Here is a 113,474-nt window from a genome sequence, read left to right as displayed (position 1 = left end):
TTGCCGGCCCACCGCGCCATCGAGTCGATCACGCTGGACCGGGGTGCCGCGCACCTGAAGGACCAACTCATGCCGCAATACGCGGAGCTGATCTACAACGGCTTCTGGTTCAGCCCGGAGCGCGAGATGCTACAGGCCCTGATCGACAAGAGCCAGGAGATGGTCACCGGTGAAGTCCGTCTGAAACTCTACAAGGGCGGCGTCCACGTGATCGGACGCACCAGCCCGAACTCGCTCTACGACCAGGACCTCGTCACGTTCGAGGAGGGCGCCGTCGCCTACGACCATCGCGATGCGGCGGGCTTCATCAAGCTTAACGCCCTGCGCCTGCGTACATTGGCCCAGCGGAAGAAGAAGCTCGGGGGCTGAACGGAACCGGACCGGCCGGGGCCTCCCTGCTGAGAGACTCCGGCCCGAGGGTACTCGGCTACTCGGCCCGGCTCACCGAGAAGCCCTGCAGAATTCGCGGGACTTCTCCTGAGATCTCCCGGGCCAGGAAGCCCATCGGCCCAACCGATTTTGCAAGCCAAGCACCCGCCTCACCGTGGAGGTAGACCCCCCACAGAGCCGCCGTGACGGGATCGGCGCCCCGCGCCAGGATGCCGGCGATGATCCCCGCCAGAACGTCACCGGACCCGGAGGTCGCGAGGCCGACGCCGCCGCCACTGTAGTGCCAGTGCGCTGCGTCAGGGGCGACGATCCAGCTCTCGGCGCCCTTCATGATCACCACGGCCCGCAGCATCTCCGCCGCCTGCCGTGCCGCCTTCAGGGGCTCGGCCTCCACCGCTTCGCGCTCCCAATCGAGGAGTTGCGCCATTTCGCCGGCATGGGGCGTGAGGACCGGCGGGCACGTCAGGCTTCGCACGGTCTCCGCGTGGGCGCCGAGGCCGCAGATCGCGCCGGCGTCGAGAACGTAGGTGGTTGCGTTCTGCTCCGCCAGGAGGGTGCGGACCAGCATCGTGGTGAGGTCGCAGGTGTTCATGCCAGGGCCGAGCAGCACCGCGTCGCAGCGTTTGGCCGCCTTGTCGATGCGGGGTGCCGCCGCTTCGGCTTCGATCTCGCCGTCCTCCGTCTCGGGGAGGCCGATCACCATGGCCTCGGGGACGGCCAAAGCCATCGCAACGGCGACGCTCCGTACCGACGCGATCTTCAGCTTGCCGGCTCCGGCGCGCAGGGCCGCCACGCCGGCCAGGAAGACCGCGCCCGGCACCTCGGCGCAGCCGCCGAGGACGAGGACACTGCCGCGATCGTCCTTGCTTCCCGCCTCAGGGGTCGGCAGCGGGCGCTGGCGCAGGCACGCGTCGTCGAGTTCGATCCCGGTCATCGCACGTCCTCCATCGGCGAGGGTTCGGCGGTGACGGGAGCGCCGGCCCGCTGCACCGGGGCAACGAAGTTGTAGCGCTGGAGGTGCATCCGCCCCGTCGAGCCCGGCTCGGCCTGGAAGGCATATTCGGTGACGGAGCAGTTCCGGACGTCAGCCTCCGCGTCGATACCCAGGATCTCCGCTTCGCTGAGATTCTCGATGAGGTAGCGCAGGCAGAGCACCACGACCTGATGGGCGACGATGAGGACACGCTTCTCGCCATGATGCAACGAAACTGTATCCATTGCGCCGCGCAGGCGCAGGATGACATCGCACCAACTCTCGCCGCAGGTCGGACGATAGTAGAACTTGCCGAGGCGGGCGCGGAGTTCGGCCTGCTCCGGGTGAAGATTCTCGATCCCGGTTCGAGTCAGGCGATCGAGTAAGCCCAGCTCCTTTTCACGAAGCCGCTCGTCGACGTAGTCCTCGGGAGCGTCCGATGCGATGCCGCCAGCCTGGCGAATCCCCGCAACGGTCTGCTGGGCGCGACGATAGGGTGACGTCAAAACGACATTCGGACGCTGGGAATCGGGCATCTCGGCGAACCAGCGCCCGAGGGCTTCGGCCTGGCGGTGACCGCGCTCACTCAACGCAACGTCGACATCGCGTTCCGCAATGTCGATCCGAGCCAGGCCTGCCTCGGCCGCCGCATCGCGCGCGACGTTGCCGGCACTCTCGCCATGTCGAACGATCCAGATCCGGCTCGGCCAGCGTTGCAGCATCCGTCACCTTCCTCGGCTTGGTTCACCTCGGCAACGTTCCTGTGCCCGACCCGTTCGCCCCTGCGTCGTTCCCGACCCTCACGCCGGCTGCCAGCCCGCGTCGCTCCGGACGAAGTCGCCCGGCCCAAGGTCGGCGTAGCGCAGGAAGATCTGGAGCACCGGCTGCATTTCGCGGTGCTCGGCGGGTAGCGCGGTGCCTGGGCCATACGGAGCGTTGGTGTCGACCGCCGGCACGTCGCGAGCGGTATCCCAGCGAATCGCGAGGGCATGGACCCGGGCCACCTGTTCGGCGGTCACGTCGAAGGTGACATGCTCGGGCGTCTCGCCGGTGGCCGCGTCCCGAAATACGTCGCCGACATCGTCTGACGCCAGCTTGGCCAGCGTGTTGTGATAGGCGTAGCGCCCCGGCTTCAGGATCGCGTTGGCGGTGAACACCGCAAGCGCCTCGCCCAAGGCCCGATGCTCCTCGTCGGCCCCATCGTCATCGCCGGTCACGTTGAAGATGTCCTCGTCCCGGTCGGTGCTCCCGTAGGGCGCATCGGGATGGACGATCGGCGCGCCGACACCCTCGGAATTCCACGCGATCACCATCCGACGAATCAGCGCGATGCGCTCCAGGGTCAGTTCGAGCATCGGCTGGGTCATTGTCGATCTTTCGCGCGTGGGGCCGCGAGGGCGCCCGTCATGGCCGTCGACCCAACGGGAGTGTCGCGGGCCGCGGGCGAGGAATGGCCGGCAGGTACCTGATCCCATCGCCGCGGGCTACCGCTTCAGGCATCCCATCAACCCCGAGACGCCATTCATGCGAGCTTGGATGCGGGCCGCCTGGGCCCGCACGCCGCGTGATGGCATCGCCGGATTGCGCAGGATGGGATTGGGCAGCACCGCGGCCAGCAGCGCCGCCTCACCACGCGTGAGAGCGCGGGCGGACTTACCGAACCAGCGCTGTGCCGCCGCTTCCGCTCCGAACACCCCCTCCCCCCACTCGGCGATGTTGAGGTAGATCTCCATCGTACGGCGCTTGCCCCACAGCGTGTCGGCCAGGAGGGCCAGGGGAATTTCCAGCGCTTTGCGAACGACCGACCGGCCCGGCCACAGAAAAACATTCTTCACCGTCTGCATCGGGATCGTCGAGGCTCCGCGACTCGGGCCCTCCTCGTCATCGACGACATCCCGCAGGGCGCCCCAGTCCACGCCATCGTGCAGGCAGTAGCGCTGATCCTCGGAGGCGATGACGGCCTGGACGAGGTGGGGCGAAATGGCATCGAGGGCAATCGCCTGCCGGTCGACGGGGCGCAGCGTCAACCATCGGCCAAGCATCAGGGTTGAGGGCGGGGTCAGCGCACTATAGACGAGCGCAAGCGACACCAAGAGGGCCAGAGCGATGACGGGGAGGAGCAATAGGCGGTTGACGATCCGCCGTGCCGCGCCGCTCCGTTTCATACCGGATGCAGCGCGCACCGGTAGCGCACGCGCCGAAATCTGCCGAAGCGGCCGCTCCGGGCTCTCATTCTCGTCCTGAATTCGAACCTCCTGCCCACGACACGACCCTGTCTGACCGAAGGCCCGACCGAACATGACCTCAACGCAAGGATCCCACGCTTCGGTCAAGGCGGATGCCCCGGTCGAGGCCTTTTCCCACAGGCTTGCGGCAGCCGCCGACACGGTGGAGTCGTTCCTGGCCGAGCGCCTGACGCCGGAGACTCAGGCTGGCGAGATCGCCCGGCCGGTGCGCCTGATGGAGGCGATGCGCCACGCGGTGCTCGGCGGCGGCAAGCGCCTGCGCCCATTCCTCGCCATCGAGACGGCGCGGATGCTGGGCGGCTCGGATGCCGGCGCCCTCGCGGCCGGGTCGGGCATCGAACTGGTCCACTGCTACTCGCTGGTTCACGACGACATGCCGGCCATGGACGACGACGACATGCGCCGCGGCAAGCCCACGGTGCACAAAGCCTATGACGAAGCCACCGCCATCCTGGTGGGCGATGCGCTCCAGACCCTGGCCTTCGAGATCCTGGCCGATGCCACTTGGCAGCCCGATCCGACCGTGCGCGCCGACTTGGTGCTCGGCCTCGCCAAAGCCTCGGGCCTTGGCGGAATGGTCGGCGGCCAGCTGCTTGACCTCGGCGCCGAGGGACGTTTCGGTCCTGTCTCCCTGGGGGTCGATGACACGCTGCAGCTCCAGGCGATGAAGACCGGGGCCATCCTGGCCTTCTCGGTGGAGGCTGGCGCCATCGTCGGCGGTGCGACCCTGGACCAGCGCACGGCGCTGCTGCGCTACGGCCACGCCCTTGGTCAGGCTTTCCAGATCGCCGACGACATCCTCGACCGTGAGGCTTCGGCCGAGGCCATGGGCAAGGCCACAGGCAAGGACAAGGACGCCGGTAAGGCGACCCTGGTCGACCGCCTCGGCGTTGAAGGCGCACGCGCCGAGTGCGACCGCCTCGTCGGGGTCTGCGACGCAGCCGTGGCCGCCTGGGGCGACAAGGCGGAGACCCTGCGCCAAGCGGCGCGCTTCACGGTGGCGCGCAAGGTCTGACGCCGGACATCTCCGGGCCTTGCTCGGCGTCACGCACTTTATGCCGCGATCGCGTCCTCCCGGAGGTGGACACGAATTCTTCGACCAACGACTGCGAGTTGATCCATGACCGCCTACAAGCTCCTCCTCCTCCCCGGCGACGGCATCGGCCCCGAGGTGATGGCTGAAGTCGAGAAGGTGATCGGTGCCCTCGGCGAGCTTGACCTTGCCACGTTCGAGATCGAGCGCGACCTTGTCGGTGGCGCTGCCATCGATGCGCACGGAGTTCCCCTTACGGATGACGCGCTGGGCCGGGCAGATTCCGCCGACGCCATCCTGCTGGGCGCGGTCGGCGGCCCGAAATGGGCGGACGTGCGCTACGAGATTCGCCCGGAAGCCGGCCTGCTGCGATTGCGCAAGGATCTCGGCCTCTTCGCGAACCTGCGGCCGGCGATCTGCTACCCGGCCCTGGCCGACGCCTCCGCCCTCAAGCGCGAGCTGGTCGAGGGCCTCGACATGATGATCGTGCGCGAGCTCACAGGTGGCGTCTATTTCGGCGAGCCGAAGGAGATCACGGTGCTGCCCGATGGCTCGAAGCGCGCCGTCGACACGCAGGTCTACACCACGGCCGAGATCGAGCGGATCGCCCACGTGGCGTTCGACCTCGCCCGCAAGCGCTCCGGACGGGTCGCTTCGGCCGAGAAGCACAACGTGATGAAGTCCGGTGTCCTGTGGAAAGAGGTCGTGACCCGGGTTCACGCCGAGTATAGCGACGTCAGTCTCGAGCACGTGCTCGCCGACAATTGCGCGATGCAGCTGGTGCGCCGACCCAAGCAGTACGACGTCCTCGTCACCGACAACCTGTTCGGTGATGTGCTCTCGGACGTCGCCGCGATGCTCACCGGCTCCCTCGGCATGTTGCCCTCCGCCTCACTGGGCGCCGTCGACGCCAAGGGCAGCCGCAAGGCGCTGTACGAGCCGGTGCACGGCTCGGCCCCCGACATCGCCGGCAAGGGCTACGCGAACCCCATCGCGATGATCGGCTCGCTCGCGATGTGCCTGCGCTACTCCTTCGGTCTTGGCGAAGCCGCCGACCTGCTCGAAGCAGCCATCACTCGAACCCTGGCTTCGGGCGCGCGCACCCGAGACATCGCCGCAGAGGGCGCGACGCCGATCAGCACCACCGAGATGGGTGACGCGATTCTCCGCGAGCTCAGGCACGCCGTCGCATGAGGGCCGTCGTCTGAGGCAACGGTCGCCGCGCCCTAGCAGGTCGGCACTGGCGCATCAGGAGAGCCTGCGCCGACAAACGAAAACGGGCCCCGGAAGGGGCCCGTCGGATATTCAGCAGTGAGTTTGGGCTTAGTAGGGGTTGCCGAAACGCGACACGTAGGAGGTCGGATCGATCGCATCGACAGCCGAAAAATCGACGTTGCGGATCGCGCTGGAGCGGGCGCCGACGAACGGGCCATTGGTGATCGGGTCGGGCAGAATGCCGCCGCCGAAGCGATCGTTGCGGCCGTAGGGCGGAGAATTGAGGTAGCTGGCGGTGATGAACTGGGGGTTCGTCGCCGGGTTGCTGACCGAGCCGTTATTGGCCTCGACCACGTTGCCGGCGTCGAGCCAGCTGCGCGGGCGGATGCGGATTGGAAGCGGCTGGCTCACGCGGTAGCCGGCCGGCGCGTAGCGGCCCTGGGCCTCGGCGGCGGTGTTCGCGCCGACGGCTGCGAGAGTGAGGGCGCCCATCAGGGCAATCGAGACAGAGCGCATGACGCACCTTCGTTGAAGCTGTGAGACTTGTAAGCCGCGCTTTCTTAAGAAACACGGCTCTCTGTATGCGGGGAAGACGTGCCAACGCGGCCGAGGTTCCCACCTTATGGCCGCGCTTCTCAAGATTGCCGCAGTTTGGCCTTATTTTTTCGTGTCGGACGCTTTTCGCGGCCGACGGGCGGGGATCGATCCGGTTTCGCCGCCGACATCCCGATCGGCATTCTTCATTGCGACGACGCGCGGGCCACAACCGGGATCGCGCCGCGCCTCGGTGGTCGCAAAGGTGCTTTCAAGAGCGGATGAAGGCTGGCCATTGAGGCTGATCCGATCGAGAGCGCAGGCGACGGCACGGGGCTCGGGAACCTGACCCAGCGGGGCGCAGAGCCAGCCGTCGAGACGGAGTGCACCGGGCTCGAGGGTTGCGAAGCCGGTGCAGTTGCGCCTGCCCTCGCCGCCGAGGGTCAGGTCGAGGGTCTCGACGAGGCCGAACTTGGTGGCGATCGTCCCATGCTCACCGGTTCGAATCACGGCGAGCCCCTGCCCGTCCGCAGCGCGACGCGCCAACGTTACGAACAGACGCGGACCTGTCTCCGGCTCCGGCGTTTCCGTGAGGGTGAGGCGGAGGTAGGGTGCCTCGATGATATCGAACCCGCCCTGGACGAGCACGTCCTCGCGCCGCCCGGTCGCAGGGTTGAGCCGTGCCGTCTCGGCGCGCGGCGCCTCCAGCGCATCGGGATCATCCAGGCGAAAACGAGGTTCGGAGAGCGCGACTGGGATCGCCGGCCTAGCAGCCTGTGCCACCGTCGGCACGAAAGGCGATCCGATCTGCGACTCGATTGAGGGATCGACCGGACCCGGCCGGCCCTCACGCGCGAGGACGCTGAGTGCCGCAATGGTTATGATCGCCGCTGAAAGCTGTCCTGCGCGCTTCAGCAGCGTGACCGGACTCTGGCTCAATCGACCCGCACCGACTGACGTCAGAGGATCGTGGCGGCCTCTTGTCTGACCCACGTCACGTGTTCGCTCGGAGTCGGGCTCGGTTCGCATCGATATCCGGGGTTCTCTGGCGGCGGGATTCTCTGGCGGCGGGGGTTCTCTGGCAGAAAGCCCGCCCTCCGAGAGCGATGGTGAAGCCGGACCGACCAAGGTCGGGTTTCCGGATCGCTCCGGCCCTCGGGATTTCCGCCGCTAAGGTGAATCGCCGGTATCGACCCGGATGCTGACCCATGCCGACAGCACATGCCGGCCCCGGCTTGCGCCGGTGCGGGACCGTCGCGATCTGACAGCAAGGGGCACCGCCGCGATGAGTCAGAAGGAATACATGATCCCCCTCTCCGTTCTCGACCTTGCCCTCGTGCCCGACGGCGCAACGCCGGCCGATGCCCTGCGCAACAGTGTGGCACTGGCTCGTCACGTCGAAGGGCTCGGCTATCGGCGCTTCTGGCTCGCCGAACACCACAACATGGTGGGTGTCGCCAGCGCGGCGACGGCGGTGGTCATTGGCCATGTGGCGGCCGGCACGTCGACGATTCGGGTCGGGGCCGGTGGCATCATGCTGCCGAACCATGCTCCGTTGGTGATTGCCGAACAGTTCGGCACCCTCGAAACGCTGTTTCCCGGCCGTATCGACCTCGGCCTCGGCCGCGCGCCCGGCACCGATCCGCGTACCACGCGGGCCCTGCGGCGCTCGGGCGAAGCGGCCGATACCTTTCCGCAGGACGTGCTCGAAGTGCAGGCTCTGTTCGGCGAGTTGAAGCCCGGCCAAGCTGTGCAGGCCGTGCCGGGCACGGGGCTCCGGGTGCCACTGTGGATCCTCGGCTCGAGCCTCTACGGCGCGCAGCTCGCCGCGATGCTCGGGCTTCCCTATGCCTTCGCCTCGCATTTCGCGCCTGACCAGCTCCTGCCGGCCCTCGCCACCTACCGGGACCGCTTCCAGCCGTCCGAACAGGCGAGCCGGCCGCATGCCATGATCGGCCTCAACGTCGTTGCGGCGGATACCGACGACGAAGCGCGCCGGCTGTTCACCTCGGCGCAGCAGCAATTCACCAATCTGGTCCGCGGGACGCGCGGGCTGCTGCGTCCACCCATCGCCGATATCGAGGCGTATTGGGCGCCACACGAAAAGGCCCAGGCCTCGCGGATGCTGGTACGCTCCCTCGTCGGGTCGCCGGAAACGATCCGTCGGGGCCTCGCCGATCTCGTGGCGGAGACCGGTGCCGACGAGATCATGGTCGCCTCGGCGATCCACGATCCGGCGGCGCGGCAACGATCCTATACGATCCTGGCCGAAGCGCGGGACGCGCTGGCGCAACGCCCGGCCAGCCTCGTGGCGTGAAGGCCTCGGCCTACCCTTGACAGCAGCGGGGACGAGGCGTCTTGCTCCCGCGCTTGGCGAATCATGCTGCGATGCGGCGTGTGCCACATCAGCGGGTCGATTCGGGCTCGCGCACCTCCGAGGCCGGCAGGCCGCCGGCCATCGGCGATGGTCCGGTGCGCGGCAGGGAGGCTGAACATCGGTGCCGAACCCGGCCGCGGCGGCTCGCCAGAGGGGTGAGCGGCGCCTCGGTCCTCGGTGCACGCAAGAGCGGAGTGTTTGAGCAATGGGTTACAAGGTCGCCGTCGTGGGTGCCACGGGCAATGTGGGCCGCGAGATGCTGGACATCCTGTCCGAGCGCGCCTTTCCGGCGGACGAGGTGGTGGCGATCGCGTCGCGCCGCTCGGCCGGCCAGGAGGTGTCCTTCGGCGACAAGATTCTGAAGGTGAAGGCTCTCGATACCTACGATTTCTCCGATACCGATATCTGCCTGATGTCGGCCGGCGGCGAGACCTCCAAGGAGTGGTCGCCGCGCATCGGCCAGACCGGCTGCGTGGTCATCGATAACTCGTCGGCCTTCCGCTACCATCAGGACGTGCCGCTGATCGTGCCCGAGGTGAACCCGGACGCCATCAACGGCTTCTCCAAGCTCAACATCATCGCCAATCCGAACTGCTCCACGGCGCAGCTCGTGGTCGCCCTCAAGCCTTTGCATGACGCGGCGACGATCAAGCGGGTGGTGGTGGCGACCTACCAGTCGGTCTCCGGCGCCGGCAAGGACGCCATGGACGAGCTCTTCCAGCAGACCCGCTCGGTCTTCACCGCCGGCGAGATCAAGGCGGAGAAGTTCCCCAAGCGCATCGCCTTCAACGTCATCCCGCACATCGATGTGTTCATGGAGGACGGCTACACGAAGGAAGAGTGGAAGATGGTCGCCGAGACCAAGAAGATGCTCGATCCCAAGATCAAGCTGACCGCCACCGCCGTGCGGGTGCCGGTGTTCATCGGCCATGCCGAGGCAGTGAACGTCGAGTTCGAGCGCCCGATCACGGCCGAGCAGGCCACCGCGATCCTGCGCTCGGCTCCGGGCATCATGGTGGTCGATAAGCGCGAGCCCGGCGGCTACATGACCCCGCACGAGGCCGCCGGCGAGGATGCCACCTACGTCTCCCGCATCCGCGAGGACGCCACGGTGGAGAACGGGCTCGCCTTCTGGTGCGTCTCCGACAATCTGCGCAAGGGCGCGGCGCTCAACACCGTGCAGATCGCCGAGATGCTGGTGAACCGGAAGCTGTTGAAGCGGGCGCAAGCGGCTGCCTGACCCGGACGGCCCCTGAAATCAGCTCGATCGGCTATCTCTGCGATCCGAACACGCCGTCCCCCGGGGGCGGCGTTTTTCGTTAGCCAACGCAGGGATTTGATTTCCAAAGATTCACAGAATACGTTTTGGGAATGTATTCTGGCAGCCAAAATGCTTCAACGTGCAGGAAGCGAGGACCTTAAATTCGAATAAAATTCCGAATTCCAAGCTGGGATTTGTACCGTCATTTGGAGGTGATCTGGAATTCAGGCGCTGGCTTCCAACGCTGCCACATCCCCACCGCTGATGGCCGGCAAGCACCGCGTGATCCGTGCTGCATCCCAATCCCACCACGCCAGAACTTGCAGACGTTCAGCGACCTCTGGAGGCACACGCATCCGCACGAGGGTGGCCGGATTGCCAGCGACAATGGCATAAGGTGGCACATCGCGGGTGACGACGGATTTTGCCGCTACGACAGCACCGTTCCCGATGGTGACGCCCGGCAAGAGGGTGCAATCGTAGCCGAGCCAAACGTCATGGCCGACCACTGTATCTCCACGACTTGGAAAGGTGGCCTCTTCCTGGAAGCGGCCGGCCCATGTCCCCCCGAAGATCAGAAAGGGATAGGTCGAGGGTGCCGCGAGGCGGTGATTTCCGCCATTCATGAGGAAGTGGGTACCTGCCGCGATGGCGCAGAACCGTCCGATGCTCAGCCGATCGCCCAGGAAGGCGAAATGATAGAGGATGTTGTCGAGAAAGGCCTGTGGGCCTTCAGGGTCGTCGTAATAGGTGTAGGCGCCGACTTCGATATTGGGCGGCAGGTCTAGGTTGCGGATGAAGGTGATCCGTGGGTGTCCAGGCACGGGGTGAAGCACGTTTGGGTCGGGTCCGAAGCGTGGATCGTGGGGCATCGAGTGATTCCTGCGCTGCGGCTTTCACCCAGTCCGCCGCAGGATACCGGAGCGGCAAACTGCCGAAACCCCTTGATCGAAATCGCTTGAAAAATGCGGTAAACCAGCCTACTTTGACATCATCAGTTCTGGTTGCAGTTGTGAGACTGCGGTTCGGGAGTGGGCCCCACCGGGTCCGCTCTTTTTTATTGCCGCAACGTCGCCCGCGCCGGAACGCCTCGGACAAGGCCGGACTTCAAGCGCAGCATGGCGGACAACTTCAATAGCGACCTCACCGAAAAACGCCTCATCATCGAGACGGGCGTGGCCGCGCGGGTGGTGCAGGTCATCGAGGCCTCGATCCAGGGTCTGGGCTACCGGGTTGTCCGGGTGAAGGTTTCGAGCGCCAATGGCTGCACGGTGCAGATCATGGCAGAGCGGCCGGATGGCACCATGACGGTGGACGATTGCGAGGCGGTGAGCCGAGCGATCTCGCCGCTCCTCGACCTCGACGACCCTGTGGGCAAGGCCTATTACCTGGAGGTCTCCTCGCCGGGGATCGACCGGCCCCTGGTGCGGGCCGTCGATTTCGCCCGATGGGCCGGCTACGAAGCCAAGATCGAACTCGCCGTGCCGATGGACGGTCGCAAGCGCTTCCGGGGCATCATCGGTGCACCGAACCCCGACGGGGTCACCGTGCCGATCGATCTGCCCGACGTGAAAGAGGGCCTTCCCAGCCGCATCGACCTGCCGCTGCGCGACCTCGGCGACGCCTACCTGGTGCTCACCGACGAGCTTGTCCGCGAATCCCTTCGACGGGGCGGCCCGCCGATCCTTGAGGACGAGGATGACGATGCTGACGCGGACGAAGCTGCTTTCGAAGCCGAGGCCGAACCGGCTCCCGCCCCGCCGAAGAAGAAAGTTTCCCGTCCCCTGAAGCCCAAGGCGTCGCAGAGGCCGAAGCCCGTGAAAGTCGAGACCGAGGAAAGTCTCGCCATCAAGGCCCGGAACAAGGCGAAGCCCGTCCGCACCAAGGCGGTGCGGGTGAAGGACGACGGCAAGCTGCACTAGTTTTGTCATCCGTCCCCGCGCAGCCGCAAGCCGGCCCGGGGCCGCGGACGTGAACGACATCCGACGAAGAGAAGGACGAAAACCGATGGCCGTCGTCAGCGCCAACAGGCTCGAACTCCTGCAGATCGCCGAAGCGGTTGCCCGCGAGAAAGTGATCGACCGTTCCATCGTCATCGATGCGATGGAGGAAGCCATCGCGAAGGCGGCCCGCTCCCGCTATGGCGCCGAAACGGACGTGCATGCCGAGATCGACCCCAAGACCGGCGCTCTGCGCTTGTCGCGCCACCTCGTGGTGGTGGACCAGGTCGAAAACGACGCCCGTGAGGTCACCCTGGACCAGGCCCGCCGCTACAACCCCGGCGCCCTCGTCGGCGACGTCATCTCCGACACGCTGCCGCCATTCGACTTCGGCCGGGTCGCCGCCCAGTCGGCCAAGCAGGTCATCGTCCAGAAAGTGCGCGACGCCGAGCGCGACCGGCAGTTCGATGAGTACAAGGACCGGATCGGCGAGGTCGTGAACGGGCTCGTGAAGCGGGTCGAGTACGGCAACGTCATCGTCGATCTCGGCCGCGGCGAGGGTATCGTCCGGCGCGACGAGATGATTCCGCGCGAGACCTTCCGCCCCGGCGACCGCATCCGCTCCTACCTGTTCGACGTCCGCCGCGAAGTGCGCGGGCCCCAGATCTTCCTGTCGCGCTCGCACCCGCAGTTCATGGCCAAGCTGTTCGGCCAAGAAGTGCCGGAAATCTACGACGGTATCGTCGAGGTGAAGGCAGTCGCCCGCGATCCGGGCTCGCGCGCCAAGATCGCAGTGATCTCGCGCGACGGGTCGATCGATCCGGTCGGCGCCTGTGTCGGTATGCGCGGCTCCCGCGTCCAGGCGGTGGTCGGCGAGCTTCAGGGCGAGAAGATCGACATCATCCCGTGGTCCGAGGATCAGGCGACCTTCATCGTTAACGCCTTGCAGCCGGCGGAAGTCGTGAAGGTCGTGCTCGACGAGGAGGCCGACCGAATCGAGGTGGTGGTACCGGACGACCAGCTCTCGCTGGCCATCGGTCGTCGCGGCCAGAACGTGCGCCTCGCCTCGCAGCTCACCGGCTGGGACATCGACATCCTGACCGAGGCTGAAGAATCCGAGCGCAGGCAGAAGGAATTCGCCGAGCGCACTGCCGTGTTCATGGAAGCTCTCGATGTCGACGAGACCGTGGGCCAGCTCCTGGCTGCGGAGGGATTCCGCAACGTGGAGGAAATCGCCTACGTCGAGCCGGGCGAACTCGCCAACATCCAGGGCCTCGATGAGGAGAGTGGCACCGAGATCCAGGCCCGCGCCCAGGATCATCTCGCCCGGGTCGAATCAGAGTTCGATGCCAAGCGCCAGGAACTCGGAGTCCAGGACGAACTGCGCGAGATTGACGGCATCACCACCCCGATGCTGGTGGCCCTCGGCGAGAACGACGTGAAGACGATCGAGGATCTGGCGGGATGCGCCACCGACGATCTCGTCGGCTACACCGAAGGGCGCGGCCCCGAGGCCAAGCGGCATGCGGGCTACCTCGACGGCTTCGAGGTTTCGCGAGCCGAAGCTGAGGCGATGGTGATGGCCGCGCGTGTCCGTGTGGGCTGGATCGAAGCTCCCACCGAGTCGGACGGTGAGGCACCCGAGACGGATCAAGAGGAGCAGGCATCGGCCTGACCCTTCGGATTTGGTCATCCCCGCGATCGACGGTCGCGGGGATGTGTTGTGACGATGGGGAGACGTGCGCATCGCATGATGGGTCAACACGCAGATGGAGATGACATCGAAACCGAGGCCGATTCGAGCGCGCTGCTCGATGCGGGCGTCGGGCGTGGTCGGGCCAATGCTCTGCGGACATGCCTCGTCACGCGTGTTGCGCAGGCGCCGAGCAGTCTGATCCGCTTTGTCCTTGGGCCGGACGGGAGCGTCGTGCCGGATCTGCGAGCGCGCCTGCCGGGGCGCGGCGCGTGGCTGACACCCACCCGGTCTGTCGTGAATGAGGCCGTGAAGCGCCGCGCCTTCCAACGGGCCTTCAAGACCAAGGATGCCGCAGCGGCGCCAGATCTGGCAGATCGAGTCGCAGAAGCGCTGCGAGCGGATCTGCGCCAATCGCTGTCGTTGGCGAATAAGGCGGGATGCGTGGTCGCAGGCTTTGCCAAGGTCGAATCGGCCATCGGCGACAAGGCCGGGGTTTCAGCGGTGATCCAGGCCTCCGACGGGAGCGCCGATGGTCGTCGGAAGATCGTCGCGGCATTGCACAGGCGGCATGGCAGTGCCATATCGGGCATTCCCGTCATTGATGACCTGTCCAACGAAGAATTGGACATGGCCTTGGGTCGGGATCATGTGATACACGCGGCTCTCGTCGCAGGAGTCGGAGGTTCCGGCTGCCTTGCGCGTTGGCGTCGGCTCCGCTCTTTCGAGGGTTTGGCGACGACGGCCGAGGAGGCTGGTCCCGCCCGCGATGGGCAGACCGTTTCCGATCTGCACGACGATTGAGATCACGGATTTACCCGGCGCACATCAGTTTGCCGGTTCACGGGACGATGGAAACCCTCAGGGTTTGGACTGAATGAGCGATACGAACAATCCGGGCGACAAGACGCAGGCGAGACCCCCTTCGAAGCCGCTGTCCTTGAAGCGCCCGATCGAGCAGGGAACGGTGCGTCAGAGCTTCTCCCATGGCCGCACCAAGCAGGTCGTGGTTGAGACGGTGAAGCGCCGTGTCATCGGCGCGGCGCCGGCTGCACCGGCACGCGAGACGACGCCGGTGGCACCGGCAACGCGCGTGGCACCGCCTCCGCCGCCCGCCGCTCCCCGTCAGGCGCAACGCTCTGCGAACGGCGTCGTGCTGCGGACCTTGAGCGAGCAGGAGAGCAACGCACGTGCCGCTGCCCTTGCTGACGCCAAGCGTCGGGAGGCCGAGGCCCAGAAGCGTGCTGAGGCCGAAGCTGCGGCGCAGCGCGAACGCGAAGCTGCCGAGCAGCGGGAGCGTGAGGCAGCCGAGGCTCGCAAGCGCGAAGATGAGGCTCGCCGCCGCAAGGAAGACGAGGAGCGCCAGGCTGCGGCCGAGGAAGCGCGCCGCGCCGCCGAGGCTGCTGCTCAGGAGGCTGCCAAGGCCCAGAGCACGCCTGCCGCTGCTCCCACCGTTTCCAAGACGGCGCCGATGCCGGCGGCCCCGACGATCGTTCGTTCGGCGCCTCCTGTGGCGGCGGCTGCACCCGAGCAAGCCGCTCCTGCTGCGGCACCTGCCCGTCCGGCAGCACCCACGCCTGCGGCAGCCCGTCCGGCAGCGCGCCCGCCGCTGACGGCGCGCCCCGCCACGTCTGAGCCGCGCAAGACCATCACGGCCGACGTGCGCAAGCCGCGCGATTTGAACTTCATGGCTCGCCCTGCTCCGGCACCGGAGCCCGAGCCGACTACTCCGACGACGGCGACTGCGGCACGTCCCGCTGGGGGCGCAACGCCGGCCCGTACGGCTGGGCGGCCGCAGGCCGCTGAGGAGGAGAGCGAGCAGAAGCGCGTGATCCGGCGCCCCGGCATGCCGCTCAAGATTATCACGCCGCCCAAGACCCCGAAGCAGCCGGGCGGCGACCGGAATCGTGGCCGCCTCACGATCGCCACCGCCACGTCGGGTGAGGACGAGCGCACGCGTTCGGTCGCCTCGTTCCGCCGCCGCCAGCAGCGCATGAGCGGCAACCGGCATGTGGAGCAGAAAGAGAAGCTCTCCCGCGAGGTGACGATCCCGGAGACGATCACGATCCAGGAGCTCGCCAACCGCATGTCGGAGCGGGCTGTGGACGTTATTCGCCTTCTGATGAAGCAGGGTGAAATCCACAAGATCACCGATGTGATCGACTCGGATTCGGCCCAGCTGATTGCGGAAGAGCTCGGGCACACCGTGCGCCGCGTGGCGGAGTCGGACGTCGAGGAAGGCTTGTTCAGCGATGAGCCCGAGCTGGAGGAGGATCTAGATCCGCGTCCCCCGGTCGTGACCATCATGGGCCACGTCGACCACGGCAAGACCTCGCTGCTCGACGCGATCCGCAAGACCACCGTGGTTTCCGGTGAAGCGGGCGGCATCACGCAGCATATCGGCGCCTATCAGGTCGCAGCCCCCAGCGGCGACATGGTGACCTTCATCGACACGCCCGGCCACGCGGCCTTCACCTCCATGCGCGCCCGTGGCGCCAAGGTGACGGACATCGTCGTGCTCGTGGTGGCGGCCGATGATGGCGTCATGCCGCAGACCGTGGAGGCGATCTCTCACGCCAAGGCGGCCGGTGTTCCGCTGATCGTGGCGATCAACAAGATCGACAAGCCCGAGGCGAACCCGCAGCGGGTCCGGACCGAGCTGCTCCAGCACGACATCCAGGTCGAGTCGATGGGCGGCGAGACCCTTGAATTCGAGGTGTCTGCCAAGACCGGCGACGGTCTGCCGGAGCTTCTCGAGGGCCTGCAACTCCAGGCCGAGATCATGAACCTGCGCGCCAACGAGACGCGCGACGGTGAGGGTACGGTCATCGAGGCCAAGCTCGATCGCGGTCGTGGCCCGGTGGCGACGGTCCTGGTCCAGCGCGGCACCCTGTTCACCGGCGACATCGTGGTCGCTGGCGCGGAGTGGGGCCGCGTGCGTGCCCTGATCGACGACAAGGGCGAGAACGTCCCCTACGCCGGTCCCTCGGTTCCGGTGGAAGTGCTCGGCTTCAACGGCACCCCCGATGCGGGTGACCGCGTCGTGGTCGTACCGAACGAGGCCCGTGCCCGTGAGGTCACCGAGTACCGCGCCCGTCAGAAGCGTGAGCGGATCGCTGCCCGTACCGGCGGTGCAAACCGTTCGCTGGTCGACATGATGCGCGACCTGAAGGAAGGCGCCGGCCGCAAGGAACTGGCGCTGGTCGTCAAGGGCGACGTGCAGGGCTCGGTCGAGGCCATCAACGGCGCCCTGGAAAAGCTCGGCAACGACGAGGTGTCGGCGCGGATCCTGCTCGCTGGCGTCGGTGGAATCACCGAGTCGGACATCACCCTGGCGGAAGCCTCGAAGGCCGTCGTCATCGGTTTCAACGTGCGGGCCCACAAGGAAGCGCGCGAGTCGGCCGAAAACAAGGGCGTCGAGATCCGTTACTACAACATCATCTACGACCTCGTGGATGACATCAAAGCGACCCTGTCGGGTATGCTGCCGCCGACGCTCCGCGAGGAGCGTCTCGGCGAGGCTCAGATCCTGCAGATCTTCGACGTGTCGAAGGTCGGCAAGATCGCCGGTTGCCGCATTCTCGACGGCGTGGTTCAGCGCGGTGCGCATGTCCGCCTGATCCGCGACAGCGTGGTGATCCACGAGGGCAAGCTGGCCCAATTGAAGCGCCTGAAGGACGACGCGAAGGAAGTCACCGCCGGTTACGAGTGCGGTATGTCCTTCGAGAACTTCCAGGATATGCGCGCCGGCGACACCATCGAGTGCTACCGGGTGGAGGAGATCCGGCGCACGCTCTGAGCGGCGATGCCGCTTCGGTATACCAGCGGGGTCGCGACGAGGTCGCGGCCCCGTTTCGCGTTTCGGCCTCCGAAAAGCAGGCCCCGTCGACGACCTATCGGCCGCGACGGGGAAACCTGCATGACAGGCCTATCTCCCGGGCGCCGATTTGCGTTAAGAGGTGCGCCTTCGGCGTCCGCTTCGTTTCGACCCGCTCAGGCCCTGGCCGCGCGGCGGCGCATCGACGTTCCGTTTCAGCAACGCTCGGATGAGCGTGACCGCGCCGGCCGGTGTCGAACCGCTTCGACGACAAGACGATCAGAATTCTTCATGGCCCAGAAACAGACCCCCACCGGACCCTCGCAGCGCCAGCAGCGCGTCGCCGAGCTGATCCGCCACGCGATCGCCGAGGTGCTCCAGCGCGGAGACATCCAGGACGCGGTGCTGAGCGCGCATGTCATCACGGTGCCGGAGGTACGGATGTCGCCGGACCTCAAGCTCGCCACCGCGTACATCATGCCGCTGGGCGGCCTCGACGAAGCCCCGGTGCTGGCCGCCCTGGACCGCAACAAGAAGGCGCTGCGCCAGGAGGTCGCCCGCCGGGTGAACCTGAAATATGCGCCCGACCTGCGCTTCCTCCGCGACGAGACCTTCGACGAAGCGGACCGGATCGACGCCCTGCTGCGGACTGATAAGGTACGGCGCGATCTCGAATCGCAGGCGTCGGGCGAAGAGGCCGATCCGTCGGACCCCAAAGCGGACTGAGGCGGTTTCGGCCCGCGAGAGCGCCGCCGGCACGAACCCGACCCGCACCCTGCAGGTTCTCCGGCCCAAGGCGGCGGAAGACCCCGACTCAAGACTTGAACGGGACGGATGACGGCGCAGCGCGTGCCGCCCGGCCCCTGTGATCAGTGACCGAGGATTTCATGATCAACGAACCGACCATCGAGCGACCCGAGGGCTCTCCCCCGCCAAATCCGGCGGACCGACCCGTGGCCGCCGAGGGCCGTCGCCCGCCGCGTGGTGCGCCGCGCCCGGATCGGCCGAAGCGCCGGGACGTCAATGGCTGGGTCATCCTCGACAAGGGCGTGGGCATGACCTCGACCCATGCCGTCGCGGTGGTGAAGCGCGCCTTCAACGCCAAGAAGGCGGGACATGCCGGCACCCTCGATCCCCTGGCCTCCGGCATCCTGCCGATCGCCCTCGGCGAGGCGACCAAGACGGTGCCGTTCGTGATGGACGGGCGCAAGGCCTACGTCTTCACCGTGACCTGGGGCATCGAGACCGACACTGACGACGCCGAGGGTCGTCCGGTCGCCACCAGCGAGGCGCGGCCGACCCGGGAGGCCGTCGAGGCCGCTCTGCCGACCTTCGTCGGCGCCATCGAGCAGGTGCCGCCGCGCTACTCGGCGATCAAGATCGCGGGCGAGCGCGCCTACGACCTCGCCCGCGACGGCGAGGAGGTGGTGCTGGTGGCGCGCCCGGTCCAGATCGACCATCTCGCGGTGGTCGAGCACAGCCCCGAGCGGACGGTGATCGAGGCCGCCTGCGGCAAGGGCACCTATGTGCGGGCACTCGCCCGCGACCTCGGGCGTCTGCTCGGCTGCTACGGCCATGTCTCGGCCCTGCGCCGTACCCGCGTCGGTCCCTTCACGGAGGCCGATGCCTGCCAGGTGGCGGCCTTGGAAGAAGCGGGACCGGACGGCAATGCCGGCTCGCTCCACCCGGTCGAAACCGCCCTGGACGCGGTGCCCTCGGTGCCGGTCTCCCGCGACATGGCTTTGCGCCTGATGCGAGGCCAGCCGGTGATCCTGCGCGGGCGCGACGCCCCGGTCGAGGGGAAGGCCTTCGCCACCTGCGGCGGCATCCTTGTGGCGGTCGGCGATGTCGAGCGCGGCGAGTTGGTCCCGCACCGGGTGTTCCATCTCGGCGGCACGGCCAACCGCTCGGCCTGAGAGATCGGAGGAGGAAGGTGCGTTCTCGAACGCCCTTCTTCGGCTTCGGGACAAACCTCCGCCATCGCTCTCAAACAATCGATGAAAAAGACGTGATCACGACTTCGGTTGTTCGAGCGCGTCGACACGACCAAACCTCGGCGTCTGCCTTAAGTGAATCGTAAATCTTCGTTGGCATTCGTCAGCTCAAGCTTCAGCTCGGGCGACGAATGCGCTGCGATATCTTTCGACGGTTCCGCAATGACGGACAGGGCGTCGTTGCGCTGATCTTCGCCCTGGGGGCGATCCCCCTGCTTCTGTTCGCCGGCACGGTCATCGATTACGGCGTCAAGTCGATGGCGCGGCAATCGGCACAGGGGGTGACCGACGCCACCGTGCTGTCCCTGGCCAAGCTGCCGATCACCACCACCGATGGCGATCTGTCGAGCAAGGCCGACGCGCAGGTGCGCGCCGCCCTGCGGAAGACGCCGATCGACGGTCTGCTGGTTCGGACCACCCGCAACGGCGACGACATCACCGTGACGGCGAGCGGCAGCACCCCGACCAGCCTGACGCGTCTCGTCGGCCTCACCGGCATGCCGATCTCGGTCTCGAGCACGGGCCGCCGGGCCTCGGACAACCTCGAGATCGCCCTCGTGCTGGACAATACCGGTTCGATGGAGGGCACCAAGCTCACCAACCTGAAGTTGGCCGCCAAGGATCTCGTTTCGACGCTGTTCAAGGCCGTAGACCCCTCGAAGCCGAATGCCCTGCGGATCGGGATCGTCCCCTTCTCGATGACGGTCAATGTCGGCCCGTCGAACACTACCGCCTCATGGATCGACACCGACGCCCGGTCCTCGGTCCACGGACAGATCTTCAATTCCGCCGCCAACCGCCTGACCCTGTTCCGGCAGATGGGCGTCACCTGGGGCGGCTGCGTCGAGGGTCGGCCGATGCCCTACGACGTGCAGGAAACGCCCCCGAGCGCGGGCACGCCGGACACGCTGTTCGTGCCCTACTTCGCCCCGGACGAGGCGGATACGGAAATTTCTGAAAACCAAATGCTGAACAATTACCTGTCGGACGGCGTCTTCTGGGGCAGCGCACGCACCCGCCAGGGCCAGGTAAACAAGTACAGGTCCAGCCCGCAGCGAACCGGCCGCATCGACAGCGTCGCCGCGAATTATCTCTACGGTCCGAATTCCGGTTGCGAGTTGCAGCCCATCACCCACCTGACGACTTCGCAACCGACTCTCAACAACGCCATCGACGCATTGACCGTCCGGGGCGACACCAACATCCCGATCGGTCTGATCTGGGGCTGGCACGTGCTGTCGCCGCTCGGTCCTTTCGCCGAGGGGGCGGCCTATACCGACAGGACCACGCGCAAGTTCGTGGTGCTGATGACGGACGGGCAGAACCAATCTCAGATCCGCCCCAGCAACTCGAACAACTCGTTTTATTCGGGCATCGGCTACATCTGGCAGAACCGCATCGGCACGACCTCGGACGATCTGAACACCCGGCGCGTCGCCATCGACAATCGGCTGTCGACGCTGTGCGGCAATATGAAAAGCGCCGGGATCGCGCTCTTCACGGTGCGGGTCGAGGTCTCGGAAGGCACCAGCGACATCCTGAAGAACTGCGCCTCGGGCAGCGACAAGTTCTACGACGTCCAGAACGCCTCCGACCTCAGCGCCGCCTTCAAGGCCATCTCGGCTCAGATCAGCGAATTGCGGATCTCCCGATGATGGGGCGCCTCATTCTCGCAGGCGTCAGGCCGGCGATGCCGCCCGTGGCCCCGGCCCTGCGCCGACTGGCCCGCGACACGCGCGGCGGGGCCGCCATCGAGTTCGGAATGGTGGCGGTGCCGTTCCTGCTTCTGCTCGGCGCGATCATCGAGGCCGCCATGCTGATCCTGGCCCAGCAGCTCCTCGACGACGCCCTCGATCGGGGCGGCCGCGCGGTCTTCACCGGCGTGTACCAGGACGCGGCCGGCACCAAGCCTCCGGTCGACCGCCTCGTGGCGGAGATGTGCCGGGGCCCGGTGCTGTTCGACTGCACCAAGCTGAAGGTCGAGATGACGACCGCGTCGACCTTCAGCGCCAATGCGGCTGCCTCGCCCTACGATTCCACGACCGGGACCGCGTCGTCGACCTTCGGCACGCGCTTCACCTGTCCGCAGGGCAGCGACATCGTGACGATCCGTGCGGCCGTGGTGATCCCGCGCTTCTTCGGCTTCACGGGAATCGTGGCGCTGCCGGTCTCGGCCACCGCCCAGATGATCACCGCGACCACGGTCTTCCGCGCCGAGCCCTATCCGGTGGGAACGTGTTGAGGCTGTGCCGGCGGGGTGGCCGGCGAATTCGCCGGCAGATTCGCCGGCTCGCGGGCGACCGGGCCGGGGTGAGCGCGGTGGAATTCGCCCTGGTCGCCCCCGTGATGATCGTGATCTTCATCGGAACGATCGAGCTGCCGCGGGCCTACGCCACCAAGCAGCGCCTGGTGCGCGCCACCCGCTCGATGGCCGACCTGATCTCGCGGGGCAGCCTGACCAGCGTCACCGACATTTACGCGGCGGGCCGCGCGGTCATGTATCCCTCGGACGCCAGCGGGTCCGGCATCATCCTGACGGCGGCGGGCGTCTACCAGCTCGCCAACAAGTCCTACGAGGCAAGGGTGTGCTCCAGCGCCGCCGACAAGACGACCAAGCGGGTCGCCAATGCCATCCTGGGCGAACCGCCGCCCTCCGAGGCGCGTGTCAACGCGCGCTACATGATGGCGGAGATGACCTACCGCTACGTGCCGATCTTCAACCTGTTCCCGGCCCTGAACGACCTGACCTTCTCACAGGTGACCACCTGGCCGGTCCGCTCGGTGACGGGCGCCCCGGTCGTGCTGCCGGGCGGGGCGGCTTGCCCGTAAGACACGAGGCCCCCGACAGCGTGCTGGCCTCAAGGCGTGCTGTGGCGGCAGGGTGACGGTGTTTCGCAATAGGGACTCCGCCTAACCCAGGATGGTGGCGGAGCACGAAGAACCGACCAGTTTCATCCCGGCGGGCCGTCGTTTCAGTGCGGCCCGGGAGCAGAGCCATGACGTCATCTCGGACGACCGGATCGCCATCGATCCGGGACGGCTCAACCTTGGGCCTCCGCTTGGTGCCGGCGGGTCTCGCCGCTGTGAGTCTCGCACTTCTGGGTCTCGCGCTGGATTCGTCCAACCGTCAGGCGCGGGCCGCGTCGGCGGCCGAGCCGGGCCAGACCGTCGGGCAGGCCCCCGGCGCGCCACTGCCGGTCGGCCTCTACTTCATCGACACGTCGAGCTTCGGCGTACGCGACATCGCGCCCCGATCGACCGATTCAAACATCAACCTGCCATCCTTCGTCTGGGCGACGCCGGCCGACGTGGCGGGCGGACGGCTGCAGTTGATCGTCCTCCAGCCGATCGCCGTCTCGAGCACCGGTGGCGCACCCTACCAGAGCGGCTTCGGCCAGACCCTCCTGGCCGCGCAGGTGGCGTGGAAGCTCGGGAGCAACCTCAACTTCAGCTACCTGCTCGGCGCCTATCTTCCGAGCCAGACCAAGATCGTGATTCAGAACCCGGTCCTGCACCAGCGCTTCGCGATCACCTACAACGGCGACGGCTGGAACCTGACGGCGAACTTCCTCTACGGCACCTATTTCGACACCACATCGCGCACGGGGGCGTACTACCCCGACTTCCTCAACCTCGATCTCACGGCGACGAAGAAGTTCGGCAAGTGGGAAGTCGGGCCGGTGGCGTTCGGCGCCACCGACCTGCCGACGCGCAATCCCGGCTATGCCCGCCAGGGCCAGTTCGCCGTGGGCGGTCTCGTCGGCTACAATTTCGGACCGGTGAACCTGCAGGCCTACGTCACCCGCGAGGTCGTCGAGCGGAACTACCGCGGCCTGGAGACGCGCGGATGGCTGCGTGCCACCGTGCCGATCTATCAGGAGAACGCCGAGGCGGCCTCCGCCGCGCCGCCGGCGATGATCCGCAAGTTCTAGGATTGGGCAGGCCTGGGGCGAGGCTTTGCGGGGGAGCGGATTGACCGCCCTCCCCTGCGGAAGTCTGCGCCCGCGATACGTCCGGCTGGCGCCAGGATCTGTAAGGACTTTGCCCGGCTGGCGCCCGAGGCTAGTCCCGGATCGGCAGCCCGCTCTCGATCACCCGCGCCCACAACGAGGCGCCATAGGGCGCGGCGGCGTCGTTGAAGTCGTAATCCGGGTGGTGCAGGCCGGCGCTGTCGCCGTTGCCGAGGAAGATGTAGGCGCCGGGGCGGTGGGCGAGCATGTAGGAGAAATCCTCCGCCGCCATCAGGGGCGCCACCGCCCGGTCGATCCCGGCCTCGCCGACCAGTCCGGCCGCCACGTCGGCGATGAAATCGGTCTCGGCCGGATGGTTCTCGGTGACGGGATAGCCGCTGTTGAAGTCGATCGTCCCTCGCGCCCCGAAGGCGGCCGGGACATGGGCGACGATCGCGCCGATGCGGTCCTGCATCAGCGCGCGGACCGGCTTCGACAGCGCCCGCATGGTGCCCCGCAGTGTCACGTCCTGCGGTAGGACGTTGAAAGCCTCCCCCGCCTCCAGGGCGCAGACCGAGACGACGGCGCTCTCCAGGGGATCGACGCTGCGCGACACCACCGATTGCAGGGCGGTGATGACGTGGCTCGCCACCAGCACGCTGTCGATCGCGTTGTGGGGCTGGGCCGCGTGGCCGCCCCGCCCCGTGATGGTGATGGTGAAGCGGTCGGTGGAAGCCATGATCGGCCCCGGCCGGATGGCGAAGGTGCCGAGAGCGAGGCCGGGGATGTTGTGCATGCCGTAGACGCTCTCGACGCCGAACCGCTCCATCAGCCCGTCGCGGACCATGGCCTCGCCGCCGCCGCCGCCCTCCTCCGCCGGCTGGAAGATCAGCACCGCGGTGCCGTCGAAGTCGCGGGTCTCGGCGAGGTATCGGGCGGCCCCGAGCAGCATCGCCGTGTGCCCGTCGTGACCGCAGGCATGCATCTTTCCCGGGACCGTCGAGCGGTAGGGCAGATCGCGCGCCTCGTGGATCGGCAGGGCGTCCATGTCGGCGCGCAGGCCGATGGCGCGGTTCGATCCGTGCGCCCGCCCCCGGATGAGGCCGACGACGCCCGTGCGGCCGATGCCGGTGACGACCGCGTCGCAGCCGAAGGCCCGCAACTTGTCGGCCACGACGCCCGCCGTGCGGTGGACGTCGTATTGCAGCTCCGGGTGGGCGTGGAGATCGTGGCGCCAGGCGGCGATCTCATCCGCGAAGGCGGCGATCCGGTCGAGGACGGGCATGGACAGCGACTTTCGCGAGGCGACGGCTCTCAGGACGGACTGCATCCGGGACGGGACGTCATCGATCCAGCAAACAAGAGGCCAGAGACGCGGTCAACGCGTCCGGTGCCCGGATGGCGCCCCTTCGGCGCGATGATCCCCCCGCGCCAGTGTCGCGCCGGGGGAGTCGTGGGGTCCGGCCGCGAGGTCGTCGAGGATCGGGCAATCCGGCCGCGCGTCGCCGCCGCAATGGGCGGCGAGATCCTCCAGGGTGCGGGCCATGCCCGCGAGGGCGTCGATCCGGCGGCGCAGGTCGGCGACATGGGCAAGGGCGAGCTGACGCACCTGCGCGCTGGCTCGCGAGCGGTCGTGCCACAGGCCGAGCAGGGCCCGGATGTCGTCGATGGCGAAGCCGAGGTCGCGGGCCCGGCGCACGAAGCGCAGGGCATGCAGATCGGCCGGCGCGTAGAGCCGGTAGCCGCTGGCCGTGCGCTCGGTCGGCGCCAAAAGCCCGATCTCCTCGTAATAGCGGATCATCTTGGCGGAGACGCCGGTGGCGCGGGCCGCCTCGCCGATGGTGATCGCCTCCGCGCTCATTCCCAAAACTCCAGTGGGGGGACGGAACGCCCGCCTGCGCTCTCATCGGCAAGAGGCGTCGAAAGAGGGTCAAGCCCCGCGATGCGAACGCGCGAGGTTTTCCGCCCGTTTCCCGATGCGCTCTGCTAGAGTAGCGTATTCGGCTCATGAGAGGGGGACCCGTACGGGACCCTCCGGTGAACTCGCCCTTCGAGAGGAACACCCATGACCCGCGACAAGCCCACGGTCGACGCGCCCGCGCTGGAATACTCGCACCTGACCGGGCGCGCGACCCAGGCGGGCATCACCGTGACGGTGAACGTCTATCGCTCCGCTCACAGCGAGGATCCCTGGACCCTGGAGGTCATCGATCCGGCCGGCTGGTCGACGGTCTGGAGCGAACCCTTCGCCTCCGACGAAGACGCCCTCGACGCCTTCATGGAGGCCGTCGAGGATGCGGGCGGCATGTGCGATTTCCTGGAGCCGCCGCCCACCCTGCACTGACGCCCCCGCGCCGACGCGCCTGTGCGCGTCGCGCCGGCCGCGCGGCAGGACGGCAACACGGCACGCCCCCATTTCAGGAGAGACCCGATGCGCATCCTCGTCGGCTGCGAGATGACCTACCTGTTTCCCCAGCCCACCCCGGTCATCGCCACGCTCAACGTCCACGCGTCGCGGGTCTCCGACCTCGAGCGGCCGGACCATCTCGTCACCAGCCCGTCGGTGCCCCTGGAGGGATACCGCGACAGCTTCGGCAACTGGTGCCAGCGCATGACCGCTCCGGCGGGCACGTTCACGCTGAAGACCGAGACCGTCGTGCGCGACGGCGGCAAGGGCGACACGCTCAAGCCGGACGCCAAGGAGACGCCGATCGGACAGCTGCCCACGGACAGCCTCCTGTTCCTCCTCGGCAGCCGCTACTGCGAGACCGACCGCCTGTCGCAGATCGCCTGGGACCTGTTCGGCCACCTGCCGCCCGGCTGGAGCCGCGTGCAGGCCATCTGCGACTACGTGCATGACCGGATCACCTTCGGCTACGAGCACGCCCGCGCGACGCGGACCGCCTTCGAGGTGTTCGAGGAGCAGCGCGGCGTCTGCCGCGACTACGCCCACCTCGCCATCGCGTTCTGCCGCTGCCTCAACATCCCGACCCGCTACTGCAACGGCTATGTCAGCGACATCGGCCTGCCGCTGCCGCACGCGCCGGGCGACTTCGCGGCCTGGATGGAAGTGTTCCTCGACGGGGGCTGGCACACCTTCGACCCGCGTAACAACGCCTCGCGGATCGGACGCATCCTCATCGCCTATGGCCGGGATGCCGCCGACGTGCCGCTGACCCTGACCTTCGGCGCCAACACCCTGACGAAGTTCGTGGTCACGACCGAAGAGGCTCCGGCCGCGGCCTGACATCCACCGCGCGCCGCCCTTCATCCGGCGGGCGCCTCACCCTCCCTGTCCGACAGCAGAAAGACTTTTCGACGTGGCTAAACCCGACCTTCTCGCCGAGAACTTCTCCATCCCCGACCTGAAGGGCCGCCGGCCGGACCGCGTCGAGTATCTCCGCGGCATCTACCTCAACATGGTCCCCGACCAGGCCAAGAACCCGACCCTGCGGGTGCGCCTGAGCCGGCTCGGACCGGACGCCCAGCCGGCCTACCGCATCGAATGCGACGACGCCGACGGCAACACAGTGGTGCTGGGCTGGTACCAGGGCGACAAGCACAAGCCGCTGACGAAGAAGCTTCAGGAGAGCGAGGAATCGACCTGGAGCCGGGCCACCACGAGCTACATCGAGCTGCGCACCCTCCATAACCGCGAGATCGGCGTCTGAGACCCGCTCGCGGGAGCAGAGCGTTCCGATAGCCGAGCGCCCGCGCGGCGCTTTTGAATCCGCCATCCCGCAAGGGGGCGGCGGATCGGGCCCGAGCCCTGTACCTGCTCTTGGGTCCGACATGAGAGCGACCGGCGGGCAGGTTCGCGTGGCGAATGCGAGTCGCCTCACGGCCTCAGGACACGACCCATCGTCCTGCCCAGGCACCACATCGGTCGCGCCATTGTTGCCCACGCCGTTGCCGCCCACACCGGTGCGTTCGTTCCGGACGGCGCTGACGACGCGGTCCGCCCGTCATCGAACCGGGCGGACCTCTTCGCCGGGAGGTCCAAACGGAAACGGGCAGCCTGGACTCTACCCCAAGCTGTCCTGCCGCTGGCGACCCGGTGTCGCCACGGATGCCGGCTTGCGATGTCGCGCAACGCAGCCCCTCGACTTGCGTGCGACGGCTTCGCGGTCATCGGATCGGACACAAGTATTTGTCTTGCCCGACCAAACGACGTCATGCTCCCGTGCTTCGCCAAACGGGTCGGATAGCGAAGGATTTGGCTCGTTGGGTGCAGACGACACCACGGCCGAGGCTGGCCTGCCGCACTTCTTCCTGACGACGTCCGGCTTGCCGCCCGGAGAGGCCTTCGAGCGATGGCGCACGCTCCTGGCGCCGATGTACGCGGTCAGCCCGACCACGCCATCCGCCCCACTGCCGTTCGGCAGCAACATCGCGTACCCGATCGACGACCTCGTCGCGCATCGCACGCTGCTCTCGACCCAGCGGCTCCAGCGTGATCGCCGACGTGTCGAGGCCGGTCCCGACCACTACATCGTCCAACTCTACCGATCCGGACGCTTCCAGGGCACGGTCGCCGGCAAACCGATCTCGGCCTCGCGTGGCACCGTCACCCTCATCGGCCGCCGTCACCTGCTCGACGGCCTGCTCGACCGGGCCGATGCGATCGGCATTGCCGTTCCCTGCACCCGCCTTCACGGGCTGCCGCTCGAAAAGCACGACCTGCTGTTCGATCCGGTCCGCAATCGGCTGCTGGCGGCGCGCATTCTCGACATCTATCGCCGATTGCCGACCACACGCGCCGCCGAAGCCCCGGCTCTGGCCGATGAGTTCGTGACCTTCCTGCACCGCCTCCTCGATCGCTCGCATGCCACGGACGTGCTGGACGGCCGCGAACTCGATGGCGGCCTGATGGCGCTGGCCAGGATGATCGTACAAGCGAACCTGTCGCGCCCCGATCTGTCGCCTGAATTCATCGCGGGGCAGATGCTGGTCTCGCGGTCCACGCTCTACCGGCTGTTCGAGCCGGAGGGAGGCGTGATGCAGTTCGTAAGAGGCGAGCGCCTGCGGGCGGTGCGCGACGCACTCGCCGATCCCATGGAACGGCGCACCATCGGCCGATTGGCGGAGGTCTACGCCTTCAGCAGCGTATCGCTGCTCAGTCGCAGCTTCCGCAACCGGTACGGCGCCCCGCCCCAGGCTTGGCGTGGCGAGCGTCAGGCCGTCCGGCGGATCAGCGGTCAGGGAACGGTGCAACACGTGTGGAAGTGGCTACGCGAAACCTGATGCCGTCATCCGAGGGTGTGCCGCACGTTCGGTGCGTTGCGACGGCGTGCGTATCCCGCACGCTGTGAGTGGCGTCCGCGGGAAAGCACCGGCAGCGCGGGATGACGTCGACGAAAAGCGTTTATCGCCCGGAAGTCGACTGTCGGACATTCGCCCGAAACAGCCATTCATCGAAGAAAGCCAGGCATCAAAAAACCCAAGACGAACCAAGCGCCCAGCGATCCCTAATCCGGTACGCGCGCGAGGGTGCCGAGGCCGTTGCTGTCGAGGGCGTCCACCGTCACCGCGTCGGCCTGGCCGCCGCGTCCGATCGCGAAGCGGATCGCCGAGGGGCGGTCGGGCATCTCCGCGTCGGGGAAACTGGCGAAGCGGTCGCGGTCGACGTGGCGGAGCGGATAGGTCCGTCCGGGCTGAGGCCCGAGCGTCAGGGTCAGGGCGCCGTCCACGGCAGCCACGACGGCCTCGCCGGCATAGGCGTTGGCGTAGCGGCCCATATAGGCGGCGAGCGGGAGAGACCCGGTGGCATCCGCCGGCGCGGCGTTGGCGGCTTTGGCGGCGGCGAGGCTCGGCGCGAACAGGCCGCCGTAGGCGGCGCCCCATTCCTGCAGCCAGGACCGGGAGACCTGCCCGTCGAAGACGAGATCGGCGAAGCTGTCGGCGAGGCCTTCGGGCACGCCGGACGGAAACCCGTTGGTCAGCACCACGAGGCCGAGTTTCGCGCCCGGATGGATCGCCACCAGCGTCTGGGCGCCGACGCTGAACGCGCCGGCATGACCCCAGACGGTGCCGTGACGGCCATACTCGACATTCCAGCCGAGCCCGTAAAACGAGGCGCCGCCGGTGACGGGATTCGGGCCGCGCGCCATCAAGGGCTTGTGCATCTCGGCCAGGGCAGCGGACGGGATGCGCTGGCGCCCCTCGAACTGTCCCGCATTGACGACGAGGCGCAGCCATCGCGCCAGGTCACGGGCGCTCGAACTGACACCGCCGGCGGGTGCCTGCGCATCCGGATCGCGGGTGAGGCGGGCCACCCAGGCGTCGGCGACCCGGACGTGCAGGGCCGCCCGGTCGGGGCGCGCCAGGAAGTCCCGGTGCACCATGCTGGTCGCATTCATGCCCAGCGGATCGAAGAGGTGTTCGCGGGCCACGATTTCCCAGGGCTTGCCGGTCGGGCGCGCGGCCGCGATGGCGCCCTCGGTGAAACCGAAATTGCTGTAGGCGTAGCCCGCGCGAAAGCTCGACGACGGCCGGACCAGCCGCAGCTGGGGCAGGATCGCATCGCGGTTGAAGCCGAGATCCTCGAGATCGTCGCCCGCGCTGCCCGGCAGGCCGCTGCGGTGATTCAGGAAATCCCGCACCGTGACGGCGGCGGTCGGGTAGGGCTCGGAGAGCCGGAACGCGGGATCGAGATCGGCCACGCGCGCATCCCAATCGACGAGCCCGGCCCCCACCAGGGCGGCCACCACCGTCGCGGTCACCGCCTTCGACAGGGAGGCGACCTGAAAGACCGTGTCGGGACCGACCGGCTCGGGCCGGCCCGTTTGCCTGAGCCCGAAGCCCTCGACAAATAGCGTCTCGTCGCCGAGCACGACCGCGATCGCCACGCCCGGCACCTCGCCCGCCGCGACGGCCCGCTGCGCCAGCGCGGCGAGGGCGGGCAGCTTCGCCACGACCTGCTCGCGGGTCGGCGCCCGCATCCCCGGGAGAGCCTGCGCCAGAGCGCCACCGGGCGCCGTCAGGATCGCGGCGAGCACGAGACCGGTGGGCAAGAGGCGGGCAGGCAAGAGGCGGGCAAACAGGAGGCGGGCAGCGACGTGGAGCCGGGTGAGGCACACCATGGACAGACCAGTTCGATTCCGGTGAAGTCCGGCGCCGAGACTGGATACCAGGTGTCTCGATAAGTCTATCGGCGAATCGAACGGTCTATCGGTCTTCCGCGCCATCTACTGATAGACGAAGCGCGCTATCGGCGACTCCACAGGCCGGCCCGCTCGGAGCGGGCCTGCTCCTCGGCCGCCAGGAGGTCGGCGGGGGCGTCCTCGGTGGCGCGGGCGCCGCCGGCCGTGAGGATCAGGGAGGCGAGGTCGTCGCCGTCGATCTGGCAGCGGAGCTGTTCGCCGGGGCCCTCGGTGGCGGGCATGCAGGTGACCTCGCGGCGGCGCAGATAGCGGGCGAGCTGCCGCGCCAGGGCGCCGCCCTCCCCCTCGACGCCGGCGAGCCGGACGGTGCGGCCCCGGAACGCCAGGGTTCCGGTGTCGATCACCTCGGGCACGCCGCGCACGGTCGCGGCGGTCCCCGAGGAGGCGTTGGGCTGGGACGAGACTTCGCGGGCGGGCGGCGGCTCGGCGCGGGCCGCTTCCCCCCGGGCGGTGGAGGGACGCTTGCGACCCTTGGCCAGTTGCGCGGTCGCCCGCTGCACGAAATCACGGAAGAGGCTGGCGGGCAGGTCGCCGCCGCCGACCCGGTTCATCGAACTGTTGTCGTCGTTGCCGACCCAGATGCCCACGATGAGGTCCGGCGTCATGCCGATGAACCAGGCATCGCGGTAATCCTGCGTCGTGCCGGTCTTGCCTCCGACCGGCAGGCCGGAGACCCGCGCCGCCTTGCCGGTGCCGCCATCGACCACGGCCTGGAGCGAATCGAGCATCATCGCCCGGCTCTCGGTGGGGATCGCGGTGCCGCCCTTGGTCTCGGCCCGCAGGTATAGCGGCTGCGGCTGGGCGCCCCGGATGGCATGGACGCCGTGCGCGTCCACCGGCACGGTGCCGGCCAGCACGCCCGCATAGGCACGGGTCATCTCCAGCAGCGTCACCTCGGCCGAGCCGAGAGCCAGGCTCGGCACGTTGGGCAATTCGGAGGTCACGCCCATCCGGTGCGCGGTGGCGATGACGGCCGGAATGCCGACCTCGTCGGCGAGCTGCGCCGCCACGGTGTTGATCGATTGCGCGAAGGCGCTGCGCAGGGGCATCGCCCCCTTGAACCGGCCGGTGGCATTCTGCGGCTCCCAATCGCCGATCTGGATCGGCCGGTCGACCAGCACCGTGTCGGGATTGAAACCGGTCTCGTAGGCGGTGAGGTAGACGAACAGCTTGAACAGGGAGCCGGCCTGGCGCTTGGCCTGGGTGGCGCGATTGAACTGGCTGTCCTCGTAATCGCGACCGCCCACCATGGCGAGGATCGCGCCCTCCTTGTTGAGGACCACCATGGCGGCCTGGCTCGCCTTCTTCTTGGCGCCCTCGGCATCGAGGCGGCGGGCGACGACGCCCTCGGCCAGGCTTTGCAGATCAAGATTGAGGGTGGTGCGGACCGTGACGTCGCCCGGCGCGTCGGCGAGCTTCTTGGCTTCGGCCGAGACCATGTCGAGGAAGTAGTTGGTGCCGGGCGGCGTCTCGGGGGGCGTGCGCAGGGTGATGGTCTGGGCGCGCGCCTTGTCGGCCTCGGCGGCCGTGATGGCCCCGGTCTCGACCATGGTCTGCAGAACCACGTCGGCGCGCTCCTTGGCGCCCCCGAAGTTCCGCGTCGGCGCCAGTTGCGAGGGCGCGCGCACGAGGCCGGCCAGCATCGCGGCCTCGGGCAGCGTCAGGGCCTTGGCGCCCTTGCCGAAATAGCGCCGGGCGGCGGCGTCGACCCCATAGGCGCCGGCTCCGAAATAGGCCGTGTTGAGGTAGCCGAGGAGGATCTCGTCCTTCGACATCGTGGCTTCGAGCCGCAGGGCGAGGAACGCCTCCTGGATCTTGCGGCGCAGGCTCTTCTCCTGATTGAGAGAGGTGAGCCGGGCATATTGCTGGGTGATGGTGGAGCCGCCCTCGCGCACGCCGCCGCCGATGGCGTTGCGGTAGAGGGCGCGCAGGAAGCCGCGCGGATCGATGCCCCAGTGCGAGCGGAAGCGCCGGTCCTCGATGGCGATGATCGCCTGCCCGAGATGGGCCGGCATCTCGGCGGCGGTGAGCTTCTGGCCCTGGAACACCCCGCGCGTGGCGAAGACCCGTCCGTCATCGGCCTCGACGGTGATCGCCCGCTGCCCGGTCTCCGGCACGACGCCGCCGAGCGGCGGCAGGGTGGCGAAGCTGTAGAGGACGAGCCCGGCCAGGAACACCAGCGGCAGCAGCACGACGGCGAGCGCGGCCGCGACCCAGGGCCGGCGCCGCAGGCGACCGGCCAGGGAGGCGGCCGTGCCGGTCGCGACGGGGGCAGGAGCCGGATCGGTCGACGGCATCGCGGCGGGCGGGCGCGCGCGGATGCGGTGGGCGAACCCTTTCCAGGCGGGGCCGGCGGCCTGTGCCGCGCCGGCCGCACGGCGACCGGCGCCCCGCGCGGCACCCAGGGCCAGCACGCCGAGTTGTCGACCGAGAACCTTGGCCGCGGCCGCGGCCTCGCGGGCGGCCGCCCGGGTATCCTCGGGGGGCGCCGGCGTCGTCCGGGGCGGGTCCGCCCTCTCGTGGCTCGGGCGTTCCGGGTCGAGAGAGGTCATCGGGGGCCATGATCACGGACAAACGACGCGCGACGGCTCGGCGCCGCACGGTCTTGGCCCCGGTTCTAGACCATGTCCCGCGGCCAAGGCTACGCCGTTCAGGACCGCCCGAGGGGCGCCGGACGACCGGCTTCGGCGTGGCGCCCGCGCAGGCGCAGACCGAGGATGACCAGCAACACGCCGAAAGCGACCGTGTAGGAGCCGATCCACCAGGCCAGCACCAGCGCGGACATGCCGGGATTGATCAGCAGCGCGATCCCGAACAGGATCGACACCACCCCGCCGAGCACCAGGAACCAGCGCCCGTAATGGGCATGCAGGCGGAACCCGGCCGCGGCCATCAGGCCGCCGGTGACGAGAGCCCAGAACGCCACGAGGTAGACGAAGGCCCAGACGGCGGCGGCCGGCACCATCACGGCGGCGATGCCGACGACGATGTCGAGGAGCCCTTCCACCAGCAGGAAGCCCCAGCGCTCGTGCCGCTGCGCCGCCCGCACCGAGGCGACGATGCCCACGATGCCGTCGACCAGCATGTAGGCGGCGAAGAACAGCACCAGCGACAGCACGAACGCGCCCGGCGCCACGAAGGCGACGAGGCCGAACAGGATGGCGACGACCCCGCGCAGGGCGACCAGCCACCAGTTGCGGGCGAGCACCGTGCTCATCGCGTCGAGCCTCGGGGTGCCCCCCGGGCTGGCTCTGCCGGGAGAAGACAGGGGAGAACCGGTCGCCATACGAACCTCCTACAGGTTGCAGGCGGAGCGTCCGCCTCGCCCGTGAACGCATCCGGAAATCGGGACGTTCCGTGCGGATCAAGACCAAAACGTCGAATGTCCGGAGGCGCCCGGGAACAATCCGGAGCGCTACTTCTTGTTGTCGCCGAGGTGGGAGTTACGGGCTGCGCGGTCGGGAACCGGGCGGCCCATGGATGCGTGCGGACGGTCAGCCGATGCTTCAGGACCAGCAGACCGGGCGGCGCCAGCCGGCACGGGACAGCGCGACGCAGCCTTCGGATCCTGAAGGCAAGGCGCCCGGAGATTCCGGGGCGGACGAGGCGGAATCGTCGCCCGATGGTGCGAGCGCCGAAGACGAGGCCGCCCACGGCAGGAACTCCGAGACGAAGCCGAACATCCTGCGCCGGCATCCATTCTGGGCGCTCGGAATCGCGGTGGCTTTCGTGGCCCTCGCGGTCGGAGTCTATCTGTACTGGCTGACCGCCCTGCACCCTTACGAATCCACCGACGACGCCTTCGTGGATGCGCGGCAATTCTCGATCGCGCCGAAGGTCGCCGGCTACATCGTCGACGTGCCGGTCACCGACAACCAGCACGTCGAGGCCGGCGCCGTGCTGTTCCAGATCGACAAGCGCGACTACGACGTGGCTCTGGCGCAGGCGCGAGCCCAGGTCGCCTCGGCCGAGGCCTCGATCCGCAACTTCGAGGCGCAGATCGAAGGCCAGAAGGCTCAGGTCGACGCGGCGCAGGCGGAGGTGACCCAGGCGGAGGCGTCCCTGAAATTCGCCCGCGAGGACGCGGCCCGGTATCGCGACCTCGCCGAGAAGGGCGCCGGGACGATCCAGCGCTCGCAATCCTCGTCCTCCACCTTGGAGCAGCAGCAGGCCGCCGACGATCGCGCCAAAGCGGCCCTGACGGCGGCGCGCACGCAGGTGGGCGCCCTCTCCGCCCAGAAGGCGGGCGCCGAAGCCAGTCTGGCCACCAGCAAGGCCCAACTGGCCCAGGCCGAGCTCAATCTCGGCTACACCACTGTCACGGCCGCGCAGGCGGGCCGGGTGGTCCAGCTTTCCGGCGCCAAGGGTCAGTTCGCCCAGGCCGGACAGACGCTCTCGACCTTCGTGCCCGACGACATCTGGGTGATCGCGAACTACAAGGAGACGCAGATCACCGACATGCGGCCGGGTCAGCACGCCGACATCGAAATCGACGCCTATCCCGATCGCAAGATCACCGGCCACGTCGATTCGGTGCAGCCTGGCTCCGGCACCGCCTTCAGCCTGCTTCCCGCCCAGAACGCCACCGGCAACTACGTCAAGGTGGTCCAACGCATCCCGGTGAAGATCGTCGTGGACCAGTGGCCGACCGACGTCTCGATCGGGCCGGGCATGTCGATCGTGCCGCGCGTGCATGTGAGATGAGCGCCGCGGACAGCGGCGCGTCGGCGAAGGCCCCGGGTGGCCACAATCCCTGGGCGATCGCCCTCGTGGTCTCGCTGGCGACCTTCATGGAGGTGCTCGACACCACCATCGCCAACGTCGCCCTGCGCTACATTTCCGGCGGCCTCGCGGTGGGACCGGACGAGGCGGCGTGGGTGGTGACGAGCTACCTCGTCGCCAACGCCATCGTGTTGACGGCTTCGAGCTTCCTGGCCAAGCGCTATGGCCGCAAGGCCTTCTTCATGTGGAGCATCGCGCTCTTCACCGTCGCCTCCGTGCTGTGCGGCTTCGCCTGGAACCTCGAATCGCTCCTGGTCTTCCGGGTGCTCCAGGGTCTCGGCGGCGGCGGCATGGCGCCGCTGGCCCAGTCGATTTTGGCCGATTCGTTCCCGCCGGCGAAGCGGGGGCAGGCCTTCGCGCTCTACGGCCTCGCCGTCGTGGTGGCGCCCGTGATCGGCCCGACGCTCGGCGGCTGGCTCTCCGACAACGTCTCCTGGCACTGGTGCTTCCTGATCAACGGCCCGATCGGCCTCATGGCGCTGGGGCTGATGCACATGCTGCTCGAGGACCCGCCGGGAGCGGTGGAGGAGCGCAAGCGCCTGCGCCGCGAGGGCGTGCGCTTCGACCTGATCGGGTTCCTCCTCGTCGCCACCTTCCTGGGCGCGCTCGAGGTCGTCCTGGACGAGGGTCAGCGCAAGGACTGGTTCGGCTCGAACTTCATCGTGGTGTTCGCGGTGATCTGCGCCGTCGCCTTCGTGGCGATGATCCCGTGGGAGCTGACCCGCAAGAACCCGGTGGTCGACCTTCGCCTCCTCGGCAGCCGCCAGTTCGGCTCGTGCTTCCTGGTGATGATGGCCACCGGCGCCATCCTGATCGCGACGACGCAGTTCGTGCCGCAGCTGGTGCAGGAATATTTCGGCTACACCGCGACGCTGGCTGGGCTCGTGCTGGCGCCGGGCGGCCTCGTCACCGTGCTGATGATGCTGGTGGTCGGCCGCATTTCCGGCAAGGTGCAGCCGAAATACCTCATCGCGATCGGCGCCGCGATCGTCTCGGCCGCGATGTACGATCTGACCCGCCTGTACGGCGATACCAGCTTCTGGTTCTTCGCCTGGTCGCGCATCTATATCGGTATCGGCCTGCCGCTGATCTTCATCTCGATCACGGCCGCATCCTACGACGGCATCGCCAAGTCGCAGACCGATCAGGCCTCGGCCCTGATCAACGTCGCCCGCAACGTCGGCGGCTCGATGGGCGTGAGCCTGGCCCAGAACGTGCTCGCCTACCGGCAGCAATTCCACCAGAGCCGTCTCGGCGAGAGCATCTCCAGCGCCAACCCCAACTACCAGGAGGCCCTGCGCACCGCGACGCAGTACTTCCAGACCCACGGGGCCAGCGGCGTCGAGGCGCAGAACCAGGCCATGGCCTGGATCGGCCAGCAATTGCAGACCCAGGTCGCCTATTGGGGCTACATCGACGTGTTCTGGTCGCTCTGCCTCGTCTCCGGGGCGGCGGTGCCGCTTGCGATGATCCTGCGCAACGTCAAGCTCGGCGGCGAGACGCCGGCCGGGCATTGAGCGCGGACATGCCCGGCGATTGACGACGACGAATGCGCATCAGGGCGCCCTCTCCCGCACAGCAGGGAGATCGCAGATGGCACCACACCGTCATTCCGGGGCGCCGCAGGCGAGCCCGGCCCCGAAGGGGCGCGCCAGCGGCGTGCAATCCGGATCCGCCGTTGGCGCAAGGTCTTGCGCCACCCTGTGTATCTGGATCGCTGGCTCCGCTGCGCGGCCCCGGGATGACGGCGTGCCGCAAGGGGGTTTCCGACAAGCGAAACGGCCTCTGCAAATACCCTGCTTCGACGGGAGGGAGACCCGCGATTGATCCTGCCGGACCGGTGCTCAGTTAGGCGGACACGCACCGGGTGAACACGCCTCACTCGGCGGGCGCCACTGCCTCGGTGACGTGGACGCGCTTGCCGGCCTCCGCCGGCGCCGGGTCGGTGTCGATCTCGGTCAGTGTCACTTCGGCCTTCGCCTCCGGGGCCGCGAGGGCGCCGACGCCTTCGTAGCGGTCGAGGCGGCGATCGATCATGCCGCCGATTTTTTCCCGGACCTCCGCGACGGTGAGGCTGCGGCGACCCTTGCCGGCCTTCTCGGTGAACAGGCTGCGGTTCGCCTTGGCGGCCGCCTTGAACACCTGCTTGGCGACCTGGTCGGGCTTCTCGGCGGTGAGCGCGAGGAAGCGGCCGGCGCTGGCCGTCCCGAGAAAATGCGCGAAGTACAGTTCCGCCGTCGACAGGTCGCGGCCGATGCGCTGCTCGATCCGGCCCTTGTCGCGGTTGATCAGTTCGCCCGCCATGAGGGCCGCGATGTAGGGGTCCTGGCGCAGGCGCAGCACGCGGGTGCGGGTGGCCTCGTCGGGAATCGTGATCGCGCTGCCGCGCCCCTTCACGGCCGCCGCCTCGTCGGCGAGCCCGTGCCGGGCGCCATAGGTGCGGATGAGTTCGAGCCAGGTGCCCGACAGGAACTGGAACAGGCCTTCGGCGGAGGAGGTCGACGCCTTGACCGTGGTGGAGAAGCTCGACTCCTTGTCGGCGAGCGCCATCATGTAGGCCGGATCGACGCCGGTCTCGGTCGCGGCACGCAGAATCGTGTCGACGATCTCGCGCCGCACAGCCATGTCGCCGAAGCGCAGGTGCTCCGCCCCACTGGCATCCCGGCTCGGAGCCAGGGCGGCCAGATCGCTCTCGATCAGCGTCAGAGTGGCAGGCTCCTGCTCGATGACGGGAACCCCCGCCCAATCGGATGCGTTGGAGGTGTCGCGCGCAAGATCCGAAACAAGATCCAGGTCCGGTGTGGTCGGGATCGGCGCAGCGCTTTCACGGGCCAGGGCCTGCGCCGTCAGGGCGCGCTCGTCGATCCGGTCGTGGGCAGCGGCTGCCGGTGCCAGGGCATTCTGCGGAAGGGCTGCGCCCAGAATGGCGCCCGCCAGGAGCGTGGCGAGGGTTCGGCGGCCGAGAGCGGCGAAGTTCCGGCGCGCACGGCGCTCGGTCCGGGGCAGCCACGCCACGGTATCGTCTGCATTGAAGGTCTCGTTGGGCACGAGACGGCTCACGTCGTCGGCGCAGAGCGCCGGCTCCGGGAAAACCCCCATCATTGGTCCTTGTTCGTACCGCTGCCTTCGTGGGCGCGGCTTCGTTGTCATTCAGCGAGAGGACGTCTCGCCGGTCGCTGTGACCAGAATGGGACAGCTCCGTGATTCAACGATGGCAGCCTTAACGTTGAGTTAAGCCATTGTATTTACGGATTTTTAACGGTTCGTTCGGCCGTCGTTCAGTCGTACCGCGTCAAAAAGGCGTCCTGGCCAGGGTTGGAACGCAACCCCGGAAGCCCAGTTAGTGAGGGCTGAGCGGAATGGCCCCCGGGTTGGGAATGGCTCCCGTTCGACCTGAAGAAGGAAGCCGTTTTCCAATGAGCATGCAGACCGGTCGCCGTGTCGGCGTTGCGTTCGTTGGCATGGGTGGCGCTGTCGCCACCACCGCCATCGCAGGCATCGAGATGATCAAATCCGGATCGAACCGCCTCGACGGCCTGCCCCTGGCGGGCGTCTCCGTCGCTGGAATGGCCGATTACAAGGATCTCGTGTTCGGCGGGTGGGACCTGAACGACGACGACCTCGGCTCCGCGGCCACCGGCCACGGCGTCCTCTCCGCCCAGGACATCGAGAACGGTGCCCAGGTCCTGAAGGGCATCAAGCCTTGGCCGGCCGTCGGTAGCGCCAAGTTCTGCAAGAACATCGAGGGTGCCAACCGCATCGTCGCCAAGGACCACCGTGAGGCGGTCTCGGTGATCGCCAACGATCTTCGCCGCTTCAAGGCCGAGAGCAACCTCGACGAGGTCGTGGTCATCAACCTCGCCTCCACCGAGCGTTGGCCCGACCTGTCCGATCCGACCCTGAACTCCACCGCCGCCTTCGAGAAGGGCCTCGACAGCAGCGACGAGTCGATCAGCCCGGCGATGCTCTACGCCTATGCGGCGATCAAGAGCGGCGTGCCCTACGCCAACTTCACCCCGAGCGTGGCGGCGGATGTGCCGGCCCTGCTCGAACTCGCCAAGGACCTCAACGTCCCCGTGGCGGGCAAGGACGGCAAGACCGGCCAGACCATGATGAAGACGGTGCTGGCCCCGGCCCTGAAGGCCCGCGCCCTGCACGTCGATGGCTGGTTCTCGACCAACATCCTCGGCAATCGCGACGGTCTCGCGCTGAACGACAAGGACTCGCTCCAGTCGAAGCTGAACACCAAGGGCACGGTGCTCGACTCGATCCTCGGCTACCCGGTCGAGGACCATCTGGTCCACATCCACTATTACCGCCCGCGCGGTGACGACAAGGAAGCCTGGGACAACATCGACGTCACCGGCTTCCTGGGTCAGCGGATGCAGATCAAGGTCAACTTCCTCTGCAAGGACTCGATCCTGGCGGCCCCCCTCGTCATCGAGATCGCCCGCGTTCTCGATCTCGCCAAAAAGCGCGGCGACGGTGGCCCGCAGGAGCAGCTTTCGAGCTTCTTCAAGGCGCCCATGGTGAAGAACGGGCACGGCCCCGAGCATGATTTCGGCAAGCAGCAGACCATGCTGCTCGATTGGCTCGGCGCTCACTGATGACCGCTCAGACGGAGGGCGCCGGTCCTGCGGCCCCGCTGGCGTTGCGCGCCCTCCTCGTCGAGGTCAACGACCTCAAGCGCGTGCATTCGGCCGGGCGCACCGGCTCGATCGCCGAGCGCCTGTTCGCCCAGGGCTGGGGCGCCCTCACGGGGGGCGCCCCGCCCGAGGCGGTCGCCCTCGACATCACCGCCAAGGCGCTTGCGGCCGCCCGCCTCTGCGATCTCGACGCGGCCTTCCTGGCCTCGGCCGGTCTCGATGAGGCGGCGGTGGCGGAGGTGCTGGTCTCCGGCCTTGATGCGGTCGCCGGCAGCGTCGATCCGGCCCTGCGGGACCGCCTCCGGGCGGCCCTGCGCCAGCCGGCCACGTCCGTACAGGGTCCCCTGCCCGGCTTCGTCGCCGCCCTGGCCCATCAGCCCCGGGCCGGCGTGACCTGCCCGGGCAAGCCGCGCATCCTGCTCGAGCCACCGGAGAACCACGCCGAGCATTGCTTGATGGTCGCGGTCTACGGCGTCGTCCTCAGCCCGTTCTACCGGGCCGACCCGACGCAGGTGTTCCTCGCCGCCATGGCGCATCATTTCCACAACGCCGCGATGCCGGATGCCGGTTTCACCGGCGAGATGCTGCTCGGCGACCACCTGCTGCCGATCATGGCCCGGACCACGCAATGGGCGCTGGACGAACTCGACCCCGCCCTGCGGGAGACGATGGAGCGGGCGCGGGCCATCCTGCCGGACGATGCCACCGCCGAGGGCCGCGCCTTCCACGCTGCCGACTGCATCGACCGCGTGCTGCAGATCGCCCAGCATCTGCAGGCCGCGAGCCTGACCATGGGCACCGTCCTGGACGATATGGAACTCGTCCATGCGGGGCCGGTGAAAAGCTTCCACGATCGGGTCCTCGCGGACATGCGGATCCCGTGATCAGACCTCGCGACCGTACGGGCGCTTCAGCATGATCCCGTTCGACCTCCGCTCGCCGGACAGCGGCGAGCCCCTCAAGGCCGACACGCCGCATTCGCTGCGCGAGGCCCAGAGCGGCGCGCGCTGGCCGGTGATCGACGGGATTCCCTATCTCAGGACCAACCGCGCCGATCTCGTCGCCCAGACCTTGAAGCTGCTCGATGCCGGTGACGTGAACCTCGCCCTCGAAGGTCTGCTCGCCGACCAGGACGATTGGTGGACCGGCCCACCGGCCGATCCGCTCGATCTGCATGAGCTGATCCGCGAGCGCGACACCCGTTCGCTGCGCGATGCGGTGCGCCTGCTCGGATGGGGCCGGGTCGGCGATTACTTCTTGCATCGCTGGACCGACCCGACGTTCCTGGCCGGTCTGACGCTCCTCGAAGCGCATTGGAACGACCCCATCTGCGTGTTCGAATTCGCCTGCGGCATCGGCCACTACCTGCGCGAGTTCCAGACCCGGGGCGTCAAGGTCGCGGGCGCCGACGTCGTGTTCGCCAAGCTCTGGGTCGCCCGGCACTGGGTGGTCGGCAAGTCGGCCCAGCTCGTCTGTTTCGACGCCCATTCTCCGCACTGGCCGATCCCGGGCGCGCCGATCGACCTCGTGGTCTGCAACGACGCCTTCTACTTCCTCGACCGCAAGGCCGAGGTGCTGGAATGCCTGCGCCAGAACGCCGGCGACGACGGCTGGCTGGCGTTCAGCCACATTCACAACAGCGACCGCCCCGGCTTCTCCGCCGGCCGCGCCGTCTCGGCCGCCGAGATCGACGACCTGTTCCCCGACGGTCTCGTCTACGACGACGACGAACTGACCCGCGCCCTGGTGGAGCGGCGCGCGCCGCACCCGCGCAGCCCGCACGACCTCACCGGCTGCGAGGCCTTCTCGGTGGTGGCCGGCCCCGGCATGCGCCCGGCGCCGCGCGCGGTGATCGACGGCATCGCCATGCCGCGCCCCGGCCGGTCGCTGCACCTGAACCCGCTCTACGGTTCGGAGTCCGGGGATCGCCACGCCATCCGGTGGCCGTCCGAGCGCTACGAGGCCGAGTACGCGGCGCGCGCCACCTACCCGAAGGTCTTCGACGGACCCGAGGCCATCGACTGGCAGGGCGGATCCGAGGCGCCGGAGAGCACCGAGGTGCGCGACCGGACCTATGTCGACCTGCCGGAGCGCTGGTGATGGAGCCCGTCCGCTGGGGCATCGTCGGTTACGGCTGGGTCGCGCGCGACTACATGGCGCCCGGTATCCGGGCCGCCGGCCATCGCCTCGTCGCCGTCGCCGATCCGGGCGAGGCGTCGCGCGCGGCGGCCGAGGCCGAGGGGGCACGGGCCTATGCCGATCTCGCCGACCTGGTGAACGACCCCGAGATCGAGGCGGTCTACGTCGCGACGCCGAACCACCTCCACCGCGACGCGATCGAGGCGCTCGCCGGTTCCGGCAAGGCCATCCTGTGCGAGAAGCCGATGGCGGCCTCGCTCGGCGATGCCGAAGCCATGGTGGAGGCTCTGCGCGGCAGGGACACCTTCTACGGCACCGCCTTCGACCAGCGCCACCACCCGGCCCACCGCGCCATGCGCGAGGCCATCCGGGCGGGCCGCCTCGGCACGGTGACGGCGATCCGCATCGTCTATGCCTGCTGGCTGCCGCGCGCCTGGACCTCCTTCACGGGCCAGGACAATTGGCGCATCGACCCGGCCAAGGCCGGCGGCGGCGCCCTGATGGATCTCGCTCCGCACGGCCTCGACCTCGTGGACTTCCTCCTCGACGAGTCGATCCACGATCTCGCCGCCCTGACCCAGGCGCGGGCACAGGATTATGCCGTCGACGACGGCGCGCTGCTGATCGGGCGCACGCCCTCGGGCGTGCTGGCCAACCTCCATGTCGCCTATAACTGTCCGGACGCCCTGCCGCGCCGGCGCCTCGAAGTCACCGGCACGAACGGTCTGCTCACCGCCGTCGATACGATGGGACAGGTGGCGGGCGGGACGCTGTCGTTCACCGACGGGTCAACCGGCACATCCGACACTCTGCCCTTCGACGGGGCGGCGTCGCCCTTCCTGGAACAGGTGAAGGCCTTCGGATCGGCGCTGCGCCGGCCGCAGGAGCGCGAGGCCTACAGTGCGGCGCGCGACCTTCACACCATGCGATTGCTGGCCCGCGCCTACGCCGCGTCGGCCTGAACAACGGAAACGCACCACCGTGAACGAGCAGGACCAGGACGACCGCGCCCGCCACAGCCGGATCAAGGCGCCGCGCGCCTACACCTATGGCGGTCCCCGCCGGATCGAGGGCCTGCCGAGCGCCCTGCCCGAGCCGGTGCGGGCCTATCTCGACATCCTGCCGGAGGGCCGCATCGTCGGCTTCCCCCTGGCGCCCCTCGACCGGACCGGTATCCCGGTCTGGTTCGTGTCGCTGTTCCTCGACGACCCGTTCTTCGTCGGCGCGATGCCGAGCGGCATCGGCTACGGCGCCACCGACGACGAGGCGATCATCGGCGCGGTGGCGGAAATCGCCGAGAACCTGATGCCGTCGCTGGCCGTGATGCCACGCAAGAAGGAGCGGGCCAGCTACGACGACCTCGTGCGTGTCTACGGCGCCGGTGCGGTCGCCGATCCCCTCACCCTGTGCCTGCCCGCCGGCAGCCCGATCGGACGCGGGACCACGCTCGAATGGACGGCGAGTCTGCGCGCCCGCACCGGCGAAACGGTGCTGATGCCGCTCGATATCGCCGCCACCGATTATTTCGAGCTGTCGGAGGGCTACAAGCCCTTCACCAACCTGATCACCAACGGGCTCGGCGCCGGTCCGGACGTCGATTTCGCCCTCGGGCACGGACTGCTCGAATTGCTCCAGCGCGACGGCAACGGCCTGCTGTTCCGCGCCCTCGACCAGGGCGTGGTGCTCGACCTGTCGGACGGAATCGGCCCCGAGACGCGGGGGATGCTCGACCGGCTCGAATCGCTCGGGATCAAGGCCCTGCCGAAATTCGCCACCGACCAGTTCGGCCTGACCAACCTGTACGTCGTCGGCTACGACCGGAATCTCGCCGATACGCCGGTGCCGATCGCGCTCTCGGCCTGCGGCGAGGCCTGCGACCCGGACCGCGAGCGGGCGCTGCGCAAGGCACTTCTCGAATTCCAGGCCGCCCGCGTGCGCAAGGCCTTCGGCCACGGGCCGTTGGCCTTCGCCGAGCAGGTGACGCCGCCGGGCTACGTCAAGGCCTTCATCGACAAGGCCCTGCCGAGCCTCGACCTGGAGGAGAGCCGCGCCCTCAAGGCGATGCTCGAATGGATCGTGCAGCCGCCGGAAGGCATCGCCGCCACCTTACGCGACACCGTCTATTCCGAGCGTGCGACCAAGCGCTTTACCGATCTGCCGACCACGGAAGCGCCGGACGGGCATGCGCGTGGCCGCATCGCCCGCGAGCGCCTGGAACAGGCCGGCTTCGACGTGCTCTACGTCGATTGCTCGCCGCCGGGCGGTCGCGTCGGCGTGGTCAAGGCGATCGTGCCGGGGCTCGAGGTCGAGACCATGAGCTATCACCGCATCGGCGAGCGCAATACGCAGAAGCTCATCGAGCGCGACCATCCGCTGATCCGCTTCGGCGAAGCCACCGACACCCTCAAGCCCGTGCGCCTCACCCCGGAGGCCATCGAGCGCTTCGGCGGGCAGCCGCTGTTCGACACCGGGCTCGCCGACCGCATCGTCGGCTCGCATTACCCGCTCTACCGCGAGCCGGAATCGCACCACGCGCCCTTCCGGCTGGCCCAGCAGGGACGCGCCGCATGAGCCTGCGCTTTGCCTACAATACCAACGGCACCGCCAATCATCGCCTCGACGACGCGATCGATCTCATCGCGGAAGCCGGTTACCAGGGCGTGGCGCTGACCCTCGACATCCACCACCTCGACCCTTTCGCGGAGAACTGGGTGCAGGAGGCACAGCGGGTGTCGAGCCGGCTGCAGCGCCTCGGCCTCGGTTCGGTGATCGAGACCGGCGCCCGCTTCCTCCTCGACCCCCGCGCCAAGCACGAGCCGACCCTGGTCAGCGGCGATGCCGCGGACCGTGCCCGGCGCATCGGCTTCCTCAAGCGCGCCATCGACATCGGGGCCATCCTGCATTCCGAGGCCGTCTCGTTCTGGGCAGGCGTTCCGAAGCCCGGCATCGATCGGGCGGACGCGGAAGGCTGGCTGCGCGAGGGTCTGGCCGAGGTGGTCGCCTACGCCGCCGAGCAGAACGTGGTCGCCTGCCTGGAGCCCGAGCCCGGCATGCTGATCGAGACCCTCGATGATTACGCCGCCCTCGACGTGCCGGGCTTGAGGCTCGCCCTGGACACCGGTCACTGCCTCGTGACCGGCGAGCGCGACCCGGCCGTCGCCGTGAGCGAATTCGCCGACCGCATCGGCACCGTGGCGATCGAGGACATGGCCCGGGGCATCCACATCCACCTGCCCTTCGGCGAGGGCGACATGGATGTCCCCTCCGTGCTCGCCGCCCTCGACGCGATCCACTTCGAAAAACTCGTCTGCGTCGAGCTCTCCCGCGAGAGTCACCGGGCCGACCTGATGGTGCCGGCCTCCCTCCAGTATCTGCGCGACTGCCGCAATCCGAACCCGGGAGCCTCTGCGTGAGGATCTGCTTCGTCTCGCGCCGTTACTTCCCGGCGATCTCCGGCATGAGCGTCTACGCGCAGAATCTTTTGCGCGAGTTGGTCGAGGCCGGCCACGACGTCACGATGATCTCGCAATATCGCGGCGACGCCTTCGGTACGCGCGTGTATGGCGGCGGCCCGCCCCCCGCCGTCCCCGGCGTGACCGTGATCGGCCTGGAACAGCTCGGAGAGCAGGAGAGCGGCGATTTCGAGCGCGACATCGACACGATGGTGGCGACCATCGAGGCCGAGCACGCCAAGGCGCCGTTCGACATCCTGCACGCGCAGTACGGCTACCCGACCGGATGGGCGACGCTGCTGGCCTCGCGAAACATCGGCGTGCCCAACGTGGTCTCGATCCAGGGCGGCGACGGCCACTGGGTCGGCTCCTGCTGTGAAACCCACCGGGTCGCGATGTGCGAAGTGCTCGCCCACGCCAACGCCCTCCTGATCGGCGGCGCCTCCTTCGTCGGCGAGGTCTGCGACCGGCTGGGCTCGGACCCGGCCCGCTTCACCATCGTGCCGGGGGCCGTCGACACCGCGCGTTTCACGCCCGGACCCGGCGGGCATGACGGCCCGGTCCGGTTGTTCTACCACGGCCGGGTCGACCGCCGGAAAGGCGTCCTCGACCTCATCGACGCCCTCGCCCTGCTGCGCGACCGGGCCATTCCGTTCGAGGCCGTCATCTCGGGCATCGGGCCGGACGTCGATTCGTCGAAAGCCCGCGCCGCCGAACTGAACTTCTCGGAGACGGCCATCCGGTTCACCGGCTACGCCGATTACGACACGGTGCCGGAACTCTACCGGGCGGCGGACGTGTTCGTGTCCCCGACCTATGCGGAAGGATTCTCCAACACGATCCTGGAAGCGATGGCGGCCGGGCTCGCGGTGGTGTCGACCCACTCGGTCGGCGTCTCGGATTGCCTCCGCGACGGCGAGAACGGCCTCATGGTCCAGCCCGGTGACGTGCCGGCCCTGGCCGAAGCCCTGGGTCGGATCATCGAGGACGCCCCCCTGCGCCGGCGCCTCGCCGAAGACGGGCTCGCCGAGTGCCGCCGGGTCTATTCCTGGCGCGCGGTCGGGCGGCAGATCATGGACGCGTACGCGCGCGTGGTGAACGAGCGCCCGGCGACCGATTTCCCGACGACGCTGCCGCACGACCCGTCCTGCCGCTTCCGCGCCGAACCGCACCTGCTCTGAGCCGATGCCGACCGCGCTCGCCCTGTCGCCGCATCTCGACGACGCCGCCTTCTCCTGCGGTGGGCTGCTCCATGGCCTTGGCCAAGCGGGCTGGCGCGTGGAGACCGTGACGGTGTTCACCGCCTCGGTGGGGAACCCGACCGGCTTCGCCCTCGCCTGCCAGACGGACAAGGGTCTCGGACCCGAGATCGACTACATGGACCTGCGCCGGGCCGAAGATGCGGCGGCCATCGCCGCCCTTTCGCTGGCTCCCCCGCGCCATTGGCCCTTCCGGGAGGCCCCGCATCGCGGCTACGACTCGGCGCCCGAGCTGTTTCGCGACGTGCGGGGCGATGACGGGATCGTGCCCGACCTGACCCGAGCCATTCGCACCTTGATCGCCGAGACGGCGCCGGATCTCATCCTGGCGCCCCAGGCGATCGGTGGCCATGTCGATCACGTCCAGGTGGTTCGCGCCCTCGACGCGGCCGAGCCGGTCGCACCGATCCTGTGGTGGCGCGATTTCCCCTATACGATCCGTGACCAGACCCCGAAGGAACCCCTGCGGGCGCGCTTTGCCGGCCTGCCGGAAGTGGAAGCTCGGTCCGGCCCCGAGGGCCGCGCGGCCAAGGGCGCGGCCTGCGCCGCCTACGCGACGCAGCTCGGCTTCCAGTTCGGCGGCCCGGAAGGCCTGGCCCGGCGCCTGGAGCAGGAAGGCGGCCTGGAACGCTTTCGCCTGGAGGGCGATCTGCCGGCAACGCTCGGGCGCCTCGTCGCCGATGTCGTCTGAGGCACCGGACCATCCGAAGTCCCTGCGGGACCCGGCCGTTCTCGCGGCTCGAAAAACGCTTCTTGCACGTCCGCATATCGCCCCGATCCGGGCTCTGGCCGGGCGGATCGCACGGGAGCGGAGCGCGGAGGTTCCGGACCCGGACCCCCTCGACGGCGGCGTCGAGGCCCGGTTGCTGCTCCTGCTGGAGACGCCGGGGCCGGCGATCCGCGGCACGGGCATGGTTTCGCGCGACAATCCCACCGGCACCGCCGCCAACCTGTTCCGCTTCCTCGCCGAGGCCGGTCTGCCCCGGCGCGACACCCTGATCTGGAACACGATTCCGTGGGTGATCCACGCACCCGGAGCGCTGAACCGGTCCCCGCGCCGCTCGGAGATCCGTCAGGCGGCGCCGTATTTAGCGCCCCTGGTGGACTGCCTTCCGCGCCTGCGCGTCGTCGTGCTCTCCGGGCGGGTCGCGGGCCTCATGCATGGGGACCTCGCCGCCCTCCGGGCCGACCTGACGGTGGTGGCGATTCCCCATCCGAGCCCGACCTATGTCTGCACCGCGCCGAGCGTCGCCGCGCGCATCCGGGCCGGACTGGCCGAGGCACGGGCCTGCATCGCCGGTGGGCATTGCGCCTCTCTCGCTGGCAATTGCCCGCCGATGCCCCTAAATGCGGGCAACGGGCCGTGGTCCGGCACAAGCTCGGGATGACCCATGCCGCCGACGAGGCCGAGCGAGGGAAGCCCAGCGGAGGCGGACGCCGACACGATGAACTTTGCGAGACAGCAGAAGCAGATCGAGACGGCCGAGGCGCTCGCGCCCGAGGCCTCGCCGATCGACGGGGTGGCGGCCGAGGCGCCGAAGGGTGGCCTGCGCGGCCGCTACGCCTGGCTCGGTACCATCGCCAGCCTCGCCATCCTCGCAGGCTCGCTGTTCGTCCTGTGGAAGCTCGTCCAGACGGTGACCTGGGCCGAGATGCACGCGGCCTTCACCGGTGCCTCGGGGGAACAGCTCGGCCTCGCTTTCCTGTTCGTCGCCATCAGCTACCTCTTCCTGACCTGCTACGACGCCCTGGCGCTGCGGCAGCTCAAGCTCAAGGTGCCGTACCGAACCACGGCCCTGGCCTCGTTCACCAGCTACGCGGTCAGCTTCACCCTCGGCTTCCCGCTCCTGACGGCCGGGACGATCCGCTACTGGATCTACTCCAGCAAGGGGCTGGGGGCCGCCAAGATCGCCGCCCTCACGGTGATCGCCGGCTTCACCTTCTGGCTCGGCATGGGCGTCGTCCTCGGCCTCAGCCTGATCGCGGAGGCAGGCCAGCTCGCCGCCCTCACCTTCACCAGCATCGCGCTGAACCAGGGCGTCGGTTTCGGGGCGCTCGTCGCCGTGGTGGCCTACCTGCTCTGGGTCTCGATGAAGCGTCGCCACGTGCGGGTGAAGAGCTGGCGCCTGGAACTGCCCGGCGCTTCGGTCTCCCTGAGCCAGATGGTGGTGGGGATCGGCGATGTCTGCGCGGCGGCCGCCACCCTCTACGTGCTGCTGCCGGCGGGCACCTCCATCGGCTTCACCACCTTCGTGGCGATCTACGTCCTGGCGGCGATGCTCGGGATCGCGTCGAACGCGCCCGGCGGCATCGGGGTGTTCGAGGCGACGGTCCTGCTGGCGCTGTCGAGCCTGCCGCGCGACCAGGTACTCGGGTCGCTGCTGCTGTTCCGGGTCTGCTACTATCTCGTGCCCTTCGTCATCGCGCTGGCCATGCTCACCGTGTTCGAGATCGTGAAGCGGTCGCGCGACGCCAAGGCGAGCCGCGAGATCAAGAGCGCACGCGAGACGGCCACGCGCGATCTCGGGGCCTGACGCAGGTCCATCGTTCCGGAGGGTCTGAATGGCACGCGGCATGCGCCGATCGGCCTGGAGTGCCGCGGCCCTGACGGCGATCGGGATCGGCCTCGTCTCCTTCGCGCGCGGAACCCTGGACTGGCCGATGGTCGCCGCCTCCCTCGCCGCGGCGGGGCTCGCAGGGTTCATCGGCAGTCTCGGCCGTGCCCCGATCATCCGGGCGCCGGAGAGTATCGCCGCCTCGCGGCATTCGGTGGCGGAGGCGCTGCTCGCCAACATCCCCGATCCCGTCATCCTGGTCGACCGCCGCGCGGTGGTGATCGAGGTCAATCCGGCCGCCCGGGCCCTGTTGCCGGCCCTGAAGCTGCGCCACCCGCTCTCCTTCGCCTTGCGCGCGCCCGACGTCCTCGACGGCATCGAGGAGGTTCTGCGCAACGGCGCCTCGCTCAAGACGCTCTACACCACCCGCGTGCCGACCGAGCGCGCCTTCGAGGTGCAGATCGGTGCCCTGCCGATGCCCGACGGGGTGGTGGGCGGCCAGCCCAACGTGGTGCTGTTCCTGCGCGATCTGACCTCGGCGCGGCGCCTGGAGGCGATGCGGGTCGATTTCGTCGCCAATGCCAGCCACGAGTTGCGCACGCCGCTGGCCTCGCTGCTCGGCTTCATCGAGACGCTGCAGGGTCCGGCCCGCAACGACCCTCCGGCCCGCGAGCGCTTCCTCGGCATCATGAAGACGCAGGCGCAGCGCATGGCGCGCCTCGTCGACGACCTCCTGTCGCTGTCGCGGATCGAGCTGCGCGAGCACGTGGCGCCGACCCGGCCGGTGGACCTGACCCGGATCGCCCGCGAGATGGTCGACACGCAGGGGCCGTTGGCACGGGACCGCGGCGTCGCGCTGACCATCGAGGCCGAGGGCGCCTTCCCCATCCTGGGTGAGCGAGACGAACTGCTTCGGGTGGTGGAGAACCTGATCGAGAACGCGGTGAAGTACGGCGGCGGGGGCGGTCACGTGGCGGTCGCGCTCCGGCGCCACACCGATCCGGCGAGCGGCCGGGCCAACGTCGAGCTCAGCGTCCGCGACCAGGGCCGGGGCATCGCGGCCGAGCACATCCCCCGCCTGACCGAGCGCTTCTACCGGGTCGATGTCGCCTCGAGCCGCGACCAGGGCGGCACCGGCCTCGGCCTCGCCATCGTCAAGCACATCGTCAACCGCCACCGCGGCCGCCTCGTCATCGAGAGCGTCCCCGACGAGGGCACCACGGTGCGGGCGCTGTTTCCGGATTACCAGCCAGCGGCACTTCCCGAGCCGACGATCGAGCCGGCCTGAAGCGCTATCGGAACGGCGGCTCGTCGAAGCTGCGCAGCTTGCGCGAATGCAGGCCGTGGCGCTCGGCCCTCAGATTGTCGAGGGCGGCGAGCCCGATGAGCAGGTGCTCGGCCACCGCGCGCTCGTAGAAGGCGTTGGCCGCACCCGGCAGCTTGATCTCGCCATGCAGCGGCTTGTCCGAGACGCACAGAAGCGTGCCGTAGGGAACCCGCAGGCGGTAGCCCTGGGCCGCGATCGTCCCGCTCTCCATGTCGACGCCGATGGCGCGGGACAGGTTGATGCGCCGGCGCTCCTGGCTGAAGCGCAGCTCCCAGTTGCGATCGTCGTAGGTGACGACCGTGCCGGTGCGCAGGCGGCGCTTCAGGTCCTCGCTGGTCTCGCCGGTGACCTGAGCGGCCGCCGCCTGGAGGGCGAGTTGCACCTCGGCGAGCGCGGGGACCGGCACGTCGGGCGGCACCAGCTCGTCCAGGATTCGGTCGCGGCGGAGATAGCCGTGGGCGAGGACGTAGTCGCCGATGGTCTGCGACTGGCGCAGGCCGCCGCAATGACCGACCATCAGCCAGCAATGCGGGCGCAGGACCGCGAGGTGGTCGGTGATGGTCTTCGCGTTGGAGGGGCCGACACCGATATTCACCAGGGTCGTGCCCTGCTGGCTGCCGTCGGGGCCGCGCGCCACCAGGTGGTAGGCGGGCATCTGGTACTTGTGCCAGGGCGAGGCCGCGATCAGCGCCGCGGGGTCGACCGAGGCGGCTTCCGCCCGCGACACCGAGATGCCGCCCGGCAGGATCAGGCGCTCGAAGCCGTCGTCGCCGCGTGCCAGGCGCTCGAGTCCGTGGCGGATGAAGCCGTCGACGTAGCGATGATAGTTGGTCAGCAGGATCCAGGGCTGCACGTCGCCCCAGTCGCTCCCGGTGTAGTGGACGAGGCGGCGCAGCGAGTAATCGGTCCGGATCGCGTCGAAGAGAGCCAGCGGGCGCGGCGCGTCGGGTACGTCGTGCCAGAGCCCGTCGGCGATCTCGTCGCCCACCACGGAGAGCAGCGGCACCGGGAAGTAGGTGGCCAGATCGCGCGGAGTGACGCCGCTGCGCCCGAGATCGGCGCCCGGCTCGATCACGTAGGGATAGGGGATCTCCTGGGCGCTGAGCCCGACTTCGAGGGTCACGGCGTAGTCGCGCACCAGGGGCCGGAGCTGCTCCAGGAGGTAGCCCCGGAAATGCGCCGGCTGGGTCACGGTGGTGGCGTAGGTGCCGGGAGCCTGGAGCTTCGCCGTGGCGCGGGACACCTGCGGCATCGGCCCGGCGGGCTGGTAGGTCAGGCGCAGCTCGGGGTAGCGGAACTGAAGCCGTTCCGTCGCGTCCGGCGGGGCTCCCCCGTCGAGGTAGCGCGCGAGGGCCGATTGCAGCGCCTCGATCGCCCCCGCGTGCAGCGCCTCCAGGCGGTCCACGGCGGTCTCGGGATCGGAGACGGACTCCATCGGTCGCAACTCGTCGCGGATCACGGTGCCTCCTGGCCAAACCTTCGGTCCCGGTCCGTCTTACACCCGCGTGTGGCGTGAGGCGACCGACCGGGCGGTCGGGATTCCAGGCTGCTGATTTCAGCTGTGTGACATCAATGACAAAGATGTCGTGCGACGGCTGGTTGGTTGCTTGGCAACCATTTCAATAGGCCGACAAGTCCTTTAACATATGAAAGGCATACATTCCCTCTGCCGGAGCGAAAGCCGAGTCTTGGGTCAGGCGAATTCGACGCCAATAGGGGGAAACCGGCTTCGATGCTCACCGTCATTGGTTGCTTCTTCATCGGTAACGACCCCTGGTTAGTCGTGCTGGCAGCAATCATTTGCACCTTGGCCGCCAGCTCTACGATTGCGTTGCTGGTCCATGCGCGCCGGCCGAGGGCCGGATGGCGCAGCGGGTGGGTCGCGATCGCGGCCCTGGCGGGTGGCTCGGGCATCTGGGCGACCCACTTCCTGAGCATGCTGGCCTGCGATCCGGGTTTGGTCACCGGATACACGATTGGCCCGACCGTGCTGTCGCTGGTGCTGGCCGTGCTGGTGACGGGGATCGGTCTCGGAACGGCGGTGTTCTGGGCCGCCCGCGTCGCTCCGCTGGTGGGCGGCGGCATTGTCGGCCTCGGCATCGCGGTGATGCATTACACCGGCATGGCGGGCTACGAGATCGCCGGCCACGTGATCTGGAACGCCCCCCTCGTCGCGGTTTCGATCGCCGTCGGCATCGTGTTTGCCATCGCGGCCCTGTGGATCGGCCTGACCAGCACGCGCACCCGGGGACGGGCCGCCGGTGCCGCCCTTCTCGTCGTCGCCATCTGCGCCCACCACCTGATCGGCATGACGGCCGTCACCCTGGTGCCGGACCCGCGGGTGAGCGTGCCGGAAGGGACCGTGCCGGCTCTCTGGCTCGCCCTTCCGGTCGGCCTCGCCAGCCTGACGATCCTCCTCATGGCCTGCACGGCCCTGATCCTGGACCTTCGCGACCGCCAGAGCGCGGTCTATCGCGGACGCCTGCTGAGCCTCGCCAACGCGGCGGTGGATGGCCTCGTCATCTGTGACAAGGCGGTCATCGTCAGCGCCAACGACAGCTTCGCCACGCTGACGGGCATCCAGGCCCGGGACCTGACGGGCCTGCCCCTGTCGCGCTTCTTCCCGGATCGCGACACCCTTCGCGGCCTCGCCGAGCGGGCCGACGAACCGATCGAGAGCAACCTTCACCGCACGGACGGAACCGTCTTGCCGGTCGAGCTGATCATGCGGCCGATCGCCTACGCGAGCACGCCGCACATGGCGCTGGCGGTACGCGACCTGACCATGCGCCGGCGGGCCGAGCGCCAGATCCAATTCCTGGTCAGTCACGACCCGCTGACCGGCCTGCCGAACCGGCAGGCCTTCTATGACCGGCTGGACCAGCATCTGCGGCAGGCCGTTCCGGGCGAGCGCCTCGCGCTCCTCTACATCGATCTCGACGGCTTCAAGGAGATCAACGACCTCGTCGGCAACGCCATCGGCGACGTCACGCTGGTGCGGGTGGGCCAGCTCATCGCCGGTCTTCTCGACGAAACCCAGATGGTCGCGCGCGTGGGCAGCGACGAGTTCGCGGTGGTGACGCCGTGCGCCCACGCGGTCACGGCCGGGCGGCTGGCCGAGGAGATCCGGGCCACGCTCCGGGCCGCCTCGGACCGGGCGCCCCAGGGTGAGCCCGTGCCGGCCGCCACCATTGGCATCGCGGTGTTTCCCGACGATGCGCGCGACCGCAACGATCTGGTGAACGCGGCCGACACCGCGCTCCTCCTGGCCAAGACCGAGGGACGCGGCAGCTACCGCTTCTTCGAATCGTCGGTCGGGCAGGATGTGCGCGACCGACGCATCCTGGAGAAGCACCTGCGCCGCGCCCTGAGCGAGAACCAGCTCCGCCTGGTCTACCAGCCCCAGATCGAGACCCGGACCGAAGCCGTGTTCGGATTCGAGGTGCTCCTGCGCTGGCACCATCCCGCGCGCGGCCTGATCTCGCCGGCCCTGTTCATCCCCATCGCCGAGGAGAGCGGGTTGATCCGCGAGATCGGCGCCTGGGTCCTGCGCGAAGCCTGCCGGGAGGCCGCGCAATGGGTCGCGCCGCTGACCGTCGCGGTGAACGTGTCCGGCCTGCAGGTCCACGATCCGGCTTTCGCGCCGAGCGTCAAGGCGATCCTGGCCGAGACCGGCCTCGATCCGGCGCGCCTCGAACTCGAGATCACCGAGACGGCCCTGATCCGCGATCCGGTCCGTGCCTCGACCAACCTGCGCCAGCTGAAGGCCCTGGGCCTTCGCATCGCCATGGACGATTTCGGAACCGGGTACTCGTCCCTGTCGAACCTGCGCCTGTTTCCCTTCGACACCATCAAGATCGACGGCTCCTTCATCGCCGCGGTGGATTCGAATCCGCAGGCCGCCGCCATCGTGCGTTCGGTGCTGGGGCTGGGCGCGGGGCTCGGCCTGCCGGTGATTGCGGAGGGTGTCGAGACCGCCGAGGAACTTGCCTTCCTGGGCGCTGAGAACTGCCACGCCGCCCAGGGCTATTTCATCGGGCGCCCCGCCCCGATCAGCGCCTTCGCGCAGCATACGGGGGGATCGCGCGCGGACGCCCACGTCGTCGCCACGGTCGCCGCCTGAAGGAAATTCGCCCCGCGCGTCGCCGATCGTCCGGGGACGACTTGCCTTCCGGGGAACTTCCGCTCGAAACCGACGCTCCGCGCCGCGATGCGCAAATCCCGACGAGAAGGCCTGCCGCATGCGCGACGAATCCGGACATCGCCCCGGCGAGACGGCGATCCCGCTGCCTGCGGCCTTCGATGCCGGGCTCTACTTCATCGGCCGCATCCGCACGCCCTGGGCGACGCGCCAGGACTGCCCGAAGAACGGGCTCCAGACCGAGGCGACCTGCACCCTCGCGGTCGACCCGCCCTTCGTGGACGGTCTCCAGAACGTCGAGGGCGCCAGCCACCTCATCGTGCTGTACTGGATGGACGAGGCCGCCCGCGACCTGGCGCTGCAGCGTCCCCGCCATGCGGATGGCAGCCGGGGTACCTTCTCCCTGCGATCGCCCGCGCGCCCGAACCCGATCGCCCTGTCGGTGGTGGAGCTCCTCGGGCGGGACGGCTCGTGCCTGACCGTCCGCGGCCTCGATTGCCGCGACGGCACCCCGCTCCTCGACATCAAGCCCTACTACGCAACGACCGATTCGCGCCCCGGCGCCACGGTGGACCGGGCCGGGACGTCACGGTGAGGCGGAGCACCCGGCGCAGGTCCGGGGATCACCCGGCATGCGCCTCGGGGCCGTGCACCTGCCCGTCGGCCCCGTGGACCCGGCGCGGCGTGCCCTTCGGCGGCGCCTTGATCCGGTACCAGCCGACATAGAGGGCGGGCAGGAAGAACAGGGTCAGGAAGGTCGCCGCCAGGATGCCGCCAATCATGGCGTAGGCCATCGGCCCCCAGAACACCTCGCGGGCGATCGGGACGAGGCCGAGGCTGGCCGCCGCCGCGGTCAGCAGGATCGGGCGCATGCGATGGCAGGTGGCATCGACCACCGCATCCCAGGGCGGCAGCCCGTCGCGCTCGTACTCGTCGATCTGGGTCACCAGGATCACCGAGTTGCGCACGATGATGCCGATCAGCGCCAACACGCCCAGGATCGCCACGAAGCCCATCGGCTTATTGAAGGTGAGCAGCGCGAGGGCGACGCCGATCAGCCCGAGGGGCGCCACGCTCGCCACCAGGAAGAGCTTCTGGAAGCTCTGGAGCTGGATCATCAGGAACATCGCCATGGTGAGGAGCATCACCGGCGCCACGGCCGCGATCGGCCCCTGGCCCTTCGCGCTCTCCTCAACGGCCCCGCCCACCGCCAGGATGTAGCCGTCGGGCAAGGTCTTGCGGAACGCCGTGATCTTCTCGTCGAGCTGGCCCACAACGGTGGCGGGCTGGGTGTCGTCGGCGATCGAGGCCCGCACCGTGATGGTGGGCAGGCGGTCGCGGCGCCAGACGATGGGCTGCTCCAGCTCGTAGCCGATGGTGGCGAAGGCGAGGAGCGGCACCACGCTGCCGTTGGCGAGCGGAACCTGCAGGCTCTGGAGCGTATCGAGGGAGTTTCGCTCCACCGCCTGGGCACGGGCCACCACGTTGACGAGGTAGATCGAGTCCCGCACCTGGGTGATCGCGCGGCCGCCGACGATGCCGTTGAGGATGCCGGCGATGTCCTCCGAGGTGACGCCGAGCTGGCGCGCCTTGTCCTGGATGATGTCGACCTTCAGCACCTTGCCGGGCTCGTTCCAGTCGAAGGTCGGCACGTCGAGATGCGGGTTCGAGCCGACGATGTTGGCGAGGTCCAGGGCGTAGCCGCGCAGGGTCTGCAGGTCGGGTCCACCGAGGCGGTACTGCACCGGCCGGCCGACCGGGGGGCCGAGATCGAGGGAGTGGATCAGGAAGTCGGTGCCGACGAATTTTTCCCGCGCCAGCGTGTCGAGCTTGGCCTTCATGCGCTCGCGGGCCTCGATCGACTTCGTCTCGATGACGATCTGGCCGAAGAAGGCGTTGCCGAGCTGCTGGTCGAGGGGCAGGTAGAAGCGCACCGCGCCCTGTCCGACATAGGACGACCAGCGCACGATCTCGGGATCGCCCACCAGGGTCGCCTCGAAGCGGTCCATCTGGCTCTTGGTCTCGGCGATGCTGGCGTTCTGCGGCAGCGTCATGTCGACCAGAAGTTCCGGCCGGTCGGAGGACGGGAAGAACTGCTGCTGCACGAAGCCCATGCCGACGATGGCCGCCGCCAGCATGGCCACGCAGGCCATGACGGTGGTCCAGCGCCAGCGCATGGCGCCCAGCAGCATCCCGGTGAAGATCCGCATCGAACGGCTCGGGGCGTCGTGGTCCTTGTGCTTCATCGTCTTCGGCAGGAGCTTCACCCCGATGAGGGGCGCGAACAGGACCGCCACCACCCAGGAAACCAGGAGCGAGGCGGCAATGACCACGAACAGCGAGTAGGTGTACTCGCCCGCCGAGGAGCCGTTGAAGCCGATGGGCAGGAAGCCCGCCACGGTGACGAGCGTCCCCGTCAGCATCGGGAAGGCAGTGGAGGTGTAGGCGAAGGTTGCGGCCTTCTTCAGGCTGTCGCCGACTTCCAGGCGGGCGACCATCATCTCGACGGTGATCATGGCGTCGTCGACGAGGAGGCCGAGGGCGATGATCAGCGCGCCGAGCGAGATGCGCTGGAGCGTGACGCCCATCACCTGCATGACCACGAACACGATGGCGAGCACGAGGGGAATCGACAGCGAGACCACGAGGCCGGCGCGCCAGCCGAGGGAGATGAAGCTGACCGCGAGCACGATCACCACGGCTTCGATCAGGGCCTTGGTGAATCCGCCGACCGCCTCCTCGACGATCTTGGGCTGATCCGAGACGAGGTGGATGCCGACGCCCACCGGCAATTCGCCCTCGAGCTTGCGCATCCGCTCCTTCAGGTCGTGGCCGAAGGTGAGCAGGTTGCCGGAGGGCTGCATCGCGATGGCGAGGCCGATGGCCGGCTGACTGTTGAAGCGGAACAGGTCGGTCGGCGGATCGGTGAAGCCGCGCGAGATCTCGGCCACGTCGGAGAGGCGGAAGAAGCGGTCGTTCACCCGCAGGTTGACCGCGCGCAGGCTCTCCTCGGACACGAACTGGCCACCGACCCGGATCGAGACCCGCTCCGGTCCGGCCTGGATCACGCCGGATGGCGCGATGGCGTTCTGCGACTGCAGGGTCTTGATCACCGAGTTGGTGTCGAGGCCGAGCCCGGCGAGCTTGCGGGTCGAGAAGTCGAGGTAGATCACCTCGTTCTGGGCACCGAGCAGCTGCATCTTGCCGGCGTTCGGCACCTTCTTCACCTCGGCGCGGACGCGCTCGACGTAGTCGCGAAGCTGGCGCTGGGTCACGCCGTCGGCCGTGAAGGCGTAGACGTTGCCGAACACGTCACCGAACTCGTCGTTGAAGAACGGCCCCTGAATACCCTGCGGGAACGTGCCCTGGATGTCGCCGATGCGCTTACGGACCTGATAGAAGATCGCCGGAATGGTCTTGGGCGGCGTCGTCTCGCGCAGCTGGACGAACACCGTGGCCTGCCCCGGCGTGGTGTAGCTGCGGCTGAAATCGACGGCATCGATCTGCTGCAGCTCCTTCTCTATCCGCTCGGTGACCTGATCGAGCGTGTCGCTGATGGTGGCCCCCGGCCAGCGCGCCTGCACGATCATGGTCTTGATGGCGAAGGGCGGGTCCTCCTCGCGGCCGAGGCGCTCGTAGGCCAGGAAGCCGGCCACCACGGAGATCAGCATCAGGAACCAGACGAAGGAGCGGTGCTCCAGCGCCCATTCGGAAAGGTTGAAGTTCTTCAAGGTCTTGCTCTCGCCTCAACGGGGTGGCGACTGATGACGGATGGCGGTCGAGACCCGATCAGGGCGCCTGGTCGGACAGGCGCACGGCCTGCCCCTCCTTCAGCGAATGGACGCCGGCCAGCACCACGCGGTCTCCGGCCCCGAGGCCCTCGCCGATGCTGACGCGCTCGCCGTCCCGGCGCGTGACGGTGACGGAGCGCTTGAGGACGCTCTTTCCGTCCGGGGCGACGACCCAGACCGCATCGCGGCCACCCTCGGTCAGCACCACCGTGGCGGGCAGGTCCACGTGCGGCGGCTCGGCTCGTGCCAGCATCACCGTGAGGGTCGAGCCGAGACGGAAGGCCGGGGATGGATCGATCAGCGTCATGCGGATGCGCCGCGTGCGCGTGGTCTGGTCGGCGAAGGGTGCGATCTCGCGCACGCGGGCGGTCGCCGTCACATCGGGAGCGCTCTGCAGGGACACGGTGAATTGCGCGTCCGCCGGCATGGTGCCGACCAGTTCCTCCGGGATATCGACCACGGCCTCGCGCTCTTCCGGGCGAGCCAGGGTCGCCACCGCCTGACCCGCGCTGAGAACCTGGCCGACCTCTGCGCTGCGGACCGTGACGACGCCATCGAAATCCGCGTGCAGTTCGGTGTAGCCGATCTGGTCGCGCGCCTTCTGCAGGTTGGCCTCGGCCTGGGCCAGTCGCGCCTGGGCGGTGTCCCGGCTCGCCACGGCGGTATCGAGCTGGGCCTGGGTGACGTTGCCGCCGGCGAGCAGGCGGCGGCGGCGGATCTCCGTCGCGTTGGCGTTCTCCGCCTGCGCCTTGGCATCGGCGAGGTCCGCTTCGGCCCGGGTCAGGGCGAAGCGCGGGACGACCGGATCGAGGGCGGCGATGCGCTGGCCCTTGTGCACGATGTCGCCCACGGTGACGTCGCGGGCGATCATCCGGCCGGCGATCTGGAAGCCGATCTCGGACTGGTAGCGCGGCGCCACGACTCCCGCGAAGGGTCCGAAGACCTGGGCGTCGACGGGCTTGACCACCCGGTACAGCACCGGCCGCACGGGTGGGGGCCCTGCCGGCTCCTCGGCGGCGTGGCAGGCGCCGAGGAGAGCGACGAGCGCGAACGCGCTCCAGAGCGGGCGGGTCATCGCGTCGCCTCGAGGGTCTTCGAAACGGCGACGGTCTGGCCTGGCCGGAGAAGCTGGATCCCCGCGATGACGACCTCCTCGCCGGGCGTGACGCCCTCCTTGAGCGCGATGGTGTTGGGGCCGTAGCGCTCGATCACGACGGGCCTCGGCCGGACGGTCCCGGTCTGGGGATCGCGCACCCAGACCGCCGGGCTGTTCTGCCAGCGATAGAGCGCCGACCAAGGCAGGACGATCGCCGGGCGCGGCTGGAACTTGCCGGTGCCGATCACGACGGCCCCGAGGCTCATGGCCTTGGGCGTCTCCTCGATACCGACCTTGATCCGCACCGTGCCGGAAGCGGCATCGACGCTGGGCGAGATCTCGCGCACGCGACCGACCGCCTTGACGCGCGGGTCGGCCTGCAGCGTCACCTCCACGGTCTTGCTCGCCGGCGGCGCGGCGAGCACCGCTTCGAACACGTTGAAGACGGCGTCGCGCGGCCCGTCCTGCGCCATCACCAGGACGGTCTGGCCCGCCTGGACCACCTGGCCCACCTCGAAGGTGCGACTGAGGACGATGCCGTCCACGCCGGCCTTCAGGTCCGTGTAGGAGTATTGCTCCTCGGCGGTGCCGAGGGCGGCCCGGGCCGAATCGACCGAGGCCTGGGTCGTGCGCAGCTGCTGCTCCGCATCGTCGTAGCTCGGGCGGGTGGTGTAGCCGCTGGCCAGGAGCTGCTCCTGGCGCTTGAAATTCAGCTTGGCCTGGGTCAGCAGCGCATCGGCCGAGGTGAGCGCAGCCTGGGCGTTGTTGAGGTTGGCCCGCTGCTCCTGGGGATCGAGCTTGGCCAGGACCCGATCGGCGGTGACGTGGTCGCCGACCTCCACGAGGCGCTTGGCGATCTTGCCGTTGGTGCGGAAGGCGACATTGACCTGCGACTGGGCCTGGATGTCGCCGGTGAAGATCAGGTCCGAGGCGATGGTGGACGAGCGGGCGATGGTCGTTCGCACGAGGGCCATGGCCGGGGCGGCGTTCGTCGAGGCGCCTGCGGACGACGCCTCGGTGGCGGCCTCAGCGCCGAGCACGGGCGACATCGCGGCAGCTGCGATCGCAAGGCCGAGGCCCAGGCCTCCGCGCCAGCGCGGCCAAACGGTCTGCCAACCCACCATTGCGTCCTCGAACCCAGAAAGCCCCTACCTCGCCTCATCCATATCGTCTATCATACCGACCGTCCAGACGGTTTCTTGCAAGAGCGGATCGGCTCCTGGTTTTCGTAACGCCCCGGTATCTCGTTGAAGTATTCGATCTTTCTGCCATGTGCGGCTTTGATTTGGTATCATCGCGAAACCTTGGCACCTCTGCCGGATGATCGATGATGAAGGCGCGCACCCGCCGCGAAGACCGACCGCTGGTGATCCTGGATGCCGCCGAGCGTCTGATCCGGCGCATGGGCACCCGCACCCTGACGATCGATGCGGTGGCGGCGGAAGCCTCTCTGAGCAAGGGCGGCGTCCTGCATCACTACGCCTCGAAGGATGCGCTGATCTCGGCGCTGGCGGAGCGCAAGCTGCGCGAAATCCGTGAGAGCGTGACGGCCCACGAGGCCGAACAGGGGCCGGGACCGGCCGCCCTCCCCCTGGCCCTGATCGCCCATGCGCGACAGATCTATGCCGACGAGGATGGATTTCCCCGGGCGCTCCTGCTGGCTTCTGCCGAGAACCCGGAGGCCTTCGCGGGCTTCAACGCCTTCCTGCGGGACCGCCTGGCCCAGATGGAGGACGTGGCCTGCTGCCCGGGCGCCGGGGCGATGCTGACCTTCGCCACCCTCGGCCTCCTCCTCTCTCGCACGCTCGGCTTCCACTGCCTGGAGGGGGCGGAACTGGAGAAACTGTTCGACGCCATGGAGCGCACCGCCAAGAGCCTGCCGAAGATCGAGGCGCGGCCCTGAGCGTCTCAGCTTTGCGAGCGTCCGCTTGCGTACATCGATGAGCGAGAGACGCCGCTGACGGTCCTTCCGTATTGAATCAGACGAAGCCGGCCGATGGCATGCCGCGGAGCAGGCAGGGCAAGAATGATGGCAAGGATAAGGGCCAAGCCTTCACCATGATCGATACTTTCGCAGCGCCGCGCGACCTCCCCCGAATCTACGCGACGCTGTTCCGAAGGCCCGGAATGATTTCGTCTCCGCGAAATCCGTTCTGCCGAGACCCGGAGAAGCGCTGTACGACCCGGATCAACGCAGCTATGCCTTGATCATGCCAGCCGGACCGCCCGATCCGATCGCCCGAAGATCCGAGATGCCCAACGGCTGCGACCGATCCGGGATTTGTGGCGCGTGACCGTCTCCCTGGCGTTTCTCGATGCCGGCGGCGTCACGGGTGCCGAAATCCGCGCACACGACTGGTCGGGGACGAGATTCGGACCGCCGGAGACCTGGCCGGCGTCCTTGCGCAATACGCTGGCGCTCATGCTCGCCTGTCCCCGGCCGATGTTCCTCGCCTGGGGACCCGACCTGCTCTGCTTCTACAACGACTCCTATCGGCCGATCCTCGGCTATCGCCTGTCGCACGCGCTCGGCCGTCCGTTCCGCGAGGTCTGGGGCAGCATCTGGGACGATATCGGTCCGCTGGTGGAGGCCACCCTCGCGGGCGAGCCCCGCACCTTGACCGACATGAAGCTCGATCTCGCCCGCGCAGGACGGGCCGAGGAAAGCTGGTGGTCGTTCACCTACTCCCCCGTCTACGACGATGCCGGGGCGATCAACGGATTGCTCTGCGTCACCGCGGAGACGACCGACCGCGTGCTTGGCGAGGCCGCCCTGCGCGAGAGCGAAGACCATTATCGCCACGCAGTCGAGTTGAACCCGCAGGTGCCCTGGACCTGCGATGCTGCCGGAAACATCACGTCCTACGCGACCCGCTGGCTGACCCTGACGGGACAGGCCCCCGGCGAGCCCCTGGGCGACGGCTGGACCCGGGCGGTGCATCCCGAGGACCTGCCGCGGACCATCGCCGTGTTCGGTGCCTGCATCGCCTCTGGAGACCCGGTGGATGTCGATTACCGCATCCGCCTCGCGTCGGGCGAGCACCGCTGGATGCGGGCCCGCGCCTTTCCGCGCCGGACCGAGGGCGGCGAAATCCTGTGCTGGTACGGCGTGGTCGAGGACATCCACGACCGCAAGCAGGCCGAGACGCGCCTGCGACGGCGCGAGGAGCAGTTGCGGCTGGCCACCGAGGCGGCCGAGATCGGCACCTGGGACCTCGATCCGGTCGGCGGTACGCTGGTCTGGTCGGACCGTACCAAGGCGATGTTCGGCTTTCCCTCCGGCGCGTCGGTGACCCTCGACGACTTCTACGCCACCCTGCACCCCGAGGATCTGGCGGCGACCCGAGCGGCCTTCGCCTCCGCCATCGACCCGGCCCTGCGCACGACCTATGACGCCGAGTACCGCACCATCGGGCGCGACGATCGGCTGGTGCGCTGGGTGGCCGCGAAGGGCCGGGGCGTGTTCGACGAGACCGGGCGCTGCGTTCGGGCCCTCGGGACGGCCATCGACATCACGGCGCGCAAATCCGCCGAGGGCCACCTGCGCTTCCAGATCGCGCTAGCCGACCGCTTGCGCACGGCGGCGAGGCCGCTGGACATCAAGATGATGGCCTCGGCCAGCCTCGGCGCGCATCTGGGTGTCGGCCGGGTCGGTTACGGCCATCTTCAGAACGAGGGCGAGGTCATCTCGGTCGAGCGCGACTGGTGCGACGGGCGCATGCCCTCGCTCGCCGGCGTGGTCCGGGTGCTCGATGCCTTCGGCCCCGCGCTGGTGGTCGAGTTGCGCCAGGGGCAAACCCTGGTCGTCACCGATTGTCGGACGGACCCGCGGACCGCCGAGCCGGCGTTCCAGGCCACCTGGGACAGCATCGGAACGCGGGCGCTGATCGTGGCTCCGATGATGCGAAGCCTGGAATCCGGCGGCCTGTCCCTCGGCGGCGTGTTCTTCGTGCATTCCGACGCGCCGCGCATCTGGACCGACGCGGAGGTCGGGCTGACCATGGAGGTCGCGGCCCGGACCTGGTCGGCCTACGCGCAGGCGGAGGCCGAGGCGGCCCTGCGCGAGTTGAACGCCACCCTCGAGGAGCGCGTGGCGGGACGCACGGCCGAGCTGGAACAGACCCACGAGGCCTTGCGGCAGGCGCAGAAGATGGAGGCGGTGGGCCAGCTCACCGGGGGCGTCGCGCACGACTTCAACAATCTCCTCACCATCATCCGCTCCTCGGTCGACTTCCTGCGTCGGCCGGATCTGCCGGAGGTGCGCAAGAGCCGCTACCTCGATGCCGTCTCCGAGACCGTGGACCGGGCCGCCAAGCTCACCGGCCAGCTGCTCGCCTTCGCCCGGCGCCAGGCCTTGAAGCCCGAGGTGTTCGACGTTCGGGCGCGCCTCATCGTCATCGCCGACCTTCTGGAAACGGTGACGGGCGCCTGTATCCAGGTCGTCACGGCGCTGCCCGAGGAGACCTGCCACATCCGCGCGGATCTCAGCCAGTTCGAGACCGCGCTGATCAATATGGCGGTCAATGCCCGGGACGCGATGGAAGAGCGGGGCACCCTGACCATCCGCCTGGAATGCCGGGCGCCCATGTCACCCCTGCGCGACCAGGGCGGCAAAGCGGACCGGTTCGCCGCGATCTCGCTCAGCGACACCGGCATCGGGATCCCGGCGGATCATCTCGACCGGATCTTCGAACCGTTCTTCACCACCAAGGGCGTGGGCAAGGGCACCGGGCTCGGGCTGTCGCAGGTCTTCGGCTTCGCCAAGCAGTCGGGCGGCGACATTGCGGTCATCAGTACGGTCGGGGTGGGAACGACCTTCACGCTCTACCTGCCGGAAATCGAGCCCGATCAGGTCCCGCCCACGGCCGCCGGCGTGATCGAGCATCCCACCGTGTCGGGGGACGGCCTGCGCGTCCTTCTCGTGGAGGACAACCTGGAGGTGGGCCGTATCGCCCGTCAGATCCTGGAGGATTTCGGCTATCTGCCGACCTGGCACACCGACGCCGAGAGTGCCCTGGCGGATGTGGAGCGTGAAACCACACCCTTCGACATCGTCGTGTCGGACGTGGTCATGCCCGGCATGGGCGGCGTGGCCCTGGCGCACGAGTTACGGCGCCGCCGGCCGGATCTGCCGGTGCTGCTCGCCTCGGGATACAGCCACATCCTCGCCCAGGAGGACGCGCACGGCTTCGAGCTTCTGCAGAAACCCTATTCGGCCGAGCAGCTCGGCCGGACGATCAACCGGATCGTCGCACGGCAGGTGGCGCTGTCAGAGCCTTAGGCAAGGAACCGCTCCCGCCGCTCGGCCTTGCGCCGGCACGTCGCGCGTCGCGGCGTCAGGCTGCCTGCTCGGCCATGGCGGCGAAGACCAGGGCGTGGCGGGCCGCCAGGGCGTCGATGTCCGTGGAATAGCCGCCGCCGATCACCCCGACCAACGGGATGCCGCGGCGGCGGACGGCTCCCACCACGTACCGGTCGCGCGCCAGGAGGCCGGCATCGGTCAGGTCGAGGCGCCCGAGGCGGTCGTCGCGGTGGGGGTCGACGCCGGCATTGTAGAACACGAGGTCGGGGCGGATCGCATCGAGGAGCGGTCCGACATGGGCCTCCAGCACCGCGCGGTATCCGGCATCGTCGACGCCGTCGGGCAGGCCGACGTCCCGGTCGCCGGCGATCTTGCGGGTCGGGTAGTTCTTCTCGGCGTGGATCGAGAGGGTGAAGAGATCGGGGGTGCCGCTGAGGCAATCGGCGGTGCCGTCGCCCTGGTGGACATCGCAATCGATCACCAGGGCGCGGGCGATGGTGCCCTCGGCATGCAGGGTGCGGGCGGCGACCGCCACGTCGTTGAAGATGCAGAAACCGGCCCCGGTCTCGCGTCGGGCATGATGACTGCCGCCGGCCGTGCTTCCGGCGATCCCGTGCGCCAGGGCGAGGCGGGCGGCCAGGAGGGTGCCGCCGACGGACGCGCAGGAGCGGTCGACCACCGAGGCGCCGACCGGAAGGCCGATGCTGCGCTCGATTTCGCGGGACACGTCGAGGGCGAGCACGGCCTCGACGTAGGCGCGATCGTGAGCGGCGGCGAGAAGCGCGGCCCCGGCCGGCTCCGGCCGGACGAAACCATGCGGCGCAAGGCCCTGCTCCACCAGCAGTTCGGCCAGGCGCCCGTATTTGCGCATCGGGAAGCGATGCCCCTCCGGCAGGGTCGCCTCGTAGGCCGGGTGGAAGACGATGGGCAGGGTCATGTGGCAGACCTCACGACACGCGTCTCACGCCAGTTCGGCGACAAGGCGGTCGGCCAGGGCCAGGCCGCTGTCGTAGGCGGCCTCGACGCGCGGCCCGAGGCAGCCGTCACCGGCATAGCCCAGGCGCTCGCGCGGGTCGTAGAGGCAGGGTTCGCCGCAGGTTTCCTCGACGAGGGCGTAGCGCCAGCGATGGCCGCGCCCCTGTCCGGCGACCGGCACTCCGAAGAGGACGGACAGGGCCGAGATCAGCCGTGCCGCCGCCGCCTCGGGCGCGTCCTCCAGGTGGGTCCTCGACCAGTCGGGCGTGGCATGGACGGTGAAGGCGGGCTTCCCGCTCGGCCGGCCGGGCTTCGTGCCCTCGCGAAAGATGGCCGCGACCGGTCCTCCCGCGGGTCGCAGGACGTCGCCCGCGAAGGGAAGGTCCTGCGCGCAGGTCAGCATCAGCGACCAGCAGGGTGCGTAGGTCGCCCGCTCGATCGTCGGCAGCACGAATCCGCTCGCGGCGAGGAGGCGCGACGCCTGAGGCCCTGGCAGCGTGAGCACGACGGCCTCGAACACCCGCGGTTCGAGACCCTCGGCCAGAGCCAGGGTCCAGCCGCTCGACACGCGGGACAGGCCCGTGACGGTGCGGCCGACATGAACCTCGAGACCGCCGAGGAGATCGCGCACCGGCGCGGTCATGTCGGGCACGGCCGTGAAACGGTCGGGACCATCCCAGGGCGCCACGAGGCCGCGCCCCGCCCAGGCGGCGAGCCGCGCCCCGAAGGCGGAGCCATGTGCCCGCAGAACCTGGGCGCCGTGATCGAAGCGGAGCCCGGTGTCGCGATCGCGCCGGTTCGCCATGCGGCCGCCGACCTGACGGCCCTTGTCGAACAGGGTGACGGCGAGGCCGGCCTCGATCAGGCGGCGCGCCGCGCTCGCCCCCGCCATCCCGGCTCCCACGATCGCCACATGCGCCGGTCTCGCCACGCCCGCCCCCTCCGTTCCCCCGGGTTGTCATACGACTGAAGCATCGCGGCTGTTAGGGGCGCTGGGACGGTCGGGGACGCGGCGCGATGTCCATCCCGCGATCGGTCGCGTTTCGGGTCTGACCAACGGGAGATGTCGCGGATGTGGGATCAGGCGATGCGGGACTTGTCGGAGCCGAGCGCTGCGGTCGCTCTGGCGTTCTGCGCCGCCCTGACGCTGATCAACCTGGTCGGGATCGCGGTGGCGGCCGTCCGAATCGGGCGGCGCAACGGTGCCTCGGTGTTCCCCCAGGGCGCGCCGGTGTCGCTGGTCCGGCCGGTCTGCGGCGTGGAGACCTTCAGCGAGGAATTGCTGACCCGCGGCTTTCGGCTGGTGCATCCGTCCTACGAGCTGATCTTCTGCGTCGCCGATGAAGCCGATCCCATCGTGCCGCTGGTGCGTCGGCTGATGGCGGCGCATCCGCAGGTCCGGTCCCGCCTGATCGTCGGCGACGAGCGCATCAGCGACAATCCGAAGCTCAACAACTGCGTGCGCGGCTGGGAGGCGGCCCGCCACGACTGGGTCGTGCTCGCCGATTCGAACGTGGCGATGCCGCCGGACTACCTGCAGCAATTGCAGGCGGCCTGGCGTCCGAACACCGGCCTCGTCTGTTCGACGCCGATCGGAGCGCGGCCCGAGGGCCTGTTCGCCACGGTGGAATGCGCCTTCCTGAACACCCTCCAGGCGCGCTGGCAATATACCGGCGAGGCCCTCGGCCTCGGCTTCGCCCAGGGCAAGAGCATGCTTTGGCACAAGCCCTTCCTGGAGGCACGCGGCGGCATCCGCGCCCTGGCGGCCGAGATCGCCGAGGATGCGGCGGCGACCAAGCTCGTGCGCGCGGCCGGGGCGCGCGTCCATCTCGTGGCCGCTCCGTTCGACCAGCCCCTCGGGCGCCGCACCCTGGCGGAGATCTGGTCGCGGCAGTTGCGATGGGCGCGCCTGCGCCGGGTCACCTTCCCGCTGTTCTTCGCGCCCGAGATCGGCTGCGGCCCGCTCCTGCCCTTCGGCATCGCCCTCGCGGCCGCCCCCTCCCCGGCGCTCGCCGGAAGCCTGCTCGCGCTGACCGGGCTCTGGTATGCGGCCGAAATGGCGCTGGCCGCCCGGGCGAAGTGGGTCCGGGGCCCCGGTCTCCTCCTGGGCTTCATCATCCGCGATGCCCTGATCCCGTTCGTGTGGACCAGCGCCTGGCTACGCGGCGCGGTTCTCTGGCGCGGCAATGCCATGAACATCCGGACGACGATGGACCTCCAAACAACGAGGGACCTCCGAACAACGAGGGACTCGCGGACCACCATGGAGATCGCACCGCCGAACACCGGTGCCGCGACACGCAGCCCCTGGCGTCGCCTGTGGCCCCGGGCCAGCGCAGCCTGACGGTGCCCGCTCCAGCTGCATCGCCCTGCCGGCACGGCGGCAGCGCTCTTGCTTAGGCTCCGCGGTCCGCACCGGGCGGACAAAAGGGGCCAGGGCGATGCAGACCGAAACCAGCGGGCTCCATAAGGGCCTCAACGCCTTCCATCTCTGGGGCATCGCCGTCGGACTCGTGATCTCGGGCGAGTATTTCGGCTGGAGCTACGGCTGGGCTTCCGCCGGAACCCTCGGCTTCCTCATCACCACGATCGCGGTTGCGGCGATGTACGTCGCCTTCATCTTCAGCTTCACCGAACTCACCACCGCGATCCCGCAGGCCGGCGGCCCCTTCGCCTACAGCCGGCGCGCCTTCGGCCCGGTCGGTGGCTGCATCGCCGGCTACGCGACGCTGATCGAGTTCGTCTTCGCGCCCCCCGCCATCGCGCTCGCCATCGGCGCCTATCTCAACGTGCAGTTCCCCGGCCTCGACCCCAAGCACGCGGCGCTCGGCGCCTACCTGATCTTCATGACCCTCAACATCGTCGGCGTGCAGATCGCCGCGACCTTCGAGCTGTTCGTCACGATCCTGGCGGTGGCCGAACTCCTGGTCTTCATGGGCGTCGTCGCCCCGGCCTTCTCGTGGTCGAACTTCGCCGCCCACGGCTGGGCCGGCACCGACACCTTCGGCCTGCCGGCGATCGGCGGCCTGTTCGCCGCGATCCCGTTCGCGATCTGGTTCTTTCTCGCCATCGAGGGGGTGGCGATGGCGGCCGAGGAGGCCAAGGACCCGAAGCGGACCATCCCGATCGCCTACATCACCGGTGTGCTGACCCTGACGGCCCTGGCCTTCGGTGTGATGATCTTCGCTGGCGGCTCGGGCGACTGGCGGGCTTTGAGCAATCTCAACGACCCCCTGCCCCAAGCGATGAAGACGGTGGTCGGCGAATCGAGCGGCTGGCTCCACATGCTGGTCTGGCTCGGCCTGTTCGGCCTCGTCGCCTCGTTCCACGGCATCATCATGGGCTACTCGCGGCAGATCTTCGCCCTGGCCCGCGCGGGCTTCCTGCCCCGCGGCCTCGCCCGGGTGCACCCGCGCTTCCGCACGCCCCACATCGCCACCCTCGCGGGGGGCGTGGTCGGCATTGCGGCCATCTACAGCGACAACCTGGTAACCATCGCGGGCCAGTCGCTCACCGCCAGCATCGTCACCATGGCGGTGTTCGGCGCCCTGGTGATGTACGGGATGAGCATGGCGAGCCTGTTCCGCCTCCGCCGGGCCGAACCGGACCTCGCCCGCCCCTACCGCGCCCCGCTCTATCCCGCCGCGCCCGCCTTCGCGCTGGCGATGGCGGCGGTCTGCTTCGTCGCCCTGGTGATCTACAATCCGGCGATTTTCGCGATCTTCCTCGGCGTGATCGTCCTGGCCGTGCTCGCCTCAAAGTGGCTGGCGACCCCAGACGCGACGGTGGGTGGGCCGGTTTACGATCCGGTGTTGTGAGGGCGCGGCATGGCTGACGACGCGAGCTGCGAATCACGCAATGAATTTAGACTGTAAACAGCTTCGATGAGTCGATCAGATCAGCTCGCGGTATTCCGGCGACGGCAACTAAAGTCGGCGAGGAGAGTTTTCTATCATCAATATATATTATGATCGTCAACCGACACTCACTAACCACCGCGACATTTCACGCCATTGGTCTGGGATAAAATCATTCTCAAATCGCCAAGCAGATACGTCACGGCTATATATTTTTATTTATATTTACAAAGACGCGTATGAAGTTTTTGCAATACGCCCTCTAAGGTGATAAATGCAGTTACAAGCATCAGTTTGCACACTTCGAGGCCGATGGCGATATGTCGCTGTACCAAATCTTCCTTTCAAACACCGGCCGCCCTATTCACAAATCGGGACATTATTTCTTCGCCTACGAGCGTCATTTCGGGCGTTATGTCGGTCATCCTGTGACCTTTCTGGAGATTGGCGCAGGCAATGGCGGCTCAGCGCAGATGTGGAAGAGTTGGCTGGGTCCTCTTGCACGCATCGTCACGATCGATATCAACGAAGTGTGCAGACAATACGCGGATGAGCAGATCGCCGTGCGGATTGGCGACCAGTCCGATCCGCAATTTCTCCAATCGCTCCTTGACGAGTTTGGCACCTTCGACGCGGTGCTCGATGACGGAAGTCATCATATGGAGCACGTCACCAAGAGCTTCGATTTCCTCTACAAAAGGATCGCTGCGAATGGCGTCTACATGATCGAGGACATGCATACGGCATACTGGTCCGATTATGGCGGAGGCCGAGGTGATCCGCGCTCAATGGTCGAGCGTTTTAAAGGATTGATTGACGACCTCAATGCCGACCACGTTAGGGATGGTACAGTGGCGCCATCATATTTTACAAGACAAACAGTTGCGATGACTGCCTACGATAGCGTTCTCGTGCTTGAACGTGCGCCGATGATCAACAAATTCATGAAAATGATCGGCGATGATACGCAACGCGCGAATTACTGACTGATGAAGTTGCTTGATCTTTGCACCATGCTCTGGGGGTCAGCGGAAATCCGCGACCCTGCCCCTGCAATCGAAGTGGTGCATGATTGCCGTTACATTCCCTATGCGGGAAACCGACCTTGGGGCCTCTATGGAAGAGATGGGCGTCTGATCGATCTGGCGGTTGACTTCCGCGAGGGCATCCACCATCCACCCGACCAATCTCTTGCAGTGTTACCGATCGCGACGGGAATCGAGAGCCTAGCTCCGGACGACACCTATATTTATGGCGGACGTATCAATCCGCATTTTGGTCATTTCTTAGTTAATACTCTGCCCCGATTCTGGGCTATGCCGAAAATCCGGTCGCCGAACACCAAGATCTTGTGCCATGCGCCCGGCACACCGGAGAACTGGTTCAGCATTCCATTCGTAGCGACAGCCTTTGGCTTACTGGGTCTTTCTCCTCACGACTTCGTAAAATTTGAGAAGCCGACGCGACTGCGGACCGTTGTTGTTCCGGCGACGAGCCTAGAAGAACAGCACGCAGGTTACCGCGCTTTCGCAGACTTGTGCCAGGGGATTGGCGACCGGATACGCTCTGCGGAAAACTTCGAGCGAACCGATCGGCCAATTTACTATTCGAAGACTCGGCTTTCCTCGGCCGTTGGATTGATTACCAACGAGCTGGAAATCGAGACAGTCATGAAGGATCATGGGGTCGAAATTATCTACCCGGAAACGCTCAGCTTTGCCGATCAAGTACGTTTAATGTCGTCGCGAGACCAAATTTTGGGTTCAGCCGGATCTTTTCTGCATGCCAGTATTTTCTGTCCGCCGCGCCGGATCACCTGCCTTAACGTGACAGAAAAGATAAATTCGAATTACACCATAATTGACAGCTTGGCTGGCAACACGGCTACGTATCACTACCCACCAGCCCTCAGGGTCTTGGATGGAAAGGACGGATTTCTGACACTGCGCTATCTACCTGAGGCAAACCGCGTCGCGGAAGAACTACTGGCTGCAATAAAGGCAGCTTAGTGGTCTGAGTTAGAAGTTCGGTTTCAGATTTTGAGCTTGCACCTATCTGTCGGGGATATCCGCACGGAGGTGACCCATGGCCCGTGGTCCAAAACCTGCTCCTCTCCATCTGACTGAGGACGAGCGCACGCGCTGGGCGGGGCTTGTCCCGTCGCAATGTCGGCCAAGCCTTGGCTCAGCGCGCGCGGATCGTGCTGGCCTGCGCTGAGCCAGGATCGACCAACAAGTGGCGCTGCCCGTGACCTCGGCGTCAGCCGGATGAGCGTCACAACGTGGCGCGCCCGTTTCCTCACCCATCGCCTCGACGGCCTCGTCGACCTGCCCCGCCCCGGCGCGCCACGTGTCGTCACGGACGCGGCCATCGAAGGGATGGTCACCCTCACGCTGGAGAGCCAGCCAGAGAATGCCACCCACTGGTCGACCCGCGCCATGGCCCGGCGGGTCGGCATGAGCCAGAGCATGGTCTCGCGGGTCTGGCGTGCCTTCGGGCTGCAGCCGCACAAGACCGACACCTTCAAGCTTTCGACCGATCCCGCCTTCGTCGACAAGGTCCGGGACGTGGTCGGCCTCTACATGGCTCCGCCGCATCGTGCTTTGGTGCTGTGCGTCGACGAGAAGCCGCAGATCCAAGCGCTGACGGGCACGGCCCCCGTGCTGCCGATGCGGCCCGGCCAGCCGGAGCGCCGAACTCACGATTATCGTCGCCAGGGTACGACCGACCTGTTCGCCGCCCTCGACGTCCAGGTCGGGACGGTGATCGGCCACTGCACAGGCCGGCATCGTTCGATCGAGTTCCGCGACTTCCTCGATCAGATCGAGGCGGCCGTCTCAGGCGATCTCGAAGCTGCGATCCACGCCTACATCGACCAAACCAACGCCGATCCAAAGCCCTTCGTCTGGACCAAACCCGCTGATGCGATCCTCGCAAGCGTCGGACGCGTCTGTCAGAGAACCTCTAACTCATACCACTCGAGTGGTACTGGTGCCCGCGGAGGGACTCGAACCCCCACGCCTCTCGGCTTCCGATTTTGAGTCGGACGCGTCTACCATTCCACCACGCGGGCACGCAGCGAATGTCCTGCCGCGCGCGCCGCATCCTGTCAACCGAGACTCCGGGGTCCTCACGCGGGTCAAGAGCGGCCCTCTGGCCGAGGGCGGTTCTAGTTTGTTGCGAATGCGGTGCGCGCGCGCTCGCCAGCGGCGGCGCCGTGTGATCAAAGGACGCCGCCCGCCACCTCCAGCCTTTCCGGACCCCTCATGATCCGTCGCCTCTACGAGTGGATCCTCGCGCTCGCGGGCAAGCCTTCGGCACCCTACGCCCTTGGAGCCGTAGCCTTCGCCGAAAGCTCGTTCTTTCCGGTTCCGCCCGATGTGATGCTGGTGCCGATGGCGGTGAGCCGGCCCGACCGCGTCTGGTTCTACGCCCTGATCACCACCCTCGCCTCCGTGGTCGGCGGTCTCGTCGGATACGCCATCGGCGCCCTGCTGTTCGACTCGGTCGGACAATGGGTGTTCCGGGTCTATGGCCTCGCCGACAAGGCGGCGACCTTCCAGGCCTCCTATGCCGAGTACGGGCACTGGGTGATCCTGCTGAAGGGCCTGACGCCGATCCCGTTCAAGCTCGTGACCATCACGTCAGGCTTCGCCCATTACGATCTGTTCTGGTTCGTGATCCTGTCGCTCCTGACGCGCGGCGCCCGATTCTTCATCCTGGCGGGACTTCTGGGCCGCTACGGCGTTCAGATCCGGGGGGTGCTCGACCGGCACCTCAACGTGGTGGCGGCGATCGCGATCGCGGTGATCATCCTCGGATTCGTGATGTTCAAGGTGCTTCTGTAGACATGGACGACACCTCGCTCCTGCGCTTGCGCCGCGCCGCCCTGTTGGTTCTCGTCGGGTCGGTGCTGACCCTGGCCGGCGCCTGGTACTTCCAGTGGTGGCTCGGCTACGTGCCGTGCAAGCTGTGCCTGACGGAGCGGATTCCCTATTACGCGGCCATCCCTCTCGCGCTTCTCGGACTGTTCCTGCCGGCCTGGGGAGCGCGCCTCGTGCTCGGGTTGGCAGCTCTCGGGTTGCTCTATGGGGCGGGCCTCAGCGTGTATCATGCGGGCGCGGAGTGGAACCTGTGGGCCGGCCCCACCGATTGCGGGGGTGGTGCCGGCGCCAATCCGGCCGCAGTCGGTGATTTCCTCAATGCCCTGCAGAGCACGCGGGTGGCCGATTGCTCGACGGCGGCCTGGCGCCTGTTCGGCATCTCGCTCGCAGGCTGGAATGCCCTGATCGCCTTCGCGCTCGCCTCGGTGTCCGGAACGGCCGCGCTGAAGCGCTGAAGCGCTGAGGCCTCAGTGCCGGTCGTCGGATCCCGGCGGGAGGGGGAGAACCGCGATGCCCTCGTCGAGGAGGGAGCGGGCCTCGTCCAGACTGGCCTCGCCGTAGATCGCACGGGTCTCCGCCTCACCATAATGTTGGCGTCGGGCCTCCTCGGGGAAGCGACGACCAACATCGTCGGCGTTTCGGGTCGCCTGCTCGCGTAGGGCTTGCATCATCGCGCGCAGGCGCTGCTCCGGTTCGGTCATCGCCAATTGGGGCGCTGTCTGGGGCACCACGGACGGCAAGGTCTCGGCCGGCGCGACCGCGACCTCGGCGGAGGACGGAACGGTCCGTCCCCCGCGATCCGTCCGGGCGACGGAGGGGGCCATCATGCTCTTGCCGACCCGTGCCGATCCGCAGACCGGACAGGACACCAAGCCCCGCGCGACCTGGGCGTCGAACGAATCGCTCGACGGAAACCAGCTCTCGAAGCTGTGGTCGGCCTCGCAGACGAGCGTGTAGCGGATCATCGGGCTTACGGTTTTTGGCCAGTGGCGCGTGACGCGATCAGGAGGACAGCCCCACCCGCTCGACCGTGAAGGGACGGGCGTGCTGGAGCGCCGGAATGCGGGCACGGGCGTCGGTGACGCGGGACAGGTCGATCTCGGCCAGGATCACGCCGGGCTCGGCCCCATCTGAATCGGCCAGCACCTTGCCCCATGGATCGACGATCAGGGAATGGCCGTAGGTGTCGCGCCCATCTTCGTGGTGCCCCCCCTGGGCCGCCGAGATCATGAACGAGCCGGTCTCGATGGCGCGCGCCCGGTGCAGCACATGCCAATGCGCCTCCCCCGTCTGCTGGGTGAAGCAGGCCGGCGCGGTCAGAATGGTGGCCCCCGCCTCGGCCAGCGCCCGGTAGAGCGCCGGAAAGCGGATGTCGTAGCAGATGGCCAGGCCGATCGGTGCCCAGGGCGTGTCGGCCACGACCGCACAGGCGCCGCCCGTATAGGTGGCGGATTCACGCCAGCGCTCACCGTTGGGCAGATCGACGTCGTAGAGATGCAGCTTGTCGTAGGAGGCGGTGATCGCCCCCTCGGCGTCGATCAGGAAGGCTCGGTTGGCGACCTTGTCGCCGTTGCGGATCGCCAGCGATCCGATCTGGATGACGATCCCACGCTCGTGGGCCACCTCGCGCAGGGCGGCCAAGGTCGGGTCGTCGTCCTGAGCGGTGACCTTCTCGAACAGGCTGGTTTTGCTGCGCTCGACCAGGGAGGTCATCTCCGGCGTCTGCACATAATGCGCCCCCGCATCGGCAGCCTCCCGCACCAGCGCCACCGCGGCATCGCGGTTGGCGAGGGGATCGCGGCCCGAGCGCATCTGCACGCAGGCGGCGGTGAAGACGGGCGCGTCGCTCATGCGGCCACCAGCGGATCGAGCTTCCCGGCGCCGTTGAGAGCGTAGAGGTCGTCGCATCCCCCCACATGGGTGTCGCCGACGAAGATCTGCGGCACGCTGGTGCGGCCGCCCGCGCGCTGGACCATGGTTGCGCGCGACCCGGACGTCTTCTCGACGTCGATCTCGGTGAAGGCGATGCCCTTGTCGCGCAGCAGGCTTTTCGCCGCCGAGCAGTACGGGCACCACGCAGTTGTGTAGATCGTGACCGGCTTCATCGTCGAAACGCCCCATCCAATCCCACCAGCATATAGGCGAGCGTGATGGCTCTTCCTACTGCCTGGATTCTCAGGGATGGTCGGCGATGACACTCAGGCAGCCAGCAGCTTCTCGACCTCGTTGACGAGATCGCGCAGGTGGAACGGCTTCGACAGGACCTTGGCGTCCTTCGGAGCCTTGGAATCCGGGTTCAGGGCCACGGCCGCGAAGCCCGTGATGAACATCACCTTGATGTCCGGGTCGAGTTCGGTGGCGCGCCGCGCCAGCTCGATCCCGTCCATCTCGGGCATCACGATATCGGTGAGGAGAAGCTCGAACGGCTCCTCGCGCAGGCGGTTATAGGCCGACAGCCCGTTGTCGAACGACAGCACGTCGTAGCCGGCGTTCTGCAACGCCTTAGCCAGGAAGCGGCGCATATCGTTGTCGTCTTCCGCCAGGAGAATCTTCATCGAGCGGCGTCCCGTACTCTTGATTCGGTGTGTTCTTTCCACAAAGCACCGGCTTGGTAAACAGAACGTTGCCAAGCCGTCCGGCGCGGGTGTCCAACGGCACCCGAACGGTCGGCTCGGGGTCCGCTCCGCGCTGGACAGGCCAGCCGGCAAAACGCAAAGTGACGCCATGCGTTGTCCCGTCCGCACCGAGGCGCCCGCGCCGCGATGACCGAGCCCTCCCAGACCTCAGACGCGTCCCGCGTGACGGCCTTCGATCCACCTTTCACCGTGGACGAACCGGCGGCGCATACCCTTCCGTTCGTCTTCAACACGCCCCATTCCGGCGCGGTTTACCCGGCCGCCTTCCTCGCCGCCTCCCGTCTCGACAGCCTCGCCCTGCGGCGGTCCGAGGACGCGCATGTGGATCGCCTGTTCGCCCCGGTGGTCGATCTCGGAGCGCCGCTGATGCGCGCGCACTTTCCACGCGCCTTCCTCGACGTGAATCGGGAGCCCTACGAACTCGACCCGCGCATGTTCGACGGACGCCTGCCAGCCTTCGCCAACACCCGCTCCATGCGGGTGGCAGGCGGCCTCGGGACGATTCCGCGGCTCGTGGCCGACGGTCAGGAGATCTATCGTGGGCGTCTGCCCGTGGATGTCGCGGTCGAACGAATCGAGACCCTGTACAAACCCTATCACCGGACCTTGCGCGGGCTGATCCAGCGCACGGCACGGCAGTTCGGGCACGCCATCCTGATCGATTGCCACTCGATGCCGTCGTCGAGCCTCGGGCGCGACGAGGCGGCGCGGGCCGACATCATCCTGGGCGACCGCTTCGGCACAGCCTGCGCACCGATCCTGATCGAGGCCTTCGAGCACCACCTGCGTGCGCGAGGCTTCCGCGTCCTGCGCAACAAGCCCTACGCGGGCGGCTTCATCACCGAGCATTACGGCGAACCGAACGTCGAGCGCCACGCCCTCCAGATCGAGATCAATCGCGGCCTCTACATGAACGAGGCGACCCTGGCGATCACGCCGGGGTTTTCGGATCTGATCTGGCACCTGCGGTGCGTCGTGGCGGCAGTGGCCGCCGAGGTCCAGGGCCTCGCGCCTTCCCGGATGGCCGCCGAATAGACTCGGCGCAAAAAAGGATTTGCGTCGGAGCCGAAAAGATTTGTCCGGTTCCCGCGCGAAAGTGACGGTTTTGCCGGCCCCATTGGGCCGAACTCCGGTTAGGAGTAGCCCAGACCGGGCGCGCACCTATAATGCAGGCACGCCGCCGCCGCACGAGCCAGAGCCCATGACGTCTCGCATCCCCGACTTCGCGACCGTTTCCTACGCGGCCGATGCTGTTCCGGCCCCGGTGCCGCCCACGGGCGAGCCCTGGATGACGCCCGAGGGCATCCCGGTGAAGGGCGTCTACGGCCCCGAGGACCGCGAGGGCATCGAGTTCCTGAATACCTATCCGGGTGTGGCCCCTTACCTGCGCGGCCCCTATCCGACCATGTACGTGTCCCAGCCCTGGACCATTCGTCAGTACGCGGGTTTCTCCACGGCCGAGGACTCGAACGCCTTCTACCGGCGCAACCTCGCCGCCGGGCAGAAGGGCCTGTCGGTGGCCTTCGACCTCGCCACCCACCGGGGCTACGATTCCGACCACCCGCGCGTCTCGGGCGATGTCGGCATGGCGGGCGTGGCCATCGACTCGATCTACGACATGCGGACGCTGTTCTCCGGCATCCCCCTCGACGAGATGACCGTGTCGATGACGATGAACGGCGCGGTGCTGCCGATCCTCGCCCTCTACATCGTCGCGGCCGAGGAGCAGGGCGTGCCGCCCGAGAAGCTCGCCGGCACGATCCAGAACGACATCCTCAAGGAGTTCATGGTCCGCAACACCTACATCTACCCGCCGGCGGGTTCGATGCGGATCATCGGCGACATCTTCGCCTATACGTCGAAGCATATGCCGAAGTTCAACTCGATCTCGATTTCCGGCTACCACATGCAGGAAGCGGGCGCGACGAACGATCTCGAACTCGCCTACACGCTGGCTGACGGCGTTGAGTACATCAAGGCGGGCTTGGCGGCCGGCCTGACCATCGATCAGTTCGCCCCGCGCCTGTCGTTCTTCTGGGCGATCTCGACGAATTTCTTCATGGAGATCGCCAAGATGCGGGCCGCGCGCCTGATCTGGGCCAAGCTCGTGAAGGAGTTCGAGCCGAAGAGCGACAAGTCGCTCCCCTTGCGGACCCACAGCCAGACCTCGGGCTGGTCGCTCACGGCGCAGGACGTGTTCAACAACGTGACCCGCACCTGCATCGAGGCGATGGCGGCGACGCAGGGCGGCACCCAGTCCCTCCACACCAACGCGCTCGACGAGGCGCTGGCCCTGCCAACCGACTTCTCCGCCCGCATCGCCCGCAACACCCAGCTTTTCCTGCAGCAGGAGAGCGGCACCACCCGCATCGTCGACCCGTGGGGCGGCTCCTACTACGTCGAGAAGCTGACGCAGGACATCGTCGCCCGCGCCTGGGAGCATCTGCGCGAGGTCGACGAACTCGGCGGCATGGCCAAGGCCATCGAGGCCGGCATCCCGAAGCTGCGTATCGAGGAGGCGGCTGCGCGCGCCCAGGCGCGGATCGATTCCGGTCGCCAGACCATCGTGGGCGTCAACAAGTACAAGCCCGACGACGACCGGGCCATCGAGCTGATGCGGGTCGACAACGGCAACGTCCGCACCCTGCAGATCGACAAGCTGAAGCGCCTGCGCGCCGAGCGCAGCCAAGCCGACGTCGACGCGGCGCTGGCCGCCCTCACGGCCGCCGCGCAGGGCCAGGGCAACCTGCTCGAACTCGCGGTCAGTGCGGCGCGCGCGAAGGCGACCGTGGGCGAGATCTCGGATGCGCTGGAGAAGGCCTGGGGCCGTCACCGGGCCGAGATCCGCTCGATCTCGGGCGTCTACAAGCGGGAGGTGGGTGGCATGTCGCCAGTGGTCGAGACCGTTCGCAAGCTCGTTGAGGCCTTCGAGGAGAACGACGGACGTCGTCCGCGCATTCTCGTCGCCAAGATGGGGCAGGACGGGCACGATCGCGGACAGAAGGTCATCGCCTCCGCCTTCGCCGATCTCGGCTTCGACGTGGATATCGGGCCGCTGTTCGCGACCCCGGCCGAGGCGGCCCGTCAGGCCGTGGAGAACGACGTCCATATCGTCGGCGTGTCGTCGTTGGCTGCCGGCCATCTGACCCTGGTGCCGGAACTGAAGGCGGCGCTGACCGAGCAGGGCCGCGGCGACGTGATGATCGTCATCGGCGGCGTCATCCCGCCCGGCGATTACGATGCGCTCTACGCCGCCGGCGCCTCGGCGATCTTCCCGCCCGGCACCGTGATCGCCGACGCTGCCGTGAAGCTGATCGAGGAACTGAACGGCCGTCTCGGCTACGCCGCGCGGCAGGCCGCGGAGTAAGGCGGGGCACCACCCGGTCTGCCCCTGTTGCGCCTGAACGACAGGCGCGACGGGGTGCGTCCTTCGTTAACGAACCGGTTACCATGACGACCTAGCGCCAGCGGCGAATGCGGCGCGCTCCTGCGCCGTTCGAGCGCAAACCATGGCCGTCACCGTCCTCGCCCAGAGCCTCTGGGATGCCGCGAAACTTCACCTCGACCTGTTCGGGACCCTCGGTCTCCTCCTCGGCTTCATCGCCGGAATCATGCCCCATCGGCATGGAATGCTCCTCGCCTCCGCGGCCTGTGCAGCCTGCTTCGGCCTTCACTATCTGCATCTCGGTGCTCTGACCGGCACGGCGATGTGCGGCATCGCCCTCCTGCAAAACCTTGTCTCGGTGCAGGCCATCCGACCGACCGGCCGAGCGGCCTGGGTTGCCCCGCTCTTCGCGGCCACCACCCTGATGGCCGCAAGCCTGACGGTGATCACCTGGAACGGCTGGCCCTCGGCCTGCGCCGGGCTCGGCACCCTGCTGGCAACCGCGGCCCGGCTTCAGGGCGATCTACAGGCGATGCGGCGGTTCTTCGTCGGCGCCAGTCTGTGCTGGGCCGGGCACAACCTTCTCGTCGGCTCGGTCTTCGGCCTCACCTGCGATCTTCTGACCCTGTCCGGCCTCGGCCTGTCACTGGCCCGCCACCACCTGCGGCGCCCGGGAACGCAGGCCCTTCACGTACCAAATCAAGCCGCCGCTGGCTGATCCGAGCGTCCGCGATAGGACAGGGCCTCGGCCAAGTGGATGCGGCGCACGCGAGCCTCGCCGTCGAGGTCGGCCAAGGTTCGGGCGACCCGCAGCGTGCGGTGGAAGCCGCGCGCCGACAGCCGCATGGTCTCGGCGGCCGAGCGGATCAGCGCGGCGCCCTCGGCATCGGGGGCCGCGACCTCCTCGATCACCGGGGGCGGACAGGTTGCATTGGTGAACGATCCAGCAGCCTCGTGTGCGGCGTAGCGCCGGGTCTGCAACGCGCGGGCGACCGCAACCCGCGCCGCCATCTCGGCGGACCCCTCCGGGGGCGGCGGCAGGATCAGGTCCGCGGCCGTGACCGCGCCGACCTCGATGCGCAGGTCGATGCGATCGAGGAGCGGCCCCGAGATGCGGGCACCATACTGTGCGATGCAGCGCGCATTCGGCCCCTTGCGACAGGCATAGCCCGGCTCCAGCGCCTGACCGCACCGGCACGGGTTCATCGCGGCGATGAGCTGGAAGCGGGCCGGATAGGTCACGCGATGATTGGCCCGCGCGATCATGATCGTGCCGGTCTCCATCGGTTGGCGCAGCGAATCGAGCACCTGCGGCGTGAACTCGGGCAACTCGTCGAGGAACAGCACGCCGCCATGGGCCAGCGATGCCTCGCCCGGGCGGGCATTGATGCCGCCGCCGACCAGGGCCGCCATCGAGGCGGAATGGTGCGGCTGGCGAAACGGGCGCCGGCTCGAAAGAGCGCCGTCCTTCAGTTCGCCCGCCACCGACTGGATCATCGAGACTTCGAGAAGTTCGCGCGGTGCCAGCGGCGGCAGGATCGAGGGCAGGCGCGCGGCCAGCATCGACTTTCCGGCCCCGGGCGGCCCGTTCATCAAAAGATTGTGCCCGCCGGCCGCCGCGATCTCGAGCGCGCGCTTGGCGCCCTCTTGGCCCTTGATGTCCCGCAGGTCCGGAAGGGCGGCGCCCGGCGCGGCGATCGCCGGTTCGGGCCGGGCCATGACCTGGGTACCTTTGAAGTGATTGGCAAGCTGGATCAGCGAGCGCGGCGCCAGCACGTCGAGGTCACCGCCCGCCCAGGCCGCCTCCGGTCCGGTCGCGGCCGGGCAGATCAGCCCGAGGCCGAGGGCGTTGGCCGCCATCGCGGCGGGCAGGACGCCCGAAACGGCGGTGATCGTTCCGTCGAGGGCGAGTTCCCCGAGGACGCAATACCCCGCCAGCGCATCGGCCGGCAGGGCGCCGATCGCCCCCATCACCGCCAGCGCGATCGGCAGGTCGTAATGCGACCCCTCCTTGGGCAGATCGGCCGGGGCGAGATTGACGGTGATGCGCTTGGCCGGAAGCGCGAGGCCGGAGGCGATCAGCGCCGAGCGCACCCGCTCGCGGGACTCCGCCACGGCCTTGTCGGCGAGGCCCACCACCGTGAAGGCGACGATTCCCGGGGCGATCTGGACCTGAACATCGACGGCTCGCGCCTCGATGCCCTCGAAGGCCACGGTGGCGACGCGCGTGACCATGCTGGACCGACCCCGGCTGGAAGATCGGATGACCCTAGGGGGCAGTTCACCCGCACACAACCGTAAGACGCACGACTCCAAGGATGACGGCAGGAACCTCGTCCTCGCTCGGCGGTTCGGGAGGGGTCAGGAACAGTTCCTCCAACGGTAAGGAGACATCATGTCGATCAAGATCACCGGCCTCGCCGCCATCGCTCTCGGCCTCGCATTCACTGGTTCCGCCTTCGCAGACCGGATGCCGACTCCAGACGAGCAGACCAAGATCGAAGCCGTGCTGAAGCAGGAAGGCTTCACCAAGTGGAAGAAGATCGAGGTCGAGGACGACGAGATCGAGGTGGATGACGCCATCGACGCGAACGGCAAGCAGTTCGACCTGGAACTCGACCCGAAGACCTTCGCGATCGTGAAGCGCAAGGCCGAATAGTCCGCAGCCGACAGGCGAGCCGGCCCGCCCTGCGAGCCGTCAGCCCTTGCGGGCGAAGGAGGTGCCGGCCGGTGCGGACGAGCCGGCACCGCTCGGATTCAGGGCCCGCCACTGGGTCGAAACGGCCTCGCCGACCCGGCGTATCTCGAACAGATTCGTTCCGACGTCGTACAGACGCGTGCCGGAGGCGTTGACGATGCGGCCGTCACCGAAGGTGTGGAAGGACACCGTTATGCTGTCCAGCGTGCCTGCGGCTTTGCAGACGATGGTCTCGTTGGTCTGGAACCCTTCGATCCGTAGCACGCAGTCGCGGTTGCCCCGGGCCGGAGCGATGTCGAGACGATAGGTGACCACGATCGGCGAGCCGCCCACCGTCCGGCTACCGTCATGCTCGTAGACGTAGCTGCCCGCCCAGACCCACGGGGCTTTCTCCGCCGCCGACGCGACGGATGCGATCATCAGGCAGGGCAGCAGCGCCAGGGCGTGGGTGAATGGTCGCGTCATCGATGGACTCCGGCTCGGATCGTGGGCCAAGACCATCAAGGCTCGCGCGCGGATCGGGCAATTTCCAGGCATGCCGATCCGGGCCGGAGGCCGTCCATCGGTTCCTGTCTTCGCCGGCTTGCATCCGCCGCACAGCCCGGCCATATAGCGCCTGGGAGGTTGGCGAGGGACGTTTCACTCGCCAACCGGGTCAGGTCCGGAAGGAAGCAGCCCTAACGAGACCGAGCGGGTCTTCGTCCAGCCTCCCACCTCGATCGATGCCTCGGGCTCGCGTGGCGGCACCCTCCGACCGGAGCCGCACCAACCCAGCAAGGCGGCATGGACGCGACCTCCGGCCCTATGAGCGATTCCGGGCTCCTGCCTGGTCTTCCCGAGCCTGCGCCGGCGGCCACGCCCTACCGGGTGCTGGCCCGCAAGTACCGCCCCCAGAATTTCGACGATCTGATCGGCCAGGGCGCCATGGTGCGGACGCTCGCCAATGCCTTCGCGGCCAATCGCATTCCACAGGCCTGGATGCTGACCGGCGTCCGCGGCGTCGGCAAGACCACCACGGCCCGCATCCTGGCCCGCGGGCTGAACTATGTCCGCGACGGACACCCCGATACCGGTCCGACCATCGCGATGCCGGAACTCGGCCGACATTGCCGGGCGATCATGGAATCCCGGCACATGGACGTGCTGGAGATGGATGCGGCCTCCCATACCGGCATCGACGACGTGCGCGGGATCATCGACGGCATCCGCTACTCGCCGTCCGAGGCCCGCTACAAGGTTTACATCGTCGATGAGGTCCACATGCTCTCGGAGAAGGCGTTCAACGCCTTCCTCAAGACGCTGGAGGAGCCCCCGCCGCACGCCAAGTTCGTGTTCGCCACCACCGAGATCCGCAAGGTGCCGGTGACCATCCTGTCTCGCTGCCAGCGCTTCGACCTGCGCCGCGTCGAGGCCGAGACACTGGTCGGGCATCTCGCCCGCATCTGTGCCGCCGAGAACGTGGAGGCCGACGCGGAGGCACTGGCGGCGATCACCCGGGCGGCCGAGGGCTCGGTTCGCGACGCCCTCTCGCTCCTGGACCAGGCCATCGCGCATGGGGCTGGCCTCGTCAGCGCCCAGAGCGTGCGCGACATGCTCGGGCTCGCCGATCGCGGCCGCATCGTCGACCTGTTCCAGGCGGTGATGCGCGGCGACATTCCGGCCACCTTCTCGGAGGTGCGCGGCCAATACGAGGCCGGCGCCGATCCGGCCGTGATCCTCTCCGACCTTGCCAGCTTCACCCACCTGGTCACCCGGCTCAAGCTGGTGCCCGACGAAGCCGCCGCCGACCCGACCCTGAGCGAGGCGGAGCGCGAGCGCGGCCGTGCGTTCGCCCAGACGCTTTCGGTGCGGGTGCTGTCGCGGGCCTGGCAGATCCTGCTGAAGGCGATCCCAGAGGTCCAGACGGCGACGCGGCCCCTGGCAGCGGCCGAGATGGCGCTGGTGCGGCTGGCCTACGCGGCCGACCTGCCGACCCCGGACGAGGCCCTGCGTCAGATGAAGGCGCAGGCCCTCGCCGCGCCGGCCGCCGCGCCGAACCCGTCCGCTGCCGGCTCGGACACCGCCCCCGTCCGTTCGCAAGATCTCTCGCCGACCCCGTCGCCGGCCCCATCATTCTCCGGGCCGGCAATGGCGGATGCCCGCCCGGCCCTGCCGCCGATCCCGCGCTTCTCGGCCGAGGCGTCGCCGCGCCCCCCCTTGGCGATGGCCGCCGGCGGAGGCGCATCGCGACCGGCCATGATCAGCCCGACCCCGGCTCCACAGCCCGAGGGGCCGCGCCTCCTGCGATTCACCGATGTCGTCGCGCTGGCCGACACCAAGCGCGATATCGGCCTGAAGATGGCCCTGGAGCGCGAAGTCCACTTGGTCCGTTTCGAGGAAGGCCGCATCGAGTTCCGCCTGGCGGAGGGCGGCCGTCAGAGCATCGCCAACGACCTCGCCAGGGCCCTCGACGCCTGGACCGGCCGGCGCTGGATCGTCGCCCTGTCCAAAGAGGCCGGCGAGCCGACCCTCGACGCAACGGCACGCGCCGCCACCGAGACGCGCCATCAGAACGCCGCCGCACATCCGCTGGTGCGCGAGGTGATGGCACGGTTCCCGGGCGCGCAGATCGTCGATGTCCGCGACAAGGCGCCGGAGGTCTCGCCCGCGGCCGAGGCTGCCGTTACCGGCGAGGCCGAACGCGACGAGCCCGACGACGAGGCATAGCCTCAGGGGCCGCCGCGCCCCAGATGTGATCCATCCCGGTTTCGGAACGAGAGAGGACAGACCCGATGCGCGACCTGATGGGTATCATGAAGCAAGCTCAGGCCATGCAGGAGAAGATGGCCTCCCTGCAGGAAGAACTCGACACCGTCGAGGTCTCGGGTGCCTCGGGCGGTGGGGCCGTACGGGTGACGATGACGGCCAAGGGTTTGGTGAAGGGCGTACAGCTCGATCCCGCGATGCTGATCCCCGACGAGCGCGAAATCCTCGAGGATCTGATCGTCGCCGCCGTCAACGACGCACGCGGCAAGGCCGAACAGGTGGCGGCCGAGCGGATGGCCGAGCTGACCAAGGGTCTGCCGATCCCGCCCGGTCTGAAGTTGTTCTAGGGGCGACGGATCGTTCTTGGCTCAAGCCAGACCGGACTTCAGCCCCGACCGCAACCGCTTCGTGCCGGTGGGCTCAAGTAGAGCGGCCACGATTTCTTGTCTGGACGCCAAATCCTGGCGTCGTTTCGCATCTTGAAGCACAAGTGTTTCGGCGGGAATGCTCGGTCGGACAAGCACGCTCGGACGTGGAGCCGATCGCGATCTGGCCCAAAAGGCTTCCGAGCCTCGTCCGCAGGCAACCGCTCACGGCGAGCATCGGCCCGCGCGCTCTGGATAGCGAGAACAACTCTCGGGTAGGCACTGGTTTTGACGATCGCGGTGGCGAGCTCTTAACAGTTGTCGATGCTTCCTGGCGGCATGGATGAGCAACGCAAGATGGTCCGCGCCGAGACCCACCTGGCCGGGCGCGCCGCCCTGAAACAGGCATCGGCCGAAACCGAGCCCTGCCTGATCCGGAACCTGTCTCCGGTCGGCGCCCGCGTGGTCTTCTGCACGCCGGTGACGGCTCCAGAGGCCTTCGATCTTTTCCTGGATTCGAGCGACCAGACCTATCGTGCGCGGACGATCTGGCACGGGGAGAACGAGGTCGGCGTCGTGTTCCGGGAGGCGCGCGAGAACGCGCCCGACGTCCTCGTCGACCCATCTCCGACCGACGACCCCTGATCGGGATCGGACGGACACGGTCTGCGGGGCGAGACGCTCGGACCAGGACGCGGAGGGCTCCTCCGCGCCCCGGGGTACCTGTCAGGCTGCGGCCGAGAGCACCGGCTCGGCGGCGCGCACATCCGCGTCGACATGGGCTGCGAAGCGCTTGAAGTTCTCCTGGAACATGGTCACGAGCCGGGTCGCGGTCTCTTGGAATGCCGGCTTGTTGTTCCAGGTCTCGACCGGCGACAGCACCTCCGTCTCGACTCCCGGCACCGCCACCGGCACCTGGAAGCCGAAATAGGGATCGCGACGGAACGCGACATGCGCCAGCGAGCCGTCCAGAGCGGCCGTGAGCAGGCGGCGGGTGACGCGGATCGGCATGCGTCGGCCCGTGCCGACGCCGCCCCCGGTCCAGCCGGTATTCACGAGCCAGCAATCGACCGCATGGTGAGCGATCAGGTCGCGCAACAGGTTGCCGTAGACGCTGGGATGGCGGGGCATGAACGGGGCACCGAAGCAGGTCGAAAACGTCGCCTCGGGCGCAGTCAGGCCCCGCTCGGTTCCGGCGACCTTGGCGGTGTAGCCGGAGAGGAAGTGGTACATCGCCTCTGCGCCGGTCAGCTTCGCGATCGGCGGCATCACCCCGAAGGCGTCACAGGTCAGCATGACGATGTTCCTGGGGTGCGCCGCCCGGCCCGTCGCGCTCGCATTGGCGATGAAATCGAGCGGGTAGGCGCAGCGGGTGTTCTCGGTGAGCGAGGCATCGTCGAAATCCGGGACCCGGGTTTCGGGGTCGATCACCACGTTCTCCATCACCGTGCCGAAGCGCTCGGTGGTGGCGTAGATCTCCGGTTCGGCATTGCGCGAGAGGCGGATCGTCTTGGCGTAGCAACCGCCCTCGAAGTTGAAGATGCCATCCTGGCTCCAGCCGTGCTCGTCGTCACCGAGAAGCTGGCGTGAGGAATCGTTGGAGAGCGTTGTCTTGCCGGTGCCGGAGAGACCGAAGAACAGCGCCGAGTCGCCAGCCTCGTCGAGGGCCGCGTTGGCTGAGCAGTGCATCGGCATCACGCCGGCTTTCGGCAAGATGTAGTTGAGGTAGGTGAAGACCGACTTCTTCATCTCGCCGGCATAGGCCGAGCCGCCGATGAGGACGAGCTTGCGCGCGAAATCGATGGCGATCACGGTCTTCGAGCGGCAGCCGTGCCGGTGCGGCTCGGCCTGGAAGCTCGGCAGGTCGATGATCGTCAGCTCGGGCACGTAGGATTCGAGCGTGGCGCGGTCAGGCCGGATCAGCAGGTTGCGGATGAAGAGCGAGTGCCAGGCGAGTTCGGTGAACACCCGGGCATTGACGCCGTGCGCCGGGTCGGCGCCGCCCCGCAGGTCCTGGGCGAAAAGCTCGCGACCCTCGGCATGGGCGAGGAAGTCCGCATACAGGGTCTCGAACTGTTCGGGCGTGATCGCACCGTTGTTGTCCCACCAGATCTCGTTCTCGGTGGCGGCGTCGCGCACGACGAATTTGTCCTTCGGCGAACGGCCCGTATGCGAGCCCGTGGTCGCCACGAAGGCGCCGCCACGGGCCAGCTGTCCCTCGCCGCGGGCCAGGGCCTCCTCGTAGAGCCGGGGCACGTCGAGGTTCCAGTGAAGCGCCTTCAGATTGCGCAGGCCGATAGCCTCGGCGCCATGGGCGGGATTGTACGCACCGGTCTGGGTCACTGTCGTCTCTCCTTGGTCACCTGATCGCGTCGCCGCCACATCGCGGGAAGCCTTGGCGGCTTCTCCAGATTCGTTCAGTCCCGAAGCGTCCGCACGGTTGGTCAGGTCCACCGCACACAGGTTCTCCGCTCCACGACCGCGCGTCCTCTGCATAAAGGCAGATCGTCTGCCGTCAACTTTCCCGTTGGCTGACAAAAAAATCCACATGACGAAGGTGAGTTGCTGAGCGAAGCTTGAATCGGGCCGCCGAAGCGGTGCATTTCGCGGCGTTTCGGCCCGTCCGGGGGGCGAAATCCGGCCGCGAACCCCCTATCTCAGAGCTTCGGAACGAAACGGGCGCGACCGGGCAGATCGACCTTTCGCTGCCGCCTCGCCTGTTCCTGCCACGTCCTACGCATTGTGCCGTGTGGGCGTCTCAACCGTCACGAGATTGTTCATCCATGGCACAAGCCGTTGCCGGTCCCGAGATCGAGCGCCTGATTCAGCTCCTGGCCCGGATGCCGGGCCTCGGGCCTCGGTCTGCGCGCCGCGCCGCCCTGCAGCTCATCAAGAAGCGCGAGACGCTGCTGGCTCCTCTGGCCGACGCCATGCGGGTGGCGTCTGAGCGCATCGTCGTCTGCCACGCCTGCGGCAACGTCGATACGCGCGACCCCTGCACGATCTGCTGCGACGAGAGCCGCGACCCGACGACGCTCGTGGTGGTCGAAGACGTCTCCGACCTTTGGGCGCTGGAGCGCTCGGGGGCGGTGACGGCGCGCTATCACGTGCTCGGAGGCGTGCTCTCGGCCCTCGACGGCGTACGACCGGAGCACCTCAACCTCGATAGCCTGGTGGCCCGCGCCGCCGATCCGGCCATGCGTGAGATCATCCTGGCGCTGAACGCCACCGTGGATGGGCAGACGACAGCCCATTACGTCACGGAGTCCCTGCAGGCGCACAACCTGAAGGTCACCCGGCTGGCCCATGGCGTACCGGTGGGCGGGGAGCTCGACTACCTCGACGAAGGGACGCTGACCGCGGCGATCCGCAGCCGTACGCCGTTCTGAGCCTCGTCGTCCGTCCGGTCCCGCCCCGGCATTTGACCGGCCTGTGACGCGCCCGTATCTGCGGGGGTTCAGGCAGCCGCCGGCCCCGCACCCCAGTTCAAGTCCGATCGCCCCATGACCATCCGTCCTCTCGTGATCCTGCCCGACGCGCGCCTGCGCCTAGCCTCCGAGCCGGTGGGCCCCGTGACGGACGAGATCCGGACGCTCGCCGCCGACATGCTGGAGACAATGTATGACGCACCCGGCGTCGGTCTCGCGGCAATCCAGATCGGCATGCCGAAGCGTGTCGTCACCATCGACACCTCGAAGGACGAGAACGACCGCCAGCCGCAGGTTTTTCTCAACCCGGAGATCGTCTGGGCCTCGGAGGAGAAGCGGATCTACGATGAAGGCTGCCTCTCGATCCCCGAATATTACGGTGAGGTCGAGCGGCCCGACCGGGTCCGGGTGCGCTTCCGCGACCTCGAAGGCCAGGAGCAGGAGATCGAGGCGGACGGCCTGCTCGCCACCTGCATCCAGCACGAGATCGACCACCTCGACGGGGTGCTGTTCATCGACCACCTGTCGAAGCTGAAGCGCGACCGGGTGATGAAGAAGTTCGCCAAGGCCGCCAAGCGCGACGGCGTCTGACGCCCGAACGCGGAATGCTGCCAAGACCGGACACCCGGACTGCCGAGCCGGGCAGAAACCGGAAGCTCCGGGCGCCGGAGCCCCTGAAGGGCGGAGACCAAGAGCCATGCGCGTCGTCTTCATGGGCACGCCGGATTTCGCCGTGCCGACCCTTGCGCGCCTCGCGGCCGACGGACACAGCATCGTGGCGGTCTACACCCGTGCGCCGGCGAAGGCCGGGCGCGGCATGGCACTGAAACCCTCCCCCGTGCAGGCGATGGCCGAGCGCCTCGACCTGCCGGTGCTGACGCCCGCCAGCCTGAAGACGCCCGAGGCCTCCGCGACCTTCGCGAGCCATGATGCCGACGTCGCCGTGGTGGTGGCCTACGGCCTGCTGCTGCCGCAGGCCCTACTGGACCAGCCGCGCCACGGTTGTCTGAACCTGCACGGCTCCCTGCTGCCGCGCTGGCGCGGCGCTGCCCCGATCCAGCGGGCCATCATGGCGGGCGACGCGATGAGCGGCGTCGGCATCATGCGCATGGAAGCCGGCCTGGATACTGGCCCGGTGGCGATGGAAGCGCACTGCCCCATCACGCCCGGTATGACCGCGGGGCAGCTCCACGACGCACTGATGCCGCTGGGCGCCGACCTGATGGGTGAGGCGCTGCAGACCCTCGAACGCGGCGCGCTCACCTTCACGCCGCAATCCGAGAGCGGCGTGGTCTACGCCCATAAGATCACCAACGACGAAGCCCGCATCGACTGGACCCGACCGGCGCGCGAGATTGCCAACCACATCAACGGCCTGTCGCCGTTTCCCGGGGCCTTCTTCGAAGCCGATTTCGGCAAGGGGCTGGAGCGTGTGAAAGTCCTATCGGCTGAAGCCGTGTCGGCCGCGGCCGTGTCCGGATCAGGGGCGCCCGGCACCCTTCTGGACCTCGAGGCGACGATCACCTGCGGAGACGGGGCCGTGCGCCTTCGCGCGTTGCGCCGGGCCGGCAAGGGTGGCGTTTCCACCGGAGCCGAGTTCGTGCGCGGCACCCACGCGACGCCCGGAACGGCATTGGCATGACCCGCCCGGAGCAGGCCTGATGCCGCGCTACAAGCTCATCGTCGAGTATGACGGTTCGCCGTTCTGCGGCTGGCAGCGACAGACATCGCAGCCCTCGGTTCAGGCGGCGATCGAGGCCGCCGTCACGCGCTTCTCCGGAGAGGTCTCCGGCCTCACTTGCGCCGGCCGCACCGATACGGGCGTCCACGCCACGCACCAGGTCGCCCATCTCGATCTCGCGAAGGCTTGGCGGACCGATGTGGTGCGCGACGCGCTCAATGCACACCTGCGCCCGCACCCGGTGGCGATCCTCAGCGCGGAGATCGTTGCCGGGGATTTCAACGCCCGCCACTCCGCCACCCGCCGGCACTATCGCTACCGCATCCTCAACCGACGCAGCCCGCCGGTGCTGAACCGTGCCCATGTCTGGCAGGTACCCTGGCCCCTCGACATCGCGCTGATGCAGGCGGCGGCCACGCGCCTTCTCGGCCTGCACGACTTTACGGCCTTCCGGGCCGCCGAGTGCCAGGCGAAGAGCCCGGTGCGGACCCTGGATCAGCTCGATGTCGTCGCGATGCCGATGGGCCTGCACGACGAGATCGTCGTCGCCACCTCGGCCCGCGCCTTCCTGCACCATCAGGTCCGCTCGATGGTCGGCACCCTGATGCTGGCCGGCAGCGGCCGGATCACCGCCGACGACGTCTCCGATATCCTGGCGAGCCGCGACCGCAGCCGCTGCGGGCCGTTGGCGCCGGCCTGCGGCCTCACGCTTGTGGGTGTGGAATACGGAGTTTCAGCAATCTAAAGGAAATATGTTTTACTTTAAGTTGAAATACCGTGGGAATTAGACATCATCGCGAAGACCCGGTGCGTGCCGCATCGCGCGATGGATAGGCCCGCAATGAATTTTCCAATTCACGTCTTCATTCTGGGAGCGACTGTCTTCGCAGCACTCTCGCCCTTCATTTTCATCGCGATCCGGGAAGCCGTGAAGCGGCAGCGGCAGGAGATCGTGCGTGATCTGGCAGCCGTCTTCGACATTGCCGGGCAAACCAGCCAGCGACTGATCCCCTCGTTCGAATTCGTAAAATATAAATATTTTGTCGGGCGGCCGCGCCTGCCTGGAAAGGGCAGTCCCGTCGATACGGTGGATGCCGCCCTTCACGGCCTCGACGGATCGCGCCAACGGGAAGATTTCACCACGACGGCATGGGTCCTGGGCAGTGTCGTCTTCAGCCTGCTCGCGGCGACGGCTGTATTCCATGGCCTGTCACTTCTCGCCAGCCTTCTCTGCGCCAGCTCGTCCGAATCGCTCCATTCCGGTGGCTGTTCGGGCGTCCCGAAACACGGCCTGGTCTGGCTGGCGGGAATCGGGGCTGCGTTCGCCGGCAGCTACATCACGGCTCTGCGCAACCTCTATCGCGCCATCAAGAATTTCGACCTGAGTCCGGCGACGATCATCGGTGAGACGATCAAAGTCGTGATCGGAATCGTTCTCGTGCCGATCCTGGTCGTCGGCCTGCTGCGGGCCGGTGCCAGCACCCTCGACGGACTCGTCGCGTCGAATGGAGCCATGATGGCATCGCCGGTGCTGCTCGCATTGGCGATCACCGGCTGCTTCGTGGCGGGAATCATGCCCGATGTCGTGCTGCGCAACATCATCCACCGGGACAAGCTGAAGAACTTCAAGCGGGAAGAGCACGAGGTCTATCGGGCCTTCAAGATCACGCCCGTGGAGATCATCGATGGAATTGACACCGAAATCCGTATCCGCCTCGACGATCATCACATCCATTCCACCCAGAACTTGGCTGCCGCCAATCCCTTGATGCTGTTCGTGGAAACGCCGTTCGGCGTCTACCAGATCATGGACTGGGTCGCTCAGGCTCAACTGTGCTGTTCGGTCGGCCGGGAGCGATTGATCCGGCTGTGGCTGCTCGGCGTCAGGACGCTGTTCGACCTCGAACGCCTCGCGGCACCGGGCGATGCCCGCAACGAAGCGCTCCTCCTCGAAGTCGGACGCATCATCCTGGGGTCGAACATGATCGAGGCAACGCCGGGCCGGCAGGCTGCAGTCGACCTTGTCGTCGCCAGCATCGAACTGCGGCTCGACGATCCGCACGTTCAGCGCCTGCGTCAGATCTACATCGCCGTCGGCGATCGTCTTGGTTCCGATTCACGACGCTTCCGGTCGCAGATGAAGGCGCAAGCCAATGCGGCGGACGCTTCGGGCAACGGCCCTTAAGCGGGAGCGCCACCCCGGAGGGCCGAGTCATGCTCTCCGGGTGATCGCCTCGCCCCCGAAATACGCCGCCAGCACGCGCGTGTAGATCGCCGTCAGGCGGTTCAGGTCGGCCACCGGAACGCATTCGTCGGTCTGGTGCATGGTCTGGCCGACGAGGCCGAACTCGATGACCGGGCAGGAATCCTTGATGAATCGGGCGTCGGATGTGCCGCCCGTGGTGGAGAGCACCGGACGGCGGCCGGTCTCGGTGACGATGGCGCCGGCGACGAGTTCGGTGAAGGCATCCGGCTCGGTGAGGAAGGCCGGCGAATTCGAGGGCAGCAGGTCGAGATGATAGCGCACGCTCCGGCCGGCGGCCGCGTCGAGGCGGGCCCGGATCTCGGCGCCGAGGGTTTCGGCGGTCCAGCGGTCGTTGAAGCGGATGTTGAAGGTGCCGTGCGCTTCGGCCGGGATCACGTTGGTGGCCGTGTTGCCGACGTCGAGGGTGGTGAATTCCAGGTTCGAGGCGCCGAAATGCTGGGTTCCGCCATCGAGCGGTTCGGCCAGCAAGGCTCCGGCGAGGCGGAGGAGGCCGGGAATCGGGTTCTCGGCGAGATCCGGATAAGCCACGTGTCCCTGTCGGCCCTGCACCGTGAGGTGTCCCGTGAGCGACCCGCGCCGGCCGATCTTGATCATGTCGCCGAGGGAATCCGGGTTGGTCGGCTCGCCGAGGAGGCAATGATCGAAGCGTTCGCCACGCGCCCGCGCCCATTCGAGGAGCTTGACCGTCCCGTTGATCGCCGGCCCCTCCTCGTCGCCGGTGATGAGAAATCCAATTGAGCCCGGAAAGGTCGGACCGGCCACGTCGAGATAGTCGAGAGCGGCGGCGAGCATGCAGGCGATGCCCCCCTTCATGTCGACGGCCCCGCGCCCGTACAGGATTCCGTTCTCGACCGTCCCGGCGAAGGGGCCGTGGCGCCAGCGGGCGAGGTCACCCGGCGGCACCACGTCGGTGTGCCCGGCAAACAGCAGGTAGGGCGCGCGGGTGCCGATGCGGGCGTAGAGGTTGTCGATATCGGGCGTGCCGGCCTGCGAGAATCGCGGACGCTCGACCGCGAACCCGGCCTCCTCAAGGATGCCGCCGAGCCAGGTCAGGGCTCCCCCCTCCTCCGGCGTCACCGAGGGGCAGCGGATCAGGTTCTGGGCGAGGGCAAGCGGGGAGTGGTCGAGGGCGACGTTCGGCACGGGCGAGACTCTCGCTTGATGTCCTGTGGGCAGGCCATAAGCGCCGGCGCGCGGGGGTGCAATTCGCCCGCGGTCTTTCGCGCCGCGTCGACCGGGCTTATCTGCGGGGCATGGCCCTCTCCTCCGACGAAGTCGAACGCTATGCCCGCCACCTTGTCCTGCCGGAGGTCGGTGGACCGGGGCAGGCCCGTCTGAAGGCCGCCCGCGTCCTCGTCATCGGCGCCGGCGGCCTCGGCGCGCCGCTGATCCAGTACCTCGCTGCGGCCGGGATCGGGACGATCGGAATCATCGACGACGACGTCGTTTCCCTGTCGAACCTGCAGCGACAGGTCATCCACGCGACCCCCGATATCGGCCGCCTGAAGGTGGAGAGCGCGCGCGATGCGGTGGTCCGCCTCAATCCGCACGTCGCCGTGGAGACCCACGCGGCGCGGCTCACGGCGGAGACCGCGCAGAGCCTCATCGGTACCTATGACATGGTGGCCGATGGCTCCGACAACTTCGCCACCCGCTACGCCGTGTCGGATGCGTGCTTCCATGCCGGGAGGCCGCTGGTGACGGCGGCCCTCGGGCGTTTCGACGGATCGCTGACGACGCTCAAGCCTTATGCGAGCGATGCGCGCGGTCGCCCGAACCCGACCTATCGCTGCCTGTTCCCGAATCCGCCGCCGCCCGGCAGCGTCGCCCCCTGCGCCGAGGCCGGCGTGCTGGGAGCACTGGCGGGCATCATGGGATCCCTCATGGCGCTCGAGGTCATCCGCACGATCACGGATTTCGGCGAGCCCCTGGTCGGGCGCCTGCTGATGGTCGACACGCGATCGATGCGTTTCGAAACGCTCGGCTACGGCTGGGACGACGCCAACCCGCTGAACGGGACCGACGCAGGGACCTGACCCCCGCGCCGGTCCACCCTACTCCGCCGGGAGGGGCGTGAGGCGCGGGCGGGCCTCCTTGCTCCGCGCGGTCTCGTCGTGGGCATCGGTGAATTGAAGCGCGGCGAGTTGCGCGTAGAGCGCGCCCTGCGCCAGCAGGCTCTCGTGGGTACCGCTCTCGACGATTCGGCCCCCGTCGAGGACCAGGATCCGGTCGGCCTTGCGGATCGTGGCGAGCCGGTGCGCGATGACCAGCGTGGTGCGCCCGCGCATCAGGGTGTCGAGGGCCGTCTGCACCGCGCGCTCGCTCTCGGCATCGAGGGCCGAGGTCGCCTCGTCGAGAAGCAGGATCGGCGCGTCCTTCAGGATGGCGCGTGCAATGGCGACGCGCTGGCGCTGGCCGCCGGACAGGGTGACGCCCCGCTCGCCCACCGTCGTGGCATAGCCCTGCGGAAGGGCCTGGATGAAGCCGTCCGCGTTGGCGAGTTCGGCGGCGCGCTGCACCTGCGCCTCCGTCGCCTCCGGGCGCCCGTAGCGGATGTTGTCGAGAACGCTCCCCGAGAACACCGTCGGGTCCTGCGGTACCAGGGCCAGGCGCTCGCGCAGAGCGTCCGGATCGGCGCGCGTGATATCGACGCCATCTACCCGAATGGTGCCTGCCTGCGGATCGTAGAAGCGCAGCAGCAGTTGCAACACCGTGGTCTTGCCGGCTCCCGAAGGGCCGACGAGCGCGACGCGCTCGCCCGGCGCGATGGTGAAGCTGATCCCGTCGAGGGACGGGTGGTCGGGGCGGGCCGGATAAAGGAATCGGATCGACTCGAAGGTGACCGCGCCCCTCGCTGGAACCGGCAGCGGAAGTGGGTCGACCGGAACCTGAATCGCCGGCTCGGCCGCCAGGATTTCGCCGAGCCGCTCGGCAGCGCCCGCGGCCTGGGCGAGTTCTCCGTAGACTTCCGAGAGCTGCCCCAGCGCGCTCGCCCCGAATACGGCGTAGAGCACGAACTGCGAGAGCTGACCGGCCGTCATGGTGCCGGCGAGAACGCCTTGCGCGCCGTACCACATCACGCCGACGACGCTGGCCGAGATCAGGAAGATGGCGACGCCCGTCAGCAGCGCGCGCGCCTGGATCGAATCACGGGCCGCCGCGTAGGCGTTCTCGGACGCCTCGCCGAATCGGGCGGCCGTGCTCCGGCCCATCCCGAAAGCCTGCATGGTGCGGATCGCATTCACCGCTTCGGCCGCGTAAGCGGAGGCGTCGGCCAGGCGATCCTGCGCGGCCCGCGATCGGCGACGCACGCCGCGGCCGGAGAGAATCAGCGGAAAGACGATCAGGGGAATCGCGGCGAGCACCAGGATCGAGAGCTTCGGACTGGTGATGACCATCATCACGACCGCTCCGCTGAAGAGGAACGCGTTGCGCAGAAGGATCGAGATCGAGACGCCGAACACCGCCTTGACCTGCGTCGCATCCGCCGTGAGACGCGAAATGATCTCGCCCGACAGCGAGCGGTCGAAGAAGGCCGGGTCGAGCTGGGTCAGCCGGCGAAACACGGCGGTGCGCAGATCCGCCACCACCCGCTCGCCCAGCGTGACCACCGTGTAGTAGCGGGCGCCGCTGGAGAGGGCGAGCACCGCGACCACACCGATCAGCGCCGCAAAGTAGGTGTCGATGACCCCCTGCCCCTCCGGTGAGAAGCCGTGATCGATCACCCGGCGCAGAGCGAGCGGGACCACCAGGGTCGCACCGGACGCGGCCAGCAAGGCCAGAAAGGCGGCGAGCATCCGGCCGCGATAGACCATCGCGAAGGGAATCAGCGGGCGCAGCGAACCCAGCGGTGCCTTCGGCCGGGCTTCCCCGGAAGATTTCTTGTCACGGCCGCGAGCCATGGTGCCTCGTCATCATTGGTCTTCAAGGAAAAGCGACCGACCGGCGGCCTCTTCGATCGGCGCACGCTTGTCGGGCGAAGGTGCGTGGGGTATAGGCGCGCCTTCATCCGATTGCGCGTGATCTATGGCCGCGGGCCGCCAGACGGGCCGGTCGGCTTGGCTATTCAAGGATTTCGTCATGGCAAAGAGCGCGGCCGACAAGGCCAAGGGTACCGAGCATCCCGACTACCACTTCATCAAGGTCGTGATGACCGACGGGTCCGAGTACATGACCCGGTCGACCTACGGCAAGGAGGGCGACACCCTCAACCTCGACATCGACCCCAACACCCATCCGGCCTGGACCGGTGGCGAGCAGAAGATGCTCGATCGCGGCGGTCGCGTTTCGCGCTTCAACTCGCGTTTCGGTGCTCTGTCCTTCGGCAAGAAGTAAGGCCATCTCGACGTGCCGCCGCGACGACGCGGCGGCACCTTCGGACCGACGCAGAACGGGCGGCACCTCAGGTGCCGCCCGTTCTGCGTTTCGGGGGTCATCGCGGGACGGTCGGCCCGGCCAAGCGGCCGGGCCCCGGTGTCGCTTCAAGAGGCGGATGCCGGGGCGAAGGCGGAGCGCAGGAGGCTCAGTTGCGCCACCACCGGACTCTCCTGGGGAAGCGGCGACGGGCGCTCGTCGGCGATCAGTCCATCCAGATGCAGAATTCGGGTGTGGAGCCGCCGTGAACGGACGATGAGATCCTGGAGGGTGGGCGGCAGCACGCCGAACACCTCGCTGCGGAAAGTCTCCGGCGTGGTCAGCCGGACGCGGGTCTTTTCCTGCATCGCCTCGGCCGGGGTCAGCTCCCCTTCCGAGACGGCGCGCTGCACCAGAAGCCAGGATGCGATCTGCATCAGCCGAGTGGTGAGACGCATGCTCTCGCTGGCGTAGCTGAGCGTGCCATCTCGGGACATCAGCCGGGACTCCTCGCGGCCCGTGCCGTCGAGATAGGCGGCGGCTTCCTCGACCAGGGTCATGCCCTCGCGGAAGAGCGTCTTGAACGCATCGGATGTGACGTAGGTGTCACCGAAATTCACCCAGTCGCGCTCGTCCCGGAACATGACGTCGTATCCGCTCATAGTGCCTCCTGTGCCGCAATCGGGATGATGCGTCCCGCGGTGGGACGAAAGCCGGCGCGCTTGTCCCTTGTTGCGCAACTCTAGCGCCGAACGCCGAGGCACGCGGCCTTTACCGGGCGTTAACGTTAATCGAGGCGATCGGTGCCGCTGGAGGGAAGGCGCCGGAGGGCAGGCCCGGCGCGGAGGCTTGCGAGAGGACTTGGTGCAAGTTCTTGGTGCAAGTCCCTGGCGCAAGATCCTGGCCCAAGATCCTGGCGAAGACCTTCGTGGAGACACGCGCCATGAAAAAAGGCCGCCCGGTTCGGGGCGGCCTGAAAAGCGAGTTTCGGGAGGGGTCCAGGCGTGCGGACCGGAGGTTCGCGCAGTGTCCGGGATCACCGAACAGGATCACAGGACGCCGCGGCTTGGTTGATGCAAGGTTGCGCCTGGCGACCAGCTTGCCGACGACCTTCGCGACCAATTCGGCGGCGAATCGGGACTGGACCTTGGCACCGATCCCGTTTGCCGATTTCGACGCCTGACGGTCATCTGGAATTGACTTGCAGGGGTCGTTGCCGCATAAGCCGCGCCATCGCGACGCGGCGCCCTTGATGGGCGCTGTTCGCGCTTGCAGACACATTTCAGGGCGAGTGAATATCCGGCGCGGCCTTCGGTGCGGCCCGGATCGATCCTCGGCCATTCGGAGATCGCGCCATGAAGAGAACCTATCAGCCCAGCAAGCTCGTGCGTAAGCGTCGTCACGGTTTCCGTGCCCGCATGGCGACCGCTGGCGGCCGCAAGGTCATCGCTGCCCGTCGCGCCCACGGTCGCAAGAAGCTTTCGGCCTAAGAGCTTGGCGGCGCCGTCACGGCGGCGCGCCACACCATCATGTCAGCCAGGGACCGCAGGACCGGCAGCGAGATCGGGTCGACCTTGTCGACGATCGGGAGGCTGACGCGGCGCTCCGAGTTCCTGGCGGCTGCCAGCGGGCGTCGTTTCCACAACGAACGTCTATCGGCACAGGGCCTGATCCGTGCCGTGGACCCGTCTCTGGACGGTTCAACCCACGATCAGCCCGGCGACGGGCTGCGTATCGGCTTCACCATTACGAAGCGCGTCGGTGACGCCACGGAGCGCAATCGCATCCGGCGGCGTCTTCGTGCTGCCGTGACGCAGGCCGCTGGCGACCTGCCGGTCCGCCCGGCCGATGTGGTGCTGGTGGCCCGACGACCGGCACTGCATGTCCCTTTCGCGACTCTCGTTGACGATCTGCGCCGCGCCGTCTCGGTCGTGACCAAGCCGCAGGGCCCGAAATCCGACCCTGCGGAGTCGCGTCCCGGCCGGCGCGGACGCGGCAAAGGCGCGCCTGCGTCTGGCGCATCGGCGACGGCTCCGGTATTGGCCTCGGGCGCGACGGCCTCCGTCGCGGTGCCCGGTCCCGGATCGGCTCGCGCGAACGCGCCCTCCCCACTTCCCAACGCATGCGACGGACCAACCGATGGGTAATGACAAGACGAACATGATCGTCGCGATCGCCTTGTCGCTGGCGGTCCTGCTCGGCTGGAACTACTTCATCGCCGCCCCGCGCGTGGAGCAGCAACGCCAGGCCGCCTTGCAGAACAGGGCAGCGACGGAAGCGACGGGTCAGGCTGCCGGTCCGGACGGCGTGCCGAGCGCAAGTCCGAAGGAAGGCGGCCCGGCCAGTCCCGTCCCCGGGACCCTGCCGGGCGCTTCGAGCGCCGGCGGCATTGTCTCGCGTGAAACCGCGATTGCTCGCTCGCCGCGGGTGACCATCGATACGCCGGCGCTGGCCGGCTCCATCGCCCTGAAGGGCGGCCGCATCGATGACGTCTCGCTGAAGAATTACCACGAGACCGTCGACGACAAGAGCCCGAACATCGTCCTGCTCTCGCCCACCGGCACCGAGAATCCGTACTACGCCGAATTCGGCTGGGTCGGTCAGAATGCCGGGCCGCTGCCCAACGGCGATACGGTGTGGACGGCCGACGCCACCACCCTGGCACCGGGCAAGCCGGTCACGCTGAGCTACGACAACGGCGCCGGTCTGTTGTTCAAGCGCATCATCGCGGTGGACGACAAGTTCCTGTTCACGGTCCGCGACGAGGTCGAGAACAAGGGCGGCAACGCCGTCAGTCTCTATCCCTACAGCCTCGTCTCGCGCTGGGGTAAGCCGCACACCCAGGGCTATTACGTGCTGCACGAAGGCATGATCGGCGTGCTCGGCGCCGACGGCCTGCAGGAATACACCTACGATCACCTCGCCAAGGAACCGGCGCTTGGCAATGCCAGCACCAAGGGCAAGACCTGGACGGGCGTGACCGGCGGCTTCGTCGGCATCACCGACAAGTACTGGGCCGCGGCTGCCATTCCCGACCAGGCGACGCCCTATACCGGTAGCTTCACCGAGCGGACCGACGGCGCCACCAAGGTCTACCAGGCCAATGTCCTCGGCAACGTCCAGGTGATCCAGCCTGGCGCCTCCGTGACCACGACGCAGCAGCTCTTCGCCGGCGCGAAGGAAGTGAACACCATCAACGCCTATCAGGCGAACCAGAACATCAAGCAGTTCGACCTGCTGATCGACTGGGGCTGGTTCCACTTCATCACCAAGCCGATGTTCCGGGCACTGGACTTCTTCTTCCACCTGTTCGGCAATTTCGGCATCGCGATCCTGGTGGTGACCCTCTGCCTGAAGCTGCTGTTCCTGCCGATCGCCAACAAGTCCTATCAGTCCATGGCCAAGATGAAGGCCGTGCAGCCGGAGATGGCTTCGATCCGCGAGCGCTATGCTGACGACAAGATGAAACAGCAGCAGGCGATGATGGAGCTGTACAAGAAGGAGAAGATCAATCCGGTTGCCGGCTGCTGGCCGGTGCTGATCCAGATCCCGGTCTTCTTCGCGCTGTACAAGGTCCTGTTCATCACCATCGAAATGCGGCACGCGCCGTTCTTCGGGTGGATCCAGGATCTGGCGGCGCCCGATCCGACCAATATCCTCAACCTGTTCGGCCTGCTTCCATTCGCGGCACCCGACTTCATTCACCTCGGCATCTGGCCCATCATCATGGGCATCACGATGTTCATCCAGATGAAGATGAACCCCGCGCCGCCGGACCCGGTTCAGGCGCAGATCTTCACCTTTATGCCGATCGTGTTCACCTTCATGCTGGGCTCGTTCCCCGCCGGTCTGGTGATCTACTGGGCCTGGAACAACACTCTGTCGGTGATCCAGCAATACGTGATCATGCGACGGAACGGGGTGAAGGTAGAGCTCTGGGACAACCTGCGGGGCATGTTCCGGCGCAAGACCGCCGACAAGAACGCCGTCGCCAAGAGCTGATCGCTTCGTCGATACGCAAGACGACGCTTCCCCACCCGGTCCTCTCCGTTTCGCAACGGGGAGGACTTCCTGTTTTCGGTGTGTCGGCTCGCGAGAGTGGTGGGCACGCCCTCTCCTTCGTCCGGAGCCGCCCGATGTCCCAAGCCGAAGACGATGCCGCCCTGCTGGAGGCCGGTCGCCTGCTGTTTGCCGGTGCAGCCGATTTCATCGCCTCCGCTCCGAACGTGCCCGCCCTGCCGCCGATGAAAGGCGTCGAGATCGCGTTCGCGGGCCGCTCCAACGTCGGCAAGTCGAGCCTCGTCAATGCGCTCACCGGCCGCAACACCCTGGCGCGGACGTCGCACACGCCGGGACGGACGCAGCAGCTGAACTTCTTCGATATCGGCGGCCGGCTCACCCTGGTCGACATGCCCGGCTACGGCTACGCGGCCGTGGAGAAGACCAAGGTCGAAGCCTGGACCGACCTGATCCACGACTACCTGAAGGGTCGATCGAATCTCGCCCGCGTCTTCATGCTGATCGATTCGCGCCACGGCCTGAAAAGCATCGACACCGACGTCCTCGACGGCCTCGACAAGGCCGCCGTGAGCTACCAGATCGTATTGACCAAGGGCGACGCGCTGAAGAAATCCGAAATGGATGCCCGCATCGCCGGGGTGCAATCCGCCATCGCCCGGCGCCCGGCGGCCTATCCGGAGATCCTGCTCACCTCGAGTCGCGATGATCGCGGCGTGCCGGAACTGCGTGCCAGCGTCGCCCGGCTGCTCCAGGAGCGCGGCGCATGAAGGGCCTCGATCGCGCTCTCCTGGCGCTTGGCGCCCTCGCCGGGCTCCTCGGCGTCGCGGCGAGCGCGGCCGCTGCTCATGTCAGCGGAGCCGACAGTCTGAAGACCGCGGCGCAGTTGCTGCTGTTTCACGCCCCCGCGCTTCTCGCCCTCGCCGCGCTTTCAGCGACGGGCACGACGCATCGGCCGGTCACGCGCCTTGCCGGCGCCGGCCTCGTCCTTGGGCTCACGCTGTTCGCCGGCGATCTCGCCTTGCGGGCATTGCACGGCACGGCACTGTTCCCCATGGCGGCGCCGATCGGTGGCGTCCTGCTGATGGGGGGCTGGTTGCTGATCGCCGTCGCGGCGCTCATTCCGACCCAGCGTTGAATCCGATCGTCATCGAGGCGATCAGGCGTCTCGCGGCCGACGTTCCAACGCCGCTAGCCGGTGCCATCGGCACCGTCTGAGTCTGCAACCGACGTCGAGCCGGTGATCGCTCGCGCTTGGGCGCCAACGATTGGCTTGTCGCAGTCATCGGTGTGACGACCGGCGACGTTGCGGTGCGACGTCAAGCGGAGGCTGGACGCGGATACGTCGCCGCATTGGCGCGAAGCCGAAGGTCGATCAGCCCACCCCGTCGCCAGGATCGACACACAGCCCCTTACCTGATCAGGGGCGGCAGGGGCGGCGATACGCCCTCGGGGAGCGCCGTCCGCGCCATGTTCATGCTCATGGCGAGCAGCGTGTAGTAGCCATTGATCCCCGCCATCTCCACGGCGGCCTGCTCGCCGAAGGTCTGAACCGCACGCGCGTAGGTGGTGTCGCTGACCGCCTTGTTGTGGTGCAATTCCGTCGAAAACGCGTAGACCAGCGTCTCCTCAGGGTCCATCGCGTCCGGCCGCCGGCCTTCCTGAATCGCCGTGACGATGGCCGGATCGAGGCCCGCCTTCAGGGCGATCGGCGCGTGAATGTGCCACTCCAGTTGCTGCGTCCATTCCCGGGCGGTGATCAGGATGATGAACTCGCTCAAGCGCAGGGGCAGCACGCTGCGGTAGCGCAGGTGCAGGCCCATGGTGCTGGCATTGGTCATCAATTCGGGACTGCGCAGCAGCGGCACGAACGGCCCGAACACCGGTGTCTTACGCGCCACCAGGAAGGCCTCCGCCGCAGCCTTCTGTTCGGCGCTGAGGGCATCGGCTGGTATCGGCGGCAGGCGGTCTTGGGCCAGCAGGCGGTCTTGGGGCAGCAAGCGGTCTTGGGCCACGGCGGACAAGCTCCCGACAAGAAGGATCGACAGGACCGGGAGGATGGCGAACCGCATGAGTTTGCTCCTCCCGTCCGGCTTCCGGCTCCTGCCTACGGCATTACCGGCGGGTGATAGGTCAGCGTGAAGGCCAGGGCCCAGAGCAGGAACAGCACCACCGGCAGGTGGATGAGAAGCTGCAGGAAGCTGAATCCGACGATATCGCGCGCCTTCAGTCCGAGAATGCCGAGCAGTGGTAGCATCCAGAAGGGGTTGATCAGGTTCGGCAAGGCCTCGGCCGCGTTGTAGACCATCACGGCCCAGCCGAGATGGACCTGCAGCTCGTTGGCCGCCTGCATCACGTAGGGCGCTTCCAGCAGCCACTTGCCGCCACCCGAAGGCACGAAGAAGCCGAGCACCGCCGAGTAGACACCCATCGAAATTGGGAAGCTGCCCGTGGTGTTCAGGCTGACGAAGGCGTGGGTGATGACCTCGGAAACCGAGATGCCTACCGCGTTCTTCGGCCCGGTCAACATCGCGCTGATGGCTGCATAGAGCGGGAACTGGATCAAGATGCCGGCGGTCGCCGGCACGGCCTTCGCCACCGCCACGAGAAAGCGCTTGGGGCGCCAATGCAGCAGCAGACCGAGGGTGATGAACAGCAGGTTGTAGGTGTTGAGGTTCGAGATCGCGGTGATCCAGGATTGGCGCGCGAACTCCTGGTAGATCCAGCCGCCCGCGATCACCACCAGCAGGATCGTCAGGATCGGGGAATGCTCCAGCCACTCGCCGGGCTGCTCGGGCCGCCCGAGATCGGTCTTTTCGCGGGCAACGTTCACGCCAAGATCCTCGGCGGTCACGGCCGTGTTCGGACGTGGCGCCGATGCGTAGGCGATGATCACCGACATCACGAACAGGATCGCGGCGATCAGCATCGACTGCCAAAGGAAGATGGTCTCACTGAAGGGGATCACGCCGGTGATCGGCAGGAGCGCCTTGGGCAGGCTCGCAGCATTGGCCTGGAGCTGGGCGGCCGAGGAGCTGAGGCCCATCGCCCACGTTGCGCCGAGCCCCAGATAGGCGGCGGCTCCGGCGGCACGGTAATCCATGCGGAGTTCGGTGCGGCGGGCCAGGGCGCGGGCGAGCAGGCCGCCGAAGATCAGACTGAGGCCCCAGCTCAGGAACGAGGACAGCATGGTCGCCGCGGCCACGAACCCGACGGCCCCACGGCCGGATTTCGGGATGGCGGCGAGGCGGTCGATCAGCGCCTGGACCGGTGGCGCCGTCGCCACGACGTAGCCGCCGATCGTCACGAAGGCCATCTGCATGGTGAACGGGATCAGGCTCCAGAAGCCATCGCCGAAGCTCTTGGCAATGGCGGGAGCCGGTGCCCCGTTGGCCAGGGCACCCAGCGCCACGATGACCACAGCGATGGCCACGAAGATGAAGGCATCCGGAAACCACTTCTCAGCCCAGGCGGTAAACCGGATGCCGGCCCGTGACAGGGCGCTCTCCATCGCGGCGGAGTCGGCCTTTCGCTCCGGCGTGGGTGTCGACATCGGGACGTCCTGAGAATGAGGGAAGCAGTGGTGCGCGCGCATTTTCCGCAAATGCTGCCGCTGCTCAAGGTGAATTCACGCCCGTTCACAAGCTTGACGTCGGTTTGTCAGGCGGTCGGTGACTGCGAGGATTGCGCCTTCAGGCTTCCTTGATGGTTCGACCGCGATGATCACGGGGCTTGGCGTAAAAGGTCCGGCGAAAAAAGGTTTGGCGTGGAAGGACTGTCGGTGACGGAGATCTTGAAGGTCCGTGACCTCGATACGCGGATGGCGGAGCGTCGGCGCGGAAGCGCGGCCGTTCGCGACCTGCGGCGTCCGGACGAGGATACGGGCGCCTCGGACAAGCCGTTCCTGTCTCCACTCGGCTGGCTCGGTGCCGTTCTCCTGAACATGGCGCTGGTCCTTCTTGTTGGATTGAGCGCCGTGCTGGTCCCGCCCCTGCTGGCCTGCCGCGAGCAAGGGGCACGGGGCTTCTTTGCCGGCGACACCTTTCAGACCTGCGCCGTCCGGGGCATCGGCGCCCGCTTCCGGGATCTCGACGGCCGCCTCCGGCGGGTGATCCTGCATTCGGGACAGTAAACCTCTGAAACGGCGAGGCCCGCGGCGGCGGGAGCCGTCGCGGGCCTTTCTGATCGCGTCGTGCGGAACCGATCAGTTCAGAGTCACGCTCTCCGGACGGCGCTCGGTGCTGAGGCCGGACTTGCCGACCGTGAGACCAAGCGGACCGACCTGCACCGGCACGGCTTCCCCGTCGTGGATCAACCCCGACAGGAGCTGCTCGGCCAGCCGGTCCTGCACCGCCTTCTGGATCACCCGCTTCAGGGGGCGCGCCCCGTAGGCTGGGTCGTAGCCCTTGTCGGCGAGCCAGTCGCGCGCCTCAGGCTCGACGTCGAGGGTGATCTTACGCTCGTCGAGGAGCTTCTGCAGGCGCTTCAACTGGATCTCGACGATCGCCCCCATCTCGGACCGCTTCAGGCGGTGGAAGAGGATGATCTCGTCGATCCGGTTGAGAAATTCCGGCCTGAAGTGGCTGCGCACCACTCCCATCACCTCCTCGCGCACGGCATCGGTGTCGTCGCCGTCGCCCTGATTGACGAGGTATTCCGAACCGAGATTCGAGGTCATGATCAGGAGCGTATTGCGAAAATCCACCGTCCGCCCCTGGCCGTCCGTCAGGCGCCCGTCATCGAGCACCTGCAGCAGGACGTTGAACACGTCCGGATGCGCCTTCTCGATCTCGTCGAACAGCACGACCTGATAGGGACGACGCCGCACGGCCTCGGTGAGCGCACCGCCCTCCTCGTAGCCGACATAACCCGGAGGCGCGCCGATCAGCCGGGCCACGGAGTGCTTCTCCATGTATTCCGACATGTCGAGGCGAACCAGCGCCGTGTCGTCGTCGAACAGGAAGCCGGCCAAAGCCTTGGTCAGCTCGGTCTTTCCGACGCCGGTCGGCCCCAGGAAGATGAACGAGCCGATCGGCCGGTTCGGATCCTGGAGGCCGGCGCGAGCCCGGCGGACGGCGGTCGCCACCGCCTCCACCGCCTCGCGCTGACCGACCACGCGCTCGCCCAGCGCATTCTCCATGGCCAGGAGTTTGTCGCGCTCGCCCTCCAGCATCTTGTCGACGGGCACCCCGGTCCAGCGCGAGACGACGCCCGCGATATGGGCCGGAGTCACCGCCTCCTCGACCATGCCGTCGCGCACGATGGCGTTCTCGGCCTGCGCCTCGATCTCGGCGAGTTGACGCTCAAGACCAGGGATCACGCCGTAAGCGAGTTCGCCGGCGCGCTGATACTGGCCCTGACGCTGGGCCGAGGCGAGATCGTTGCGGGCCTCGTCGAGCTTCTTCTTGAGCTCGGCAGCCGCCCCCAACTTGTCCTTCTCGGCCTTCCAGCGCGAGGTGATCGCGGCGGACTGTTCCTCGAGGTCGCCCAGCTCCTTCTCCAGCCGCACCAGACGGTCGCGGGAAGCGGAGTCGGTCTCCTTCTTCAGGGCCTCGCCCTCGATCTTCAGGCGCACGATCTCGCGGTCGATATTGTCGAGCTCCTCAGGCTTCGAATCGACCTGCATGCGCAGGCGCGACCCGGCCTCGTCCATCAGATCGATGGCTTTGTCCGGCAGGAAACGATCGGTGATGTAGCGGTTCGACAGGGTCGCGGCCGCCACCAGCGCCGCATCCTGGATGCGCACGCCGTGGTGCTGCTCGTACTTCTCCTTGATTCCGCGCAGGATCGAGACCGTATCCTCGACCGTCGGCTCGGACACGAAGACAGGCTGGAAGCGCCGCGCCAGGGCGGCGTCCTTCTCCACGTGCTTGCGGTACTCGTCCAGCGTGGTCGCGCCGACGCAGTGGAGCTCGCCCCGTGCCAGAGCGGGCTTCAGCAGGTTCGAGGCGTCCATCGCCCCGTCCGCCTTGCCAGCCCCGACGAGGGTGTGCATCTCGTCGATGAACAGGATGATGCCGCCTTCCGCAGCCGTGACCTCGGAGAGCACGCCCTTCAGCCGCTCCTCGAATTCGCCGCGGTATTTCGCACCGGCGATCAACGATCCCATGTCGAGGGCGAGAAGGCTCTTGTCGCGCAAGGATTCCGGCACGTCGCCGTCGACGATGCGCAACGCCAGCCCCTCGACGATGGCAGTCTTGCCGACGCCGGGCTCGCCGATCAGGACGGGGTTGTTCTTGGTGCGCCGGGACAAGACCTGGATCGTGCGGCGGATCTCCTCGTCGCGACCGATCACCGGGTCGAGCTTGCCCTCGCGCGCGGCTTCCGTGAGGTCGCGGGCGTATTTCTTGAGCGCATCGTAGGCGTTCTCGGCAGTGGCGTTGTCGGCGGTGCGGCCCTTGCGGAGCGCGTTGATGGCGCCGTTGAGCGACGCGGCCGTTACGCCGGCAGCCGCAAGCGCCCGGCCGGCTTCGGTGTCCTTTTCGACCGCAAGGGCGAGCAGCAGGCGCTCGACGGTGACGTAGCTGTCGCCGGCCTTCTCGGCGGCCTTCTCGGCCGTGTCGAACAGGCGCACGAGTTCGCGCGTCGCCTGCGGCTGGGACGCGTTGCCGGACACCTTCGGCTGCTTGGCGAGCCAGGCTTCGGTCTGTGCGAGCGCAACCCGCGACTGGCCGCCCGCCCGGTCGATCAGACCGGCGCACAGGCCCTCGGGATCGTCGAGCAGAACCTTCAGGATATGGCCCGGCTGGAATTGCGGATGGCCCTCGCGCATCGCGAGGCTTTGCGCCGCCTGCACGAAGCCGCGGGCGCGTTCGGTATAGATCTCGAAATTCATCGGTGTTCCACCTCCCCGTGTCGGCTCGACCCACCGCCCGCTTCATGCGGCACGGCCGGTCGCCGAGACGTCGCCCCCACGGCCGGTGCCGCTGGAGACCCCGGCGCCACATCGCCACCGGTCACCAGGATGTGGTGTTGCATATCGGCACCACAAGGGTTCGGAACGCGACGGATTTCAGAGCCGGTGCGGACTTGCGCTGCGCCGCTTTTCAGGGCCACGCTTGGCACATGACCGACTCCCCCTGCCTGCACCTCGACGCCCTCTATCGCTACCCGGTGAAGGGGCTCTCGCCCGAGGCGATGACGCAGGCGAGCCTGACGGCGGGGGATTATTTTCCAGGAGACCGCCTGTTTGCGGTGGAGAACGGTCCTTCGGGCTTCGATCCGGAGGCTCCGGTCCATCAGCCGAAGATCAAGTTCCTGATGCTCATGCGCGACGAGGCGCTGGCGCAACTCGACACGCGCTACGACCCTCAGGATGGAACCTTGACGATCCGCCAGGGCGGCACGGTGGCGATACGCGGCGACCTCGCCCGTCCGGAGGGACGTGCAGCCATCGAGGCCTTCCTGACCAAATACATACCAGGGTCCTTACGTGGACCGGCCAAGGTTTTGACCGCGCCGGCGGGATACCGATTCACGGATTCCCCGCGCGGCTTCGTCTCGCTCCTCAACCTCGCCAGCGTCGCAGCCCTGGAGGATCTCACCGGCGCAGCCGTGGACCCGCTGCGCTTCCGGGCGAATCTGCACGTCTCGGGGCTGGCACCCTGGGCCGAACTCGATCTCGTCGACCGCACGATCACGACGACGGGCGGGGTGCGCCTCCACATCCACAAACGGACCCAGCGCTGCGCGGCGACGAATGTCGATCCGGCGACGGGCCAGCGCGACCTCGCGATCCCGCGCACACTTGCCCAGCACCTCGGCCACACCGATTGCGGCGTCTACGCCGAGGTGCTGGCAGGCGGCGTACTGACCACGGGAGAGACCTTGACGCTCACCTGAATCGGGCTTTCCCCGCAGACCCACATCGGCCGGCGCCGAGGGTTCAGATCGCGTCGCGGCGCACGAGGACGATGGCGGCGGCGTAGCCGGCCCGGCGCAGGTGACGCAGATCGGCGTGGCGACGTTCGCAGGTCACCTTGAGATAACGATCATCGCCGCCGGGCAGACCTGTCGAGGCCGCCAGGGTCTGCCCGTGCATCAGGCACTCCATCGGCGTTCGCGCCGGCGAGACGATGATGTCGAGGGCGGTGTCGCGCGAGCAATCCTTGGCCAAGAGGGTCGCGGCGCAAACGAGGGCAACGGACAGCAATTCGGACATGACGGACCCCTTGTTCGAGATGGCGAATAAGGTCCGCGGGATGGCTCCGGCGTTCGAGCGGCCGCGTGATCGTTGCCTTGGTGTTCCTCGTCTCGTTGTTCTTGGAAGAAGCTTTTCCCGAGTCAGGCCAAGCATGGCGTGTGCCAGCATCGGTTCTTATCGTTGGACGCAGTGCCGTCAGCGATGACGCGCGCGACAATTGACCTGTCGTGGTGCTGTCAGCCGCGCGTCCGCAGCCAATGCGGCTCGGGCTCCGAGCGCGGCAGAAGGGCTGCGACCGCGTCGAGATCGACCGTGAAATGGTCGGTCAGGAGCCGCCACATCTCGGAGGAAGACCCGGCCTGCGGGCCGAGTTGATCGACCGCGATGGCGATATGGCTGGGATGGAGCAGCGTGGGACGCGGATGGAACGGATCGGCATTCAGCATGGTGCAGGATCCCCGGCGATGGGACGATCATCAATCATCAACCTTAAGGAAGGCTTACGCTGAGCGAAGCTGGAACGGTCGGGAGCATTGGACACGCGCCCGCAGTACCGAACCGTCCCATCGCCTTGCCGGCCCTGGCGAAATCCGTCGCTCCCTCGCGAAATTCGTACCGGTGCTGCTTCGCACCGTCGCGTGGCTGCGTTAGAAGCCCGGCGTCGCGCGCGGTGCCCGACGCGCCATCGAGGACGAGCCCCACGATGAAAGAACCGCTGCCCAACGTTCATGTGCGCGCCGAGGTGCTGGTCCAGGCCCTGCCGCACATGCAGCGCTACGATCAGGAAATCGTCGTGATCAAGTATGGCGGCCACGCCATGGGCGACCGCGCGGCGGCCGAGGATTTCGCCGAGGACATCGTGTTGCTGGAGCAGTCCGGCCTGAAGCCGATCGTCGTCCATGGCGGCGGCCCGCAGATTGGTCGGATGCTCGGTCGACTCGGCATCGAATCGGAGTTCCGCGGCGGCCTGCGCGTCACCGACGAGGCCACCGTCGAGGTGGTCGAGATGGTTCTGGCCGGTTCGATCAACAAGCAGATCGTCGGTTGGATCTCGGCCGAGGGCGGTCGCGCGGTCGGTCTTTGCGGCAAGGACGGCAACATGGTCCGGGCCAAGAAGGCCACCCGCACCATCATCGATCCCGAGAGCCAGACCGAGCAGGAAGTCGACCTCGGCCTCGTGGGCGAGCCCGAGCATGTCGAGCGTGGAGTGCTCGACGCGGTGCTGAAGGCGGAACTGATCCCCGTCCTCGCACCGGTGGCGTTCGGGGCCGATGGCCAGACCTACAACGTCAACGCCGACACGTTTGCGGGCGCGATCGCGGGCGCCCTGCGGGCCAAGCGCCTGCTGCTGCTCACCGACGTCCCGGGCGTACTCGACAAGGACAAGAAGCTGATTCCCGAACTGTCGATCGACGATTGCCGCCGGCTCATCGCCGATGGGACCATCACCGGCGGCATGATCCCGAAGGTGGAAACCTGCATCTACGCGCTGGAGCAGGGCGTCGAGGCGGTCGTCATCCTTGATGGAAAGGTCAGCCACGCCGTGCTGCTGGAGCTGTTCACCGATTACGGTGCCGGCACCCTCATCCGCCGGGGCTGATCCGGCCGCCTGCCTCGCGCTCACATTGCGCGAGGCATCGCCTTCGGCCGGAAGGCCACGAGGGTCATATCATCCCGGCGGCCTTCGCCGGCTCGGTAAGCCGCGAGGTTTGTGTCGAGGATCGCCACCTGCTCCGACAGGGTTGCCGACTGATGGCTGGCGAGGATGTCCGTCACGCCCCGATGGCCGAGGAGACGCCGGGTCGGCCCCGCGCCGCCCATCTGGTCGGTAATGCCATCGGTCATCAGGTAGAGGGTCATCCCGGGGGTGACGCGCAGGCGCGACTCCTCGATGGCGATGTGTTCGCCCGTTCGCCGAGGATAGCCGATCCCGCGCTTGGCACCGCGGATGCGGGTCACCGCCGCGCCGTCGATGGTGGTCAGGGCCGTGCCGGCACCGGCGAAGCGAATCTCCGCCGCCTCCGGGTCCCAGATGCAGAGGCCGCAGTCGAGCCCGTCATCCGATTCCGAGCCGCGGCCATCCTGGCGCAGTTGCGTCCGTACCATTTTGTCAAGGGCCATCAGGATGGCGGCGGGATCACGCAGGCCGCGCTCGTGGATCAGCCGGTCCAGGGCCGTGGCGACGATGAGGGTGAGAAAGGCGCCTGGCACGCCGTGCCCGGTACAATCGGCGACCAGCAGGATGCCGAGCCCGTCGATCTCCTCGAGCCAGAAATAATCGCCGCCTACGAGATGAAGCGGCTCCCATAGAACCGCGACCTCGAGGCCGGTGCCATCGAGGGCTTTGCGGTCGGGAAGGACCGAACTCTGGATGCGCCGGGCATAGCCGATGCTCTCCATGACGAGGTGGTTGGCGTCCGCGAGCTTGCGATGAGCCTGCTCCAATTGCTGCAGAAGCTGCTTCGCCTCGTCCCCGGAGCGCAGGCCGTCGACCATACGGTTGAAGGCCTGGGAAATGACGTCGATCTCGTTGCTGGCCCGGAAGGCTCCGTCGAGTTCCACCGCCACCCAGCGCTTGTGCTCGACCTCGCGCATGGCGAGCAGCAGGCGCTTCAAGGGTGCCAGCACGTGGCGCCGCACGTTGGCGTGCAGGGTCAGAACAAACGCCAGCATCAGGATGAGACTGGTGACGACCGCGAGGATGCCCTGCTTCTCGGCATTGCTGCGCAGGTCCTCGGCCGAGATCGACAGGGTCAGCCGGCCCACCGGCGCAGTGCCGGGGGCGGCAACCAGATCCGCCTGAGCGGAGATGAGTTCGAAGGACCGCGCGCGCCGCGTCTCGCCAAGGGTCATCAGCACCGTCCCGTTCGCATCGCGGAGCGTGGCTGAACGGAAAGCCGGGTCGAGGGTCAGAGCCTCCATCTGCCGGTGGTAGACCTGAGGACTGGCGCTCCACTCCGGGCGGGCAATCGAACTGGCGGTGATCGCCGCCATCAGGTCGGCCCGCTCGGTGTAGAGGTGCAGCTGGTCGCGATAGTTCACCCAGGCGATGCCGATCTGCGTCACCAGAACGACCACGGCGATGACGGGATAGATCCGCAGGAACAACGTGTGTGCGAGACTGTCGAGGTCGCGTCCCTGCGCCGAGCCGCGAAGTGCGCCGGGCCGCATGGTCCCGGGATCGTTGGAGGTCACGTCCAGGAATCCGGCAGCGCTCATGAAATCGCTGCTTCGCCGCGGACCGGCTCCCCGCAAGGAGCCGCCACGCGTCGATGCGGACGCCCCGCTGGCGGGCAAGGCTTCGATGTTGGCCTCGTCCGTCATGGCTGAATCGAATGCTCGGAGATCTCCGATGGGTCCGGCCTCGGCGCGACCCGGTTCCGGCCGCCATCCTTGGCGGTGTAGAGGGCCGCATCCGCCCGCTGCATCGCGCTCTCCAGGCTCTCCCCCTGCCGCGCCTGGGCGAGACCGATGCTCACCGTGATCGTCACCGCGGCGTCCATCGCTGGCACCGACGTCGCGGCGACCGCGTCCCGCAAGCGTTCGGCGAAAGCATGCCCGATCTCCAGGCTCGTATCCGGCAGGACAATGGCGAATTCCTCGCCGCCGGTACGGCCGATGAAATCGAGGGTCCTCAGGTTGGCCCTGCAGGTCGTGACGAAGGACATCAGAGCGGCGTCCCCGGCCGCGTGACCGAAGCTGTCGTTGAGAAGCTTGAAGCGGTCGAGATCGAGCATGAGAATGCAGACCGGCGTGCCGCTGCGCTCGTGGCGCAGCCATTCGCGGGCCGCGATCTCCATGAACCGGCGCCGCGCGAGGGCACCCGTGAGATCGTCGGTGTCGGCCAGACGCCGCAATTCGGCCTCTAGTCGCGTCCGAAGCTCAATTTCGCTGGAGAGCGCCGCGTTGAGCGACTGCAGATCACGGCGCTGCTCCGCGAGGCAATGATTGGCCTTTTGCAGCTC

At 67.9% G+C, this 113,474-nt stretch carries 100 protein-coding genes, 1 tRNA gene, 1 other RNA gene and 1 pseudogene (2 of these 103 running past the window's edge); 66 read left to right on the top strand and 37 right to left on the bottom strand.

Translation table 11 applies throughout. The annotated features are described in order from the left end of the window. Positions 1-369, top strand: the 3' portion of a protein-coding gene (locus ASF60_RS02595; RefSeq protein ID WP_056179739.1) for an argininosuccinate synthase. Its footprint begins 873 nt before the window's first position; only the last 369 of its 1,242 coding nucleotides appear in the window; its start codon lies off the left edge, out of view; the stop codon is at positions 367-369. 58 nt (positions 370-427) lie between these two features. Here ASF60_RS02595 and ASF60_RS02590 read toward each other — a convergent pair whose 3' ends face one another. The 4 genes from ASF60_RS02590 to mtgA all read right to left on the bottom strand — a co-directional run bounded on the left by ASF60_RS02590 (position 428) and on the right by mtgA (position 3,663). Further along, a complete protein-coding gene (locus tag ASF60_RS02590) occupies positions 428-1,324 on the bottom strand; it encodes an NAD(P)H-hydrate dehydratase (protein WP_056179736.1) in 897 nt (298 codons plus the stop codon). After that, positions 1,321-2,085, bottom strand: a complete 765-nt coding sequence (locus ASF60_RS02585) for a histidine phosphatase family protein (RefSeq protein ID WP_056179734.1) — start codon at positions 2,083-2,085, stop codon at positions 1,321-1,323. Before ASF60_RS02585 ends, ASF60_RS02590 begins: the two co-directional genes overlap by 4 nt. A 78-nt stretch (positions 2,086-2,163) precedes the next feature. Then, positions 2,164-2,730 (bottom strand): hypothetical protein, encoded by a 567-nt coding sequence (locus tag ASF60_RS02580; RefSeq protein WP_056179730.1) that lies wholly within the window; start codon positions 2,728-2,730, stop codon positions 2,164-2,166. A gap of 117 nt (positions 2,731-2,847) precedes the next feature. Then, positions 2,848-3,663 (bottom strand): monofunctional biosynthetic peptidoglycan transglycosylase, encoded by an 816-nt coding sequence (mtgA, locus tag ASF60_RS02575; protein ID WP_443136716.1) that lies wholly within the window; start codon positions 3,661-3,663, stop codon positions 2,848-2,850. On the opposite strand from mtgA, the gene ASF60_RS02570 reads away from it, so the two are divergent. Both ASF60_RS02570 and leuB read left to right on the top strand, forming a co-directional pair. Next, positions 3,662-4,624: a polyprenyl synthetase family protein gene (locus tag ASF60_RS02570; RefSeq protein WP_056179724.1), complete on the top strand. Its 963-nt coding sequence runs from the start codon at positions 3,662-3,664 to the stop codon at positions 4,622-4,624. The genes mtgA and ASF60_RS02570 overlap by 2 nt on opposite strands. Before the next feature lie 105 nt (positions 4,625-4,729). Then, a complete protein-coding gene (gene leuB / locus ASF60_RS02565) occupies positions 4,730-5,836 on the top strand; it encodes a 3-isopropylmalate dehydrogenase (protein ID WP_056179721.1) in 1,107 nt (368 codons plus the stop codon). Between the two features lie 129 nt (positions 5,837-5,965). Here leuB and ASF60_RS02560 read toward each other — a convergent pair whose 3' ends face one another. Together ASF60_RS02560 and ASF60_RS02555 are read right to left on the bottom strand one after the other, a co-directional pair. Beyond that, positions 5,966-6,373 (bottom strand): hypothetical protein, encoded by a 408-nt coding sequence (locus ASF60_RS02560; protein ID WP_056179719.1) that lies wholly within the window; start codon positions 6,371-6,373, stop codon positions 5,966-5,968. Positions 6,374-6,514: 141 nt separating this feature from the next. Then, the gene (locus ASF60_RS02555) at positions 6,515-7,519 is read right to left on the bottom strand and encodes a hypothetical protein (RefSeq protein ID WP_244478297.1); all 1,005 of its coding nucleotides are present in this window, start codon (positions 7,517-7,519) and stop codon (positions 6,515-6,517) included. A gap of 175 nt (positions 7,520-7,694) precedes the next feature. On the opposite strand from ASF60_RS02555, the gene ASF60_RS02550 reads away from it, so the two are divergent. Together ASF60_RS02550 and ASF60_RS02545 are read left to right on the top strand one after the other, a co-directional pair. Continuing rightward, positions 7,695-8,708, top strand: coding sequence for an LLM class flavin-dependent oxidoreductase (locus ASF60_RS02550; protein ID WP_056180102.1), 1,014 nt, complete (start codon positions 7,695-7,697; stop codon positions 8,706-8,708). Positions 8,709-8,973: 265 nt separating this feature from the next. Beyond that, positions 8,974-10,008 (top strand): aspartate-semialdehyde dehydrogenase, encoded by a 1,035-nt coding sequence (locus tag ASF60_RS02545; RefSeq protein WP_056179713.1) that lies wholly within the window; start codon positions 8,974-8,976, stop codon positions 10,006-10,008. A 245-nt stretch (positions 10,009-10,253) separates the two neighbouring features. On the opposite strand, the gene ASF60_RS02540 is transcribed toward ASF60_RS02545, so the two are convergent. Beyond that, positions 10,254-10,901 (bottom strand): CatB-related O-acetyltransferase, encoded by a 648-nt coding sequence (locus ASF60_RS02540; protein ID WP_056179711.1) that lies wholly within the window; start codon positions 10,899-10,901, stop codon positions 10,254-10,256. A gap of 246 nt (positions 10,902-11,147) precedes the next feature. Between ASF60_RS02540 and rimP the strand changes: the two genes are divergently transcribed. The 10 genes from rimP to ASF60_RS02490 all read left to right on the top strand — a co-directional run bounded on the left by rimP (position 11,148) and on the right by ASF60_RS02490 (position 23,405). Next, on the top strand, positions 11,148-11,951 hold the full coding sequence (rimP, locus tag ASF60_RS02535) for a ribosome maturation factor RimP (protein WP_056179708.1): 804 nt from the start codon (positions 11,148-11,150) through the stop codon (positions 11,949-11,951). Positions 11,952-12,036: 85 nt separating this feature from the next. Beyond that, positions 12,037-13,644, top strand: a complete 1,608-nt coding sequence (nusA, locus tag ASF60_RS02530; RefSeq protein ID WP_056179705.1) for a transcription termination factor NusA — start codon at positions 12,037-12,039, stop codon at positions 13,642-13,644. A 75-nt stretch (positions 13,645-13,719) separates the two neighbouring features. Next, complete coding sequence (locus ASF60_RS02525; protein WP_056179702.1) at positions 13,720-14,466, top strand: RNA-binding protein; 747 nt, start codon at positions 13,720-13,722, stop codon at positions 14,464-14,466. A 73-nt stretch (positions 14,467-14,539) separates the two neighbouring features. Next, positions 14,540-17,461, top strand: a complete 2,922-nt coding sequence (gene infB / locus ASF60_RS02520; RefSeq protein WP_056179699.1) for a translation initiation factor IF-2 — start codon at positions 14,540-14,542, stop codon at positions 17,459-17,461. A 309-nt stretch (positions 17,462-17,770) separates the two neighbouring features. Next, the gene (gene rbfA, locus ASF60_RS02515) at positions 17,771-18,205 is read left to right on the top strand and encodes a 30S ribosome-binding factor RbfA (protein ID WP_056179697.1); all 435 of its coding nucleotides are present in this window, start codon (positions 17,771-17,773) and stop codon (positions 18,203-18,205) included. 161 nt (positions 18,206-18,366) lie between these two features. Next, entirely contained in the window at positions 18,367-19,395 is a 1,029-nt protein-coding gene (truB, locus tag ASF60_RS02510) for a tRNA pseudouridine(55) synthase TruB (protein WP_056180099.1), read from the top strand. Positions 19,396-19,604: 209 nt separating this feature from the next. Continuing rightward, positions 19,605-21,128: a pilus assembly protein gene (locus ASF60_RS02505; protein ID WP_056179694.1), complete on the top strand. Its 1,524-nt coding sequence runs from the start codon at positions 19,605-19,607 to the stop codon at positions 21,126-21,128. Next, the gene (locus tag ASF60_RS02500; RefSeq protein WP_082507692.1) at positions 21,125-21,715 is read left to right on the top strand and encodes a TadE/TadG family type IV pilus assembly protein; all 591 of its coding nucleotides are present in this window, start codon (positions 21,125-21,127) and stop codon (positions 21,713-21,715) included. Before ASF60_RS02505 ends, ASF60_RS02500 begins: the two co-directional genes overlap by 4 nt. 68 nt (positions 21,716-21,783) lie before the next feature. After that, positions 21,784-22,302 (top strand): TadE/TadG family type IV pilus assembly protein, encoded by a 519-nt coding sequence (locus tag ASF60_RS02495; RefSeq protein WP_244478296.1) that lies wholly within the window; start codon positions 21,784-21,786, stop codon positions 22,300-22,302. A gap of 218 nt (positions 22,303-22,520) precedes the next feature. Beyond that, positions 22,521-23,405 carry a transporter gene (locus ASF60_RS02490; protein WP_244478295.1) on the top strand — a complete coding sequence of 295 codons (885 nt, stop codon included), beginning with the start codon at positions 22,521-22,523 and terminating at the stop codon, positions 23,403-23,405. A 130-nt stretch (positions 23,406-23,535) separates the two neighbouring features. Here the strand turns inward: ASF60_RS02490 and ASF60_RS02485 are convergent, their stop codons facing one another. After that, the gene (locus ASF60_RS02485) at positions 23,536-24,708 is read right to left on the bottom strand and encodes a M20 aminoacylase family protein (RefSeq protein ID WP_056180093.1); all 1,173 of its coding nucleotides are present in this window, start codon (positions 24,706-24,708) and stop codon (positions 23,536-23,538) included. Positions 24,709-24,801: 93 nt separating this feature from the next. Continuing rightward, complete coding sequence (cueR, locus tag ASF60_RS02480; RefSeq protein ID WP_056179685.1) at positions 24,802-25,284, bottom strand: Cu(I)-responsive transcriptional regulator; 483 nt, start codon at positions 25,282-25,284, stop codon at positions 24,802-24,804. Between the two features lie 204 nt (positions 25,285-25,488). Between cueR and ASF60_RS02475 the strand changes: the two genes are divergently transcribed. The 4 genes from ASF60_RS02475 to ASF60_RS02460 all read left to right on the top strand — a co-directional run bounded on the left by ASF60_RS02475 (position 25,489) and on the right by ASF60_RS02460 (position 28,667). Then, positions 25,489-25,767, top strand: a complete 279-nt coding sequence (locus tag ASF60_RS02475) for a hypothetical protein (RefSeq protein ID WP_056179682.1) — start codon at positions 25,489-25,491, stop codon at positions 25,765-25,767. An 87-nt stretch (positions 25,768-25,854) separates the two neighbouring features. Beyond that, positions 25,855-26,670, top strand: coding sequence for a transglutaminase-like domain-containing protein (locus ASF60_RS02470; RefSeq protein ID WP_056179679.1), 816 nt, complete (start codon positions 25,855-25,857; stop codon positions 26,668-26,670). A gap of 73 nt (positions 26,671-26,743) precedes the next feature. Continuing rightward, positions 26,744-27,094 carry a hypothetical protein gene (locus ASF60_RS02465; protein ID WP_056179676.1) on the top strand — a complete coding sequence of 117 codons (351 nt, stop codon included), beginning with the start codon at positions 26,744-26,746 and terminating at the stop codon, positions 27,092-27,094. A gap of 553 nt (positions 27,095-27,647) precedes the next feature. After that, a complete protein-coding gene (locus tag ASF60_RS02460) occupies positions 27,648-28,667 on the top strand; it encodes a helix-turn-helix domain-containing protein (protein ID WP_056179673.1) in 1,020 nt (339 codons plus the stop codon). A 224-nt stretch (positions 28,668-28,891) separates the two neighbouring features. Here ASF60_RS02460 and ASF60_RS02455 read toward each other — a convergent pair whose 3' ends face one another. From ASF60_RS02455 to ASF60_RS02445, 3 genes are all read right to left on the bottom strand, one after another. Beyond that, positions 28,892-30,364 carry a serine hydrolase gene (locus ASF60_RS02455; protein ID WP_156633779.1) on the bottom strand — a complete coding sequence of 491 codons (1,473 nt, stop codon included), beginning with the start codon at positions 30,362-30,364 and terminating at the stop codon, positions 28,892-28,894. A 266-nt stretch (positions 30,365-30,630) separates the two neighbouring features. Next, positions 30,631-33,138 (bottom strand): PBP1A family penicillin-binding protein, encoded by a 2,508-nt coding sequence (locus ASF60_RS02450; protein ID WP_056179670.1) that lies wholly within the window; start codon positions 33,136-33,138, stop codon positions 30,631-30,633. A 98-nt stretch (positions 33,139-33,236) separates the two neighbouring features. Then, positions 33,237-33,872, bottom strand: a complete 636-nt coding sequence (locus ASF60_RS02445) for an HdeD family acid-resistance protein (RefSeq protein ID WP_056179667.1) — start codon at positions 33,870-33,872, stop codon at positions 33,237-33,239. A 215-nt stretch (positions 33,873-34,087) separates the two neighbouring features. On the opposite strand from ASF60_RS02445, the gene ASF60_RS02440 reads away from it, so the two are divergent. Together ASF60_RS02440 and ASF60_RS02435 are read left to right on the top strand one after the other, a co-directional pair. Beyond that, a complete protein-coding gene (locus ASF60_RS02440; protein WP_082507709.1) occupies positions 34,088-35,290 on the top strand; it encodes an HlyD family secretion protein in 1,203 nt (400 codons plus the stop codon). Then, a complete protein-coding gene (locus ASF60_RS02435) occupies positions 35,287-36,885 on the top strand; it encodes a DHA2 family efflux MFS transporter permease subunit (RefSeq protein ID WP_056179664.1) in 1,599 nt (532 codons plus the stop codon). The genes ASF60_RS02440 and ASF60_RS02435 overlap by 4 nt, the downstream gene beginning before the upstream one ends. Positions 36,886-37,246: 361 nt before the next feature. Here ASF60_RS02435 and ASF60_RS02430 read toward each other — a convergent pair whose 3' ends face one another. After that, entirely contained in the window at positions 37,247-38,470 is a 1,224-nt protein-coding gene (locus ASF60_RS02430; protein WP_056179661.1) for a transglycosylase SLT domain-containing protein, read from the bottom strand. A gap of 314 nt (positions 38,471-38,784) precedes the next feature. Here ASF60_RS02430 and ASF60_RS02425 point away from each other — a divergent pair, with 314 nt between their 5' ends. From ASF60_RS02425 to ASF60_RS02375, 11 genes are read left to right on the top strand one after another with little or no spacing between them, the layout of a single operon-like run. Continuing rightward, complete coding sequence (locus ASF60_RS02425; protein ID WP_056179656.1) at positions 38,785-39,975, top strand: inositol-3-phosphate synthase; 1,191 nt, start codon at positions 38,785-38,787, stop codon at positions 39,973-39,975. Continuing rightward, positions 39,975-40,898 (top strand): hypothetical protein, encoded by a 924-nt coding sequence (locus tag ASF60_RS02420; protein ID WP_056179653.1) that lies wholly within the window; start codon positions 39,975-39,977, stop codon positions 40,896-40,898. The genes ASF60_RS02425 and ASF60_RS02420 overlap by 1 nt, the downstream gene beginning before the upstream one ends. Before the next feature lie 31 nt (positions 40,899-40,929). Continuing rightward, on the top strand, positions 40,930-42,114 hold the full coding sequence (locus ASF60_RS02415) for a class I SAM-dependent methyltransferase (RefSeq protein WP_056179650.1): 1,185 nt from the start codon (positions 40,930-40,932) through the stop codon (positions 42,112-42,114). Next, on the top strand, positions 42,114-43,115 hold the full coding sequence (locus tag ASF60_RS02410) for a Gfo/Idh/MocA family protein (protein ID WP_056179648.1): 1,002 nt from the start codon (positions 42,114-42,116) through the stop codon (positions 43,113-43,115). Before ASF60_RS02415 ends, ASF60_RS02410 begins: the two co-directional genes overlap by 1 nt. Positions 43,116-43,134: 19 nt before the next feature. Beyond that, positions 43,135-44,724 (top strand): YcaO-like family protein, encoded by a 1,590-nt coding sequence (locus tag ASF60_RS02405; protein WP_056179645.1) that lies wholly within the window; start codon positions 43,135-43,137, stop codon positions 44,722-44,724. Beyond that, positions 44,721-45,566 (top strand): sugar phosphate isomerase/epimerase family protein, encoded by an 846-nt coding sequence (locus tag ASF60_RS02400; protein ID WP_056179642.1) that lies wholly within the window; start codon positions 44,721-44,723, stop codon positions 45,564-45,566. Before ASF60_RS02405 ends, ASF60_RS02400 begins: the two co-directional genes overlap by 4 nt. Next, on the top strand, positions 45,563-46,786 hold the full coding sequence (locus ASF60_RS02395; RefSeq protein WP_056179638.1) for a glycosyltransferase family 4 protein: 1,224 nt from the start codon (positions 45,563-45,565) through the stop codon (positions 46,784-46,786). Before ASF60_RS02400 ends, ASF60_RS02395 begins: the two co-directional genes overlap by 4 nt. 4 nt (positions 46,787-46,790) lie before the next feature. Further along, positions 46,791-47,555 (top strand): PIG-L deacetylase family protein, encoded by a 765-nt coding sequence (locus ASF60_RS02390; RefSeq protein WP_056179635.1) that lies wholly within the window; start codon positions 46,791-46,793, stop codon positions 47,553-47,555. Continuing rightward, positions 47,545-48,252, top strand: coding sequence for a uracil-DNA glycosylase (locus tag ASF60_RS02385; RefSeq protein ID WP_082507690.1), 708 nt, complete (start codon positions 47,545-47,547; stop codon positions 48,250-48,252). Before ASF60_RS02390 ends, ASF60_RS02385 begins: the two co-directional genes overlap by 11 nt. Before the next feature lie 57 nt (positions 48,253-48,309). Further along, positions 48,310-49,398 carry a lysylphosphatidylglycerol synthase domain-containing protein gene (locus ASF60_RS02380; protein WP_056179634.1) on the top strand — a complete coding sequence of 363 codons (1,089 nt, stop codon included), beginning with the start codon at positions 48,310-48,312 and terminating at the stop codon, positions 49,396-49,398. 28 nt (positions 49,399-49,426) lie between these two features. Further along, a complete protein-coding gene (locus tag ASF60_RS02375; protein WP_056179630.1) occupies positions 49,427-50,707 on the top strand; it encodes an ATP-binding protein in 1,281 nt (426 codons plus the stop codon). A gap of 4 nt (positions 50,708-50,711) precedes the next feature. On the opposite strand, the gene ASF60_RS02370 is transcribed toward ASF60_RS02375, so the two are convergent. Continuing rightward, the gene (locus ASF60_RS02370; protein ID WP_056179627.1) at positions 50,712-52,205 is read right to left on the bottom strand and encodes an AMP nucleosidase; all 1,494 of its coding nucleotides are present in this window, start codon (positions 52,203-52,205) and stop codon (positions 50,712-50,714) included. A gap of 273 nt (positions 52,206-52,478) precedes the next feature. Between ASF60_RS02370 and ASF60_RS02365 the strand changes: the two genes are divergently transcribed. Together ASF60_RS02365 and tsaA are read left to right on the top strand one after the other, a co-directional pair. After that, complete coding sequence (locus ASF60_RS02365) at positions 52,479-54,869, top strand: EAL domain-containing protein (RefSeq protein ID WP_056179623.1); 2,391 nt, start codon at positions 52,479-52,481, stop codon at positions 54,867-54,869. A 118-nt stretch (positions 54,870-54,987) separates the two neighbouring features. After that, positions 54,988-55,482: a tRNA (N6-threonylcarbamoyladenosine(37)-N6)-methyltransferase TrmO gene (tsaA, locus tag ASF60_RS02360; protein WP_056179612.1), complete on the top strand. Its 495-nt coding sequence runs from the start codon at positions 54,988-54,990 to the stop codon at positions 55,480-55,482. A 28-nt stretch (positions 55,483-55,510) separates the two neighbouring features. Here the strand turns inward: tsaA and ASF60_RS02355 are convergent, their stop codons facing one another. Genes ASF60_RS02355 through ASF60_RS02345 form a run of 3 tightly spaced genes read right to left on the bottom strand, consistent with a single transcriptional unit; the run spans position 55,511 to position 60,898 of the window. After that, positions 55,511-58,618 (bottom strand): efflux RND transporter permease subunit, encoded by a 3,108-nt coding sequence (locus ASF60_RS02355; protein ID WP_082507689.1) that lies wholly within the window; start codon positions 58,616-58,618, stop codon positions 55,511-55,513. Positions 58,619-58,676: 58 nt separating this feature from the next. After that, positions 58,677-59,753: an efflux RND transporter periplasmic adaptor subunit gene (locus ASF60_RS02350; RefSeq protein WP_056179607.1), complete on the bottom strand. Its 1,077-nt coding sequence runs from the start codon at positions 59,751-59,753 to the stop codon at positions 58,677-58,679. After that, positions 59,750-60,898 (bottom strand): efflux RND transporter periplasmic adaptor subunit, encoded by a 1,149-nt coding sequence (locus ASF60_RS02345; RefSeq protein WP_244478294.1) that lies wholly within the window; start codon positions 60,896-60,898, stop codon positions 59,750-59,752. Before ASF60_RS02345 ends, ASF60_RS02350 begins: the two co-directional genes overlap by 4 nt. 203 nt (positions 60,899-61,101) lie before the next feature. Between ASF60_RS02345 and ASF60_RS02340 the strand changes: the two genes are divergently transcribed. Both ASF60_RS02340 and ASF60_RS25420 read left to right on the top strand, forming a co-directional pair. Beyond that, positions 61,102-61,677, top strand: coding sequence for a TetR/AcrR family transcriptional regulator (locus ASF60_RS02340; RefSeq protein WP_056179604.1), 576 nt, complete (start codon positions 61,102-61,104; stop codon positions 61,675-61,677). Between the two features lie 540 nt (positions 61,678-62,217). Further along, positions 62,218-65,055: a PAS domain-containing protein gene (locus ASF60_RS25420; RefSeq protein ID WP_443136721.1), complete on the top strand. Its 2,838-nt coding sequence runs from the start codon at positions 62,218-62,220 to the stop codon at positions 65,053-65,055. 55 nt (positions 65,056-65,110) lie between these two features. Here the strand turns inward: ASF60_RS25420 and ASF60_RS02330 are convergent, their stop codons facing one another. Then, entirely contained in the window at positions 65,111-66,013 is a 903-nt protein-coding gene (locus ASF60_RS02330) for a histone deacetylase family protein (protein WP_056179598.1), read from the bottom strand. Positions 66,014-66,037: 24 nt separating this feature from the next. Further along, complete coding sequence (locus ASF60_RS02325) at positions 66,038-66,982, bottom strand: NAD(P)/FAD-dependent oxidoreductase (protein ID WP_244478293.1); 945 nt, start codon at positions 66,980-66,982, stop codon at positions 66,038-66,040. A gap of 156 nt (positions 66,983-67,138) precedes the next feature. On the opposite strand from ASF60_RS02325, the gene ASF60_RS02320 reads away from it, so the two are divergent. The 5 genes and pseudogenes from ASF60_RS02320 to ASF60_RS02305 form a co-directional block, all read left to right on the top strand. After that, positions 67,139-68,395 (top strand): ceramide glucosyltransferase, encoded by a 1,257-nt coding sequence (locus ASF60_RS02320; RefSeq protein WP_082503970.1) that lies wholly within the window; start codon positions 67,139-67,141, stop codon positions 68,393-68,395. 97 nt (positions 68,396-68,492) lie between these two features. Then, positions 68,493-69,869: an ethanolamine permease gene (gene eat / locus ASF60_RS02315; RefSeq protein WP_056179595.1), complete on the top strand. Its 1,377-nt coding sequence runs from the start codon at positions 68,493-68,495 to the stop codon at positions 69,867-69,869. Between the two features lie 359 nt (positions 69,870-70,228). Beyond that, positions 70,229-70,894 carry a class I SAM-dependent methyltransferase gene (locus ASF60_RS02310; protein ID WP_056179592.1) on the top strand — a complete coding sequence of 222 codons (666 nt, stop codon included), beginning with the start codon at positions 70,229-70,231 and terminating at the stop codon, positions 70,892-70,894. A 3-nt stretch (positions 70,895-70,897) separates the two neighbouring features. Further along, complete coding sequence (locus ASF60_RS23375; RefSeq protein WP_082507688.1) at positions 70,898-71,917, top strand: glycosyltransferase family 61 protein; 1,020 nt, start codon at positions 70,898-70,900, stop codon at positions 71,915-71,917. A 76-nt stretch (positions 71,918-71,993) separates the two neighbouring features. Continuing rightward, positions 71,994-72,886, top strand: a pseudogene (locus ASF60_RS02305) (IS630 family transposase); the annotation flags it as partial. 11 nt (positions 72,887-72,897) lie between these two features. Here ASF60_RS02305 and ASF60_RS02300 read toward each other — a convergent pair. Then, a tRNA-Leu gene (locus tag ASF60_RS02300) sits at positions 72,898-72,981 on the bottom strand. 193 nt (positions 72,982-73,174) lie between these two features. On the opposite strand from ASF60_RS02300, the gene ASF60_RS02295 reads away from it, so the two are divergent. Together ASF60_RS02295 and ASF60_RS02290 are read left to right on the top strand one after the other, a co-directional pair. Next, complete coding sequence (locus tag ASF60_RS02295; protein ID WP_056179590.1) at positions 73,175-73,756, top strand: YqaA family protein; 582 nt, start codon at positions 73,175-73,177, stop codon at positions 73,754-73,756. Positions 73,757-73,758: 2 nt separating this feature from the next. After that, positions 73,759-74,247 carry a disulfide bond formation protein B gene (locus ASF60_RS02290; protein WP_056179586.1) on the top strand — a complete coding sequence of 163 codons (489 nt, stop codon included), beginning with the start codon at positions 73,759-73,761 and terminating at the stop codon, positions 74,245-74,247. Between the two features lie 12 nt (positions 74,248-74,259). Here ASF60_RS02290 and ASF60_RS02285 read toward each other — a convergent pair whose 3' ends face one another. From ASF60_RS02285 to cpdR, 4 genes are all read right to left on the bottom strand, one after another. After that, positions 74,260-74,757 (bottom strand): DUF1178 family protein, encoded by a 498-nt coding sequence (locus tag ASF60_RS02285; RefSeq protein ID WP_056179583.1) that lies wholly within the window; start codon positions 74,755-74,757, stop codon positions 74,260-74,262. A gap of 37 nt (positions 74,758-74,794) precedes the next feature. Beyond that, positions 74,795-75,643 carry a carbon-nitrogen hydrolase family protein gene (locus ASF60_RS02280; protein ID WP_056179580.1) on the bottom strand — a complete coding sequence of 283 codons (849 nt, stop codon included), beginning with the start codon at positions 75,641-75,643 and terminating at the stop codon, positions 74,795-74,797. Beyond that, positions 75,640-75,897, bottom strand: coding sequence for a glutaredoxin 3 (grxC, locus tag ASF60_RS02275; RefSeq protein ID WP_056179577.1), 258 nt, complete (start codon positions 75,895-75,897; stop codon positions 75,640-75,642). The genes ASF60_RS02280 and grxC overlap by 4 nt, the downstream gene beginning before the upstream one ends. A gap of 93 nt (positions 75,898-75,990) precedes the next feature. Beyond that, on the bottom strand, positions 75,991-76,347 hold the full coding sequence (cpdR, locus tag ASF60_RS02270) for a cell cycle two-component system response regulator CpdR (protein WP_003603128.1): 357 nt from the start codon (positions 76,345-76,347) through the stop codon (positions 75,991-75,993). Between the two features lie 207 nt (positions 76,348-76,554). Here cpdR and ASF60_RS02265 point away from each other — a divergent pair, with 207 nt between their 5' ends. The 3 genes from ASF60_RS02265 to ASF60_RS02255 all read left to right on the top strand — a co-directional run bounded on the left by ASF60_RS02265 (position 76,555) and on the right by ASF60_RS02255 (position 80,531). Further along, positions 76,555-77,463, top strand: coding sequence for an N-formylglutamate amidohydrolase (locus tag ASF60_RS02265; protein WP_056179575.1), 909 nt, complete (start codon positions 76,555-76,557; stop codon positions 77,461-77,463). A gap of 166 nt (positions 77,464-77,629) precedes the next feature. Next, a complete protein-coding gene (gene scpA, locus ASF60_RS02260; protein WP_056179572.1) occupies positions 77,630-79,795 on the top strand; it encodes a methylmalonyl-CoA mutase in 2,166 nt (721 codons plus the stop codon). 142 nt (positions 79,796-79,937) lie between these two features. Next, positions 79,938-80,531 carry a YgjV family protein gene (locus ASF60_RS02255; RefSeq protein ID WP_056179569.1) on the top strand — a complete coding sequence of 198 codons (594 nt, stop codon included), beginning with the start codon at positions 79,938-79,940 and terminating at the stop codon, positions 80,529-80,531. Here ASF60_RS02255 and ASF60_RS02250 read toward each other — a convergent pair. Next, a complete protein-coding gene (locus tag ASF60_RS02250; protein ID WP_056179565.1) occupies positions 80,513-82,048 on the bottom strand; it encodes a YifB family Mg chelatase-like AAA ATPase in 1,536 nt (511 codons plus the stop codon). The genes ASF60_RS02255 and ASF60_RS02250 overlap by 19 nt on opposite strands. 160 nt (positions 82,049-82,208) lie before the next feature. Between ASF60_RS02250 and ASF60_RS02245 the strand changes: the two genes are divergently transcribed. After that, positions 82,209-82,472 (top strand): PepSY domain-containing protein, encoded by a 264-nt coding sequence (locus ASF60_RS02245; RefSeq protein ID WP_156633762.1) that lies wholly within the window; start codon positions 82,209-82,211, stop codon positions 82,470-82,472. Positions 82,473-82,511: 39 nt separating this feature from the next. Here ASF60_RS02245 and ASF60_RS02240 read toward each other — a convergent pair whose 3' ends face one another. After that, positions 82,512-82,976, bottom strand: a complete 465-nt coding sequence (locus tag ASF60_RS02240; protein WP_056179562.1) for a DUF5991 domain-containing protein — start codon at positions 82,974-82,976, stop codon at positions 82,512-82,514. Positions 82,977-83,129: 153 nt separating this feature from the next. On the opposite strand from ASF60_RS02240, the gene ffs reads away from it, so the two are divergent. The 4 genes from ffs to ASF60_RS02225 all read left to right on the top strand — a co-directional run bounded on the left by ffs (position 83,130) and on the right by ASF60_RS02225 (position 86,266). After that, an RNA gene (gene ffs, locus ASF60_RS23370) (signal recognition particle sRNA small type) lies at positions 83,130-83,226 on the top strand. A 68-nt stretch (positions 83,227-83,294) separates the two neighbouring features. Further along, positions 83,295-85,217, top strand: a complete 1,923-nt coding sequence (locus tag ASF60_RS02235) for a DNA polymerase III subunit gamma/tau (RefSeq protein WP_056179559.1) — start codon at positions 83,295-83,297, stop codon at positions 85,215-85,217. Between the two features lie 65 nt (positions 85,218-85,282). Then, positions 85,283-85,603: a YbaB/EbfC family nucleoid-associated protein gene (locus ASF60_RS02230; protein WP_056179556.1), complete on the top strand. Its 321-nt coding sequence runs from the start codon at positions 85,283-85,285 to the stop codon at positions 85,601-85,603. Positions 85,604-85,960: 357 nt separating this feature from the next. Beyond that, positions 85,961-86,266 carry a hypothetical protein gene (locus tag ASF60_RS02225; RefSeq protein WP_056179552.1) on the top strand — a complete coding sequence of 102 codons (306 nt, stop codon included), beginning with the start codon at positions 85,961-85,963 and terminating at the stop codon, positions 86,264-86,266. A gap of 81 nt (positions 86,267-86,347) precedes the next feature. Here ASF60_RS02225 and ASF60_RS02220 read toward each other — a convergent pair whose 3' ends face one another. Next, entirely contained in the window at positions 86,348-87,964 is a 1,617-nt protein-coding gene (locus tag ASF60_RS02220) for a phosphoenolpyruvate carboxykinase (RefSeq protein ID WP_056179549.1), read from the bottom strand. Positions 87,965-88,404: 440 nt separating this feature from the next. Here ASF60_RS02220 and recR point away from each other — a divergent pair, with 440 nt between their 5' ends. From recR to ASF60_RS02195, 5 genes are all read left to right on the top strand, one after another. Then, positions 88,405-89,010 (top strand): recombination mediator RecR, encoded by a 606-nt coding sequence (recR, locus tag ASF60_RS02215; RefSeq protein WP_056179548.1) that lies wholly within the window; start codon positions 88,405-88,407, stop codon positions 89,008-89,010. A gap of 114 nt (positions 89,011-89,124) precedes the next feature. Then, positions 89,125-89,640, top strand: a complete 516-nt coding sequence (locus tag ASF60_RS02210; protein ID WP_056179545.1) for a peptide deformylase — start codon at positions 89,125-89,127, stop codon at positions 89,638-89,640. Between the two features lie 106 nt (positions 89,641-89,746). After that, the gene (gene fmt, locus ASF60_RS02205) at positions 89,747-90,691 is read left to right on the top strand and encodes a methionyl-tRNA formyltransferase (RefSeq protein WP_056179542.1); all 945 of its coding nucleotides are present in this window, start codon (positions 89,747-89,749) and stop codon (positions 90,689-90,691) included. A 19-nt stretch (positions 90,692-90,710) separates the two neighbouring features. After that, positions 90,711-91,475, top strand: coding sequence for a tRNA pseudouridine(38-40) synthase TruA (truA, locus tag ASF60_RS02200; RefSeq protein WP_056179538.1), 765 nt, complete (start codon positions 90,711-90,713; stop codon positions 91,473-91,475). A 66-nt stretch (positions 91,476-91,541) separates the two neighbouring features. After that, on the top strand, positions 91,542-92,915 hold the full coding sequence (locus ASF60_RS02195; protein WP_156633760.1) for a hypothetical protein: 1,374 nt from the start codon (positions 91,542-91,544) through the stop codon (positions 92,913-92,915). 27 nt (positions 92,916-92,942) lie between these two features. Here ASF60_RS02195 and dapE read toward each other — a convergent pair whose 3' ends face one another. Beyond that, positions 92,943-94,139: a succinyl-diaminopimelate desuccinylase gene (gene dapE / locus ASF60_RS02190; protein ID WP_056179532.1), complete on the bottom strand. Its 1,197-nt coding sequence runs from the start codon at positions 94,137-94,139 to the stop codon at positions 92,943-92,945. 110 nt (positions 94,140-94,249) lie between these two features. Between dapE and ASF60_RS02185 the strand changes: the two genes are divergently transcribed. Further along, on the top strand, positions 94,250-95,032 hold the full coding sequence (locus ASF60_RS02185) for a HesA/MoeB/ThiF family protein (RefSeq protein WP_056179529.1): 783 nt from the start codon (positions 94,250-94,252) through the stop codon (positions 95,030-95,032). Between the two features lie 18 nt (positions 95,033-95,050). On the opposite strand, the gene ASF60_RS02180 is transcribed toward ASF60_RS02185, so the two are convergent. After that, positions 95,051-96,898 carry an ABC transporter transmembrane domain-containing protein gene (locus ASF60_RS02180; RefSeq protein ID WP_056179525.1) on the bottom strand — a complete coding sequence of 616 codons (1,848 nt, stop codon included), beginning with the start codon at positions 96,896-96,898 and terminating at the stop codon, positions 95,051-95,053. Positions 96,899-97,076: 178 nt separating this feature from the next. On the opposite strand from ASF60_RS02180, the gene rpmE reads away from it, so the two are divergent. Continuing rightward, complete coding sequence (gene rpmE / locus ASF60_RS02175) at positions 97,077-97,331, top strand: 50S ribosomal protein L31 (protein ID WP_055948879.1); 255 nt, start codon at positions 97,077-97,079, stop codon at positions 97,329-97,331. A gap of 146 nt (positions 97,332-97,477) precedes the next feature. Here the strand turns inward: rpmE and rcdA are convergent, their stop codons facing one another. Beyond that, entirely contained in the window at positions 97,478-98,011 is a 534-nt protein-coding gene (rcdA, locus tag ASF60_RS02170; RefSeq protein WP_056179522.1) for a protease adaptor protein RcdA, read from the bottom strand. A 693-nt stretch (positions 98,012-98,704) separates the two neighbouring features. Between rcdA and rpmH the strand changes: the two genes are divergently transcribed. The 5 genes from rpmH (at position 98,705) to ASF60_RS02145 (ending at position 102,504) form a co-directional block, all read left to right on the top strand. Beyond that, positions 98,705-98,839 (top strand): 50S ribosomal protein L34, encoded by a 135-nt coding sequence (gene rpmH / locus ASF60_RS02165; RefSeq protein ID WP_055947927.1) that lies wholly within the window; start codon positions 98,705-98,707, stop codon positions 98,837-98,839. An 84-nt stretch (positions 98,840-98,923) separates the two neighbouring features. Beyond that, the gene (gene rnpA, locus ASF60_RS23365) at positions 98,924-99,496 is read left to right on the top strand and encodes a ribonuclease P protein component (RefSeq protein ID WP_082507687.1); all 573 of its coding nucleotides are present in this window, start codon (positions 98,924-98,926) and stop codon (positions 99,494-99,496) included. Continuing rightward, positions 99,489-101,351 carry a membrane protein insertase YidC gene (yidC, locus tag ASF60_RS02155; RefSeq protein WP_056179517.1) on the top strand — a complete coding sequence of 621 codons (1,863 nt, stop codon included), beginning with the start codon at positions 99,489-99,491 and terminating at the stop codon, positions 101,349-101,351. Before rnpA ends, yidC begins: the two co-directional genes overlap by 8 nt. A gap of 134 nt (positions 101,352-101,485) precedes the next feature. Further along, the gene (yihA, locus tag ASF60_RS02150) at positions 101,486-102,136 is read left to right on the top strand and encodes a ribosome biogenesis GTP-binding protein YihA/YsxC (protein WP_056179514.1); all 651 of its coding nucleotides are present in this window, start codon (positions 101,486-101,488) and stop codon (positions 102,134-102,136) included. Then, entirely contained in the window at positions 102,133-102,504 is a 372-nt protein-coding gene (locus ASF60_RS02145) for a DUF423 domain-containing protein (protein ID WP_056179511.1), read from the top strand. Before yihA ends, ASF60_RS02145 begins: the two co-directional genes overlap by 4 nt. A 274-nt stretch (positions 102,505-102,778) precedes the next feature. Here ASF60_RS02145 and ASF60_RS02140 read toward each other — a convergent pair whose 3' ends face one another. Beyond that, a complete protein-coding gene (locus ASF60_RS02140) occupies positions 102,779-103,438 on the bottom strand; it encodes a carboxymuconolactone decarboxylase family protein (protein ID WP_244478292.1) in 660 nt (219 codons plus the stop codon). Positions 103,439-103,473: 35 nt separating this feature from the next. Continuing rightward, positions 103,474-104,919, bottom strand: a complete 1,446-nt coding sequence (locus ASF60_RS02135; protein ID WP_056179508.1) for a short-chain fatty acid transporter — start codon at positions 104,917-104,919, stop codon at positions 103,474-103,476. 228 nt (positions 104,920-105,147) lie between these two features. On the opposite strand from ASF60_RS02135, the gene ASF60_RS02130 reads away from it, so the two are divergent. Then, positions 105,148-105,498 carry a hypothetical protein gene (locus ASF60_RS02130; protein ID WP_156633758.1) on the top strand — a complete coding sequence of 117 codons (351 nt, stop codon included), beginning with the start codon at positions 105,148-105,150 and terminating at the stop codon, positions 105,496-105,498. Positions 105,499-105,570: 72 nt separating this feature from the next. Here ASF60_RS02130 and clpB read toward each other — a convergent pair whose 3' ends face one another. Further along, positions 105,571-108,201 (bottom strand): ATP-dependent chaperone ClpB, encoded by a 2,631-nt coding sequence (clpB, locus tag ASF60_RS02125; protein ID WP_056179501.1) that lies wholly within the window; start codon positions 108,199-108,201, stop codon positions 105,571-105,573. Positions 108,202-108,431: 230 nt separating this feature from the next. Here clpB and ASF60_RS02120 point away from each other — a divergent pair, with 230 nt between their 5' ends. Beyond that, positions 108,432-109,208, top strand: a complete 777-nt coding sequence (locus tag ASF60_RS02120) for an MOSC domain-containing protein (protein WP_056180072.1) — start codon at positions 108,432-108,434, stop codon at positions 109,206-109,208. A gap of 43 nt (positions 109,209-109,251) precedes the next feature. On the opposite strand, the gene ASF60_RS02115 is transcribed toward ASF60_RS02120, so the two are convergent. Together ASF60_RS02115 and ASF60_RS02110 are read right to left on the bottom strand one after the other, a co-directional pair. Further along, the gene (locus ASF60_RS02115; protein ID WP_056179498.1) at positions 109,252-109,527 is read right to left on the bottom strand and encodes a hypothetical protein; all 276 of its coding nucleotides are present in this window, start codon (positions 109,525-109,527) and stop codon (positions 109,252-109,254) included. A 218-nt stretch (positions 109,528-109,745) separates the two neighbouring features. Continuing rightward, the gene (locus ASF60_RS02110; RefSeq protein ID WP_056179495.1) at positions 109,746-109,955 is read right to left on the bottom strand and encodes a hypothetical protein; all 210 of its coding nucleotides are present in this window, start codon (positions 109,953-109,955) and stop codon (positions 109,746-109,748) included. Between the two features lie 257 nt (positions 109,956-110,212). On the opposite strand from ASF60_RS02110, the gene argB reads away from it, so the two are divergent. Further along, entirely contained in the window at positions 110,213-111,109 is an 897-nt protein-coding gene (gene argB, locus ASF60_RS02105; protein ID WP_056179492.1) for an acetylglutamate kinase, read from the top strand. 20 nt (positions 111,110-111,129) lie between these two features. On the opposite strand, the gene ASF60_RS02100 is transcribed toward argB, so the two are convergent. Together ASF60_RS02100 and ASF60_RS02095 are read right to left on the bottom strand one after the other, a co-directional pair. Continuing rightward, a complete protein-coding gene (locus tag ASF60_RS02100) occupies positions 111,130-112,728 on the bottom strand; it encodes a SpoIIE family protein phosphatase (protein ID WP_244478291.1) in 1,599 nt (532 codons plus the stop codon). Between the two features lie 101 nt (positions 112,729-112,829). Then, positions 112,830-113,474 carry the 3' portion of a GGDEF domain-containing protein gene (locus ASF60_RS02095; RefSeq protein WP_056179486.1) on the bottom strand. Its footprint extends 219 nt past the window's final position, so only the last 645 of its 864 coding nucleotides appear in the window; the start codon falls outside the window, past its right edge — the gene reads right to left on this strand; its stop codon occupies positions 112,830-112,832.

Source organism: Methylobacterium sp. Leaf113 (assembly GCF_001423325.1).
In the GTDB taxonomy this organism is placed as follows: domain Bacteria; phylum Pseudomonadota; class Alphaproteobacteria; order Rhizobiales; family Beijerinckiaceae; genus Methylobacterium.
This window is presented reverse-complemented; position numbering and strand designations above follow the sequence as displayed.

What these genes read in the sequence shown, in the direction of transcription:
- ASF60_RS02280 (WP_056179580.1), bottom strand. Translation starts at nt 75,643, where the DNA reads ATGAGCGACGCGCCCGTCTTCACCGCCGCCTGCGTGCAGATGCGCTCG.
- ASF60_RS02290 (WP_056179586.1), top strand. Translation starts at nt 73,759, where the DNA reads ATGGACGACACCTCGCTCCTGCGCTTGCGCCGCGCCGCCCTGTTGGTT.
- ASF60_RS02110 (WP_056179495.1), bottom strand. Translation starts at nt 109,955, where the DNA reads ATGCTGAATGCCGATCCGTTCCATCCGCGTCCCACGCTGCTCCATCCC.
- ASF60_RS02390 (WP_056179635.1), top strand. Translation starts at nt 46,791, where the DNA reads ATGCCGACCGCGCTCGCCCTGTCGCCGCATCTCGACGACGCCGCCTTC.
- fmt (WP_056179542.1), top strand. Translation starts at nt 89,747, where the DNA reads ATGCGCGTCGTCTTCATGGGCACGCCGGATTTCGCCGTGCCGACCCTT.
- ASF60_RS02585 (WP_056179734.1), bottom strand. Translation starts at nt 2,085, where the DNA reads ATGCTGCAACGCTGGCCGAGCCGGATCTGGATCGTTCGACATGGCGAG.
- ASF60_RS25420 (WP_443136721.1), top strand. Translation starts at nt 62,218, where the DNA reads ATGTTCCTCGCCTGGGGACCCGACCTGCTCTGCTTCTACAACGACTCC.
- ASF60_RS02140 (WP_244478292.1), bottom strand. Translation starts at nt 103,438, where the DNA reads ATGCGGTTCGCCATCCTCCCGGTCCTGTCGATCCTTCTTGTCGGGAGC.
- ASF60_RS02265 (WP_056179575.1), top strand. Translation starts at nt 76,555, where the DNA reads ATGACCGAGCCCTCCCAGACCTCAGACGCGTCCCGCGTGACGGCCTTC.
- rpmH (WP_055947927.1), top strand. Translation starts at nt 98,705, where the DNA reads ATGAAGAGAACCTATCAGCCCAGCAAGCTCGTGCGTAAGCGTCGTCAC.
- rimP (WP_056179708.1), top strand. Translation starts at nt 11,148, where the DNA reads ATGGCGGACAACTTCAATAGCGACCTCACCGAAAAACGCCTCATCATC.
- ASF60_RS02255 (WP_056179569.1), top strand. Translation starts at nt 79,938, where the DNA reads ATGGCCGTCACCGTCCTCGCCCAGAGCCTCTGGGATGCCGCGAAACTT.
- ASF60_RS02100 (WP_244478291.1), bottom strand. Translation starts at nt 112,728, where the DNA reads ATGAGCGCTGCCGGATTCCTGGACGTGACCTCCAACGATCCCGGGACC.
- ASF60_RS02475 (WP_056179682.1), top strand. Translation starts at nt 25,489, where the DNA reads ATGACCCGCGACAAGCCCACGGTCGACGCGCCCGCGCTGGAATACTCG.
- ASF60_RS02145 (WP_056179511.1), top strand. Translation starts at nt 102,133, where the DNA reads ATGAAGGGCCTCGATCGCGCTCTCCTGGCGCTTGGCGCCCTCGCCGGG.
- ASF60_RS02225 (WP_056179552.1), top strand. Translation starts at nt 85,961, where the DNA reads ATGGATGAGCAACGCAAGATGGTCCGCGCCGAGACCCACCTGGCCGGG.
- nusA (WP_056179705.1), top strand. Translation starts at nt 12,037, where the DNA reads ATGGCCGTCGTCAGCGCCAACAGGCTCGAACTCCTGCAGATCGCCGAA.
- ASF60_RS02210 (WP_056179545.1), top strand. Translation starts at nt 89,125, where the DNA reads ATGACCATCCGTCCTCTCGTGATCCTGCCCGACGCGCGCCTGCGCCTA.
- ASF60_RS02570 (WP_056179724.1), top strand. Translation starts at nt 3,662, where the DNA reads ATGACCTCAACGCAAGGATCCCACGCTTCGGTCAAGGCGGATGCCCCG.
- ASF60_RS02115 (WP_056179498.1), bottom strand. Translation starts at nt 109,527, where the DNA reads ATGTCCGAATTGCTGTCCGTTGCCCTCGTTTGCGCCGCGACCCTCTTG.
- scpA (WP_056179572.1), top strand. Translation starts at nt 77,630, where the DNA reads ATGACGTCTCGCATCCCCGACTTCGCGACCGTTTCCTACGCGGCCGAT.
- truA (WP_056179538.1), top strand. Translation starts at nt 90,711, where the DNA reads ATGCCGCGCTACAAGCTCATCGTCGAGTATGACGGTTCGCCGTTCTGC.
- tsaA (WP_056179612.1), top strand. Translation starts at nt 54,988, where the DNA reads ATGCGCGACGAATCCGGACATCGCCCCGGCGAGACGGCGATCCCGCTG.
- ASF60_RS02440 (WP_082507709.1), top strand. Translation starts at nt 34,088, where the DNA reads ATGCTTCAGGACCAGCAGACCGGGCGGCGCCAGCCGGCACGGGACAGC.
- grxC (WP_056179577.1), bottom strand. Translation starts at nt 75,897, where the DNA reads ATGAAGCCGGTCACGATCTACACAACTGCGTGGTGCCCGTACTGCTCG.
- recR (WP_056179548.1), top strand. Translation starts at nt 88,405, where the DNA reads ATGGCACAAGCCGTTGCCGGTCCCGAGATCGAGCGCCTGATTCAGCTC.
- ASF60_RS02450 (WP_056179670.1), bottom strand. Translation starts at nt 33,138, where the DNA reads ATGACCTCTCTCGACCCGGAACGCCCGAGCCACGAGAGGGCGGACCCG.
- mtgA (WP_443136716.1), bottom strand. Translation starts at nt 3,663, where the DNA reads ATGTTCGGTCGGGCCTTCGGTCAGACAGGGTCGTGTCGTGGGCAGGAG.
- ASF60_RS02235 (WP_056179559.1), top strand. Translation starts at nt 83,295, where the DNA reads ATGGACGCGACCTCCGGCCCTATGAGCGATTCCGGGCTCCTGCCTGGT.
- ASF60_RS02365 (WP_056179623.1), top strand. Translation starts at nt 52,479, where the DNA reads ATGCTCACCGTCATTGGTTGCTTCTTCATCGGTAACGACCCCTGGTTA.
- truB (WP_056180099.1), top strand. Translation starts at nt 18,367, where the DNA reads ATGATCAACGAACCGACCATCGAGCGACCCGAGGGCTCTCCCCCGCCA.
- ASF60_RS02330 (WP_056179598.1), bottom strand. Translation starts at nt 66,013, where the DNA reads ATGACCCTGCCCATCGTCTTCCACCCGGCCTACGAGGCGACCCTGCCG.
- ASF60_RS02375 (WP_056179630.1), top strand. Translation starts at nt 49,427, where the DNA reads ATGGCACGCGGCATGCGCCGATCGGCCTGGAGTGCCGCGGCCCTGACG.
- ASF60_RS02485 (WP_056180093.1), bottom strand. Translation starts at nt 24,708, where the DNA reads ATGCCCGTCCTCGACCGGATCGCCGCCTTCGCGGATGAGATCGCCGCC.
- ASF60_RS23375 (WP_082507688.1), top strand. Translation starts at nt 70,898, where the DNA reads ATGAAGTTGCTTGATCTTTGCACCATGCTCTGGGGGTCAGCGGAAATC.
- rcdA (WP_056179522.1), bottom strand. Translation starts at nt 98,011, where the DNA reads ATGAGCGGATACGACGTCATGTTCCGGGACGAGCGCGACTGGGTGAAT.
- ASF60_RS02245 (WP_156633762.1), top strand. Translation starts at nt 82,209, where the DNA reads ATGTCGATCAAGATCACCGGCCTCGCCGCCATCGCTCTCGGCCTCGCA.
- ASF60_RS02380 (WP_056179634.1), top strand. Translation starts at nt 48,310, where the DNA reads ATGAACTTTGCGAGACAGCAGAAGCAGATCGAGACGGCCGAGGCGCTC.
- ASF60_RS02540 (WP_056179711.1), bottom strand. Translation starts at nt 10,901, where the DNA reads ATGCCCCACGATCCACGCTTCGGACCCGACCCAAACGTGCTTCACCCC.
- rbfA (WP_056179697.1), top strand. Translation starts at nt 17,771, where the DNA reads ATGGCCCAGAAACAGACCCCCACCGGACCCTCGCAGCGCCAGCAGCGC.
- ASF60_RS02415 (WP_056179650.1), top strand. Translation starts at nt 40,930, where the DNA reads ATGATCCCGTTCGACCTCCGCTCGCCGGACAGCGGCGAGCCCCTCAAG.
- leuB (WP_056179721.1), top strand. Translation starts at nt 4,730, where the DNA reads ATGACCGCCTACAAGCTCCTCCTCCTCCCCGGCGACGGCATCGGCCCC.
- ASF60_RS02295 (WP_056179590.1), top strand. Translation starts at nt 73,175, where the DNA reads ATGATCCGTCGCCTCTACGAGTGGATCCTCGCGCTCGCGGGCAAGCCT.
- ASF60_RS02435 (WP_056179664.1), top strand. Translation starts at nt 35,287, where the DNA reads ATGAGCGCCGCGGACAGCGGCGCGTCGGCGAAGGCCCCGGGTGGCCAC.
- ASF60_RS02545 (WP_056179713.1), top strand. Translation starts at nt 8,974, where the DNA reads ATGGGTTACAAGGTCGCCGTCGTGGGTGCCACGGGCAATGTGGGCCGC.
- ASF60_RS02340 (WP_056179604.1), top strand. Translation starts at nt 61,102, where the DNA reads ATGATGAAGGCGCGCACCCGCCGCGAAGACCGACCGCTGGTGATCCTG.
- ASF60_RS02590 (WP_056179736.1), bottom strand. Translation starts at nt 1,324, where the DNA reads ATGACCGGGATCGAACTCGACGACGCGTGCCTGCGCCAGCGCCCGCTG.
- ASF60_RS02455 (WP_156633779.1), bottom strand. Translation starts at nt 30,364, where the DNA reads ATGCGGGCGCCGACCCGCGAGCAGGTCGTGGCGAAGCTGCCCGCCCTC.
- ASF60_RS02550 (WP_056180102.1), top strand. Translation starts at nt 7,695, where the DNA reads ATGATCCCCCTCTCCGTTCTCGACCTTGCCCTCGTGCCCGACGGCGCA.
- rpmE (WP_055948879.1), top strand. Translation starts at nt 97,077, where the DNA reads ATGGCAAAGAGCGCGGCCGACAAGGCCAAGGGTACCGAGCATCCCGAC.
- argB (WP_056179492.1), top strand. Translation starts at nt 110,213, where the DNA reads ATGAAAGAACCGCTGCCCAACGTTCATGTGCGCGCCGAGGTGCTGGTC.
- ASF60_RS02135 (WP_056179508.1), bottom strand. Translation starts at nt 104,919, where the DNA reads ATGTCGACACCCACGCCGGAGCGAAAGGCCGACTCCGCCGCGATGGAG.
- ASF60_RS02410 (WP_056179648.1), top strand. Translation starts at nt 42,114, where the DNA reads ATGGAGCCCGTCCGCTGGGGCATCGTCGGTTACGGCTGGGTCGCGCGC.
- ASF60_RS02505 (WP_056179694.1), top strand. Translation starts at nt 19,605, where the DNA reads ATGCGCTGCGATATCTTTCGACGGTTCCGCAATGACGGACAGGGCGTC.
- ASF60_RS02285 (WP_056179583.1), bottom strand. Translation starts at nt 74,757, where the DNA reads ATGATCCGCTACACGCTCGTCTGCGAGGCCGACCACAGCTTCGAGAGC.
- cpdR (WP_003603128.1), bottom strand. Translation starts at nt 76,347, where the DNA reads ATGAAGATTCTCCTGGCGGAAGACGACAACGATATGCGCCGCTTCCTG.
- eat (WP_056179595.1), top strand. Translation starts at nt 68,493, where the DNA reads ATGCAGACCGAAACCAGCGGGCTCCATAAGGGCCTCAACGCCTTCCAT.
- ASF60_RS02120 (WP_056180072.1), top strand. Translation starts at nt 108,432, where the DNA reads ATGACCGACTCCCCCTGCCTGCACCTCGACGCCCTCTATCGCTACCCG.
- ASF60_RS02185 (WP_056179529.1), top strand. Translation starts at nt 94,250, where the DNA reads ATGGCCCTCTCCTCCGACGAAGTCGAACGCTATGCCCGCCACCTTGTC.
- ASF60_RS02230 (WP_056179556.1), top strand. Translation starts at nt 85,283, where the DNA reads ATGCGCGACCTGATGGGTATCATGAAGCAAGCTCAGGCCATGCAGGAG.
- ASF60_RS02470 (WP_056179679.1), top strand. Translation starts at nt 25,855, where the DNA reads ATGCGCATCCTCGTCGGCTGCGAGATGACCTACCTGTTTCCCCAGCCC.
- ASF60_RS02240 (WP_056179562.1), bottom strand. Translation starts at nt 82,976, where the DNA reads ATGACGCGACCATTCACCCACGCCCTGGCGCTGCTGCCCTGCCTGATG.
- cueR (WP_056179685.1), bottom strand. Translation starts at nt 25,284, where the DNA reads ATGAGCGCGGAGGCGATCACCATCGGCGAGGCGGCCCGCGCCACCGGC.
- ASF60_RS02345 (WP_244478294.1), bottom strand. Translation starts at nt 60,898, where the DNA reads ATGGTGGGTTGGCAGACCGTTTGGCCGCGCTGGCGCGGAGGCCTGGGC.
- ASF60_RS02445 (WP_056179667.1), bottom strand. Translation starts at nt 33,872, where the DNA reads ATGGCGACCGGTTCTCCCCTGTCTTCTCCCGGCAGAGCCAGCCCGGGG.
- ASF60_RS02385 (WP_082507690.1), top strand. Translation starts at nt 47,545, where the DNA reads ATGTCGTCTGAGGCACCGGACCATCCGAAGTCCCTGCGGGACCCGGCC.
- ASF60_RS02420 (WP_056179653.1), top strand. Translation starts at nt 39,975, where the DNA reads ATGACCGCTCAGACGGAGGGCGCCGGTCCTGCGGCCCCGCTGGCGTTG.
- ASF60_RS02180 (WP_056179525.1), bottom strand. Translation starts at nt 96,898, where the DNA reads ATGGCTCGCGGCCGTGACAAGAAATCTTCCGGGGAAGCCCGGCCGAAG.
- ASF60_RS02500 (WP_082507692.1), top strand. Translation starts at nt 21,125, where the DNA reads ATGATGGGGCGCCTCATTCTCGCAGGCGTCAGGCCGGCGATGCCGCCC.
- ASF60_RS02580 (WP_056179730.1), bottom strand. Translation starts at nt 2,730, where the DNA reads ATGACCCAGCCGATGCTCGAACTGACCCTGGAGCGCATCGCGCTGATT.
- ASF60_RS02310 (WP_056179592.1), top strand. Translation starts at nt 70,229, where the DNA reads ATGTCGCTGTACCAAATCTTCCTTTCAAACACCGGCCGCCCTATTCAC.
- ASF60_RS02430 (WP_056179661.1), bottom strand. Translation starts at nt 38,470, where the DNA reads ATGATGGGGGTTTTCCCGGAGCCGGCGCTCTGCGCCGACGACGTGAGC.
- clpB (WP_056179501.1), bottom strand. Translation starts at nt 108,201, where the DNA reads ATGAATTTCGAGATCTATACCGAACGCGCCCGCGGCTTCGTGCAGGCG.
- infB (WP_056179699.1), top strand. Translation starts at nt 14,540, where the DNA reads ATGAGCGATACGAACAATCCGGGCGACAAGACGCAGGCGAGACCCCCT.
- yihA (WP_056179514.1), top strand. Translation starts at nt 101,486, where the DNA reads ATGTCCCAAGCCGAAGACGATGCCGCCCTGCTGGAGGCCGGTCGCCTG.
- ASF60_RS02400 (WP_056179642.1), top strand. Translation starts at nt 44,721, where the DNA reads ATGAGCCTGCGCTTTGCCTACAATACCAACGGCACCGCCAATCATCGC.
- yidC (WP_056179517.1), top strand. Translation starts at nt 99,489, where the DNA reads ATGGGTAATGACAAGACGAACATGATCGTCGCGATCGCCTTGTCGCTG.
- ASF60_RS02560 (WP_056179719.1), bottom strand. Translation starts at nt 6,373, where the DNA reads ATGCGCTCTGTCTCGATTGCCCTGATGGGCGCCCTCACTCTCGCAGCC.
- ASF60_RS02350 (WP_056179607.1), bottom strand. Translation starts at nt 59,753, where the DNA reads ATGACCCGCCCGCTCTGGAGCGCGTTCGCGCTCGTCGCTCTCCTCGGC.
- ASF60_RS02525 (WP_056179702.1), top strand. Translation starts at nt 13,720, where the DNA reads ATGATGGGTCAACACGCAGATGGAGATGACATCGAAACCGAGGCCGAT.
- ASF60_RS02250 (WP_056179565.1), bottom strand. Translation starts at nt 82,048, where the DNA reads ATGGTCACGCGCGTCGCCACCGTGGCCTTCGAGGGCATCGAGGCGCGA.
- ASF60_RS02425 (WP_056179656.1), top strand. Translation starts at nt 38,785, where the DNA reads ATGAGCATGCAGACCGGTCGCCGTGTCGGCGTTGCGTTCGTTGGCATG.
- ASF60_RS02320 (WP_082503970.1), top strand. Translation starts at nt 67,139, where the DNA reads ATGCGGGACTTGTCGGAGCCGAGCGCTGCGGTCGCTCTGGCGTTCTGC.